General features: G+C 60.7%; 104 protein-coding genes and 1 tRNA gene (2 of these 105 running past the window's edge). 69 read left to right on the forward strand and 36 right to left on the reverse strand.

Features of this window, described 5'->3' with window-relative positions; translation table 11 throughout:
• Positions 1–499, forward strand: the 3' portion of a protein-coding gene (locus GCN74_RS00490) for a nucleoside hydrolase (protein ID WP_152254835.1). The gene continues 446 nt to the left of window position 1, outside the view; 499 of the gene's 945 nt are visible here — the last part of the coding sequence; its start codon lies beyond the left edge, outside the window; the stop codon is at positions 497–499.
• A 28-nt stretch (positions 500–527) separates the two neighbouring features.
• Positions 528–1,604, forward strand: a complete 1,077-nt coding sequence (locus GCN74_RS00495) for an adenosine deaminase family protein (protein ID WP_152254836.1) — start codon at positions 528–530, stop codon at positions 1,602–1,604.
• Here GCN74_RS00495 and GCN74_RS00500 read toward each other — a convergent pair.
• Positions 1,601–2,986 (reverse strand): short-chain fatty acyl-CoA regulator family protein, encoded by a 1,386-nt coding sequence (locus GCN74_RS00500; RefSeq protein WP_152254837.1) that lies wholly within the window; start codon positions 2,984–2,986, stop codon positions 1,601–1,603. The two genes, GCN74_RS00495 and GCN74_RS00500, sit on opposite strands and share 4 nt — an antisense overlap.
• A gap of 157 nt (positions 2,987–3,143) precedes the next feature.
• Here GCN74_RS00500 and GCN74_RS00505 point away from each other — a divergent pair, with 157 nt between their 5' ends.
• Genes GCN74_RS00505 through mmsB form a run of 5 tightly spaced genes read left to right on the forward strand, consistent with a single transcriptional unit; the run spans position 3,144 to position 8,655 of the window.
• The gene (locus GCN74_RS00505) at positions 3,144–4,652 is read left to right on the forward strand and encodes a CoA-acylating methylmalonate-semialdehyde dehydrogenase (RefSeq protein ID WP_152254838.1); all 1,509 of its coding nucleotides are present in this window, start codon (positions 3,144–3,146) and stop codon (positions 4,650–4,652) included.
• Positions 4,653–4,661: 9 nt separating this feature from the next.
• On the forward strand, positions 4,662–5,822 hold the full coding sequence (locus tag GCN74_RS00510; protein WP_152254839.1) for an acyl-CoA dehydrogenase family protein: 1,161 nt from the start codon (positions 4,662–4,664) through the stop codon (positions 5,820–5,822).
• On the forward strand, positions 5,819–6,604 hold the full coding sequence (locus tag GCN74_RS00515) for an enoyl-CoA hydratase (RefSeq protein ID WP_152254840.1): 786 nt from the start codon (positions 5,819–5,821) through the stop codon (positions 6,602–6,604). Before GCN74_RS00510 ends, GCN74_RS00515 begins: the two co-directional genes overlap by 4 nt.
• Positions 6,597–7,727 (forward strand): enoyl-CoA hydratase/isomerase family protein, encoded by a 1,131-nt coding sequence (locus GCN74_RS00520; protein ID WP_152254841.1) that lies wholly within the window; start codon positions 6,597–6,599, stop codon positions 7,725–7,727. Before GCN74_RS00515 ends, GCN74_RS00520 begins: the two co-directional genes overlap by 8 nt.
• Entirely contained in the window at positions 7,714–8,655 is a 942-nt protein-coding gene (gene mmsB, locus GCN74_RS00525; protein WP_226938819.1) for a 3-hydroxyisobutyrate dehydrogenase, read from the forward strand. Before GCN74_RS00520 ends, mmsB begins: the two co-directional genes overlap by 14 nt.
• Before the next feature lie 187 nt (positions 8,656–8,842).
• On the opposite strand, the gene GCN74_RS00530 is transcribed toward mmsB, so the two are convergent.
• Both GCN74_RS00530 and GCN74_RS00535 read right to left on the reverse strand, forming a co-directional pair.
• A complete protein-coding gene (locus GCN74_RS00530) occupies positions 8,843–9,427 on the reverse strand; it encodes a hypothetical protein (protein WP_152254843.1) in 585 nt (194 codons plus the stop codon).
• 41 nt (positions 9,428–9,468) lie between these two features.
• The gene (locus GCN74_RS00535; RefSeq protein ID WP_152254844.1) at positions 9,469–10,074 is read right to left on the reverse strand and encodes a hypothetical protein; all 606 of its coding nucleotides are present in this window, start codon (positions 10,072–10,074) and stop codon (positions 9,469–9,471) included.
• Between the two features lie 244 nt (positions 10,075–10,318).
• Between GCN74_RS00535 and GCN74_RS00540 the strand changes: the two genes are divergently transcribed.
• A complete protein-coding gene (locus tag GCN74_RS00540; protein ID WP_193316917.1) occupies positions 10,319–11,044 on the forward strand; it encodes an HAD family hydrolase in 726 nt (241 codons plus the stop codon).
• Positions 11,045–11,160: 116 nt separating this feature from the next.
• The gene (gene hrcA / locus GCN74_RS00545) at positions 11,161–12,177 is read left to right on the forward strand and encodes a heat-inducible transcriptional repressor HrcA (RefSeq protein ID WP_152254845.1); all 1,017 of its coding nucleotides are present in this window, start codon (positions 11,161–11,163) and stop codon (positions 12,175–12,177) included.
• A 48-nt stretch (positions 12,178–12,225) separates the two neighbouring features.
• Here the strand turns inward: hrcA and fur are convergent, their stop codons facing one another.
• A complete protein-coding gene (gene fur, locus GCN74_RS00550) occupies positions 12,226–12,657 on the reverse strand; it encodes a ferric iron uptake transcriptional regulator (protein WP_099761922.1) in 432 nt (143 codons plus the stop codon).
• A 195-nt stretch (positions 12,658–12,852) separates the two neighbouring features.
• Here fur and GCN74_RS00555 point away from each other — a divergent pair, with 195 nt between their 5' ends.
• From GCN74_RS00555 to GCN74_RS00565, 3 genes are read left to right on the forward strand one after another with little or no spacing between them, the layout of a single operon-like run.
• Positions 12,853–13,488 carry an outer membrane protein assembly factor BamE gene (locus GCN74_RS00555; protein WP_226938820.1) on the forward strand — a complete coding sequence of 212 codons (636 nt, stop codon included), beginning with the start codon at positions 12,853–12,855 and terminating at the stop codon, positions 13,486–13,488.
• Positions 13,489–13,507: 19 nt separating this feature from the next.
• The gene (gene dapB, locus GCN74_RS00560) at positions 13,508–14,317 is read left to right on the forward strand and encodes a 4-hydroxy-tetrahydrodipicolinate reductase (RefSeq protein WP_152254846.1); all 810 of its coding nucleotides are present in this window, start codon (positions 13,508–13,510) and stop codon (positions 14,315–14,317) included.
• Positions 14,318–14,325: 8 nt separating this feature from the next.
• Positions 14,326–14,652, forward strand: a complete 327-nt coding sequence (locus GCN74_RS00565) for a barstar family protein (RefSeq protein ID WP_152254847.1) — start codon at positions 14,326–14,328, stop codon at positions 14,650–14,652.
• Positions 14,653–14,704: 52 nt separating this feature from the next.
• On the opposite strand, the gene GCN74_RS00570 is transcribed toward GCN74_RS00565, so the two are convergent.
• Positions 14,705–15,964 (reverse strand): CaiB/BaiF CoA transferase family protein, encoded by a 1,260-nt coding sequence (locus tag GCN74_RS00570; protein WP_152254848.1) that lies wholly within the window; start codon positions 15,962–15,964, stop codon positions 14,705–14,707.
• Positions 15,964–17,142, reverse strand: coding sequence for an acyl-CoA dehydrogenase (locus tag GCN74_RS00575; protein ID WP_152254849.1), 1,179 nt, complete (start codon positions 17,140–17,142; stop codon positions 15,964–15,966). Before GCN74_RS00575 ends, GCN74_RS00570 begins: the two co-directional genes overlap by 1 nt.
• Before the next feature lie 160 nt (positions 17,143–17,302).
• Between GCN74_RS00575 and GCN74_RS00580 the strand changes: the two genes are divergently transcribed.
• Positions 17,303–18,199: a LysR substrate-binding domain-containing protein gene (locus GCN74_RS00580; protein WP_152254850.1), complete on the forward strand. Its 897-nt coding sequence runs from the start codon at positions 17,303–17,305 to the stop codon at positions 18,197–18,199.
• 6 nt (positions 18,200–18,205) lie between these two features.
• Here the strand turns inward: GCN74_RS00580 and GCN74_RS00585 are convergent, their stop codons facing one another.
• Positions 18,206–18,571, reverse strand: coding sequence for a VOC family protein (locus tag GCN74_RS00585; RefSeq protein ID WP_152254851.1), 366 nt, complete (start codon positions 18,569–18,571; stop codon positions 18,206–18,208).
• A gap of 79 nt (positions 18,572–18,650) precedes the next feature.
• On the reverse strand, positions 18,651–19,439 hold the full coding sequence (locus tag GCN74_RS00590; RefSeq protein WP_226938797.1) for a helix-turn-helix domain-containing protein: 789 nt from the start codon (positions 19,437–19,439) through the stop codon (positions 18,651–18,653).
• 132 nt (positions 19,440–19,571) lie between these two features.
• Here GCN74_RS00590 and leuS point away from each other — a divergent pair, with 132 nt between their 5' ends.
• From leuS to GCN74_RS00705, 23 genes are all read left to right on the forward strand, one after another.
• Positions 19,572–22,211, forward strand: coding sequence for a leucine--tRNA ligase (leuS, locus tag GCN74_RS00595; protein WP_152254852.1), 2,640 nt, complete (start codon positions 19,572–19,574; stop codon positions 22,209–22,211).
• 2 nt (positions 22,212–22,213) lie between these two features.
• Entirely contained in the window at positions 22,214–22,822 is a 609-nt protein-coding gene (gene lptE / locus GCN74_RS00600) for an LPS assembly lipoprotein LptE (RefSeq protein WP_152254853.1), read from the forward strand.
• A gap of 10 nt (positions 22,823–22,832) precedes the next feature.
• The gene (gene holA / locus GCN74_RS00605) at positions 22,833–23,849 is read left to right on the forward strand and encodes a DNA polymerase III subunit delta (RefSeq protein WP_152254854.1); all 1,017 of its coding nucleotides are present in this window, start codon (positions 22,833–22,835) and stop codon (positions 23,847–23,849) included.
• 23 nt (positions 23,850–23,872) lie between these two features.
• On the forward strand, positions 23,873–25,144 hold the full coding sequence (locus tag GCN74_RS00610; protein ID WP_152254855.1) for a glutamate-5-semialdehyde dehydrogenase: 1,272 nt from the start codon (positions 23,873–23,875) through the stop codon (positions 25,142–25,144).
• Positions 25,145–25,228: 84 nt separating this feature from the next.
• A complete protein-coding gene (locus GCN74_RS00615) occupies positions 25,229–25,666 on the forward strand; it encodes a CopD family protein (RefSeq protein WP_034745744.1) in 438 nt (145 codons plus the stop codon).
• A 10-nt stretch (positions 25,667–25,676) separates the two neighbouring features.
• Positions 25,677–26,291, forward strand: coding sequence for a 2-hydroxychromene-2-carboxylate isomerase (locus tag GCN74_RS00620; RefSeq protein WP_152254856.1), 615 nt, complete (start codon positions 25,677–25,679; stop codon positions 26,289–26,291).
• Positions 26,292–26,453: 162 nt separating this feature from the next.
• A complete protein-coding gene (locus GCN74_RS00625) occupies positions 26,454–27,656 on the forward strand; it encodes a THUMP domain-containing class I SAM-dependent RNA methyltransferase (protein WP_413541512.1) in 1,203 nt (400 codons plus the stop codon).
• Between the two features lie 189 nt (positions 27,657–27,845).
• The gene (locus GCN74_RS00630) at positions 27,846–29,126 is read left to right on the forward strand and encodes a multidrug effflux MFS transporter (protein ID WP_226938798.1); all 1,281 of its coding nucleotides are present in this window, start codon (positions 27,846–27,848) and stop codon (positions 29,124–29,126) included.
• 204 nt (positions 29,127–29,330) lie between these two features.
• A complete protein-coding gene (locus GCN74_RS00635; protein ID WP_226938799.1) occupies positions 29,331–31,484 on the forward strand; it encodes an HDOD domain-containing protein in 2,154 nt (717 codons plus the stop codon).
• A 5-nt stretch (positions 31,485–31,489) separates the two neighbouring features.
• On the forward strand, positions 31,490–33,694 hold the full coding sequence (locus GCN74_RS00640) for an EAL domain-containing protein (RefSeq protein WP_152254858.1): 2,205 nt from the start codon (positions 31,490–31,492) through the stop codon (positions 33,692–33,694).
• 3 nt (positions 33,695–33,697) lie between these two features.
• The gene (locus GCN74_RS00645; RefSeq protein ID WP_152254859.1) at positions 33,698–35,257 is read left to right on the forward strand and encodes an SEL1-like repeat protein; all 1,560 of its coding nucleotides are present in this window, start codon (positions 33,698–33,700) and stop codon (positions 35,255–35,257) included.
• A gap of 299 nt (positions 35,258–35,556) precedes the next feature.
• A complete protein-coding gene (locus tag GCN74_RS00650; RefSeq protein ID WP_152254860.1) occupies positions 35,557–36,261 on the forward strand; it encodes a DUF4197 domain-containing protein in 705 nt (234 codons plus the stop codon).
• A 425-nt stretch (positions 36,262–36,686) separates the two neighbouring features.
• A complete protein-coding gene (locus tag GCN74_RS00655) occupies positions 36,687–39,578 on the forward strand; it encodes a YjbH domain-containing protein (protein WP_413541513.1) in 2,892 nt (963 codons plus the stop codon).
• Positions 39,579–39,634: 56 nt separating this feature from the next.
• Positions 39,635–41,569: an SLBB domain-containing protein gene (locus tag GCN74_RS00660; RefSeq protein ID WP_152254862.1), complete on the forward strand. Its 1,935-nt coding sequence runs from the start codon at positions 39,635–39,637 to the stop codon at positions 41,567–41,569.
• A 52-nt stretch (positions 41,570–41,621) separates the two neighbouring features.
• Positions 41,622–42,833, forward strand: a complete 1,212-nt coding sequence (locus tag GCN74_RS00665; protein WP_152254863.1) for a GumC family protein — start codon at positions 41,622–41,624, stop codon at positions 42,831–42,833.
• Positions 42,834–42,919: 86 nt separating this feature from the next.
• Positions 42,920–44,296, forward strand: coding sequence for a hypothetical protein (locus GCN74_RS00670; RefSeq protein WP_152254864.1), 1,377 nt, complete (start codon positions 42,920–42,922; stop codon positions 44,294–44,296).
• 10 nt (positions 44,297–44,306) lie between these two features.
• The gene (locus GCN74_RS29635) at positions 44,307–44,867 is read left to right on the forward strand and encodes an acyltransferase (protein ID WP_152254865.1); all 561 of its coding nucleotides are present in this window, start codon (positions 44,307–44,309) and stop codon (positions 44,865–44,867) included.
• A 3-nt stretch (positions 44,868–44,870) separates the two neighbouring features.
• Positions 44,871–45,500 (forward strand): acyltransferase, encoded by a 630-nt coding sequence (locus GCN74_RS00680; RefSeq protein WP_152254866.1) that lies wholly within the window; start codon positions 44,871–44,873, stop codon positions 45,498–45,500.
• Complete coding sequence (locus GCN74_RS00685) at positions 45,482–46,630, forward strand: NAD-dependent epimerase/dehydratase family protein (protein WP_319633442.1); 1,149 nt, start codon at positions 45,482–45,484, stop codon at positions 46,628–46,630. The genes GCN74_RS00680 and GCN74_RS00685 overlap by 19 nt, the downstream gene beginning before the upstream one ends.
• Positions 46,631–46,881: 251 nt before the next feature.
• Positions 46,882–47,766, forward strand: coding sequence for a glycosyltransferase family 2 protein (locus GCN74_RS00690; protein ID WP_152254867.1), 885 nt, complete (start codon positions 46,882–46,884; stop codon positions 47,764–47,766).
• Between the two features lie 36 nt (positions 47,767–47,802).
• A complete protein-coding gene (locus GCN74_RS00695; RefSeq protein ID WP_152254868.1) occupies positions 47,803–48,996 on the forward strand; it encodes a glycosyltransferase in 1,194 nt (397 codons plus the stop codon).
• On the forward strand, positions 48,993–50,210 hold the full coding sequence (locus GCN74_RS00700) for a hypothetical protein (protein ID WP_152254869.1): 1,218 nt from the start codon (positions 48,993–48,995) through the stop codon (positions 50,208–50,210). Before GCN74_RS00695 ends, GCN74_RS00700 begins: the two co-directional genes overlap by 4 nt.
• Entirely contained in the window at positions 50,207–51,127 is a 921-nt protein-coding gene (locus GCN74_RS00705) for a glycosyltransferase family 2 protein (RefSeq protein WP_152254870.1), read from the forward strand. The genes GCN74_RS00700 and GCN74_RS00705 overlap by 4 nt, the downstream gene beginning before the upstream one ends.
• A 409-nt stretch (positions 51,128–51,536) precedes the next feature.
• On the opposite strand, the gene rfbD is transcribed toward GCN74_RS00705, so the two are convergent.
• From rfbD to GCN74_RS00750, 9 genes are all read right to left on the reverse strand, one after another.
• Complete coding sequence (gene rfbD / locus GCN74_RS00710; RefSeq protein WP_264372866.1) at positions 51,537–52,424, reverse strand: dTDP-4-dehydrorhamnose reductase; 888 nt, start codon at positions 52,422–52,424, stop codon at positions 51,537–51,539.
• Between the two features lie 23 nt (positions 52,425–52,447).
• Positions 52,448–52,993, reverse strand: coding sequence for a dTDP-4-dehydrorhamnose 3,5-epimerase (gene rfbC, locus GCN74_RS00715; RefSeq protein WP_152254872.1), 546 nt, complete (start codon positions 52,991–52,993; stop codon positions 52,448–52,450).
• 21 nt (positions 52,994–53,014) lie between these two features.
• Positions 53,015–53,908, reverse strand: a complete 894-nt coding sequence (rfbA, locus tag GCN74_RS00720) for a glucose-1-phosphate thymidylyltransferase RfbA (RefSeq protein ID WP_152254873.1) — start codon at positions 53,906–53,908, stop codon at positions 53,015–53,017.
• Entirely contained in the window at positions 53,908–54,987 is a 1,080-nt protein-coding gene (gene rfbB / locus GCN74_RS00725) for a dTDP-glucose 4,6-dehydratase (RefSeq protein ID WP_152254874.1), read from the reverse strand. The genes rfbA and rfbB overlap by 1 nt, the downstream gene beginning before the upstream one ends.
• An 82-nt stretch (positions 54,988–55,069) precedes the next feature.
• The gene (locus GCN74_RS00730) at positions 55,070–55,891 is read right to left on the reverse strand and encodes a 2OG-Fe(II) oxygenase (protein WP_152254875.1); all 822 of its coding nucleotides are present in this window, start codon (positions 55,889–55,891) and stop codon (positions 55,070–55,072) included.
• Between the two features lie 54 nt (positions 55,892–55,945).
• Positions 55,946–57,409, reverse strand: a complete 1,464-nt coding sequence (wbaP, locus tag GCN74_RS00735) for an undecaprenyl-phosphate galactose phosphotransferase WbaP (protein ID WP_152254876.1) — start codon at positions 57,407–57,409, stop codon at positions 55,946–55,948.
• A gap of 63 nt (positions 57,410–57,472) precedes the next feature.
• Positions 57,473–58,891 carry a mannose-1-phosphate guanylyltransferase/mannose-6-phosphate isomerase gene (locus tag GCN74_RS00740; protein ID WP_152254877.1) on the reverse strand — a complete coding sequence of 473 codons (1,419 nt, stop codon included), beginning with the start codon at positions 58,889–58,891 and terminating at the stop codon, positions 57,473–57,475.
• A 247-nt stretch (positions 58,892–59,138) separates the two neighbouring features.
• Positions 59,139–59,495 carry a diacylglycerol kinase gene (locus GCN74_RS00745; RefSeq protein WP_152254878.1) on the reverse strand — a complete coding sequence of 119 codons (357 nt, stop codon included), beginning with the start codon at positions 59,493–59,495 and terminating at the stop codon, positions 59,139–59,141.
• A 302-nt stretch (positions 59,496–59,797) separates the two neighbouring features.
• Positions 59,798–60,037, reverse strand: coding sequence for a hypothetical protein (locus GCN74_RS00750; RefSeq protein ID WP_152254879.1), 240 nt, complete (start codon positions 60,035–60,037; stop codon positions 59,798–59,800).
• A 301-nt stretch (positions 60,038–60,338) separates the two neighbouring features.
• Between GCN74_RS00750 and GCN74_RS00755 the strand changes: the two genes are divergently transcribed.
• The 3 genes from GCN74_RS00755 to galE all read left to right on the forward strand — a co-directional run bounded on the left by GCN74_RS00755 (position 60,339) and on the right by galE (position 62,353).
• Positions 60,339–60,412 (forward strand) — tRNA-Gly (locus GCN74_RS00755).
• A gap of 92 nt (positions 60,413–60,504) precedes the next feature.
• Positions 60,505–61,185 carry a tRNA (guanosine(46)-N7)-methyltransferase TrmB gene (trmB, locus tag GCN74_RS00760; RefSeq protein ID WP_152254880.1) on the forward strand — a complete coding sequence of 227 codons (681 nt, stop codon included), beginning with the start codon at positions 60,505–60,507 and terminating at the stop codon, positions 61,183–61,185.
• Between the two features lie 148 nt (positions 61,186–61,333).
• Complete coding sequence (gene galE, locus GCN74_RS00765; RefSeq protein ID WP_152254881.1) at positions 61,334–62,353, forward strand: UDP-glucose 4-epimerase GalE; 1,020 nt, start codon at positions 61,334–61,336, stop codon at positions 62,351–62,353.
• 179 nt (positions 62,354–62,532) lie between these two features.
• Here the strand turns inward: galE and GCN74_RS00770 are convergent, their stop codons facing one another.
• The 9 genes from GCN74_RS00770 to GCN74_RS00810 all read right to left on the reverse strand — a co-directional run bounded on the left by GCN74_RS00770 (position 62,533) and on the right by GCN74_RS00810 (position 71,848).
• Positions 62,533–63,819, reverse strand: coding sequence for a Glu/Leu/Phe/Val family dehydrogenase (locus GCN74_RS00770; protein ID WP_152254882.1), 1,287 nt, complete (start codon positions 63,817–63,819; stop codon positions 62,533–62,535).
• Positions 63,820–64,035: 216 nt separating this feature from the next.
• A complete protein-coding gene (locus GCN74_RS00775) occupies positions 64,036–65,013 on the reverse strand; it encodes a LysR family transcriptional regulator (protein ID WP_152254883.1) in 978 nt (325 codons plus the stop codon).
• A 44-nt stretch (positions 65,014–65,057) separates the two neighbouring features.
• Positions 65,058–65,552, reverse strand: a complete 495-nt coding sequence (locus GCN74_RS00780) for a hypothetical protein (RefSeq protein ID WP_152254884.1) — start codon at positions 65,550–65,552, stop codon at positions 65,058–65,060.
• On the reverse strand, positions 65,552–67,375 hold the full coding sequence (recQ, locus tag GCN74_RS00785; protein WP_152254885.1) for a DNA helicase RecQ: 1,824 nt from the start codon (positions 67,373–67,375) through the stop codon (positions 65,552–65,554). Before recQ ends, GCN74_RS00780 begins: the two co-directional genes overlap by 1 nt.
• A 6-nt stretch (positions 67,376–67,381) precedes the next feature.
• On the reverse strand, positions 67,382–68,227 hold the full coding sequence (locus GCN74_RS00790) for an undecaprenyl-diphosphate phosphatase (RefSeq protein WP_152254886.1): 846 nt from the start codon (positions 68,225–68,227) through the stop codon (positions 67,382–67,384).
• A 156-nt stretch (positions 68,228–68,383) separates the two neighbouring features.
• Positions 68,384–69,532 carry an MFS transporter gene (locus GCN74_RS00795; protein ID WP_152254887.1) on the reverse strand — a complete coding sequence of 383 codons (1,149 nt, stop codon included), beginning with the start codon at positions 69,530–69,532 and terminating at the stop codon, positions 68,384–68,386.
• A gap of 34 nt (positions 69,533–69,566) precedes the next feature.
• Positions 69,567–70,340: a DeoR/GlpR family DNA-binding transcription regulator gene (locus tag GCN74_RS00800; RefSeq protein ID WP_152254888.1), complete on the reverse strand. Its 774-nt coding sequence runs from the start codon at positions 70,338–70,340 to the stop codon at positions 69,567–69,569.
• Between the two features lie 290 nt (positions 70,341–70,630).
• Positions 70,631–70,906, reverse strand: coding sequence for a YkgJ family cysteine cluster protein (locus tag GCN74_RS00805; RefSeq protein ID WP_152254889.1), 276 nt, complete (start codon positions 70,904–70,906; stop codon positions 70,631–70,633).
• Positions 70,907–70,978: 72 nt separating this feature from the next.
• Positions 70,979–71,848 carry a head GIN domain-containing protein gene (locus tag GCN74_RS00810; RefSeq protein ID WP_152254890.1) on the reverse strand — a complete coding sequence of 290 codons (870 nt, stop codon included), beginning with the start codon at positions 71,846–71,848 and terminating at the stop codon, positions 70,979–70,981.
• A 553-nt stretch (positions 71,849–72,401) separates the two neighbouring features.
• Between GCN74_RS00810 and GCN74_RS00815 the strand changes: the two genes are divergently transcribed.
• The 4 genes from GCN74_RS00815 (at position 72,402) to GCN74_RS00830 (ending at position 75,691) form a co-directional block, all read left to right on the forward strand.
• Positions 72,402–73,052: a TetR/AcrR family transcriptional regulator gene (locus tag GCN74_RS00815; RefSeq protein ID WP_152254891.1), complete on the forward strand. Its 651-nt coding sequence runs from the start codon at positions 72,402–72,404 to the stop codon at positions 73,050–73,052.
• A gap of 169 nt (positions 73,053–73,221) precedes the next feature.
• A complete protein-coding gene (locus GCN74_RS00820) occupies positions 73,222–73,872 on the forward strand; it encodes a protein-L-isoaspartate O-methyltransferase family protein (protein ID WP_152254892.1) in 651 nt (216 codons plus the stop codon).
• Positions 73,873–73,885: 13 nt separating this feature from the next.
• Entirely contained in the window at positions 73,886–74,209 is a 324-nt protein-coding gene (locus GCN74_RS00825; RefSeq protein ID WP_152254893.1) for a rhodanese-like domain-containing protein, read from the forward strand.
• Between the two features lie 141 nt (positions 74,210–74,350).
• The gene (locus GCN74_RS00830) at positions 74,351–75,691 is read left to right on the forward strand and encodes a TolC family outer membrane protein (protein WP_152254894.1); all 1,341 of its coding nucleotides are present in this window, start codon (positions 74,351–74,353) and stop codon (positions 75,689–75,691) included.
• A gap of 66 nt (positions 75,692–75,757) precedes the next feature.
• Here GCN74_RS00830 and GCN74_RS00835 read toward each other — a convergent pair whose 3' ends face one another.
• On the reverse strand, positions 75,758–76,225 hold the full coding sequence (locus GCN74_RS00835) for a DMT family transporter (protein WP_193316918.1): 468 nt from the start codon (positions 76,223–76,225) through the stop codon (positions 75,758–75,760).
• Positions 76,226–76,317: 92 nt separating this feature from the next.
• Here GCN74_RS00835 and GCN74_RS00840 point away from each other — a divergent pair, with 92 nt between their 5' ends.
• Positions 76,318–77,223, forward strand: coding sequence for a LysR substrate-binding domain-containing protein (locus GCN74_RS00840; RefSeq protein ID WP_152254896.1), 906 nt, complete (start codon positions 76,318–76,320; stop codon positions 77,221–77,223).
• Between the two features lie 4 nt (positions 77,224–77,227).
• On the opposite strand, the gene gloA is transcribed toward GCN74_RS00840, so the two are convergent.
• From gloA to GCN74_RS00855, 3 genes are all read right to left on the reverse strand, one after another.
• Positions 77,228–77,635: a lactoylglutathione lyase gene (gene gloA / locus GCN74_RS00845; protein ID WP_100874647.1), complete on the reverse strand. Its 408-nt coding sequence runs from the start codon at positions 77,633–77,635 to the stop codon at positions 77,228–77,230.
• A 124-nt stretch (positions 77,636–77,759) separates the two neighbouring features.
• Positions 77,760–78,182: an OsmC family protein gene (locus GCN74_RS00850; RefSeq protein ID WP_152254897.1), complete on the reverse strand. Its 423-nt coding sequence runs from the start codon at positions 78,180–78,182 to the stop codon at positions 77,760–77,762.
• Between the two features lie 106 nt (positions 78,183–78,288).
• Entirely contained in the window at positions 78,289–78,555 is a 267-nt protein-coding gene (locus GCN74_RS00855; protein ID WP_152254898.1) for a hypothetical protein, read from the reverse strand.
• A gap of 263 nt (positions 78,556–78,818) precedes the next feature.
• On the opposite strand from GCN74_RS00855, the gene GCN74_RS00860 reads away from it, so the two are divergent.
• The 7 genes from GCN74_RS00860 (at position 78,819) to can (ending at position 87,773) form a co-directional block, all read left to right on the forward strand.
• The gene (locus GCN74_RS00860) at positions 78,819–79,778 is read left to right on the forward strand and encodes an NAD kinase (RefSeq protein ID WP_226938801.1); all 960 of its coding nucleotides are present in this window, start codon (positions 78,819–78,821) and stop codon (positions 79,776–79,778) included.
• 47 nt (positions 79,779–79,825) lie between these two features.
• On the forward strand, positions 79,826–81,493 hold the full coding sequence (recN, locus tag GCN74_RS00865; protein ID WP_152254899.1) for a DNA repair protein RecN: 1,668 nt from the start codon (positions 79,826–79,828) through the stop codon (positions 81,491–81,493).
• Between the two features lie 149 nt (positions 81,494–81,642).
• Entirely contained in the window at positions 81,643–82,752 is a 1,110-nt protein-coding gene (hemH, locus tag GCN74_RS00870; protein ID WP_152254900.1) for a ferrochelatase, read from the forward strand.
• A 343-nt stretch (positions 82,753–83,095) separates the two neighbouring features.
• Entirely contained in the window at positions 83,096–83,632 is a 537-nt protein-coding gene (gene grpE, locus GCN74_RS00875; RefSeq protein WP_152254901.1) for a nucleotide exchange factor GrpE, read from the forward strand.
• Positions 83,633–83,723: 91 nt separating this feature from the next.
• Positions 83,724–85,667, forward strand: coding sequence for a molecular chaperone DnaK (gene dnaK / locus GCN74_RS00880; RefSeq protein WP_152254902.1), 1,944 nt, complete (start codon positions 83,724–83,726; stop codon positions 85,665–85,667).
• A gap of 163 nt (positions 85,668–85,830) precedes the next feature.
• On the forward strand, positions 85,831–86,964 hold the full coding sequence (gene dnaJ, locus GCN74_RS00885; RefSeq protein WP_086147258.1) for a molecular chaperone DnaJ: 1,134 nt from the start codon (positions 85,831–85,833) through the stop codon (positions 86,962–86,964).
• A gap of 137 nt (positions 86,965–87,101) precedes the next feature.
• The gene (gene can, locus GCN74_RS00890) at positions 87,102–87,773 is read left to right on the forward strand and encodes a carbonate dehydratase (protein ID WP_152254903.1); all 672 of its coding nucleotides are present in this window, start codon (positions 87,102–87,104) and stop codon (positions 87,771–87,773) included.
• Positions 87,774–87,791: 18 nt separating this feature from the next.
• Here can and GCN74_RS00895 read toward each other — a convergent pair whose 3' ends face one another.
• Positions 87,792–88,277: a tetratricopeptide repeat protein gene (locus tag GCN74_RS00895; RefSeq protein WP_152254904.1), complete on the reverse strand. Its 486-nt coding sequence runs from the start codon at positions 88,275–88,277 to the stop codon at positions 87,792–87,794.
• A gap of 222 nt (positions 88,278–88,499) precedes the next feature.
• Between GCN74_RS00895 and GCN74_RS00900 the strand changes: the two genes are divergently transcribed.
• Genes GCN74_RS00900 through GCN74_RS00915 form a run of 4 tightly spaced genes read left to right on the forward strand, consistent with a single transcriptional unit; the run spans position 88,500 to position 92,146 of the window.
• A complete protein-coding gene (locus GCN74_RS00900; protein ID WP_152254905.1) occupies positions 88,500–89,384 on the forward strand; it encodes a TauD/TfdA dioxygenase family protein in 885 nt (294 codons plus the stop codon).
• A 32-nt stretch (positions 89,385–89,416) separates the two neighbouring features.
• Entirely contained in the window at positions 89,417–90,430 is a 1,014-nt protein-coding gene (locus GCN74_RS00905; protein WP_152254906.1) for an ABC transporter substrate-binding protein, read from the forward strand.
• Between the two features lies 1 nt (position 90,431).
• Positions 90,432–91,277 carry an ABC transporter ATP-binding protein gene (locus GCN74_RS00910; RefSeq protein WP_152254907.1) on the forward strand — a complete coding sequence of 282 codons (846 nt, stop codon included), beginning with the start codon at positions 90,432–90,434 and terminating at the stop codon, positions 91,275–91,277.
• Entirely contained in the window at positions 91,274–92,146 is an 873-nt protein-coding gene (locus tag GCN74_RS00915; RefSeq protein WP_152254908.1) for an ABC transporter permease, read from the forward strand. Before GCN74_RS00910 ends, GCN74_RS00915 begins: the two co-directional genes overlap by 4 nt.
• An 11-nt stretch (positions 92,147–92,157) precedes the next feature.
• Here the strand turns inward: GCN74_RS00915 and GCN74_RS00920 are convergent, their stop codons facing one another.
• Entirely contained in the window at positions 92,158–93,045 is an 888-nt protein-coding gene (locus GCN74_RS00920; RefSeq protein WP_152254909.1) for an HTH-type transcriptional regulator ArgP, read from the reverse strand.
• Positions 93,046–93,189: 144 nt separating this feature from the next.
• Here GCN74_RS00920 and GCN74_RS00925 point away from each other — a divergent pair, with 144 nt between their 5' ends.
• The 5 genes from GCN74_RS00925 to GCN74_RS00945 all read left to right on the forward strand — a co-directional run bounded on the left by GCN74_RS00925 (position 93,190) and on the right by GCN74_RS00945 (position 99,758).
• Positions 93,190–95,676, forward strand: coding sequence for a penicillin-binding protein 1A (locus GCN74_RS00925; protein WP_152254910.1), 2,487 nt, complete (start codon positions 93,190–93,192; stop codon positions 95,674–95,676).
• Positions 95,677–95,680: 4 nt separating this feature from the next.
• A complete protein-coding gene (locus GCN74_RS00930; RefSeq protein WP_152254911.1) occupies positions 95,681–96,304 on the forward strand; it encodes a trimeric intracellular cation channel family protein in 624 nt (207 codons plus the stop codon).
• A 94-nt stretch (positions 96,305–96,398) separates the two neighbouring features.
• Positions 96,399–98,282: a beta-propeller domain-containing protein gene (locus GCN74_RS00935; protein WP_152254912.1), complete on the forward strand. Its 1,884-nt coding sequence runs from the start codon at positions 96,399–96,401 to the stop codon at positions 98,280–98,282.
• Between the two features lie 61 nt (positions 98,283–98,343).
• On the forward strand, positions 98,344–98,910 hold the full coding sequence (locus GCN74_RS00940) for a sigma-70 family RNA polymerase sigma factor (protein WP_226938802.1): 567 nt from the start codon (positions 98,344–98,346) through the stop codon (positions 98,908–98,910).
• Complete coding sequence (locus GCN74_RS00945) at positions 98,907–99,758, forward strand: hypothetical protein (protein WP_152254913.1); 852 nt, start codon at positions 98,907–98,909, stop codon at positions 99,756–99,758. The genes GCN74_RS00940 and GCN74_RS00945 overlap by 4 nt, the downstream gene beginning before the upstream one ends.
• An 18-nt stretch (positions 99,759–99,776) precedes the next feature.
• Here GCN74_RS00945 and GCN74_RS00950 read toward each other — a convergent pair whose 3' ends face one another.
• Positions 99,777–100,922, reverse strand: coding sequence for an MFS transporter (locus tag GCN74_RS00950; RefSeq protein WP_152254914.1), 1,146 nt, complete (start codon positions 100,920–100,922; stop codon positions 99,777–99,779).
• A gap of 283 nt (positions 100,923–101,205) precedes the next feature.
• Between GCN74_RS00950 and GCN74_RS00955 the strand changes: the two genes are divergently transcribed.
• The 9 genes from GCN74_RS00955 (at position 101,206) to GCN74_RS00995 (ending at position 111,336) form a co-directional block, all read left to right on the forward strand.
• Positions 101,206–101,970, forward strand: coding sequence for a gamma-glutamyl-gamma-aminobutyrate hydrolase family protein (locus GCN74_RS00955; protein ID WP_152254915.1), 765 nt, complete (start codon positions 101,206–101,208; stop codon positions 101,968–101,970).
• A 65-nt stretch (positions 101,971–102,035) separates the two neighbouring features.
• Entirely contained in the window at positions 102,036–103,406 is a 1,371-nt protein-coding gene (locus GCN74_RS00960; RefSeq protein ID WP_152254916.1) for a glutamine synthetase family protein, read from the forward strand.
• Positions 103,407–103,418: 12 nt separating this feature from the next.
• Entirely contained in the window at positions 103,419–104,879 is a 1,461-nt protein-coding gene (locus tag GCN74_RS00965) for an aspartate aminotransferase family protein (RefSeq protein ID WP_152254917.1), read from the forward strand.
• Positions 104,880–105,082: 203 nt separating this feature from the next.
• Complete coding sequence (locus GCN74_RS00970) at positions 105,083–106,231, forward strand: ABC transporter ATP-binding protein (RefSeq protein ID WP_152254918.1); 1,149 nt, start codon at positions 105,083–105,085, stop codon at positions 106,229–106,231.
• A gap of 7 nt (positions 106,232–106,238) precedes the next feature.
• Complete coding sequence (locus GCN74_RS00975; protein ID WP_152254919.1) at positions 106,239–107,168, forward strand: ABC transporter permease subunit; 930 nt, start codon at positions 106,239–106,241, stop codon at positions 107,166–107,168.
• On the forward strand, positions 107,165–108,010 hold the full coding sequence (locus GCN74_RS00980) for an ABC transporter permease (RefSeq protein WP_152254920.1): 846 nt from the start codon (positions 107,165–107,167) through the stop codon (positions 108,008–108,010). Before GCN74_RS00975 ends, GCN74_RS00980 begins: the two co-directional genes overlap by 4 nt.
• A gap of 36 nt (positions 108,011–108,046) precedes the next feature.
• Positions 108,047–109,534, forward strand: a complete 1,488-nt coding sequence (locus GCN74_RS00985; protein WP_152254921.1) for an aldehyde dehydrogenase — start codon at positions 108,047–108,049, stop codon at positions 109,532–109,534.
• A 175-nt stretch (positions 109,535–109,709) separates the two neighbouring features.
• Positions 109,710–111,002: a type II toxin-antitoxin system HipA family toxin gene (locus GCN74_RS00990; RefSeq protein ID WP_152254922.1), complete on the forward strand. Its 1,293-nt coding sequence runs from the start codon at positions 109,710–109,712 to the stop codon at positions 111,000–111,002.
• A gap of 1 nt (position 111,003) precedes the next feature.
• The gene (locus tag GCN74_RS00995; RefSeq protein ID WP_152254923.1) at positions 111,004–111,336 is read left to right on the forward strand and encodes a helix-turn-helix transcriptional regulator; all 333 of its coding nucleotides are present in this window, start codon (positions 111,004–111,006) and stop codon (positions 111,334–111,336) included.
• A 6-nt stretch (positions 111,337–111,342) separates the two neighbouring features.
• On the opposite strand, the gene panB is transcribed toward GCN74_RS00995, so the two are convergent.
• The 3 genes from panB to pcnB form a co-directional block, all read right to left on the reverse strand.
• Entirely contained in the window at positions 111,343–112,218 is an 876-nt protein-coding gene (panB, locus tag GCN74_RS01000) for a 3-methyl-2-oxobutanoate hydroxymethyltransferase (protein ID WP_193316919.1), read from the reverse strand.
• A 108-nt stretch (positions 112,219–112,326) separates the two neighbouring features.
• On the reverse strand, positions 112,327–112,815 hold the full coding sequence (gene folK / locus GCN74_RS01005) for a 2-amino-4-hydroxy-6-hydroxymethyldihydropteridine diphosphokinase (protein ID WP_152254924.1): 489 nt from the start codon (positions 112,813–112,815) through the stop codon (positions 112,327–112,329).
• Positions 112,816–112,823: 8 nt separating this feature from the next.
• On the reverse strand, positions 112,824–114,138 hold the 3' portion of the coding sequence (gene pcnB, locus GCN74_RS01010; RefSeq protein ID WP_152254925.1) for a polynucleotide adenylyltransferase PcnB. Its footprint extends 59 nt past the window's final position; 1,315 of the gene's 1,374 nt are visible here — the last part of the coding sequence; its start codon lies beyond the right edge, outside the window; it ends in the stop codon at positions 112,824–112,826.

Here is a 114,138-nt window from a genome sequence, read left to right on the forward strand (position 1 = left end):
CGAGATCATCCTGATGGGCGGCTCGACCGACCAGGGCAACCACACGGCGGCGGCGGAATTCAATATCTATGCCGACCCGGAAGCGGCTGCCCAGGTGTTCAAGGCGGGCATCCCGCTGCGCATGTTCGGCTTGAACCTGTGCCGCCAGCTGCTGGTGACGAACGTGGAAGTGGAACGCCTGCGCGCCATCGGCACGCCGCGCGCGCAGCGTCTTGCCGGCTACCTGGAAGCGTATGTGCGCATCCGCAGTGCCGACGGTTCCGTGCCCATGCCCATGTACGACCCCGTGGTGGCCTTGTACCTGGAAGCGCCGCAGCTGTTCCAGTTCCAGCCGGCCCACGTGGCCATCGAATTGACGGGCGAACTGACGCGCGGCATGACGGTGTGCGAATTCCGCGTGCCGCGCCGCGCCGCCATCAATACGCAAGTGGCGATGCTGGCCGATGGCCCGGCCGCCATCGAGCGCTTGATGCGCCGCCTGGCGGCCATTCTCGTCTGACCCTTTTTCCACTAACGAAGCGAGCTTCATGAGTCATCCTGCCGACACCCTGCCTGCCCTGAGCATCGAACAGTTTTTACGCGCCATGCCGAAAGTGGAGCTGCATTGTCACCTGTTCGGCACGGTGCGACAGGCCACTTTCCGTGCGCTGGCCGCCAAGACGGGCAATGTCGTCACCGCCGAGGAAATCGACGCGTTCTACACGCGCGGCGACAAGCCCGTCGGCGTGCTGCGCGTGCTGCGCGCGCTCGACGCGCACCTGATCGTCTCGCCGACGGACCTGTACTGCCTCGCCTACGAATACCTGGAAGACGTGCATGGCCACGGCGTGCGTTACGCGGAGTTCTTCTGGAATCCCACCGGCACCGTGCGCGTGTCGGGCATCCGCTACGATGCGGCGCAAGACGCCATCGTGGCCGCCATCCGCGACGCGCAGCGCGATTTCGGCGTGATCGGCCGGCTGATCCCCAGCATCGACCGCGAAGCGGCTCCCGCCGAAGCCGTGCAGATGGTGGAATGGATGAAGGCGCACCGCGCGCAGGAAGTGATCGGCATCGGCATCGACTACCGCGAAAACGACCGCCCGCCCGAGCTGTTCATCGAAGCCTACCGCGCCGCCCGCGCAGCCGGCTTCAAGTGCACGGCGCACGCGGGCGAATTCGGCATGCCGTGGATGAACGTGGAGACGGCCATCGAGCAGCTGCAGGTGGACCGGGTCGACCACGGCTACACCATCGTCGACAATCCTGAACTGGCGCAGCGCTGCGTGGAGCGGGGCCTGGTGTTTACCGTGGTGCCGACCAATTCATATTATCTGCGCACCCTGGCGCCCGAGCGCTGGGCCCTCGATCACCCGATCCGTGCCATGGCCAAGCTGGGCCTGAAACTGCATCCGAACACGGACGACCCGACCCTGCATCACGTGACGCCGACGGGCGCCTGGATGATGATGCGCGAATTCGGCTTCGGCCTGGACGACATGCGCGGCTTCATGTTGAATGGCCTGGACGCGGCCTGGATAGACGAGTCCACGCGGCGCGACTGGCGCGCGGAATTTGCGCGCGAGTTCGACGCGCTGCGCGCGCGCGTGGCCGAGGTCTCCTAAGCCGAGACAGGCGGGACTGCCAGCAGCAGCGACGGAAACGCCCGCTGCGGGCAGCTTTGGCGCTCGCACACCTTGCAGCCCGTGCCGATGGGTGTGGCGCTGGAAGGGTCGTGCAGATCGAGTCCCTTCGAATAGATCAAGCGGTGCGCCTGCGAGATGTCGCAGCCCAGCGCCACGGCAAAGGTCTTGCCGGGCGCGCGGAAGCCCGGCGAGGCCGTGCTGACCTGGCGCGCGATCCACAGATAGGTGCAGCCGTCCGGCATGCTGGCCACCTGCGTCAGCACCTGGCCAGGATGGCTGAAGGCGTCGTAGACGATCCATAGCGGACACGTGCCGCCCACCCTGGAAAAGTGGAAGTCCGTGGCCGACTGGCGCTTCGAGACATTGCCCGCGCGGTCGACGCGCACGAAGAAGAAGGGCAAGCCAGCCGCATCGGGACGCTGCATGGTGCTCAGGCGGTGGCACACGGCCTCGAAGCCCACGCCGAACTGGTGCGCCAGGCGCTCGATATCGTAGGCGCGCGTTTCCGCCGCCTGCAGGAAGCGCTGGTAGGGCATCAGCAGGGCGCCCGCGAAATAATTGGAAAAGGCCAGGCGCGCGCTGGTTTGCGCGGCCGCACCCGAGAAACCCGCTGCCAGCACGAGGGCGTCGATCAGTTCGCTGTGTTCCAGCAGGCTGATTTGCGCCGCCATCTGGAAGGCGCGCTGGCCGCCCGTCAGAGTGTCGGGCAGCCACAGGATGTGCTGCTGGGCGTCGTAGCGGTGCTTGCGCACCATGCCCGCGTCGCCATCGGACAGTTGCACCCGGATGCCGTGGCGTTCCAGCAGGCGCCCCTGCAGCGCATCGAGCGCGCGCAGGGCGGGATCGAATTCGCCGGCCACCCGCTCCGCCGCCCGGTCCAGCTCATCGATGTAATTTTGTCGCCGGTTCAGGTATTCGCGCACCTCCTCGTCCGTGGACGGCGCCGCCGAGCTGGCGCCGCGGCTGCCGTCGTCGAGGCGCGCGGCCAGGGTATCTGCCCGTTCCGCCATCACCCGGTAGCGCCGCTGCAAGAGCAGGATCGAGCGCGCCAGTTCCGGCATGTTTTCCACCAGCATTTTCAATTCCGCCATCGAGGTGGGCGGCGCGTCGGGCAATTCGCCGAACACGTCGCGCACGTCGGCCACCAGGCTGGCGCTGTCGTGTTCGGAAAAGATTTGCGGATCGACGCCCAGCACCGTGCCGATGCGCAGCAGGATCGGCACCGTCAGCGGGCGCTGGTTGCGCTCCATCTGGTTCAGGTAGCTGGGCGAAATGCCCAGGGACTTGGCCAGCGCCACCTGCGTCATACGCCGTTCCTCGCGCAGGCGCTGCAGGCGCACGCCCATGAAAACCTTCGCCATCGCGTCTCCTCTTCCCCGGTTTGCGGAATCTGCAAATTTACAATCTTTGCAGATTAACAGATTCATCTTTGCATTATCTCGCATTTTCACGCCTTGTTCGTGGCGGCGATTGTGCGAATAATGCAAACAGACCTATACCCACACAAGGAGACACCGAGTGACCACGCAAAACGCTATTCCGACCGTTCCCCTCTTGATCAACGGCGAGTGGGTTGAATCCCAGACCACCGTCTGGCGCGACGTCGTCAACCCCGCCACGCAGGAAGTATTGGCCAAGGTGCCGTTCGCCACGCCGGACGAAGTGAACGCGGCCATCGCCTCGGCCCAGCGCGCCTTCAAAACCTGGCGCAAGACGCCGATCGGCGCGCGCGCCCGCATCTTCCTGAAATTGCAGCAGCTGATCCGCGAAAACATGGCCGACCTGGCCGCCACCTTGACGATGGAACAGGGCAAGACCCTGCTGGACGCGGAAGGCGACGTGTTCCGTGGCCTGGAAGTGGTCGAGCACGCCGCCAATATCGGCACCCTGCAGATGGGCGAATTCGCGCAAAACGTGGCCGGCGGCGTCGATACCTACAGCGTGCTGCAGCCGCTGGGCGTGTGCGCGGGCATCACCCCGTTCAACTTCCCCGCCATGATCCCGTTGTGGATGTTCCCGATGGCAATTGCCTGCGGCAATACGTTTGTCTTGAAACCGTCGGAGCAAGACCCGCTGGTGACGGAAAAACTCGTGCGCCTGGCCTTGCAGGCGGGCATCCCGGCCGGCGTGCTGAACGTGATACACGGCGGCGAAGACGTGGTCAACGCCCTGTGCGACCACCCGGACATCAAGGCGATCTCGTTTGTCGGCTCCAGCAAGGTGGGCACGCATGTGTACCAGCGCGCAAGCCTGAACGGCAAGCGTGCGCAATGCATGATGGGCGCCAAGAACCACGCCGTCGTGTTGCCTGACGCCAACAAGGAACAGACCCTGAACCAGTTGCTGGGTGCGGGCTTCGGCGCGGCCGGCCAGCGCTGCATGGCGGCGTCCGTCGCCGTGCTGGTGGGCGAAGCGCGCGAGTGGCTGCCGGAACTGGCGGCCAAGGCGCAAACCCTGACGGTGGGCGCGGGCAAGGACAATCCGGACCTGGGCCCCGTGATTTCCTGCGCAGCGAAAGAGCGCGTGCACAGCCTCGTCGCCAGGGGCATCGAGCAGGGCGCCGTACTGACCCTCGACGGCCGCGACGTCAAGGTCGATGGCTATCCGAACGGCAACTTCGTGGGGCCGACCATCTTGTCCGGCGTGAAACCCGGCATGGTCGTATATGACCAGGAAATCTTTGGCCCCGTCTTGATCGTCGTCGAAGTCGATACGCTGGACGAAGCGATTGCCCTCGTCAACGCGAATCCGAACGGCAACGGTACGGCGCTGTTTACGCAAAGCGGCGCGGCCGCACGCTATTTCCAGGAAGAAATCGACGTGGGGCAGGTCGGCATCAATGTGCCCATTCCCGTGCCCGTGCCCCTGTTCAGCTTTACGGGTTCGCGCGGCTCCAAGCTGGGCGACCTGGGCCCGTTCGGCAAGCAGGTCGTGCTGTTCTATACGCAGACGCAGACGATCACCCAGCGCTGGTTCACGGATGCGGCCTCGGTGGGCAAGGTCAACACCACCATCAGCCTCAAGTAAGGAGCTGCCATGGACTTTGAACTGAGCGACGAGCAGCGCGAGTTCCAGCAGGCGGCGCGCGCGTTTGCCGAAGGCGAACTGGCGCCGCACGCGGCCCATTGGGACGCGGAATCGATCTTCCCGGTGGAAACGATTGCCAAGGCGGGCGAGATGGGCTTTTGCGGCCTGTACACGCCGCAGCGCTGGGGCGGCCTGGGCCTGTCGCGCCAGGACGCGGCCATCGTTTTCGAAGAGCTGGCGGGCGGCTGCACCTCGACCACGGCCTACATCACGATCCACAACATGGCCACCTGGATGCTGTCGCGCTGGGGGCAGGAAGCCCTGTGCGACGAGTGGGTGCCGGCCCTGGCCGCCGGCCAGAAGCTGGCCAGCTATTGCCTGACGGAGCCGCAGTCCGGATCCGATGCGGCGTCCCTGCGCACGAAAGCCGTCAGGCACGGTGACTTTTACGTACTCGACGGTACGAAGGCCTTTATCTCCGGCGCGGGCCAGACGGACATGCTGATCGTCATGGCGCGCACGGGCGGCGAGGGCGCGGCCGGCATTTCCGCGTTTGCCGTGCCGGCGAATTTGCCCGGCATCGTGTATGGCAAGAAAGAAGAAAAGATGGGCTGGAACAGCCAGCCCACGCGCATCATCAGCTTCGACCAGGTGAAAGTGCCGGTTGCTAACTTGCTGGGCGCGGAAGGCGAAGGGTTTGCGATTGCCATGAAGGGAATCGACGGCGGGCGCATCAATATTGCCGTGTGCTCGGTGGGCACGGCGCAGGCTGCCCTCACGCGCGCGCAGGCCTACATGAAGGAGCGCACGCAGTTCGGCCGCGAGTTGGCGCAATTCCAGGCGCTGCAATTCAAGCTGGCCGACATGCTGACGGAACTGGTGGCGGCGCGCCAGATGGTGCGCCTGGCGGCCTGGAAACTGGACCAGGAAAGCCCGGACGCCACGGCGTATTGCGCCATGGCAAAACGCTTCGCCACGGATGTGGGCTTCAATGTGGCCAACGATGCGCTGCAGCTGCATGGCGGCTACGGCTACATCCGCGAGTACCCGCTCGAGCGCCATGTGCGCGATACGCGCGTGCACCAGATCCTGGAAGGGACGAATGAAATCATGCGCCTGATCGTCGCGCGAGCGATCTTGAAAGACGGCGCCACGGAGACCTTACGATGACCAAAGTGTATACCAACCTGCTGCTGGAACGCCGTGGCCACACGGCCCTGGTGACCCTCGACAACCCGCCCGCCCACACGTGGACCCTGGCCAGCCTGAACGCGCTGAGGGACCTGGTGGCCGACCTGAATGGGGACCCGGACGTGTATGCGCTGGTGATCACGGGCGGCGGCGCCAAGTTCTTCTCGGCCGGCGCCGATTTAAAGGTGTTTGCCGACGGCGACAAGGACATGGCCTTCAAGATGGCGGCCGCGTTTGGCGAGGCGTTCGAGGCGCTGTCCGCGTTTCGCGGCGTCAGCATCGCCGCCATCAATGGCTATGCCATGGGCGGCGGGCTCGAATGCGCGCTGGCCTGCGATATCCGCATTGCCGAGGAACACGCGCAGATGGCCTTGCCGGAAGCGTCCGTCGGCTTGCTGCCGTGCGCGGGCGGCACGCAGCACTTGCCGTGGCTGGTGGGCGAAGGCTGGGCCAAGCGCATGATCTTGTGCGGCGAGCGGGTCGATGCGGCCAAGGCCCTGGCCATCGGCCTGGTCGAGGAAGTCGTGCCGACCGGCAAGGCCGCCGCCACGGCGCTGGCGCTGGCCGCCAAGGTGGCCCGTCAAAGCCCCAGCAGCGTGACGGCGTGCAAGACCCTGATCCAGGGCGCGCGCAGCCATCCGCTGGTCGCTTCCCTGCCCGATGAACGCACCCTGTTCCTGGGCCTGTTCGATACGCAAGACCAGAAAGAAGGCGTGCAGGCCTTCCTGGAAAAACGGCCGGCGGAGTGGAAGAATGGTTGAAATCGTCAATGTCGAGACAGTGAAACTGGAAGAGCGCGACTGTCCCGGCGGCATGAAGCTGGGCATCATCACGCTCGATGCGCCGAAGTCCCTGCACGCCTTGACCCTGGACATGATCCGCGCCATCGATGGCGCCCTCGTGCGCTGGGCCGCTGACGACGCCATCGCCTGCGTGGTGCTGCAATCGTCGACGGACAAGGCATTCTGTGCCGGCGGCGACGTGCGCAGCCTGCGCGGGGCCGTGGCTGACCAGCCTGGCGTCGTGCCCAACCCGCAGGCGCTGGCTTTCTTTGCCGAGGAATACCGGCTCGACCACCGCATCCATACGTATGCGAAACCGCTGCTCGTGTGGGGCGGCGGCATCGTCATGGGCGGCGGCCTGGGCCTGATGGCGGGCGCCAGCCACCGTGTGGTGACGGAAAGCACGCGCATCGCCATGCCGGAAATCACGATTGGCCTGTTTCCCGACGTGGGCGGCAGCTGGTTCCTGGGCCGCATGCCGGGGCGCAGCGGCCTGTTCCTGGGCTTGACGGGCGCGCCGCTGAACGCGGCCGACGCCCTGTTTGCAGGCCTGGGCGATTATTTCCTGCGCCAGGAAGAGCGCGCCATGGTGCTCGACGCGCTGGCGCTGGCGCAATGGCAAGCGAGCCCGCAGGCGAACCACCAGCAGCTGGGCCGCCTGCTGCGCGGCTTGTCGGCGCCGGCGTCCATGCTGCCCGTCTCCGAAGTGCGCGCCAACTTCGACGCCATCGCCGCGCTGACGCAAGCGCCCACCTTGCCCGAAGTGGTGGCCGCCATCGCCGCGTATGACGGCGATTCGGCCTGGCTGCAAAAGGCCGCCCACTCGCTGGACAAGGGCGCGCCCAGCTCGGCCGCCCTGGTATGGGCCATGCGCGAACGCACGCGCCACATGAGTCTGGCGCAAGTGTTCCAGCTGGAACTGATCGTTGCCGTGCAATGCTGCGCCCATGGGGACTTCAGCGAAGGCGTGCGCGCCTTGCTGATCGACAAGGACAACGCGCCGCAGTGGCAGCCGGCCAGCCTGGCCGACGTCAGTGCAGCGTATCTGGACGCGTATTTTACGGCGCCGTGGACACGGCATCCCTTGGCTGACTTATCTTAAAAGAACAACAGGAGACATACACATGCAACATATCGCTTTCATCGGCCTGGGCAACATGGGCGCGCCGATGGCCCGCAACCTGGTGGCCGCCGGCTTCCACGTATCCGTGTACGACCTGGCGCCGGCGGCCGTGGCTTCGCTGGTCGAGGCGGGCGCCACGGCGGCCGCGTCCGCCAGCGCGGCCGTGCAGACGGCCGATGCCGTCATCACCATGCTGCCAGCCAACAAGCACGTGCAGGAGCTGTACCTGGCGGCCGGCGGCGTGCTCGATTCGGCCAAGCCGGGCGCCCTGTTCATCGATTGCAGCACCATCGCCGCCGACGTGGCGCGCCAGGTGGCGCAGGCGGCCGGCGAGCGGGGCTTTGCCATGATCGATGCGCCCGTCTCGGGCGGCACGGCGGGTGCGGCCGCCGGCACGCTGACCTTCATCGTCGGCGGTAGCGAAGCAGCCTTGCAACAGGCGCGGCCCCTGCTGGAAAAGATGGGCAAGAACATTTTCCATGCGGGCGAGGCGGGTGCGGGCCAGGTGGCGAAGATTTGCAACAACATGCTGCTGGGTATCTTGATGGCCGGCACGGCCGAGGCGCTGAACCTGGGCGTGGCGCATGGCCTGGACCCGAAAGTGTTGTCCGACATCATGGCCAAGAGTTCGGGCCGCAACTGGACCCTGGAAGTGTACAACCCGTGGCCCGGCGTCATGGACGGCACGCCCGCATCGCGCAACTACACGGGCGGCTTCGGCACGGCACTGATGCTGAAAGACCTGGGCCTGGCGCAGCAGTCGGCCTTGTCGGCGAACGCGCCCACGCCATTGGGCGGCCTGGTGCGCCAGCTGTACCAGATGCATGCGCAAGCCGGGTATGCGCAGCAGGATTTCTCCAGCATCGTGCAAATGCTGCAGCCTGGATTGCAGACGCCTGCCGCCTGAGAAAATCCGGGCAAAAAAAAGCCCGCTGGTGAAAGCGGGCTAAATCCAATTCTTGGAAGAGTTGGAGGAGACAGATGCATTATGCTGCATCGCCACATATAACTCCAATTTATCTTTCGAATATCAAATATAGATTTTCGTGATATCTCATGCTGGCAGCCGCAAAACGGCTGCCAGTGCCGCCGCATCAGGCCGGACCGCAGGTGATCTGCACGGTCGTTACATTCGCTTCGCCCATGACGCCGATACCGCCGGTGTTCTCCACCACGCCGCATTTCAGGCCGGTCGGCTGGGTAAACACGCTGATGCCATATTTGTCGCCATCGGCAACACGCGTCCCCAGGGTGAAGGTCGTGCTGTCCTTGGCGATCGTGGTTTGCGCCGTACCGTTGATCAGGACCAGGCCGTCGGCTGTCAGGCCCGTCACCGTGCCGCCTACCGTATAGGTATTTTGCGTGCACGTGACCGCTGCCTGGATGCTCAGGTAGCGGCCTGCCGTACCGGAACCGCCACTGACGCCGCAATTCATGTGGGCGGGCTGTTGTTGCACGGTGATGTCATACTCGGTGCCATAGTCGATGCGTTGGGCAAAGGCAAACTTGGTCTGGCCGGATGCAATCGGGAGGTTGACGCCGCCGTTGGCCAGGATCAGGCCGTTGGTGTTCAAGTTGTTGACGGTGCCGCCGACTTCATACGAGGCCTTGCCGCCGCAAGCGGCCAGTCCCAGGGTCAGCAGCAGCGCGGTCAGCGGGCGCAGGCAGGATAACTTCATGTATTTCTCCAATGCAATATAGTGGTGGCGAATCGCGCGGCTTACAGCGCCGTGCAATTCAGTGCGGTGCCGGTCGTGGCGGCTGAGCCCATGGTGCCGTTGACAACGCGGCCGTCGGCGCTGGTGTTGGCGGAGGCCGCAAATTTGCACGTCTGGCCAGCTGGATACGTCAATATGGAAATATTGTAGGCGATGCCGTCATTGATGGCCGGGAAGGTATAGGCGGTGCTGCCATTCAGCGGGCTGGTGCTGAGATTGCCGATCGTCAGGGTCAGGCCGTCGGCGGTCAGGCCCGTGATGGTGCCGCTCAGCGGGTAGGTATTGGTCTTGCAGGTGACCACGGCCGTGGTCACGGAGTAGCTCGATGCCTTGCCCGCGCCATTGGCGATACTGCAGACGGCGCCCTTGGGCTGCTGCGCGATGGTGATGTCGTAGCGGTCATCGGTATTGACCAGCTTGGTGAAAACAAAGCTGCTCTGGCCCGCAGGAACCGGCAGGCTTTCCCCGTTATTCAGGAGAATCAGGCCATCTTTGGCCAGGCCGGTGACTGCGCCTTGCAGATACAGGTTGCCGCCGCTGCCGCCGCAGGCTGCCAGTGTGGCGGCGCAAGCCGCCGCCAGCATCGAGCGCAGGTACAAATTTTTCATACATTCTCCAAAACGAATTAGGTTGGGTAGCGCAACACGGACGCTGGCGCCGCATTGGAATGGCGCCTATTTTAGTCTATCTGGCAAGCTCGATGATCTTGCCTTGTATCACCCTGTAACAATTTTTCTCCGGGAAGCGCTGGCCCGGCCCCATTTCACGGGGGCGCAGCCATGCCGGCGGCGGCGATCGGTGCGACAATAGATGCAGGCTGCGCACCGTGGCGCGGCATTCACCGTGAGTCCCATGTCCCTAGTCCCTGCAAAACCCGCCGTGCCGCCCAAGGCCATCCTGTTCGACCTCGACGATACGCTGTGGCCCATCGCGCCAGTGATTGCCGCCGCCGAAACGCTGCTGCATGACTGGCTGGCCACGCATGCGCCCAAGGTGGCGCAGCAGTTTTCCATCGAGGTGCTGCGCCAGCACCGCCTGGCCATGCTCAACGAACAACCGCATTTCCATGGCAACCTGATCGAGTTGCGCCGGGCCGGCCTGTTGTCCGCCTTCGAGGCGGCCGGCGAAGATCCCGCCCTCGTCGATGGCGCCATCGCGCAGTTCCTGGCCGCGCGCAACCGCGTCCGGCCGTACGACGACGTGTTGCCCGGCCTGGCCTGGATGCGGCAGCGCATGCTGGTCGGCTCCATCTCGAATGGCAATGCGGACCTTGAAATTATCGGCCTGGCGCAGCATTTCAAGGTATCGATCGCCGCCAGCGAGTTTGGCGTGGCCAAGCCCGATGCCAGCATTTTCCTGGCCGCCTGCGCGGCGCTGGACGTGGCGCCCCATGAAGCCGTGTATGTGGGCGACGACCTGTATTTCGACGTGACGGGAGCGCAAGGGGCGGGCATGCGTGCCGTCTGGATGAACCGCAAGGGCAGCGACGCCCACCTGGCCGCCGGCGTGCAGCCCGACGCCATCTGCGCCAACTTTGACGACTTGCTGCTGTGGCTGCAGCAGCAACTGGAAGATTGATCGCCGCGGAACGGGCGAACGTGCATAATAGGCGCTGTTGATGCACGTTCGGCCGCTTTCGCTGCCGCTTGCCTAACAGAATACTCGCTTAAGAATACTTGCTTAAATAAAACACCATGCAACTCGATACACGTGCCCAAACACTGCTGAAAGCCCTGGTCGAGCGATATATCGCCGACGGCCTGCCGGTCGGTTCGCGCGCCTTGTCGAAAATTTCCGGCCTCGACCTGTCGCCGGCCACGATCCGCAACATCATGGCTGATCTGGAAGAGCTCGGCTATGTGTCCAGTCCGCACACCTCGGCCGGGCGCATCCCCACGCCGCGCGGCTACCGCATCTTTGTCGACACCTTGCTGACCGTGCGGCATCTGGACGAGCATCTGGTGGAGCCGCGCATGCGCCTGCAGACACCGCAGCCGCAAAAGACCATCGCCAACGCGGCGCAGATGCTGTCGTCGCTGTCGCAGTTTGCCGGCGTCGTGCTCAGCCCGCGCCGCGAATCCGTGTTCCAGCAAATCGAGTTCCTGCGCCTGTCGGAAAAACGCATCCTGCTCGTCATCGTTGCACCCGGCGGCGACGTGCAAAACCGCTTGTTGCTGACGGAGGCCGACTATACGCCGGCGCAACTGGTGCAATCGGCCAACTATATCAACCAGAATTATGGCGGCCTGTCATTCGACGCCGTACGCGTGCGCCTGCAGGGCGAATTGCGCCAGCTGCGCGACGACATGGGCAGCCTGATGCAGGCGGCCGTGGAAGCGGGCAGCGAAGCGATGGCCGACCACAGCGACGACATGGTGATTTCCGGCGAGCGCAACTTGCTCAGCGTGAGCGATCTGTCATCGAATATGCATTCGCTGCGCCAGATGTTCGACATGTTCGAGCAAAAGACGGGCTTGATGCAGCTGCTCGACGTATCGAGCAAGGCGACGGGCGTGCAGATTTTCATCGGCGGCGAATCGAACCTGGTGCCGATGGATGAGATGAGCGTGGTGACGGCGCCGTATGAAGTCAACGGCAAGATCGTGGGAACGTTGGGAGTGATCGGACCGACGCGCATGGCTTACGAGCGCGTCATCCCGATTGTCGATATCACGGCCAAGCTGCTGTCAAGCGCACTGAGCCATCATTGATCGTACTGCCTGGCGCGCTGGCCGCCCCATGGGAACGGCCAGCTGTGGTCAGGCTGTTTTGTGCGGGCAAGCTGTCTTGATGCAGTTGCCGTAGATGGCCAAAGCGTGTTCGGCGATCTTGAAGCCGCGCTCTTCGGCCACTTTTTGCTGGCGGATTTCGATCTCTTCGTCGAAGAATTCTTCGACCCGGCCACAATCGAGGCACACCAGGTGATCATGGTGGGAGCCTTCGTTGAGTTCGAAAATCGCCTTGCCGGTTTCAAAATGGTTGCGATTGAGCAAGCCAGCTTGTTCGAATTGCGTGAGGACGCGGTACACAGTTGCTAAACCGACATCCATATTGTCGGCCAGCAGAATCTTGTAGACGTCTTCCGCGGTCAGGTGGCGTACCGGGCTACTCTGGAAGATATCGAGTATCTTCAGCCGTGGCAGGGTGGCTTTCAGGCCGCTTGCCTTGAGATCACTAGGATTGTTACTCATGTTTGTTGCTCGTATGTGGGTCAGGTGCTTTATCATATAGCGTTTTAGCGGGGAGTGCCAAAATATGCATTTTTTGGCAGGCCGGCCACTCCTGGCGTTTTGTTCATCAAATTGAGGTCATTTATGCGCGTAACACCGGCTGTATTGCCATCTCTCCGGCACCGTATTTCATTTCGAGCACCCGTCGTGGCAGGCATGGTCTGTGTCGCGCTGGCCATGTCCGGCTGCGCCAGCCGTGGCATCCTTGGCGAAAAGCCGGCCGCCAGCCAAAAAGAAGGCAAGGAACTGGTTCCGGAACAGGGCGCCCAGACGACCACCATTACGCCGCTGCAAAAATTCATGTGGTTTTTCTCGCCGTATCGTCCAGACATTCAACAAGGCAACTTTGTCTCCGAAGAGATGCTGGCCCAGTTGAAAGTGGGCATGACGCGCGACCAGGTGCGTTTCGTCCTGGGCACCTCGCTGCTGACCGATATCTTCCATGCCGACCGCTGGGATTATCCATTCCGCCTGGCCCGGGGCAGTGGCGAAACCACCAGCAGCCGCGTGGTCGTGTACTTTGGCAAGGATGGCAAGGTTGAACGTTTCGAAGGCGGCAACTTGCCGACGGAGAAAGAATACATCGACCGTATCGCCGGTCCGTCGCCGTTCGCCAAGGTCGCCAAGGCTGACGTGCCGGCCGCTGCCGTACCATCGCCCGTGGCGCCGAGCGCCGTGCCCGTGCCGGCCGATGCGGCTCCCGCCATTCCGGTGAGCAAGCCTGACGTGGCCCCCGCACCGGCCACGGCACCTGCCGCCGAGCCTGCACCCGCTGCCGAACCCACCAAATAAGTTGCTGTAAGAGAATAAAATGACTGAACTGAAAATCGCCATCGCTGGCGCCAGCGGCCGCATGGGCCATATCCTGATCGAAGCGGTCAGCAATGCGCCCGACGCCGTGCTGGCCGGCGCGCTCGACCGCGCAGGTTCGCCTTCCGTCGGCCAGGATGCGGCCGCCTTCCTGGGCAAGCCTGCCGGCGTGCTGATCGAATCAAGCCTGGCCACGGGCCTGGCGAACGCCGATTTCCTGATCGACTTCACGCGTCCCGAAGGCACTTTGCAGCACCTGGCGTATTGCGCCGAACACGGCATCAAGATGATCATCGGCACCACCGGTTTCGATGACGCGGGCAAGGCCGCCATTGCCGCCGCCGCCGAAAAGACGGCCATCATGTTCGCACCGAACATGAGCGTGGGCGTGAATGTCACCATGAAATTGCTGGAACTGGCCGCGAAAAGCCTGTCCGAAGGCTACGACATTGAAATCGTCGAAGCGCATCACCGCTTCAAGGTCGATGCGCCATCGGGCACCGCCCTGCAAATGGGCGAAGTGGTGGCCGGCGCCCTGGGGCGCGACCTGAAGGAGTGCGCCGTGTACGGCCGCGAAGGCGTGACGGGCGAACGCGATCCGTCGACCATCGGCTTTGCCACCATCCGCGGCGGCGATATCGTGGGCGACCATACGGTGCTGTTTGCCGGCATCGGCGAGCGCATCGAGATCAGCCACAAGTCGAGCAGCCGCGTCACCTACGCGCACGGCGCCCTGCGCGCCGCGCGTTTCCTGGCGGACAAGCCGACGGGCCTGTTCGACATGCAGGATGTGCTGTCGCTGAAGAACTGAGGAACACCATGGCCACTGCCATCCTGAATGGAAAAGACATCACCGACGAAGCGAGCTTCCACGCGCAATGCGCGCAAGCCTTCGGTTTCCCCGAGTTCTACGGCAACAGCATGGATGCCTGGGTCGATTGCCTCAGCTACCTGCGCGACGAGGACGGCATGAGCAAATTCCGCTTGAAACCGAACGAAGTGCTGGATATCGTGGTGCAAGACGCGGAGGCAATGAAGGCGCAAGTGCCTGATTTACTGGAAGAAATCACGTTCTGCATCGCCGGCATCAATGAGCGCTATGAAGACTATGGCGAAAAGCCGGCGCTGAAATTGACGCTGAAGTAACGCTGACAACATAAAAACGCCGGACAGTGTTGCCACTGCCCGGCGTTTTTCTTTAGACGACCTTGCGTTCGCGCAAACCGTCGATCTGGCCGGCATCGAGGCCCAGCCATTGCTGCAACACCTCGTCCGTATGCTGCCCCAGCAACGGCGGCGGCAAGCGGTACTGCACCGGCGAGCCGGACAGGCGCACGGGATTGGCCACCAGCGCCACCGTGCCCGCCGTCGGATGCGGCATTTCCACTTTCAAGCCACGCGCCACCACTTGCGGGTCGGCAAAGACCTGGTCGATGCGGTTGACGGGGCCGCATGGCACGGCTTGCGCCTCGAAGGCGCTGATCCACTCGGCCGTCGTGCGCATGACCGTGGTCTGGCGCATCAGGGGAATCAGGATCGCCCGGTGCGCCACGCGCTGCGGATTGGTGGCGAAACGCTCGTCCTGTGCCCATTCCGGGTGGCCGGCGATGGCGCAAAAGCGCGAGAATTGCCCGTCATTGCCAATCGCCAGAATCATGTCGCCATCGGCCGTGGGGAAGTCTTGATATGGAACAATGTTCGGATGCGCATTGCCCATGCGCTGGGGCACTTTTCCCCCGCACAAGTAATTGGCTGCCTGGTTGCCCAGCGCCGCCACTTGCACGTCGAGCAGGGCCAGGTCGATATGCTGGCCCAGGCCCGAGCGCTCGCGTTCGGCCAGCGCCGCCTGCACGGCGATGGTGGCATACAGGCCCGTCAGGATGTCCGTCTGCGCCACGCCCACCTTTTGCGGCCCGGCGCCAGGCTGGCCATCGGGCACGCCCGTGATGCTCATCAAGCCGCCCATGCCCTGGATCAAAAAGTCATAGCCGGCGCGCGCCGCGTACGGCCCGTCCTGGCCAAAGCCCGTGATGGAGCAGTAGACGAGGCGCGGATTGAGCGCCAGCAAGCTGGCCGCGTCCAGGCCGTATTGCTTCAAGCCGCCCAGTTTGAAATTTTCCAGCAGCACGTCCGCCTCGGCGGCCAGCTGGCGCACCAGCGCTTGCCCTTCCGGGGCGGCCAGGTCGATGCACAAGGAGCGCTTGTTGCGGTTGGCGCACTGGAAGTAGGCGGCCTCGGCGGTATCGCGGCCGTCTTCATCCTTCAGGTAGGGCGGGCCCCAGGAGCGCGTGTCGTCGCCGCGTCCCGGTTGTTCAACCTTGACCACGTCGGCGCCCAGGTCGGCCAGCATTTGCCCGGCCCACGGGCCGGCCAGCACGCGCGACAGGTCCAGCACGCGCAAGCCGGTCAGCGGCGCGGGCCGCAGGGTGGAGGCGAAGGTGGAAGCCAGGGCATCCATTAGTTGAAGGCGGCGATGCCGGTGATGGCGCGGCCGATGATCAGCGCGTGCACGTCGTGCGTGCCTTCGTAGGTGTTGACCACTTCCAGGTTGACCAGGTGGCGGATCACGCCGAACTCGTCGGAAATGCCGTTGCCGCCCATCATGTCGCGCGCCATGCGGGCGATGTCCAGCGCCTTGCCGCAGCTGTTGCGTTTCATGATGGAAGTGATTTCCACGGCGGGCGAGCCCTCATCCTTCATGCGGCCCAGGCGCAAGCAGCCTTGCAAGCCCATGGTGATTTCCGTCAGCATGTCGGCCAGTTTCTTTTGCACCAGCTGGTTGGCGGCCAGCGGACGGCCGAATTGCTGGCGGTCCATCGTGTACTGGCGTGCCTTCAGGTAGCAGTCTTCGGCCGCGCCCAGCGCGCCCCAGGCGATGCCGTAGCGGGCGCTGTTCAGGCAGGTGAACGGGCCTTTCAGGCCGCGCACGTCGGGGAAAGCATTTTCTTCAGGGCAAAACACTTCATCCATGACGATTTCGCCGGTGATGCTGGTGCGCAAGCCCACCTTGCCGTGGATTTCCGGCGCGGACAGGCCTTTCCAGCCTTTTTCCAGCACGAAGCCACGGATCGCGCCTTCATCGTCCTTGGCCCAGACAACGAACACGTCGGCAATCGGGCTGTTGGTGATCCACATCTTGGCGCCGGAGATACTGTAGCCGCCCGCTACCTTGCGCGCGCGCGTGACCATGCTGCCGGGATCGGAGCCGTGGTTCGGTTCCGTCAGGCCGAAGCAGCCGATGTATTCGCCCGTGGCCAGTTTCGGCAGGTACTTCTGTTTGGTTTCTTCGTTGCCGAAGGCGTTGATCGGTACCATCACCAAGGACGATTGCACGCTCATCATCGAGCGGTAGCCCGAATCGACGCGCTCGACTTCGCGCGCGGCCAGGCCGTAGCAGACGTAGTTCAGGCCGGCGCCGCCGTACTGTTCCGGAATGGTCGTGCCCAACAAGCCCAGTTCACCCATTTCGCGGAAGATGGCGGCGTCCGTGCGGCCATGGCGGAACGATTCGAGCACGCGCGGTACCAGGCTGCCCTGGCAATAATCGCGGGCCGCTTCCAGCACGGCGCGTTCGTCGCCCGTCAGTTGTTCTTCCAGCAGCAGGGGGGAATTCCAGTCGAATACGGTTTTGCTCATCACAGGCCTCGCAGGTGAGCGCCGGTGATCGGCGCAAGATTGAATATGGCTCATGGTAGGTTTTTGCCTAGCCTTGCGCAAACGATTTTTTTGCACCCAGACATGCGTATCATGCATATCTTGCGGCATACTGGTGCTCTTTCACCGGCCGCTTACCTCCATGTCACGCAAAATTCCCATGCTGCAAGCTTTGAATTGCTTTGAGGCGGCCGCGCGCCACCAGAGCTACACGCACGCGGCGCGCGAACTGTCGCTGACGCAAAGCGCCGTGTCGCGGCAGATTTCATCGTTGGAGAGTTTTCTCGGCGTGCAACTGTTCCAGCGCACGCGCCATGGCGTGCTGCTGACCAGCGCCGGCGCCGCCTATGCGCGGCAGATCGCGGCGCGCCTCGATGGCCTGGAACGCGACACGCTCGACACCATGGCGCGCCAGGGCGGTGGCGGCGCCTTGCAGCTCGCTTCCGTGCCCACGTTTGCCACGCGCTGGCTGATGCCGCGGCTGTCCTCGCTGGCGGGGCAGCACCCGGACATCGTCGTGCATATCGATGCCTACACGAAACCGTTCATGTTTGCCGATACGGAATACGACGGCGCCCTGTACGCGGGCACGCCCGAGCAACTGGCGCGCTGGCCCGGCACGCGCGCCACCTTGCTCATGCATGAAGACATCGTGCCCGTCGCCAGCCCGCGCCTGCTGGCGGCGCGCAGCCATTGGCAGCCGCAGGACTTGTTGGAACTGACCCTGCTGCAGCAAAGTACGCGCCCGGGCGCCTGGCGCCAGTGGTTTGACGCCATGCAGGTTGACGGCGCGCTGGCCCGTTATGGCGCCCGCTATGAATTGTTTTCCATGCTGGCGATGGCCGCCGTGCAGGGCCAGGGCGTGGTCTTGCTGCCGCGCATGCTGGTGGAGGCGGAACTGGCGCGCGGCGAGCTGCGCATCGTGTGCGAGCGCCCACTGCGGGGGCAGCGGGCGTATTACCTGATTACGCCGGAAGCGGCGCATGAAAAAACGGCCTTGCAACAATTCCGGCTGTGGCTGCAGGGCGAAGCCGCCTGAGGCGAATCAAACCACCTTGGCCGTATCGAAATGGGGATTGTCGATGAGGCCGATCTGGTTGCCGAACGGGTCGAGCAATTCCACCGTGCGGATGCCGTCGCCCACGTCCGTGATCGGGTGGTGCAGGGTGCCGCCCAGCTTGATGATGCGCTCGACTTCCTGTTCGATGCCTTCCACGCCCCAGTACGTCACGCTGCCCTGCGTGCCCGGCTCGCCGCCCGGCAGCAAGCCCAGCTCGAAGCCGCCGATGGCAAACCCCACATAAAACGGCTGGTCGAAATACGGCGCCGTGCCAAATACCTGGCTGTACCAGGCCTTGGCCTGGTCCAGGTCGGGGACGGGATAGGTGACGGTGCGCAAGCCCTTGATCATGTTCTGCTCCTGTTGGTTGAAATGCCTGACGCCATCATGCCACCGGCGCGCGGCGCGCGATTGGAAAAATGGAAGGTGGTCACGCGCGCCGGCCCGCCAGCCATGCCTCGGGCGAGCTGTGGGCGAAATCCTGGAAGTCGTGGATCAGGTGCGACTGATCGAAATAGCCATATTTCAGGGCCACCTGCGCCCAGTCCGGCTGTGCCGCCAGGCCTTTCACGCCCAGGCTGGCGGCACGGAAGCGGCAGATGCGGGCAAACAGCTTGGGGCTGATGCCGACTTGCTGGCGAAATTGCTGCGCCAGGTGCTGGCGCGACACGCCCAGCTGCCGTGCCAGGCCCTCCACGCGTACCAGGCCTTGCGCGCCTTCGATGGCCGCGATGGCGTGTATGGCCACGCCAGCCGGCGCCAGGGGCGGCCCGGCGCGCAGGCGCAGCAGCAGATAATCTTGCAAAATGGCAATGCGTTGCATATTGCTTAGGGGATCGCTCCACAGCGCATCGTCCAGGCGTGCCGCCAGGTCGCGGCCCCACAGCTGCTGCAATCCCGCGCGGCCATCGTTGAGTTCGCACAAGGGCAGCCGGAAGAAGCGCGCCGCCGCGCCCGGTTTGAAGCGGGCCGCCACCGTCTGCACGAGGCCCTGGCTGACGACGGCAATCGGCGCCGTCATCATGCCGACGGCAAAGCTGGCATCGTGCTGGTCCTGGCACAGGATGTCGATGCAATTGTCGGGCAAGACCTGGTGCGTGAGGGGCGTGGCGCCCGTTTGCACGCGGCACGTCCAGACGCAGTCCAGCCAGGGCCGCAGGGCGGGGATGGGCGGATACTCCTGGTAGACGATCATGGCTGGGGTTGATGCAAAGAACAAGATTGTGACATATGACACAGCATAATTGGACACCGGCAAAAATATGCCAGCCCGGGCCGGCCAGCGCGCCGCGCTATCGGGTGGCGACAACCAGTATAATGCTCGGTTCATATCCACTATTGGCCGCACATCATGCAAGATAAATATAGTCCCGCCGACGTCGAACAAGCCGCCCAATCGCACTGGAAGGCGATCGACGCCTATAAAGCCGTCGAACACGACCCGCGTTTCCCTAAAGGCAAGTATTTTGCTTGCTCGATGCTACCTTACCCTTCGGGCAAGCTGCACATGGGGCACGTGCGCAACTATACGATCAATGACGTGATGTACCGCTACCTGCGCATGAACGGCTACAACGTGCTCATGCCGATGGGCTGGGATGCGTTCGGCATGCCGGCGGAAAATGCGGCCATGGCCAACAACGTGCCGCCCGCGCAATGGACGTATTCGAACATCGCCCACATGAAGCAGCAGATGGAATCGATGGGCCTGGCCATCGACTGGTCGCGCGAAATGACCGCCTGCAAGCCCGAATACTACAAATGGAACCAGTGGATGTTCCTCAAAATGCTGGAAAAAGGCATCATCTACAAGAAGACGGGTACCGTGAACTGGGACCCGATCGACCAGACCGTGCTGGCCAACGAACAAGTGGTCGACGGCAAAGGCTGGCGTTCGGGCGCGCTGATCGAAAAGCGCGAAATCCCCATGTACTACGCGCGCATCACCGATTACGCGGAAGAATTGCTGGCGTATGTGGATGACAAGCTGCCGGGCTGGCCCGAGCGCGTGCGCATCATGCAGACCAACTGGATCGGCAAGTCGACGGGCGTGCGCTTCGCCTTCCCGCACACGATCGCGGACGCCGAAGGCAGCCTGATCGGCGACGGCAAGCTGTACGTGTTTACCACGCGTCCGGACACCGTCATGGGCGTGACCTTCTGCGCCGTGGCCGCCGAGCACCCGCTGGCCATCCACGCCGCGCAGACGAATCCCGCACTGGCCGCCTTCAACGCCGAATGCAAGCTGGGCTCCGTGATCGAAGCGGACATGGCAACGATGGAGAAGAAGGGCATGCCGACGGGCCTGTTCGTTACCCATCCGCTGACGGGCGCGCAAGTGGAAGTCTGGGTCGGCAACTACGTGCTGATCACCTACGGCGATGGCGCCGTGATGGGCGTGCCGGCGCACGACGAGCGCGATTTCGGCTTTGCCAAGAAATACGACCTGCCGATCAAGCAAGTGATCGAAGTCAAGGGCCAGGAATTCTCGACGGATGCCTGGCAGGAATCGTATGGCAGCAAGGACGGTGTCTGCGTCGCTTCCGGCAAATACGACGGCCTGCATTTCGCTTCTGCCGTCGATGCGGTGGCCGCCGACCTGGCCGGACTGGGCCTGGGCGAAAAGAAAACCACGTTCCGCCTGCGCGACTGGGGCATTTCGCGCCAGCGCTACTGGGGCACGCCGATCCCGATGATCCATTGCGCCGACTGCGGCGTGGTACCGGTGCCGGAAAAAGACTTGCCGGTGGTGCTGCCGGAAGACTGCGTGCCGGACGGCACGGGCAATCCGCTGAACAAATATGAAGCTTTCCTCCAGTGCGACTGCCCGCAGTGCGGCAAGCCGGCGCGCCGAGAGACGGACACCATGGATACCTTCGTCGATTCGTCGTGGTACTACATGCGCTATACCTCGCCAGGCTCGAACGACGCCATGGTCGACGCGCGCAACGATTACTGGATGCCGATGGACCAGTACATCGGCGGCATCGAACACGCCGTCATGCACTTGCTGTACGCGCGCTTCTGGACCAAGATCATGCGCGACTTCGGCCTGGTCAAGTTCGACGAGCCATTCGTGAACCTGCTGACGCAAGGCATGGTGCTCAACGAAACCTACTTCCGCAAGGATGCGGCGGGCAAGACCACCTGGTTCAACCCGGACGACGTGCGCCTGTCGCTCGACGACAAGGGCCGACCGCAAAGCGCCATCCTGGTGGCCGACGGCCAGCCGGTGGAAATCGGCGGCACGGAAAAAATGTCGAAGTCGAAGAACAACGGCATCGACCCGCAAGCGCAGATCGAGCAGTACGGCGCCGACACGGCCCGCCTGTTCACCATGTTCGCTTCGCCGCCGGAACAGACCCTGGAATGGTCGGGCAGCGGCGTCGAAGGCGCGAACCGCTTCCTGCGCCGCGTGTGGAACTTCGGCTACGCGCAGTCGGCCGGCATCCTGGCGGCACTGGCCGGCGGCGCCGCGCCTGCCACGGGCGACGCGCAGAAAAACCTGCGCCGCGAATTGCACAAGCTGCTGCAACAAGCCGATTACGACTTGAAGCGCATCCAGTACAACACCGTGGTGTCGGCCTGCATGAAGATGCTCAACACCCTGGAATCGGCCAAGCTGGACGACAGCGCGCAGTCGAAGGCCCTGATCGCCGAAGGCTTCTCCATCTTCCTGCGCCTGCTCAACCCTGTCGCGCCGCACATCACCCACGTGCTGTGGCAGGAGCTGGGCTACGCGGGCGTGCATGGCGACCTGCTCAACGCGCCGTGGCCGCAAGTCGACCCGGCCGCATTGGAACAGTCCGAAATCGAGATGATGATCCAGGTGAACGGCAAGCTGCGCGGCTCGATCACGGTGGCCAAGGATGCGGACAAGGCCAGCATCGAAGCGGCCGCGCTGGCGTGCGAAAGTGTGCAAAAGTACGTCGAGACCACGCCGAAGAAGATCATCGTCGTGCCAGGCAAGTTAATCAGCATCGTGGTGTAATCATGACGACCTCCTCTTCCGTATCGCTGCTGGGCGGGCGCGCATGGCGCGCCATGCTGGCCATCGCCCTGACCCTGCTGTTGTCGGCCTGCGGCTTTCACTTGCGCGGTTCGAACGGCAGTTTCATGCTGCCGTTCGCGACGATGTATATCGGCTTGCCCGATACGTCGCCGCTGGCGATCGGCCTGAAGCGCTATATCCGCGCCATCGGCAGCACGGAGGTGGTGAACACCAAGGATGGCGCCGACGCCGTGCTTGAAGTGCTCAGCGACCCGGAGAGGAACCGTACCAAGACCATTCTGTCGCTGAACAAAAATGGCCGGGTGCAGGAATACCAGCTCGGCTATTCGATCAACTTCCGCGTCCTCGACAAGGCCGGCAACCAGTTGCTGGCACCGACCACCATCAGCCTGGTGCGTCCGATCACCTTCGACGAGTCGCAGGTGCTGGCCAAGGAAACCGAGGAAGCGGCGCTGTACCGCGACATGCGCAACGACCTGGTGCAGCAGATCATGCGCCGCCTGGCCGCCATCAAGCCGGTGCTGCCGGCCATGTCGGTGGCGCCAGTGGCGCCCGTGACGCCGGTCGCGCCGGCCGCCCCGCAGCAGTAACGGGGACGCCATGCAATTGCGGATAGACGCGCTCGACGGGCATGTGGCCAAGCCGCTGGCGCAGCTGTATGTGATCACCAGCGATGAACATTTGCTGGCGCTGGAAGCGGCCGACAAGATCCGCCGCGCGGCGCGCGCGCAGGGTTACTCCGAGCGCGACGTGCTGACGGTAGAGCGCAGCTTCAAGTGGGGCGAACTGCTGGCGGCGAACCAGGAACTGTCGCTGTTTGGCGATAAAAAACTGATCGAACTGCGCATCCCCACCGGCAAGCCGGGCAAGGACGGCGGCGCGGCGCTGCAAAGCTATGCGAAAAACCTCAGTCCCGACAACCTGACCCTGATCACCTTGCCCAAGCTGGACTGGGCCACGCAGAAGGCGGCGTGGGTGGCCAGCCTGCAGCAGGCGGCCGTGTATATCGACATCCCGAATGTGGAACGGGCGCAATTGCCGGTCTGGATATCCCAGCGCCTGGCCGCGCAGGGGCAGAGCGCCGAACGGGCCAGCATCGACTTCATCGCCGAACGGGTGGAGGGCAATCTGCTGGCGGCGCACCAGGAAATCCAGAAACTGGGCTTGCTGCATGCTGCGGGCAAGCTGACGTACGAGCAAGTGCAGGACGCGGTGCTGAACGTGGCCCGCTACGATGTCTTCAAGCTGTCCGAAGCCATGCTGGCCGGCGATCCGGCGCGCCTGGTGCGCATGCTCGAAGGCTTGAAGGGCGAGGGCGAGGCGCTGCCGCTGGTCTTGTGGGCCGTCTCCGAGGAAATCCGCACGCTGTTAAAATTGAAGGCCGGCATGGCACAAGGGCGTCCATTGGGCGCGCTGCTGAAGGAGTACCGCATCTGGGGACCGCGCGAGCGGATGATGGAGCCGGCCCTGCGGCGCATTTCGCTGCCCGTGCTGGAAGCGGCGCTGCAGCAGGCGGCGCAGGTGGACAAGATGATCAAGGGCTTGCGCGCCAAGGGCTACGCGGGCGATGCCTGGGATGCCATGCTGCAGCTGGGCCTGAAGATCGCCCGAGGCTAGTTTTTTACTATATGGATACGAGCATGGACATCACAGAATATATGCAGGACGTGGGCACGCGCGCACGCGCCGCGTCGCGCGCCATGGCGCGTGCCGACAGCGCCACGCGCAACCGCGCCTTGAGCCTGATCGCCGCCGCCATCGTGCGCGATGCGGACCTGCTGCGCGCGGCCAACCAGCGCGACCTCGATGCGGCGGCCGCCGCCGGCCTGGCGCCGGCCATGCTCGACCGCCTGACCCTGTCCGACGCCGCCATCGCCACCATGGTCGAAGGCTTGACGCAGATCGTCGCGCTGGCCGATCCGATCGGTGAAATCTCGAACATGAAATTCCGCCCGACGGGCATCCAGGTGGGACAGATGCGCGTACCGCTGGGTGTCATCGGCATCATCTATGAAGCGCGGCCGAACGTGACGGTGGACGCGGCTGGCCTGTGCATCAAGAGCGGCAACGCGACGATCCTGCGCGGCGGTTCGGAAGCGATTCACTGCAACCGCGCGCTGGCCAAGCTGGTACAGGAAGGGCTGCTGGGGGCAGGCCTGCCGGCCGATGCCGTGCAGGTCATCGATACCACCGACCGCGCCGCCGTCGGCGCCCTGATCACCATGCCGCAGTACGTGGACGTCATCGTGCCGCGCGGCGGCAAAGGACTGATCGCGCGCCTGATGGACGAGGCCACCGTGCCGATGATCAAGCATCTCGACGGCATCTGCCACGTCTACATCGACGCCAAGGCGGATCTGAAAAAAGCGCTGGAGATCGGCTTCAACGCGAAGTGTCACCGCTATGGCACCTGCAACACCATGGAAACCCTGCTGGTGTCGCGCGCCATCGCGCCTGTCGTGCTGCCGCAGCTGGCGGAACTGTACCTGACCAAGCAGGTGGAACTGCGCGCCGATCCGGAAAGCCATGCGATCCTGGCCGCCGCTGCCTATCCGCATCTGGTGCCCGCCACCGAGGAAGACTGGCGCACCGAATACCTGGCCGCCATCCTGTCGATAAAAGTGGTCGACGGCATCGACGAAGCGATGGACCACATCAACCGGTATTCGTCGAAACACACGGAAGCCATCATCACGGAAGACTACAGCGATGCGCTGCGCTTCCTGCGCGAAGTCGATTCCGCTTCCGTGATGGTGAATGCCTCGACGCGTTTCGCCGACGGCTTCGAATATGGCCTGGGTGCCGAGATCGGCATTTCGAACGACAAGCTGCATGCGCGCGGTCCGGTGGGACTGGAAGGCCTGACTTCGCTCAAATACGTGGTCTTTGGCCACGGCGAAGTGCGCAAGTAAGAAACGTAGGTAATACGCGTTCGCGGGCGGCCCACGAGGTGGCCCGTGCTCTCATTTCTGTAGCTCTCTGACACTGGGACCCCCATGCTCTTTCTTTGGACCAAAGCCTTCCACATTATCTTCGTCATGTCCTGGTTCGCCGGCCTGTTTTACTTGCCGCGCATTTTCGTGAACCTGGCGATGGAGACGGAAACGGTGGCGACCGAGCGGCTGTTGCTGATGGCGCGCAAGCTGTACCGTTTCATGTCCCTGCTGGCGCTGCCGGCCATGGTGCTGGGCCTGGCGTTGATGTGGATGTTGTACGGCGGAGGCGAAGGCCGCATGAAGATGCCGGGCTGGATGCACGCCAAGCTGACGTTCGTGGTGCTGCTGCTCGGCTATCACCACGCCTGCGGTTCCATCCTGCGCAAGTTCGAAAAAGGTCTCAATAAGCGCAGCCACACCTGGTTCCGCTGGTTTAACGAGGTGCCGGTGGTGATGCTGCTGGCCGTCGTCGTGCTGGTCGTGGTCAAGCCTTTCTAAGGGAGTCGAGATGAGTGCAAGCCAGAGCAAAGTCGTGCAGTATTTCTTCGCGCCCCACTCGCCATGGACCTACCTGGGCCACGCGCGCCTGATGGCCATCGCCGCGAAGACGGGCGCGCAGATCGACGTGCGGCCCTTCGACCTGGGCAAGGTCTTCAGCGTGTCGGGCGGCCTGCCGCTGGCCAAGCGCGCGCCGCAGCGCCAGGCGTATCGCCTTGCCGAACTGGCGCGCTGGTCGGCCTTCTTGCAAGTGCCTTTGAATCTGCAGCCGAAGTTCTTTCCCGTGTCGCCGGAAGCGTCGGCCAAGCTGATCATCGCCACGCGCCTGGCGCATGGCGTGGAGGCGTCGCTGAACCTGGCGCACGCCATCATGCGGGGACTGTGGGCCGAAGAGCGCAACATCGGCGACGAAGAGACGCTGGTGCAGATCGCCGTCGACGCCGGCTTCGATGGCCGCCAGTTGCTCAAGACGTCGGAGACGGCCAGCGTGCAGGCCGAATACGACGCCAACACGGAGGCAGCGACTGCCGCTTCCGTCTTCGGCTCGCCGTGGTACATCGTCGATGGCGAAGGCTTCTGGGGCCAGGATCGTCTCGACTTCGTCGAGCGCGCGCTGGAGAAGTAGTTTGTAGAGAGTAGTTAGTAAGCCCAAGAGCAGAACTGGGGTCGGTCCCCGCAGGATCGGGATGTGCCCCACTGGGGCGCATCCCCCCTCAGGGTCCGACCCCGGCCTTTTTCAGGGGTCTTCATTGAACGTGTTTTTTAACGGATAAAAGGTATCCTAATCATGGCTTCATATTTTTGCCCATGCCCGCGCGGCATGGAAGCGGCGCTGGCCGAAGAGCTGGGCGAGATCGCCCAGGACAGTTCGACCATGAAGGTCCACAACCAGGTGCCGGGCGGCGTACACTGCTCGGGCGACCTGCTCGATTCCTACCGCATCAACCTGCATTCGCGCATTGCTTCGCGCGTGCTGATGCGCATGGCCCATTCCGGCTACAAGACGGAAAACGATATCTATGACCTGACCCTGGCGCAAGCCTGGGAAGACTGGTTCGGCGTGCACCACACGATCCGCGTCGACGTCACGGCCGTGAAATCGCCGCTGCGCAGCCTGGAATTCACGACATTGAAGATCAAGGATGCGATCTGCGACCGCTTCCGCGACCAGTTCAACGAGCGTCCGTCGGTCAACACCAAGACGCCGGACATGCGCATCGTCGGCTTCCTCGACGCGCACACGTTTACCGTGTATCTCGACACCTCGGGCGAAGCCCTGTTCAAGCGCGGCTGGCGCGAAGAGACGGGCGACGCGCCGCTGCGCGAAAATCTGGCCGCCGGCTTGCTGCGCGTGTCGGGCTGGAAGCCGGGCATGGTGCTGTTCGACCCGATGTGCGGTTCCGGCACCATCCTGGCCGAAGCGGCGCAGATGCTGCAAGGCATTCCGCCGGGCGCTGCGCGCCAGTTCGCCTTTGAAAACTTCCACGACTTCGATCCGGCGCCATGGAATGCCATGAAAAACGCCATCAAGGTCAATCCGCTGCCGGCCGAGCCGACCATTTTCGGCAGCGACATCTCGGGCGACATGGTGGCGATGACGCGCCACAACCTGCGTTGCGCGGGCGTGCGCTTCGAGGTGCCGCTGAAACAGATCGAGGCGCAGGAAGTCAAGCCGCCAAGCGACGTGCCGGGCATCATGCTGACCAACCCGCCTTACGGCGAGCGTATCGGCGTGCGCGGCGACAGCACCATTCCGGAAGATGAACTGTCGACGTCCTTCTATTCGGCCATGGGCACGACCCTGAAGCAGCGTTTCGCCGGCTGGACCGTGTTCCTGTTTACGGCCGACCTGGGCTTGCCCAAGCTGCTGCGTCTGAAGGAAGCGCGCAAGACGCCATTCTTCAACGGCGCGCTGGAATGCCGTCTGTTCCGTTTCGATATGGTCGCCGGCTACAACCGCCGCGAAGAAGCCAAACCCAAAAATAACTGATCAAACCTGCTGTGCGTCGGGATAGGCAGCCTGTGATGCTCGCCGTACTGGTGTACGGCTGCGCTTCTCGGCCACCTCTCCCTTCCGCTCGCGACGGTTTTATCAGCTATTTTGGAGTCTGTAGACGTTTGTAGTAACGCAGCACCTCGCGCTGTCCGACGCCGGTCCGCGCGCCACTTTGGATCTACCATGTTTCCCACCCCTCCGGCCGATGTGCCGCCCGACCCGGTCACGCCCGTTCCGCCTCCCACACCGAGCCACATGGCGCCTTTGAGCCGCGGCGCGCTGGCCATGATGCTGGCCGGCCTGTCGATGCTGGGCCCCCTGTCGATCGACACCTACCTGCCTGCCTTTGGCGCGATCCAGGGTTCGCTGCAGGCGTCGCCGCTGGAAGTGCAGCAGTCGCTGACGTTCTACATGCTGGCTTTTGCCGGCATGGTGCTATGGCATGGCGCGATCTCGGACACCTTCGGCCGGCGCAACGTCATTCTCGTGTCCCTGCTGATGTTTTCCATCGGCTCGCTCGGTTGCGCTTCGGCGCACACGGTGCACTATCTGTGGTTCTTCCGCATCATGCAGGGCGTGTCGGCCGGTGCCGGCGTGGTGATCAGCCGCGCCATCATCCGCGATCTGTATTCCGATGCGGCGGCGGCCCGTTTGCTGTCGCTGGTGACGATGATCTTTTCCATCGCCCCGGCCGTGGCGCCGATTCTCGGCGGCTGGATCGTCATCTGGTTCGACTGGCGCTCGATCTTCCTGTTCCTCGCCTTTTACACGGTGGTCCTGCTGGCGTTCTGCTACTGGCGCCTGCCCGAAACCCTGCCGGCGGAAAAGCGCCAGCCCTTCAATCCCCGCTTCCTGGCGTCGAGCTATGGCCAGATCCTGCGCTCGCCCCTGTTTCACATCAAGGCCGGTATCGTCGCCCTCAATTTCGCGGGCCTGTTCCTGTTCATCACGGCCGCGCCGGAAATGCTGCCCAAGCAGCTGCACCTGGGGCCATCGCAGTTCGGCTGGCTGTTTATCCCGTGCGTGAGCGGGATTTTCATGGGGGCGCTGGCGGCCAACCGCATTGCCGGCAAGGTCACGTTCGCGCGCCAGATCGGCATCGGCTTCGCCTTCCTGCTGTGCGCGGCCAGCGTCAATGTCGTGTACCATCTGTTCCTGCCGCCATCGCTGCCCTGGTCGGTGCTGCCCCTGTTCTTCTACACCTTCGGCATGTCGCTGGTGGGGCCGGGCGCGACCTTGCTGGCGCTGGATCTGTTCCCGCATATCCGCGGCACCGTCGCCTCGTGCCAGTCGTTCGCCAGCACCTTGCTCGGTGCCGTGGTGGCCGGCGTGATCTCGCCGCTGCTGTCCGGCTCCGTGCTGTGGCTGGCGTCGGGCCAGCTGGGGTTTACGGCGCTGGCACTGGCGCTGTGGCTGCTCTCGCGGCGCTTCCGCCACCGGTTACTTGGTGCCATCAAGGCATAAGTTTCCATGGCGGAACGCTAGATTTATTTCAACTTAATTTTCTATATTGCAAGTAATAGCCGACGCTTATGATAAGATGACTTTTTTTCCCGGCATCCTCTCAGGCAGTCTATTTTTGGGTTACAGGAGTGGAGGATTCCTCTGAACGTGGCCGCGCTTCGCTGCTGAGCGCTCTTCCTTATCGAACCGGCAATGCCTGATACGATGCATCAATCTGATCACGATATTCGCAATCGCCTGCTGATTGCCCGCCTGCCGGCCATGCCGCAGATCCTCATCAAGCTGGTCGCCCACCTGCAGGCCGACGATGCCGGCATGCCGGAGCTGGCTGCCCTGATTGCCAAGGATGCGGGCATGACCAGCAAGATCCTCGGCGTGGCCAACAGCTCGGCCTACCACCGCCAGGGCAAGGTCGTCAGCCTGGAACAGTCGCTCGTGTCGCTGGGCACGGACATGATCAAGACCCTGGTCATCAGCGAGTCCGTCTTCCAGACCTTTAACAGCTTTCCCCATTCCGGCAGCACGGATTTGCGCGCCTTCTGGAAAAGTTCGCTATCGGCTGCCGTCATGGCGCGCGCGCTGGCCAAGGCCATGGCCTATCCGCACGCCGAGGAAGCGTATCTGGCGGGCTTGCTGCACAACGTGGGCCGCCTGGCCTTGCTGGCCACGGCGCCAAAGGAATACGCGTTCAATTTCACGGCGCGCGACGATGCCGCCCTGTGCGCGGTGGAGCAGCGCACCCTGCAGATCACGCATGCCGAAGCGGGCGCCTGGCTGATCGAACGCTGGCATCTCGATTCCTTCCTGGCCGACAGCGTGCTGTATCACCATGAACCGCTGGCGCGCCTGGAAGCGAGCCATCCCCTGATCCGCATCGTGCGCCTGGCGCATCTGCTGTGCAGCCATGCCGACGATGCGGAGTCGATCGCGCAGGCAGCAAGCCTGTGCGCGCTGGACGTCGCGGTGCTGGAAGAGCTGGCGGGCAGCGTGGCGCGCCAGGTGGAGCAGGCCGCGCAGCACCTTGGCATCGACCTGGCCGGCGCGGACGATATCGTCACGCCGCCCGCGTATGCGCCGCCATCCGTCGATCCGGTGCAGCAGCGCCTGTCCGACGAAGTGCGCAACATGGTGCTGGTGTCCGAAGTGGGGCAGACTTTTGCCCGCCAGCAGGGCGAGAGCAGCCTGCTGGAAGCCATTACGCGCTCGGCCCGCATCCTGTTCGACTTCGACACGGCCGTCATCCTGCTGCAAAACCCCACCGGCCATGCGCTGGTGGGCGTGGCGGCGGGCGAACATCAGCAGCGCCTGGCCGGCTTTTCGATCCCGCTGGCGAAGGGCGGTCCGCTGGCCGCGTCGGCCCTGGAATGCAAGCAGGCGTTTTTAAAGCGCGACATGCCGGCGCTGGGCATCGTCGAGGAGCAGCTGTTCCGCATTCTCGGCACGGACAGTCTGGTCTGCGTGCCTTTGGCGTCGGGCCAGCGCAGCCTGGGCGTGCTGATCGGGGGCGTGGCGGCGTGGCAGATTCCCGCCTGCCAGAAGCGCGAGGGTTTCCTGCGCGCGTATGCCAACCAGGCCGCCACGGCGCTGGAAACGGCCATCAGCGCGCGCGGCCTGGCGCGGCGCCAGCTGGATCACGTGGCCGAGGAATACCGCGCCGCATCGCGCCGCGTCGTGCATGAAGTGAATAACCCGCTGTCCATCATCAAGAACTACCTGAGCGTGCTCGATCACAAGCTGGAGAAGCAGGAGCCGGTCACGGGCGAGATGTCGATCCTGAACGAGGAAATCGACCGGGTCGGCCAGTTGATCAGCGGCCTGGCCGATTTGCAGCCGGTGGCGGCCAGTGGCGTCACCGATTGCGCGCGCGTGGTCGACGACGTGCTGCGCCTGTTCCGCGCCACCGATTTCCTGCCGCCGAAGATCGAAGTGGTCACGCGCATGCAGGATGCGCCATGCGAGGTGGAGGCCGATGCCGACATGCTCAAGCAAATCCTGCTCAATCTGCTGAAAAACGCCGTCGAAGCCCTGCCCGATGGCGGACGCATCGAAGTGGCGAACCGTGGCCACGTCAACCGCGACCGCCGCCTGTACCTGGAACTGTGCGTCAGCGACAATGGCGCCGGCCTGGCGCCGGAAGTGCTGGCCAATCTGTTTTCTCCCGTGCGCAGCAACAAGGAAGGCGCGCATCACGGCCTAGGCCTGTCCATCGTGCATGACCTGGTGACCCGCCTGCATGGCGTGATCGGCTGCCGCAGCAGCAAGTCCGGCACCTCGTTTGAAATCCTGCTGCCCATTCCCTTGCCGGCGGCCGCTGCAGCCGCGCTGCCCGCCCCCGGCAATACCGCCCTGTCTTCGTAACGTCCATGAACTCCTCCGCCATTCCATTTGACCTGGAAAACAGTCCGCGCATCCTGCTCGTCGATGACGAGCCCCGTTTGCTCGCCTCCCTCCACGAATTGCTGAAGGACCGCGGCTACCAGCTGTACACGGCCACCTGCGGCAGCGAGGCGCTGGCGCAGTTGTCGAAACTGCGCTTCGACCTGATCCTGCTCGACCTGCGCCTGCCCGACATGAGCGGCCATGAAATCATGGACCACATCAACCGGCGCGGCATCGAGGGCGACGTGATCGTCATGAGCGGCGACGTTGGCATCGAGGCGGCCATCGGCGCCCTGAAACGCGGCGCCTACGATTATCTGCGCAAGCCCTACAGCCGCGAAGAGCTGCTCAAGACGGTGGAGAACGCGCTGCAAAAGCGCAAGCTGGCGCTGGAGAACGAGCGCATCGCGCTGCAGCTGGAAAACTCGGAAAAGATGTACCGCTACCTGGTCGACAGCTCGCCCGACATCATCTATACCCTGAACCACGAAGGCCGCATCACCTTCATCAACGACCGGGTGCACCAGTTGCTGGGCTTTAGCCGCGAAGAGCTGATCGGCAGCCATTACTCGATCCTCGTCCACGATGAAGACCAGGAGCGGGCGCGCTATGCCTTCAACGAGCGCCGCCTCGACGAGCGCGCCTCGCGCAATGTGGAACTGCGCCTGAAGTGCCATAGCGGCAGCGGCAGCGACCGTACCTTCAACAACACGCTGATGACGATCCCGCTCAATTCGATCGGCATGCACAGCCTCGATCACGAAGCGCGCAAACAGGAATACTTCGGCACCTACGGCGTGGCGCGCGACATCACCGACCGCAAGCGCGCCGAGGAAGTCATCTCCTACCAGGCCTACCACGACATCCTGACGGACTTGCCGAACCGCATGCTGTTCAAGGACCGCCTGGGGCTGGCCGTGATCCAGGCGCGGCGCAAGCTGACGGAGCTGGCCGTGATGTTCATCGACCTGGACCGCTTCAAGCTGGTCAACGATACCCTGGGCCACGTGAAGGGCGACGAGCTGCTGCAGCAGGTGGCGCTGCGGCTGAAGGATTGCCTGCGCCGCGGCGATACCCTGGCGCGCCAGGGCGGCGATGAATTCACCATCGTGCTGCCCGAACTGCGCGACCGCCAGGATGCGCGCCTGATCGCCGACAAGTTCCTCGAATGCCTGCACCAGCCCTTCGACCTCGATGGCAACCAGGTGCATATTTCGGCCTCCATCGGCATCGCCATCTATCCGGGCGACGGCGAGACCATCGACGAACTGCTGCGCCATGCCGACATCGCCATGTACCAGGTCAAGGCGCTGGGCAAGAACGGCCACAGTTTTTATCACGAGTCCATGCTCGACGTGTCGCACCAGAAGATCGCGCTCGAGCAGAGCCTGCGCAAGGCGCTGGAGCTGAACCAGCTGGAGATGTATTACCAGCCGCAGGTCGATGTGATGACGGGCCGCATCGTCGGCGCCGAAGGCCTGATGCGCTGGAACCACCCGCAACGGGGCTTGCTGACGGCCGGCGAATTCCTGCCGTTCGCCGAGGAAAACGGCTTGATGCTGCCGATCTCGGACTGGATGCTGGGCGCCCTGTGCCGCGATCTGGTGCAGTGGAACGCGGCCGGCGGCGAAGCCGTGCGCCTGTCGCTCAATTTGTCGCCGCAATACCTGGACCGGGGCGACTTTTTCGAAAAGATGCGCGGCGCGCTGACGCGCTATGGCATCGCGCCGGAAAAGATTGAAGTGGAAATCACGGAAAACATCTGCATCCGCAATCCGCAGTATGCGATCGAGCAGTTGAACAAGCTGTGCCAGCTGGGCGTGTCGGTCGCCATCGACGATTTCGGCACCGGCTATTCCTCGCTGTCGTATCTGCACCGCTTCCCCATCCACACGATCAAGATCGACCAGTCGTTTGTGAAGGAAATCCACGACGAACACGGGCACTATCCCGTCATCCTGGCCATCATTTCCATCGCGCGCGGACTGGGCCTGCACCTGATTGCCGAAGGCGTGGAAACGGAAGGCCAGGCGCGCTACCTGCAGGACAAGGGCTGCACCACGATGCAGGGCTATCTGTACCACCGGCCCATTTCGCTGGGCAGTTTCATCGGCGTGCTGCAGGAGCAGAACCGCCTGATCGCCGGTGCCGCGCCGGGCGAACCGCAGCCGCTGGCCATCGAGGCCTGATCCATGCCGCCTGCAGATCCCCGCTACACGGCTGACTACCTGCGCCTGAAAGGACTGGCGGAGAAGGGCAACGCGAACGCCCAGCACAGCCTGGGCTTCATGTATTTCAATGGCCAGGGTATCGAGCAAAGCTATGCGCTGGCATTGCACTGGTATGGCCTGGCTGCCGCGCAGGGACTCGAGCACGCGCAATACAACCTGGGCGTGATGTGCCAGAAGGGACAGGGCGTGCCGCAGGATTTCGTGCAGGCCGCGCACTGGTACCAGCAGGCGGCCGAGCAGGGCTACGCGGCGGCGCAGTACAACCTGGGCTGGCTGTACGCCAAGGGCCAGGGTATCGCGCAAGACAGCGGGCAAGCCATGCTGTGGTTCAGCCGCGCGGCAGAGCAGGGCGACGCGGGCGCGCAAAACAATCTGGGCATGATGTATGACAATGGCAAGGGCGTGCCGCAGGACTTCGTGCAAGCCATCGCCTGGTACCGCAAGGCGGCCGAACAGGGGTATGCGCGGGCCCAGTTCAACCTGGGCCTGCGCTACGACAATGGCCAGGGCGTGCGCCAGGACCGTCAGCAGGCGAGCGCCTGGATGCGCAAGGCGGCCGAGCAGGGCTACGCGCCGGCCCAGTTCAACCTGGCGCTGCGCTATGAAAATGGCGACGTGCTGCCGCAGGACAGCGGGCAGGCGATCGCCTGGTACCGGCGCGCGGCCGAGCAGGGGCACGCCAGTTCGCAGTTCAACCTGGGCCTGATCTACGACAATGGCCAGGGCGTGCCCTGCGATAAACAGGCGGCCCTCGAGTGGTACGTGAAGGCGGCGGGCCAGGGGCACGCGGCGGCCCAGCACAACCTGGGCCTGCACCATGAACATGGCGCGCAGGACTATACGCGGGCGCAGGTGTTCTACCGCCAGGCGGCGGGGCAGGGTTTTCCCGCGGCGCAGTATCAGCTGGGACTGCTGCATGAGCATGGGCAGGGCATGCCTGCCGATGCGCAGGAAGCCATCTTCTGGTACCGCAAGGCGGCCGACCAGGGGCATGTGCGGGCGCAGTTCGACCTGGGCCTGCGCCATGAACATGGCCAGGGCGTGCCGCAGGATCTGGCGCTGGCGCTGGAATGGTACCGCCGCGCCGCCGAGCAGGATTATGCGCCGGCGCAATACATGCAGGGCGTGCTGCACGACCGTGACGACGGCCCCGCGCCCGACAGCCAGCTGGCTTGCGCCTGTTATTGCCGCGCCGCCGCGCAGGGGCACAGCCTGGCCCAGTTTGCGCTGGGCTTGCGGCACGACAATGGCCAGGACGTGCCGCAGGATTATGCCGCCGCCTGGGACTGGTATGCGCTGGCCGCGCGCCAGGGCCATGCACGGGCGCAAATGAACCTGGGCTTGATGGCGGCCAGCGGCCAGGGTGGTCCGCTCGATTTGCAGCAGGCGTATATCTGGCTGTCGATGGCGGCGGCGGCCGGCGTGGCCGGCGCGGAAAAATCCTTGCGCCAGACGGCGGCGCGCATGCGCGAGACAGACTTGATGCAGGTGCGCCAGCGCCTGGCAGCACTGGCCGATTAACATCGATTGCATATCGCGGCATTTCCTGTGCGAAACGGGCGTGCCGGGCCATGCAGGCAGCTGTTTCGTTGATCCGCAGGCATCTTTCGCCCGCTGGCGCGCGCCACCCCCTCCCATCCATACCATGCGGCACCGTCCAAGCGTGCGTGGATACAACAGGATTTGTTGTATCGTGCGCTCCCGCGCCGGTACACACGTATATTTCTTCAGCGACAAAAGTGCCGGCGCCGCCGTGGTTTGCTATGCTAAGGGTTCACGAATCGCCCGATGCGCCACCGGCTTTTAAACAAAGGATGATTATGCGCCCGAAATTCCTCCCCGCTCGCCCCGTTGCCCTGTTGTGCGCTGCGGCGTTGAGCTCGTCCATGGCATTCGCGGCCAACCCGCTCGCGGCCCTGACCAATCAGGAGGCCAGCAGTGGCTTGAAGGCGGCGCTGGACGCCGGCTCCGCCGCTGCCGTAGCCAAGCTGGGCGTTGAAAACGGATTCCTGAATAACGACAAGGTGAAAATCAAGCTGCCCGGCATCCTGGAGCAAGCCAAGCCCTTGCTGAAGATGACGGGGCGCGGCCAGCAGCTGGACGATCTGGTGGTGGCGATGAACCGTGCCGCCGAGTCTGCCGTGCCCATGGCCAAGCCCTTGCTGCTCGATGCGGTGAAGTCGATGAGCGTGACGGATGCGAAAAATATCCTGTCCGGTGGCGATACTTCGGTGACGGACTTCTTCCGCCAGAAAACATCCGCGCCCCTGGCCGTCAAATTCCTGCCCATCGTGAAATCCGTCACCGACCGTTCCGGCCTGGCCAGCAAATACAACAGCACCATGAGCCAGATCGGCAAGACGGGCCTGGTGCCGCAGCAGCAATCGACGGTGGAAGCTTACGTCACCGACCGCGCGCTGGACGGTCTGTACCTGATGATCGGCGAGGAAGAAAAAGCCATCCGCAGTAATCCGCTTGAATATGGCAGCAAGATTATCGGCAAAGTGTTTGGCAGTTTGAAGTGAGTGTGTAGGCCTGTCGCAGGGGGACAGGCGGTGCTTGCGCCGCACAGACAGGTGTGGCGCAAGGGAAACAAGTTAAGCATTTGCTACAAGAAAACAATGTTAAAATTCTGCGACATAAATTCCTGAGGCATGCTCAAGCAACTATCAACTGCCCAGGATTGCCTGGTTTTAGCGGCGAACTGATGCGTGGCATTGCGAGATGCCCGTCGGTTGGCCTTTTTTCGTTTCATTCACGTTTCCCCAAGCTCATTGATTTTCTGAATACATTGTCAGGAATTCCAGGTGCAGGATATTTTAGGTAGCCGGATTTGTTAAGCGTACTCAGAAAATCAATTAAATATACCTGGTGTGGTTGCTTGGTGCTTGGCGCGCCTTCGGCGATGGCCGCCACTCCGAATCATGGTGGCCAATCCGGGTATATCAATATGCCCAGCGCCGTGGTGGAGACGGACGGGACCTTCAGCGTCGGGTATAGCTATGACAGCCCGTACGGCCAGTTGTGGGCCACGGCGAATATCCTGCCCTTCCTGCAAATGACGGGACGTTATGTGTCGATCACGGGTATTCCCGGTTTTACCAACACGCCCGGTGAATATGGCAGTGGCTATGGCCGCTACAAGGATAAGGTCGTCGACGGCAAACTGCGCCTGTGGAGCGAATCGGAGTGGATGCCGTCGGTCGCCGTCGGCATGACGGATCTGTTTGGCACCGAGTTGTTCAAGGGGCAATATGTTGTTGCCACCAAGACTTTTGGCGCCAGCAAGAATATTGAAGCGAGTCTCGGCTATGCCCATAAGCGCCCGGACGGCGTGTTTGCCGGCGCGCGCTGGACCCCGGCCGCATTGCCGCGCTGGTCGGTGGTGGCCGAGTACGACACGACCAATTATCTGCGCGACTTCCGTGCCAGCGAAACGAATGCCGGCAAGCGCCGCAAGGGTGCTTCCGTGGGCCTGGAATACCGCTGGGGCTGGCTTGCCCTGCAGGCGGCACGCAACCGCGACCAGTTCAGCGTGAACGCCTATGTCAGCATTCCATTTGGCGAACGCGAGTTCGTCCCCAAGGTGTACGAGCCACCATATTTTATCGACGACAAGAATCCGCCGCCGCTGCCCAGTAAGGAAGAATGGCACCGCGACGCCGTATATGGCGCCGACCTGGTCAATGCCCTGGTGAAGCAGGACTACAAGAACATCCGTGTCGAGCAAGAGGGCAATATCCTCAGCCTGAGCCTGACCAACAGCCGTATTTCGAACATGGGCCGGGCCGTTGGCCGTGCCGCGCGCACCGCCGTCGCCTTCACGCCGAAAGGTGTGACGACCCTGCGCATCACGTATACCAAGCTGGACCAGCCAATCGCCACCTACGAATTCTTTGACCTGCCAAAACTGAACGACTATCTGGCAGGCAAGATCGACCGCAAGGCTTTCCTCGACGTCGTCCTGCTGCGTTATCCGGAGAAAAGCGACGTCATCCGCGATGATCAGCAAAGCTGGCTGCAGGAATTCCTCGACAAGCCGGCGCCCGTCGTGGCCGCGGCACCATCACCAGCACCGGTACTTGCGGCGGCTCCTGCCAGTGCGCCTGCTACCGTTGCGCCAGCGGCAACTACTCCAGCCGTTTCCGCGCCGGCTCCCGCCAAGGCTGCCAGTGTCCTCAAGGATGATGGCAAGCTGGCCGTCGGTGTCGGCGTCGATGGCGACGTGGTGCAGATCAAATCGCTGGACCGGGAAGCGAACCGTTTCAAGATCGCTCCCAAGGTGGGCTTCTTCTTCAATGACCCGAGCGGCGCCTTCCGTTATTCGATCTCGGCGGTCGCCAACTATGACCGCCGCCTGGGCGACGGCCTGTACCTGAATAGCGCCGCCAGCCTGCAGTTGCTGGAAACGGTATCGGGCGTCAAGCAGCCATCGAACAGCAATTTGCCGCACGTGCGTACCGATGTGGCGGAATACCTGCGCGGCGGGCGTTTCTCGCTGAGTCGTGTCCTGCTGAACAAATATGACAATCCCGCCGAACGCGTATATACCCGCATGTCGGCCGGCCTGTATGAAGATATGTTCCGCGGCGTCGGCGGCCAGGTGCTGTACCTGCCGAAGGATAGCCGCTGGGCGGCCGACGTGGCGGTCGATGCCTTGCAGCAGCGTGGCTACAAGGGCTTGCTCGATTCGCGCGATTACAAGACGGTGACGGCGATCGGTTCCCTGCATTACCGCTTGCCGCACGACATTACCGTGACGGCCCGTGCCGGCCGCTTCCTGGCGAAAGACACGGGCGTGCGCATGGAGTTCAAGCGCCGTTTCCAGTCCGGCATCGAAGTCGGTGCCTGGTACACGCATACGAATGGCAACGATATCACCAGCCCCGGTACGCCATCGAAGCCCTATCAGGACCGTGGCGTTTTCCTGTCCGTCCCGCTGAACAGTATGTTGCCGATGGATACGCAATCGACGGCCGGCTTTGCCATCTCGCCATGGACGCGCGACGTGGGGCAGATGGTGGCTTCGCCGGGCGACCTGTATGACATGTTCGAGCGCCCGCGCGCCGACATGCACAGCTACGATGGCCTGGGCAACTTTGCCGAACGCCCGGACGAACAGCACCTGCCGGCCGTCAATCCTCCGGACCGGCCGTTTGTCAGCCCATGGCCAGCGTTTCGCGCGCGGCTGGATCAGTCGGCTTCTGCCTTGCCGCAACCGGCCGAGTGGGTCAAGGCCACGGCCCTGATCGGCGGCGTGGTGGTGGCTTCCGCATTGGCCGACAAACCCGTCGACCGTTTCGTCAAGAAACACGAGGATTCCAAGGTCTACCGCAACTGGGACAAGCTGGGCAAGGCCATGCCGTATGCGGCAGTGGGCGCCGCTGCCGCTGCTTTCGCCCTGGGTGATGACCGCATGCAAAATACGGGACTCATTTCCCTGCAATCGGTTGCCGCGGCAACAGGCCTGGCCGTGGCCGGCAAATATGCGTTTGGCCGCGCCCGCCCAGAAGAAGACCTCGGCGCGTGGAGCCGTGTCGGCAGCAGCAGTTCCCGTTCGAATTCCTCCTTCCCTTCCGCGCATGCGGCGATCGGCTTTGCTGCCGTGACGCCGTTTGCCAAGGAATACGATGCGCCCTGGTTGTACAGCGTCGCTGCCGTGGGTTCCGCCGGCCGCGTGTTTGGACGCAAACATTGGGTGTCGGACACGGTCGCCGGCGGCATCCTGGGCTACGCCATGGGCAGCTGGCTGTGGCACGCGCAGCGCGACCAGAGCAAATCGGGTTTGTCGATCAATCCCGGACCGAAAGAAATCAGCGTGACCTGGCAGGGCAAGTATTAAGCGCGCATGGCGCCCCCTTTACTCATACAACATCATTCATCCAGACAAAGACCAGCATGAAAAAGCAACTTCGTACTCCCCCCCCTTTCGTGAAGCACATGATTTTCTCGGCGTGCCTGCTGGGCGCCGGCTCCTCCTTCGCCGTCGAGCAGGAGTTTGGCGTGGGCGATACGCCGCGCGTGGATCTTGCACGCGTGCAGGCGAACGAAATGGGTGGCAGCGGCTTGCCCAGCATTCGCAGCGGGCGTGGTGAACAGCGCCAGGTGAAAGGTTTGCCCGGTAGTACCGCCAGCAAACGCGCCGTATCCGATACCGGCATGGATGCGACGCTGGACGCGCCAGTTGGCGCCTTTGAAGAGTACGTTGATGGCGTGACGGGGAAAAAGCTGAGCATTTTCGGCAAGGATTTGTTCAGTGGCGTACCGGCCACCTTTGCGCCGCTCGATGGCGTCCAGGTGAACCAGGAATACGTGATCGGCACGGGCGACGAGTTGCAGGTGCGGGGCTGGGGCATGGTCGATATCGACGTCAGTGCCACGGTCGACCGCAGCGGTGCGATTTTCATCCCACGCGTCGGCTCCATCAAGGTCAGCGGCGTGCAATACAAAGACCTGCAGGGCTACCTGAAGAAAGCCATTGGCAAGATCTACACCAATTTCGACCTGACGGCGAGCATCGCACAAACGCGCGCCGTGCAAATCTACGTGGTTGGCCATGCAGTACGTCCCGGTACCTATACCCTCAATTCCATGAGCTCCATGCTCAACGCCCTGTTTACTTCGGGTGGTCCGGACGCTACCGGTAGCATGCGCAATATCCAGCTCAAGCGCGGCAAGGACACCGTTACCACGTTCGACCTGTATGACATGCTGGTCAAGGGTGACAAGAGCCATGACGTCACCCTGCGTGATGGCGACGTGATCTATATTCCTGAAGTGGGCCCGCTGGTGGCCTTGACGGGTAGCGTGAAGCAACCGGCTATTTTCGAATTGAAAGGCAGTTCCAGCCTGGCGGATTTGTTAAGCTGGGCCGGCGGTTTTGATTCTGCTGCGGAAACGAAGCAAGTGATCGTCGAGAAAAACGTCGATAACCAATACAAGACTGTCGTGGAGTTGACCGCCGATAAAGGCATGATCAATAGCCAGTTGGCAGGTATTGCGATCAAGCCTACCGATATCCTGCGGGTGTTCGCGCCAGGTGCCGTCCCAGTCCAGGCGCAAATCCAGAATGAATACGTGCGCGTGGCCGGGGAAGCAAAGCAGAGCGGCATTTTTCTGTTGAAGAAAGGCGAAACCCTGCGCGAGCTGGTTGCACGCGTTGGCGGCGCCAATGAAAACGGCTACCTGTATGCCACGCAGCTGAATCGTGAGTCTGTGCGCCGTGCACAGCAAATCAAACTGAACCAGGTGGCTGACCGTTTCGAGCGCGACCTGGAATCGAACGCAACCCAGCGCATGGCCGCCAGCAGCGACAGGGAGAGTGCGGCGAAAGCTGCGGCCGAAGTGGAACAACAGCGTCGTATCGCGCAAAAACTGCGCAGCATTAAAGCGGAGGGCCGTATCGTCCTCGATCTGCCAGGTGTCGATACGCAAGTCAAAAATCTTCCGGACTTGCCGCTGCAAGATGGTGATTCCATCCTGATTCCGCGCCGCCCTGGCACCGTGGATGTCCTTGGCTCGGTATTCCAGCAAAACGCCTTTGTTTACCGCCCACAGCGGACGGTGAATGATTATGTTCAACAGGCCGGCGGCATTACGGCGAATGCGGATAAATCCGAAATGTATGTCATTCGTGCCGACGGCACGGCGCAAAGCGGTCAAGGCACCGGATGGTTCAGCGGTATCGGTGGCAGTGCCTTGAATCCAGGGGATACCGTTGTGGTGCCAGAGAAAATCGACCGAAGCACATTTATGCAGAGTCTGAAGGAATGGACTGCGATTTTCTATCAGTTTGGTCTAGGTGCTGCTGGTTTGAAAGTGCTGAAAGATTGATACGGCATTTAGCTGGACGCATATAAAACCATACTCTATTTGAAAGCAAACGATGTCCGAGCATGTGGAAATTCAGAATAAACAACATTCAGTAAATAAAGCGGAAGAGGATGGTATCCATTTACTCGATGTGTGTGCCGCCCTGGTGCGCCAACGAAGAATCATTATCATTCTCCCGCTGATTACAGGTGCATTGGCGTTAACGGCGAGTTTGCTGATGACGCCGAAGTATGTGAGCACGGCTGTCATTATGCCGCCGCAGCAACAGAGTTCCTCTGTTTCCTCGATGTTGGGGCAACTTGGTGGGTTGGCCGGGGGCGTAGGTGGTATTGCTGGATTAAAAAATCCCAATGATTTGTATGTGGGCATGCTGCAAAGCCGAACGATTGCGGATAATTTAATCGAGCGATACAAGCTCAAGGAGCGTTTCAAAAAAAATACGATGGATGAGACGCGCGAAAAATTGACAAAGGTACGTGCCTTATCCAATGGGAAGGATGGCTTGATTGGCATTTCCATCGAAGACAAGGATCCAAAATTTGCTGCGGAACTAGCTAATGCCCACGTTACGGAATTGGCTGCCTTGACAAAAGGCTTGGCCATTACAGAAGCGTCGAGACGGAGAGTTTTTTTTGAGAAGCAATTGAAAGCTGCCAAAGACGACTTGGCGAATGCAGAAGTTGCCATGCGTAAGATGCAGGAAGCCACTGGCATGCTCCAGCTTGAAGGTCAGGTAAAAGGAATTATCGCCAATGAAGCTCAGCTTCAGGGCACTATTGCCGCGAAGAATGTGCAACTGCAATCTATGCGTAGTTTTGCGACAGTCAATAATCCAGAATATATGCGATTGCAAGAAGAAGTACGCGGTCTGCAAAACCAGTTGGAAAAGCAACAGAATGGCAAGGGGCGGGCTGGCGATGTAATGATCCCAAGCGGAAAAATTCCGGAGGCAAGTATTGAATATGTACGAACTCTGCGTGATGTTAAGTATTACGAAACTATTTTCGAATTGCTGGCAAAACAGTATGAACTGGCAAAAATTGATGAAGCCAAGGATTCATCCATGATTCAGCAGCTTGATCTGGCTGTGCCGGCCGAGGAAAAAACAAAACCCAAACCTTTAGCGTTGACAGTGGTGGCATTTATTGGCGGCGGTGTGCTTGCGATTTTAATTGCATTGTTGCGCGATACCTACATTTCATCACGAAAAAGTGAAAAAAATATTCAGCGCTGGATGGTGCTTAGGAATGCGTGGAAAAAATAGCCAATATCGCATGAATTAAATTTTGAAAATATTTTTCTGATGTTGAATAAGTAAACAGATTTGAATATAAATGGTTTTTCCAAAAAATGACGACTGCATCATTACGTAATATTTTTCTAAAGAATGCTGTCGCCAATGTAATCGGTGGTATAGGTTCTGCGCTGTTTAATTTACTGCTTCCAGCTTTGGTGGTGCGATATCTGGGGAAATTGGAATTCTCAGTATGGAGTTTGGCATTACAGGTATTGATCTATTTGCAGTTGTTCGGTTTTGGCCTGCAAACGGCGATGACAAAATTTATCGCTCATGCACATGAACTGAACGACCTGGATGACCAAAGGAAAACAATGAAGGCCGGGCTTGTCATCGTAACCGGTTTTGTTTTTTTTGCGATGTTCGCAGTGTCAATTCTTGTTATTTTCTATCCATTATTGTTCAAGAATATACCACCTGAATTAATCGGCGAGTTTCGTATTTGCATACTCTTGCTGGGAATTTCTGCAGCTTGGCAGCTATTTGCCCTGATACCTATGGGGGTGTTTGTAGGTTTGCATAGAAACATCATTCCAGTAAGTGGGCAATTATTCGTTCGTATGTTCAGTTTGCTTGCTTTATGGCTGGTTTTAAAAAATGGCGCAGGCCTACTCGTGTTGTCGTTAACCATGGCAGTGAGTAGTGCGCTCATTGTGCCAATTAATTTCCTGGCCATACGCCGATGGGCATCGGCGTTGATAACGGCGCTGGGGCCGATGGAGAAAAAGCGATTTGGCGATTTGCTGAAGTATTGCGGAAATTTAGCAATATGGAATATTGCCATGCTTTTGGTGAATGGTATGTCAATAATGATCGTTGGTCATTTTGATTTCAAGAGCGTTGCAGCTTATTCCCTTGCATCTACCGTTATTGCGATCATGATCGGCTTGCAGCAGGCAATTATTTCACCATTATTACCTGCTGGAGCAAAATTAAATGCGCGGGAAGAAACACGGCATGAATTGCCGAAGTTAATGATCAGCGCGACGCGTATTTGTATTGCAGGATTGATTCTGTCTGTTATTGGGCTGTACTTTTTCGGTGTAAATTTCTTGCAAGCATGGTTGGGTAAGGGATATAGCGAAGATATACTGAAATTATTATCGATATTGGCAATTGCCAATATGGTACGAAATATAGCGCTTCCATATTCGATGTTATTGCTTGCTATCAATATGCAAAAGCAAGTACGCCTTACCGTCTTTGTCGAAGGTGTTGTAACTCTGCTGGCAAGTATAGCGCTCGGATATCAGTATGGTGCATTTGGTGTGGCATATGGTGCATTAATAGGATCTGTTTCGGGTTTTTTTTGCAATTATATGTTTAACTTCTCTTCAACAAGACTGATTGTTCCGGATATATTTCTATTCACTTTGAAATCTGGGGTTTTTCTCTCTTTGCCTGTGGCTGTATTTGTATTGGTGTTTTAATGGGGATCTTATGTTTGAAGGGTTAAGGAAATTTTTCTTTTGTGCCAAGAATAAATTTGTCAAAAAATCAAAAACATCTTTCTTCTCAATATATACCAATTCTGAACACATTACTGTTGGTAAAAATGTCACGATAGGAAGAGGATCGGTAATATTCCCTATACGAAACGTGAGCGGTCAGGAGTTTAATGCCCATATTGAAATTGGTGATTTGGTTTATATCGGACATCAGACTCAGCTTCATTCCGTTGGCCATATGAAGATTGGTCGCGGAAGTGTTCTTAGTGATTATGTTTATTTGTCCGATGTCGCCCATGGTTTGTCGCCTGTTAAAGGTCCTATCATGCAGCAACCTTTGGAGTCAAAGGGAGCAGTTATTATTGGCGAGAACTGTTTTATAGGATATGGCGTGGCAATTTTGCCAGGAGTACAGCTTGGGGATAGCTGCGTTGTTTCTGCCAGAGCGGTTGTTACAAAATCTTTCCCTGCTTACACAATGTTGGCAGGCAGTCCAGCCAAGATTATCAAGAAATTTGATTTTTCGACTGAAGAATGGGTTTCTGTATATTAAAACATGAATAAATTAAAAAAAATTTTCCAGGAAGATATTTTTAATATTTTCAACTTGTTGGATATTTTTTTGGTTAGAGTCAAAACAAAATGTTTTTATAAATTGTTTTTTGGTTCGATTGGAAAAAAATCAGTAATTTATAAGCCAACTTTAATTGCCAATCCAAAAAACATCTTTATAGGTGATTTTGTCACTATAAGAAATGGTGCAAGAATAGAGGTGGTGCGAACCAACGGGAATTTTTCGCCGAGGATTTCAATTGGAAATAATGTCAATATTGAACAAAACGTGCATATCGTTTGCGGGTCAAATATTTCCATCGGCGACAATGTATCGATCACTGGTGGTGTAGCAATCGTTGATATTGTTCATCCATACGAAAATGTTGATGATGAGAGCAAAATCGGTTCACGTCTTCAATGTGAAGGAAATTATGTCGATATTGCGGAAAATGTATTTATCGGTTACGGTTCTATAATTATGCCGAATGTTAAAATAGGTAAAAATTCAATAATTGGCGCGCATTCTGTTGTGAATGTAAATGTTCCCGCATTTTCTGTTGTTGCGGGAAATCCGGCAAAAATTATAAAGACATACTGCTTTAAAGATAAAGAATGGAAAAAAACATCATGAAGATATTAATTACTGGCGGCGCAGGATTTATCGGTTCAAATCTGGCATTGCATTTGGTTAGTCTGGGACATGAAGTCACTATTTTGGATAATTTGTCTCCTCAAATTCATGGCGAAAATCCTATGGTAACTTCGCCACTATTTCAAAGCATCAAGGATAAGACAAATTTTCTGCTGGGCTCTGTCACTGATGTTGCTGCTTGGGAAAAGGTTTTGCCTGGCCAGGACGCGATTGTGCATCTGGCTGCTGAAACTGGTACGGGACAGTCAATGTATGAAATCAAGCGCTATGTTGATGTGAATATTGGCGGTACCGGAATTATGCTGGATTTGCTGGCGAATGGTCGCTACCAGGTCAAAAAGGTTGTTGTGGCTTCATCGCGGTCGATTTATGGTGAAGGAAAATATCACTCCCCGTCTTTGGGCATCGTCTATCCTGGTGCGCGCAAAGATGCGGATATGCAGGTTGGACGCTTTGAACCATTGTGCCCGCAGACGGGTGAAGCACTGACGTTGTTAGCTACCGATGAAGAATCGAAAATTCACCCGTCATCGGTTTATGGTATTACCAAGCAAAATCAGGAACAAATGGTAATGACCGTTTGTGCTTCCATCGGGATCGGAGCGACAGCGCTTCGCTATCAAAATGTCTTCGGTCCGGGGCAATCCTTGAGCAACCCCTACACAGGCATTTTGTCAATCTTCTCGACACGTATTAAAAATGGCAATCATCTCAATATTTTTGAAGATGGTAAAGAAAGCCGAGATTTTGTTTTCATTGATGATGTGGTAGATGCAACTGCGCTGGCGTTGATGGAAGATGCTGCAAATGGGCAAGTTTTTGGTATTGGCTCCGGAGTTGCGACCGAGGTTTTGAGCGTAGCTCAAACCTTGGTGCAGCACTATGGTATTGACGTGCCAATTAAGATCACGGGGGCGTACAGGTTAGGTGATATTCGTCATAACTTTGCCGATCTGAGCAAGGCCAATCACTTATTGAAATTTATACCTAAAGTGGATTTTAGTACGGGCATTGCACGTTTTGCCGATTGGGTAAATTCTCAAGATGTATCTGCCGACGGATATGACCAGAGCATTAGCGAAATGAAGAAACGTGGACTTTATAAGTAATAGTAATTGAGGAAAAAATTTATTCTACTTGATCATTTCAAATTTCATCGCTACTGGTGCAATGTGCCATGAGCGAATATTCATTGAATACAGAAAAAACTGCCGCACATGGACGATGTGGCAGTACAAGACATCGCTCAAGATCGTACGTTTACATATCGATCATGTTGTCCGTTATCTGCATGATTCATTTTTGGTGATCGAAGTAATAAGTAGAGTAATTTGAATTGAGAATTTCAAGGAACTAATTTATGAATCCGCGTGTTGGTTTGGTAACTGTGCTATTTAATAGTGCGGATGTGTTGCCTGGTTTTTTTCAGAGTTTGAGTGCTCAGTCTTATCGTGATTATTGGTTGTATATAATTGATAATAGTTTGGATGAGCTATCCTTCGAATCGGCAAAAAAAGAAATAGAAAAATACAATATAAGTAATGTCACTCTAATTAAAAATGACAAGAATGTCGGTGTTGCTGCTGCTAATAATCAGGGCATCGTTCTTGCTCTGGAGGCGAAATGCGAGTATGTGCTTGTATTAAATAATGATATTGAGTTTGCTGATACGGAATTATTTTCATCAATGGTTGCCGTTGCCGATGCGAACAATGAAAAGCTGGTTACCCCCAAAATATATTTCTATGACTCAGATTTGATTTGGTGTGCGGGCGGCTCGCTCAGCGAATGGCGCGGCGTTGTCCGGCATTACGGCGAAATGCAACCGGATTCTGAAAAATACTCGAGCGATTGCTATGTCCAATACGCGCCCACTTGTTTTATGCTGGTACATAGAGATGTATTTGATCGTATTGGATTAATGGACGAAAAATATTTCGTATATTACGACGACGTTGATTTTATTTATCGTTCAACCCAGGCAGGATTTAAATTGAAATACTGGGCTGAAGGAGAGGTCCGGCATAAGGTGAGTAGCAGTACTGGCGGGGATGAATCCCCTTTTTCTGTTTATTATACGAACCGTAATAGAATTTATTATATCAGGAAAAATTTCAAAGGCATGAAAAAGTCGGTTGCTATTTCTTATACGGTACTGACGCGTATTGTTAAAATGGCCAATTTTTCAAATCTTAAACGATCGCGGAAAATGTATGACGCGATGATTGCCGGTTTTTTTATGTGAATTCATAAATAAAGATGTATAGTAAAGTGGATTTATATGAAAAAAAATAAAAGCGTGCTGTTGATTTGCTTTGACATACCATTTCCAGATAACTATGGCGGTGTTATCGATGTCTGGAAGAGAATCGTGCACTTAAAAAAGATGGGCTTTACTGTTCATGTGATTAGTTTCTATCTGAGTGAAAAAAGATTGCAAGCTTTCAATGAATCAGAAGAGGGGAAATTGGTCGACAGGCATTTTCCGATCAAGTCAAAATTGATGCCGTCGTGGAAATGGATTACCTATCCCTTGTCGATGGCAATTCGATTTTTCAGCGAAAAAGATGCTCGTAATCTTGGAAGACAGCTTTATTCTCATTACGATTATGTTATCGTTGAGCATACCAAACTGCTGCTGTCATTTTTTACAATGCTTCAGAAATTCAAGATAAGTTTCGGCAAGAAATATTTGCGCATGCATAACTGCGAAGCCGAGTATTATCTGAGCATGGCACAAGCAGAAAAAGGAATTATTAGAAAGTTATTTTACCGTATTGAGTCGTTGAAATATCGGCATTATGAGAAAAAGATGTTGGCGAACCAATTTGTGGATGAAATACTATTTATTTCAGATAGAGATAAGGAAATTATTGGTCCTGTAGACTTGCCGACATCTGTATTGCCTATACTGACAGACCATGCTTATTCCTTGAGTACTTACGAAAATAAAATTAATACATTATTGTTTGTGGGGAATCTTGATCTTTCGGATAATATTGAAGCCGTTAAGAGGCTATATGCATATCTCGCAGATTGGCTGGCACTTCATTCTGATGTGAAACTAGTGATTGCCGGCAAGAAGGTTGAGTCCGATATGAATCCCTTTTCAGATTTTTCGCTTGAAAATGTTGAATTGTTTTTCAATATCAGCAATGAGTTCAAAGAAAATATTATGAATCAGGCAAAGGTATTTTGCTCCTTTTCGATGAATCCTGCAGGAGTGAAACTCAAGACATTGGAGGGGGCTTCATTCGGATTGCCAATACTGGCAAATAATAATGCGGTGAATGGCTCTGGATTGGAAAATTCGGTTCTCAATATCGATTCAATGAGCAAGGAAGATGTATATGCTGAATTGACGAAAATAATGAGAGATGGAGATTATTTTCAGGAGAAAGTCGAATTATTGTTCAAAAGTTACAATGAGCTTGTTGTTGATTCGATAAATTCTTACGATCGTGTATTTTCATGATTATCAAACTCGTTGCATTATTATTGCCGTTAATGATATTCAACACCATTAGTTTTGGTGCCGTTCCTCTTCCTTTTGTAACGCTTTTACTGGCACTTACTTGCGCTATCATGATGTGGAAAAGGAAAATCATCCCCGGATTTTCCTATACGGCACCATTGCTTTCCTTGTTGGTAATATCTTTTTGCAAGGCAATATTTTTGCTGGGGACCGATAGCATTGTTGATGTGGTGAAGATATCAACAATGCTGATCGCATTGGCTGGAATATATTTTATTTTCAAAGAAAATTTGCAGGATTTCCTTCAATGGTATTTCTACGCAATGATTTTGATTTTACTATATATGGTATATCAATTTGTTGTATTGGCTGCGGGGCTTGATCGTAGCGCTTGGGGTGTAAATCTGCCGGTGGAAATGTGGAATGCCAACGCCTGGCATGTGTCAATTATAAGAGACGGCATTATTCGTGTTCAGGGTTTTGCTTACGAACCTGCGTATCTGGCAATATTTTTGGGTTTTGCTCTGTTTTGTGCCAATAGTTTTCCTGGTTACAGGAAGTGGACGATTTTCATAGTTGTTGGATTGTTCGCAACAGGCTCAAGAAATACCATGGTTTTTTTGGTGGTTTTTTACGGATTGCTTTTTTCCTATAAAAAATTGAGCGAAAATTTTATCGGTTTTATTTATCTATTATCCTTCTTCTTCCCGGTCGCCACTTTCTTTCTGTTGGATTTGAATGATGGATTTGATGTTTCCATTTTGGCGCGTGCACTGCCATATAAGGTAATTGCGGAGAATATATTTTCTGATTTTTGGTCTAGTCTGATTGGCGTCGCGTCGTATGTGGATGCTATCGATAACAGCGCGTATTTGTATGGTTTTTCTGATGTGGTAATTTCAGAGAAGGTTAATGAAGACCCGAAAAGTTTCATAGCATATTTAATTTTGCATTTCGGATTCCTGGGATTTTTTGTATTTATATTTTCTCAATGGTGGTTCCTGAGAAGGTCGAAAATTTCATTGATCTATATGACCTCCTTTAATCTTCTTTGCTTCAATATAAATGTATTGTTTTGGCCAATTTATTGGTGTGTGTACGCATTGTCAATAGTGATGCAGAAAAAAATTACCGTAGCTACTGAAGATATTTCAAGTAAAAACGATGTAACTGATGCCGAGCACGGCACTTCGATAGGGTTGTTGAAAAAATGACAGATGCTGTTTCGTTTGCAGTTGTAGTGCCAACATTGAATGCTGGCCCGGCTTGGCAGCAATGGATTGATGGCTTGAAGAGTCAATCGGCGACACCGGATAAAGTTTTGATTGTCGATTCGTCTTCCAACGATGCTACTGCGGATATTGCTGCCGCAGCTGGTTATGATGTTTTGCGAATTGAACGGAAAGACTTTAACCATGGCACCACACGGCAGTTAGCGGCTGAAAGGCTGGGTGATACCGAGATTATTGTTTATCTTACGCAAGATGCAATCTTGGCTGACCAAGATGCATTGAAAAATTTGCTCTCCACCTTTGCTGATCCGTCCGTTGCCATTGCCTATGGACGCCAATTACCTCATCGCGATGCAAAGCCTATCGGTGCGCATGCCAGAATTTTTAACTACACTGAGAAGTCCGAGGTGAAATCTGCGAATGATATTTCGCGCCTTGGACTAAAAGTGGCGTTTGTGTCAAATTCTTTTGCCGCATATCGACGAGCTGTGCTGATGTCAATTGGTGGGTTTCCTTCGGATAACATTTTCGGCGAGGACACGTATGTATCAGCGAAGGTAATACTGGCGGGGTTGAAGGTGGCGTATGTCTCTGACGCTAAGGTGTTTCATTCCCATGATTATTCTGTAATCCAGGACTTTCAGCGTTATTTCGATATAGGTGTTTTCCATTCCCGCGAGCCATGGCTTCGTTCCGCGTTTGGTGGAGCTGAAGGGGAAGGAAAAAGATTTGTTGTCTCGGAACTGAGATTCCTGATGAAAAATGCAATTTTTCTTATTCCATCTTCCATGTTCCGTACGCTTGTTAAGTATGTAGGCTATCGTATGGGTTTAATAGAGCATCGTTTGTCGAAAAAAATCAAGCTGAAGCTGAGCATGCATAAAGGTTACTGGTCCTGAGTGGCGGATTAATCAGCTGGCGAAACTCTCGCCAGCTTGGCCGCTATGAAGCCATTGCCATGCAGATCGTGCTCTCTTTCACGTCAATACGCCGTTCATGGCCGCGCACTAATCGCCGCTAAGGTATCAGCTTGGTGAAGATGCGTTCAACGCCCCAAGGTCTGGCCTGGATAGCAACGCCTTCTGGCCTTCCAGGTGCCAGACCACTTCCATCATCAACTCCAGCAAAGCGGCCTTATCGTGCCATTGCCGGCGGCCGTACCCGGCATCACCGACAGGAGGCGTCATGGAGCAGCAATGGAACGATCAACTGCCATCCTTCATTCTTCACATCGGTCGATAGCCTCGCTTGACGGCCACAATGGTTCTGGACTCATCACGACATGCAAGGTATCGCTGTGCTGATTATTTAATCCTGACAAAGAGCTAAGGCATCAGCCCACTGCGGCAGTCCGCAAAATGTATCCATCAGCAGACGCGATGACAGTTGCGAATTAGTTGGCCGTTTTGCAGGGACAGGGTAATCTTTCGCCAGTATCGGTTTTAACTGAGGTTTTTTTGTCACCGAGGGATGGCCCATAATTGCCTCAGTAAACCCGAACCAGGTGGTTTTTCCCTGCGCCGTCAAATGATACAAGCCTGCATGTTCGGACCACCATGCTTGCTGATCTGGATGGACCAGACTTTGTGCCACGATGTGGGCTGTCGTGTCGGCAATGGTACGGCTCCAGGTCGGTGCGCCGAACTGATCTGAAACGATACTCAGTTCGTCACGTTCCCGTGCCAGGCGAAGCATGGTCAGCAGAAAGTTCTTGCCATGCGTGCTGTACACCCAGCTGGTGCGCAGGATCAGGTGCGGAATGCCGGCAGCCTGGATCGCTTGCTCGCCGGCCAGCTTGCTGCTGCCATAGACATTCACAGGGCAGGTCGGATCGGCTTCCGTGTAGGGACCGTCTTTCGACCCGTCGAAGACATAATCAGTGCTGTAATGAATCATTGCAGCGCCTAGTTTCTTTGCTTCTTCCGCCATGACGCCCGGCGCTTCGCCATTGATGCGCATTGCCAGTTCCGGTTCGCTCTCCGCCTTGTCGACGGCCGTGTAGGCAGCCGGATTGACGATCAGCGTAGGTTTGACACGACGGATCACGTCGCGGATCTGATCCAGATCGGCGAGGTCCATCTGGCTGCGGTCGAGTGCAATGATCTCTCCCAGCCCTTGCAGGCTGCGTTGCAGTTCATAGCCTACTTGGCCGGTTTTTCCTGTAATTAAGATACGACTCATATTTTTCTCGTGAATGGTGGCGCGGCAATACGCGTGACTCAGGCGAAGATGTCCGCATTCGACAGCAGAACGCCGGCCTTGTCCTTACCGGACAGCAGCGGTTCGCCATCGAGCGGCCAGTCGATGCCGATGGCCGGATCGTTCCACAGGATGCTGCGTTCGAACTCCGGCGCCCAGTAGTCGGTCGTCTTGTACAGGAACTCGGCGCTGTCGCTGGTGACAACGAAGCCATGGGCAAAGCCTTCTGGTATCCACAGCTGGCGTTTGTTGGCCGCCGACAAGGTGACTCCTACCCAATGGCCGAAGGTCGGCGAGCTTTTACGCAGATCGACGGCGACGTCGAAGACTTCGCCGGCGGTGACGCGCACCAGCTTGCCTTGTGCCTGCTGAATTTGGTAATGCAGACCGCGCAAGACGCCCTTGGCGGACTTGGAATGATTGTCCTGTACGAAATCGCGCGTGGCGCCAGTCAGTTCGGCAAAGCGCTTCTGATTGAAACTTTCGTAGAAAAAGCCCCGGTCATCGCCGAACACGGTCGGTTCGATAATCAGGACGTCAGGTATGGCGGTGGTTTGAATTTGCATGGTGTGATAAGCCATTCGGCTTTAGTATATTTTTTCTTCCAGCAGGCGCAGCAGATACTGGCCATAGGCATTCTTTTTGAGTGGCTGGGCCAATGCTTCCAGTTTGGCTGCGTCGATGTAGCCGCGGCGGTAGGCGATTTCTTCTGGGCAAGCAACTTTCAATCCCTGGCGATTCTCGATGGTGGCGATGAACTGGCCCGCTTCAAGCAGGGACTCATGCGTGCCAGTATCGAGCCAGGCCATGCCGCGCCCCATCAGCTCGACGTTCAGCTGTCCCCGCTCCAGATAGGTGCGGTTGACGTCCGTGATTTCCAGTTCGCCGCGTGGGGATGGGGCGATGCCGGCAGCGATATCGCATACCTGGCTGTCGTAAAAATACAGGCCCGTGACGGCATAGTTCGATTTCGGCTTGAGCGGTTTTTCCTCGATGCTGATAGCGCGTCGCTGCGCATCGAAATCGACCACGCCATAGCGTTCCGGATCGTGCACGTGATAGGCGAATACGGTCGAGCCGCTGGTGCGTGCCGACGCTTCGCGCAACTGTGTTTCGAAGTCATGGCCGTAATAGATGTTATCGCCCAAAATCAGTGCTGATGGCGCATCGCCGACAAACTCTTTGCCGATGATGAATGCTTGCGCCAGGCCGTCCGGAGTCGGCTGCACGGCGTAGCTGAGCTTGACGCCCCACTGGCTGCCGTCGCCCAGCAACTCCTGGAAGCGCGGCGTATCTTGTGGCGTAGAAATGATCAGGATGTCGCGTATGCCGGCCAGCATCAGGGTGGTCAGCGGATAGTAGATCATCGGCTTGTCATACACGGGCAGCAACTGCTTCGATACGGCCATGGTGACGGGATACAGGCGCGTGCCGGAGCCGCCGGCCAGGATGATACCCTTGCGTTCGATGCTGGTTCCCATTATTGCTGCTCCTGGGCCGCGTCGCGTGCCGCGTAGTTTTTCTCCACCCACTTCAGGTAGTCGCCCGATTGGACATTGCGTACCCAGGCCTGGTTATCCAGATACCATTGGACCGTTTTGCGGATGCCGGTGGCGAAGGTTTCGGCCGGTTTCCAGCCAAGTTCGCGCTCGATCTTGCGCGCGTCGATGGCATAGCGGCGGTCATGGCCAGGGCGATCCTGCACATAGGTGATTTGCTCGCGATAGCTGCCGGAAGCCTTGGGATCGAGCGTGTCGAGGATATCGCATAAGGTGTGCACGACTTCCAGATTGGCCATTTCATTCCAGCCGCCAACGTTGTAGACCTCGCCCAGACGTCCCGCTTCCAGGACGCGTCGAATCGCCGAGCAATGGTCGCCCACGTACAGCCAGTCGCGCACTTGCATGCCATCGCCATAGATAGGCAAGGCCTTGCCGGCGCGGGCATTGCTGATGATGAGTGGAATCAGTTTTTCCGGGAAATGGAAGGAGCCATAGTTGTTCGAACAGTTGGTCGTCAGCACGGGCATGCCGTACGTATGGAAATACGCGCGCACCAGATGATCGGATGCCGCTTTCGATGCCGAATAGGGGCTGTTGGGCGCATATGGCGTCGTTTCCGTGAACGGCGGATCATTCGGCCCCAGGGTGCCATAGACCTCGTCGGTCGAGACGTGCAGGAAGCGGAAGCCGTCCTTGGCCTCGCCCGTCAAGCCGCTCCAATAGGCGCGTGCCGCTTCCAGCAGGCTGAAGGTGCCGTTGACGTTGGTCGAAATGAATTCGCCAGGGCTATGGATCGAGCGGTCGACATGGCTTTCCGCGGCAAAATGCACGATGGCGCGTGGCTGGTGTTCTGCCAGCAGGCGCGAGATGTGCGCGGTATCGCAAATATCGCCACGCACAAAGATATGCCGCGGGTCTTGCTCCAGACTGGCCAGATTGCTGAGATTGCCAGCATAGGTCAGCTTGTCAAAATTGATCACGGGCTCATCGTTGAGCGCCAGCCAGTCTCTTACAAAGTTGGAACCGATGAAGCCGGCACCGCCAGTTACTAAAATCATATTAAGATCCTTCTGTCCGACATACGAATTTTCAACTCTTCATTGTCGAAACTTATTTGTATTTTTGAAAAATTATGCGAAATTATTTCTCTTTTTTGTAAACGTGAGGATTCTCGACGATGCCTTTTTTAAATATTTTTCTGACAGCCATTCGTGCTTTAATATCTGCCTGCAAGAAGATATCGCGTAGAACCTGTTCCGGCCGTCCGCGGAAGGATGTCACGTGGAATTGATCCGTGCTTCTTAACGATTTATCCGAAAAATAATAGTTTGAGACGCAACCGCGCGCGCTGCCATTGGATGAAATAGGGCTTACTGAGTGCCAAGAAGCATCATGTGTCGCCATGACGGCAAGCCGATTGAATTTGCTATGAATCGTGATTTGCGGGTTTTGCAGACCATCTGGCCATATTTCAAGATTGCCGCCATTTTCAATAGGCCACTCAGGCGTAACATAATATAAGAGATTTAATACGCGCCAACGCTCGCGCTCTTTATCGTGCGAGTTATCCAGATGCGGATTCAAGAAATGCTTGTCTCCCATCAACGAGATACCGCCAGCGTATAAGTTTTCGTCGGGATACAGTCCCGATATTTTGCAGATTTTTGAAATCAATTCAACCACACGTGGATCTTGAAACGCATAAATCGCTTCTTCCAGAATGGGATTGTATTGATCCATTTGTGCTGCAATGAATTTATACTCTTTGAGACTTTTTTTAAGTCTCATATTTTTTCCATCCGGAAAACAACTGAATATGTTTCTTGCTATGTCGTCAGGCAATAAGTCATCTATATAAAAATATCCGATCTTTTCCTTTGATTTTTCGTACTGCAAAGATATTTCATCAATGGAAGACTGTATTTTATTTACAATAATGTCAGCAATCTCAAGTCGATTCATTTTTTACCTCAGAGTTGTTGGATTTCAACGTGTATATCGATATAAAACATAGGGCTAATACGCGCCATCTTTCTTGAAAATGACTTTAACAGTTTTAAACAGGATGACGATGTCATTAAATAAAGACCAGTTTTTGACATACCAGGCATCGAGGTAAACGCGGGTATCGTAGCTGACATCGTTTCTACCGCTGACCTGCCACAGGCCTGTGACCCCCGGCTTTGCCTCCAGGTAGTAGTCAATCTGGTTACCATAGCGTTCCAGTTCCGCATCCACAACAGGACGCGGCCCGACCAGGCTCATCTCGCCCTTCAGCACATTCCATAACTGGGGTAATTCATCGAGGCTGGTCCTGCGCAGAAAGTGGCCGATGGACGTAATACGGGGATCATTTTTCAGTTTGAAATCGCGTTCCCATTCGGCACGGGCTTCAGGATCCCGCTCCAGTAACTCTTTGAGCAAGATATCCGCGTTCACGGCCATGGTACGGAATTTATAGCAAAGGAAATGCTTGCCATTCTGGCCTACGCGTTTGTGGCCATAGAAGACGGGGCGGCCCGATGCCATGACCTTGGCGGCGATCCACAGCAAGATGGGGGCACCGACGATCAGCACACTGATCGAGGCGGTCAGGTCAAAGCAGCGTTTGATAAGTTGCAAGCCTGGCCGCGCCAGGTTGTTGCGCATGGTCAGCAACAGCACTTCATGCGTAAAGAAATGGTTGACCTCCATGCCATACAGGGGCAGGCCGCGCACCGCGGGTACAACTTGCATATTGGCAACGCAACGGCTGACCTGCTGGATCATGCCCTGATAAGCGTCGATACCGCCCTGCTCGAGGGCGACAACCGTATGCGGATTGCCCAGCAGCTTGAGCGTTTTCTCTGGGTGTTCACCGAGCGGAATGCCGGGGACAGCTTGTTTGCTGCGGTTCAGATAGTGATGTTCCAGGCTGTCCTGGCCTTCGGGAATCAGGAAAGCAATCAGGCGATAGCCCATCAAAGTTTCCTCATCGAAGGCGCGCGCAGTTTGTAAGGCATTGTCGCCCCATCCGATAATGACCATGGGGCGTATCCAGCCGCCGGCTTTCATCAGCAGGTATTTGATGATGCCACGCAGCAGCAGCACGCAGCATGGCACCAGCAACCAGGTAGCCAGCAGTGCCTCGCGCGAGGAGTCGCGTTTGTCGAGGAAGACCAGAGCCGCGTCGATCAGGCCCATGACCATGGCGACCTTCAGCAGTTCCTTGATTTCATTGGAGTACGGACGGCGTTTGGCATGATGGCCCTTCAGCTTGAAGACTGCCAAGGTGACCACGGATAACAGGCTGTAGCTGAGCATACGCGAGCTATCCAAGCCCCAGCTGTTCAGCTCGGCGGTATCGAGGAGCCATATTCCTGCGAGCCAGAATGCTGCAAACATGGCGAGTGCATCCGCCAAGGTGAGGAAATATTTCTCAGCCCTGCTGCTGCAATACCATTTCACTTCTTGTACAAAGATGCCTTCGATTGGTTTCATGATGACTTGCTAAACCTTATAAACTTCAGTGTGAATTGCTGGCTATGCCACTTGTCCGCTCGGTCAGACGCGACCGTAACGGTCTTCAAAGCGGACGATATCGTCTTCCCCGAGATAGCTGCCTGATTGAATTTCAATCAACTCCAGCGGTACTTTTCCCGGGTTGGCCAGTGAATGGACGACACCGAGGGGGATATAAGTGGATTGGTTCTCGGTCAACAAATAGGTTTTGTCGCCATTGGTGATTTCGGCCGTGCCTGATACTACGATCCAGTGTTCGGCACGATGGTGGTGCATCTGCAGCGATAACTTAGAACCAGGCTTGACGGTAATGCGTTTGACCTGGAAGCGTTCGCCATTGCCAATAGAATCATAGGAGCCCCACGGCCGGAAGACTTCGCGGTGCATGGTGGCCTCTGGGCGCTCTCTTGCAATTAACTGAGCGACCATGGTCTTGGTATATTGCGCCTGGGCCGCATCCATGACCAGCACGGCATCGGCGGTTTCCACGATAACAGTATTGCGCATGCCAATGGCGGTGACCAGGCGGCTATTGCCGTGGATCAGGCAATCGTTGCAATCCTGCATCAACACATCACCTTGCGCACTATTGTTATTGGTATCTTTGTCCGCGACATCGAAGACGGCGGCCCAGGAGCCGATATCGTTCCAGCCAGCATCAAGGGCGACGGTTGCCGCAAGATCAGTGCGTTCCATGACAGCATAGTCGACGGCAATGTCGGGGCTGGCCGCGTACGCGTCGCTATCCAGACGAATGAAGTCGTGGTCACTCTTTGCGTTGGCAAAGGCGGCGCGGCAGGCAGCTAGGACGGCGGGTTGGTAGCGCTCCAGCTCTGCCAGGTAGTGGCTGGCACGGAACAGGAAGATGCCGCTGTTCCAGAGATAGTCGCCGCTGGCAACATACTGTTCTGCTAGTGCCAAGGCAGGCTTTTCCACGAACTCAATCACGCGCCGGACTTGCTCGCTGGCGTCACCTTCGGCGCGAATATAGCCATAGCCCGTTTCTGGTCCCGTTGGGGTAATGCCGAACGTGAGCAAATTATCTTCTTCTGCGGCAGTACGTGCCAGTGCAATGGCGCGGTGGAATGCCGGTGTATCCAGGATCACATGGTCGGCAGGCTGTACCAGCAGTATCGGGTCATCACCGTTGGCCATCGCCTGCAGGGCGGCCGTGGCGATGGCCGGTGCGGTATTGCGGCGCATGGGCTCGAGCAGCATGCGACTTTCCTCCAGTCCGATCTCACGTAGTTGTTCCGCCACGATGAAACGCGATGACTCGTTACATACCAATAGCGCAGGCGCCACATCGTCGATGCCTGCCAGTCGCTGCAATGTCTGTTGCAGCATGCTGTCCTGACCGGAAAGGCGCAAAAATTGCTTGGGAAACGCTTCGCGCGATAGTGGCCATAAACGCGTGCCGAAACCGCCGCAAAGAATCACAGGTACGAGGGGAGTATTCATTTATGCTTCAGGATAAATATAAACAGCATTATTTAGTACAACTGAATGGTTGGTCATTCGACATAGATAGAGATTTGCCGAGTATTCTGTGATCGCATGGGAACAGTGGACGTTCGCATGGGTCAAATACTGGGAGGGATCTATCCTAATAAGTTATTGAATTTTTGTGTTTTTGGCTACTGTGCATATTTGCCAGCAACGCATTTTATTCGGTATTACATTGTAGATTGCCAGGCCGCTCCACTTCCTAGTGCACAACGTTTTCAACCAAAAAAGCAACAAACACGCACAGTGCCGTCAAACTGAGGAGCAACACGGCGCCTGCCGCGCAGTCTTTGGCAATTTTGATGCTTGGGTGCAGGGACGGGTGGATGTGATCGATCAGGTGCTCAAGCGCAGTGTTGAACAGTTCCGCCGCTAAGACCATGCCGCAATTGAGCAAGAGCAGAGCCCACCAGATCAAGGGCGGTTTGCACCAGGCCAGTACGATGACTACCATCAGGGCGGCCAGACACTGCAGGCGAAAGCTCGATTCCACGCGGAAGGCAGCATGTATGCCTTTCAGGGCAAATCCCATGCGCCTGAAGAGGGACTGGTTCTTCATGGTAGCTGAAGCGATGGAGCAGGGTATTTCACGAACATGAAAGCGGATCTCTTAATGAATAGATGAGCATCGCAGGCATGGCCATACGATACGACATCATTCGTCTACAACAGAAAGACTGATGCTGATCTTTTTGATGTTTAATAAAAAGTAAAAAAGCCCGTTTTCAAATGAAAAGGGCTTTTGTTGTAAGAAATTACATGTTTTTGGCATGTTAGTTCCTACGGTACCAGGCCTTCACCTTTCGGCTCTACATCAAGCCGCAGGATGGGCCAACCTGTTGCTGCCTGAGCAGCCAGGTATTAATGGTGGGTTGGGGTGGTGTGCGCGGTGGTCGAATCCGAGCTTGCTGCACCGGCCACAACGGCAACTGCTGCGCCGATTGCGATCATCGTGCTGACGCTCAGGCCGGCAACGGTGGTGCCGGCAGCGGCGCCAGCAGCTGGTGCTGCTGCGGCTGGTACAGGGGCTGGAGTCGATTGAGCCATGGCTTGTGCGGAAGCGAAGCACAGGATTGCCGAAGCGATCAGAATTTTCTTCATGGGATATCCTTTTAGGTTGAACAGCGGGAATGCTAAACTGTCACACGATTGTAGCAACATTTCTCTTGCTAGTCTGCGCCGCACAGTGCGTGGCGACAATAATTTATTCTAAATTTGCTACATAGCCGGTCATTCAGCGCGTCTGACGGCCTGAGATGTTGTTCTCTATCAACAAAAACGGTGCCTTGCCGGGGGGGGGCGCCCCATGTTTTTTGTCAAATATCGGGGGAATTGCTGATGCATCCGAAAGCGATCCACAAGTTTGCCAAGTGCTTGCCATCCCGCGTAAAATGCAGGCTTCGCGGGTGTAGCTCAATGGTAGAGCAGAAGCTTCCCAAGCTTACGACGAGGGTTCGATTCCCTTCACCCGCTCCATTTTTCGCTGACGCCTGACTTTATGCGGCGCGGCCACTTATTTCTCCATTCCCATGTCTTCTGATACCCCAGCAAACGGCCCGGCGCGGCCGATGATGTACGATCCGACCGAACACCGCATCCGCAGCTTCGTGACCCGCGCGGGACGCCTGTCTGTCGCGCAGGCGCGCGCGCTCGAGACCCTGGGACCGCAGTTCCTGTTGCCTTTCGCCAAGGAGCCGATGGACTTCGAGCAGGTGTTCGGCCGCAAGGCGCCGGTCATCCTGGAAATCGGTTTCGGCATGGGGGCGACGACGGCGCATATCGCCAAAGCCATGCCGGAGAAGGATTTCATCGGCGTCGAAGTGCATACGCCGGGCGTCGGCAGCCTGTTGAAGCTGATCGGCGAAGAGTCGCTGACGAATCTGCGCCTGCTGCAGCACGATGCCGTGGAAGTGCTGACGCACATGATTCCGGCCAATTCGCTGGCCGGCATCCACGTGTTCTTCCCCGATCCGTGGCACAAGGCGCGCCACAACAAACGCCGTTTGATCCAGTCGCCATTCGTCAAGCAATTGACCGATCGCCTGGCGCCGGGCGGCTATCTGCATTGCGCCACCGACTGGGAAGATTACGCAGTGCAAATGCTGGAAGTGCTGGGTGCCGAGCCGCAGTTGCGCAATAGCGCCGAGGGGTATGCGCCGCAGCCGGCGTACCGTCCGCTGACCAAGTTTGAAAACCGTGGCTTGAAGCTGGGCCATGGCGTGTGGGATCTGGTGTTCATCAAGAAGTAACCTGGCGGTTTTCCCACCGTGCCGTTTGCACGAGAACAAGCCTGCCGCGGCGACGCCGCAGGCTTTTTTAACGCGCGCGCTAGCGTGCGCCAGCTAGGCAAGGCGGGGGAATTACGGTAGTCTTATCTTTTTTGCATTGAGTAATATTATGTCCAAGAAAATACTCGTGACCGGCGCATCCGGTTTCATCGGTTCGCATACCTGCGTCGAATTGCTGGCTGCCGGCTTTGATGTGGTGGCGGTGGATAATCTGTGCAACAGCGCGCGCGAAGCGATGGCGCGCGTGGAGCGCATCTCGGGCAAAAGCGTGCCTTTCTACGAGGCGGACGTGCGCGACCGCACGGCCATGGCCGCCGTCCTGCGCGAGCACGCCATCGACGCGGTGATCCATTTCGCAGGCTTGAAGGCGGTGGGCGAATCCGTGGCCCAGCCTTTGATGTACATGGACAATAATGTGACGGGCACCGTGGCGCTGCTGGAAGTGCTGGCGGCGGCGAACGTGAAGCGTTTTGTGTTCAGCTCGTCGGCCACCGTGTATGGCGACCCGGAAGCCTTGCCGATCCTGGAAACGTCGCGCCTGTCCGTGACCAACCCATATGGCCGCAGCAAGCTGATGGTCGAGCAGATCCTGGCCGATCTCGTGCATGCTGATGCTCAATGGCAAGTAGGTGTGTTGCGTTACTTCAATCCGGTCGGTGCGCATGCCAGCGGCCTGATCGGCGAAGATCCGGCCGGTATTCCGAACAATTTGATGCCGTTCATCGCCCAGGTGGCAGTGGGCCGCCGCGAGCGCCTGGCTGTCTTTGGCAACGACTACGATACGCCGGACGGCACGGGCGTGCGCGACTACATCCACGTGGTCGACCTGGCGCTGGGCCATGTGGCGGCGTTGAACCGCCTGTTTTCCAGCGAGGGCGGTTTTACCGTCAACCTGGGCACGGGCCACGGCTACAGCGTGCTCGATACCGTGCGCGCCTTCGAGGCCGCCAGCGGCCGCCAGGTCCCCTACGACATCGTGCCGCGCCGCCCTGGCGACATCGCCAGCTGCTACGCTTCGGCCGGCAAGGCGAAGGAACTGCTGGGCTGGCAAGCGCAGAAAAACATCGACGACATGTGCCGCGACCACTGGCGCTGGCAGCACCAGAACCCGCAAGGTTACGCGGCGTAAAAAAAGTCCGCCAGATACAAAAAATCCCGCTCACACGTCAGTGTGGCGGGATTTTTTTTAGAGCGCCAGCAAACCAATGGCGCCTGAAAAATGTCTGAGGCCAGGCGCCGCCCCGAAGACAGTACGCCAGTATGGCGAGGGGCCGGCAACAACGCCCCAGGCATTTTCTCAGGCAGCCATTATGGGTACAGGCCGCGCACTTCGCGGGCTTGCAGCACGCGCGTGCACGCCAGGATGAAGGTGGCCGTACGCATCGATACTTTCTTCTCCTGCGACACTTGCCATACGGCGTCGAACGCTTCGCGCATGATGCGGGTCAGGCGGCTGTTGATCTCTTCTTCCGTCCAGAAGAAGCTCGAGAAGTTCTGCGCCCACTCGAAGTAGCTGACGGTCACGCCGCCGGCGTTGGCCAGCACGTCCGGCACGATCAGCACGCCGCGGTCGGTCAGGATGTCGTCCGCTGCCGGCAGGGTCGGGCCATTGGCGCCTTCCAGGATGATCTTGGCGCGGATCACTTGTGCGCGTTCTGCGGTGATCTGCTGTTCCAGCGCGGCCGGGATCAGGATGTCGCAATCGATGCCCCAGAAATCTTCGCGTGGCACGAATGCCTCGGCGCCCGGGAAGCCTTCGACGCTGCCCACTTCGGCCACGTGTGCCAGCAGCTGCGGGATGTTCAAGCCGCCGGAATGCACGACGGTGGTCTTGTGATCCTGTACCGCCACCACTTTCGAGCCGGCTTCAGCGAACATGCGTGCAGCGACGCCGCCCACGTTGCCGAAACCTTGCACGATGACTTTCGCGCCTTCGAGCGACATGCCGACCTTGGCGGCTGCATCGCAACCGACGACGAACACGCCGCGGCCCGTCGCATCGCGGCGGCCCAGGCTGCCGCCCAGCGAAATCGGCTTACCCGTCACCACGCCGGTCGACATATTGCCGCCGATCATGGCGTAGCTGTCCATCATCCACGCCATGACTTGTTCATTCGTGTTGACGTCCGGCGCCGGGATATCCTTGTTCGGTCCGATGATCATGCTGATCTCGCTCGTGTAGCGGCGGGTCAGGCGCTGCAGCTCGCCGCGCGACAGGGTCTTCGGATCGACACGGATACCGCCCTTGGCGCCGCCGTATGGCACGTTGACGGCGGCATTCTTGACCGTCATCCAGGCCGACAGGGCCATCACTTCCGACAGGGTCACGTCCTGGTGGAAGCGCACGCCGCCCTTGCCCGGGCCGCGCGACAGGTTGTGCTGCACGCGGTAGCCTTCGTAGTGGGCAATGGTGCCGTCATCGCGCTCGATAGGCACGTCGACCGTCAGGATGCGCTTTGGACGCTTCAGCGTTTCCACCCAGCGCGACAGGTTGCCCAGATACGGCGTAACGCGGTCGATCTGCTCGAGGTAGACGCCCCATGGGCCCAGATCTTCGGAATTGAGGTAGGAAGGAAGTGCGTGCTTGCTGGTCATGCTTGATAAGCTCCTGGACAAAACGGTGGTGTAACGCCGAAAAATCCGCAGAGCATCGCGATGAATTTTTCTGGCGTTCAAAAATGCTGTGGTAGGCGCACCTGAAGGCTGCGCGCAGCGGAACCGCATCGTAGGCGATAGCCTCATGCCCCGGCCAATGCTTTGTGCGCATCCGGTTATGCATTTAATGCATAGTTGTGTTGCCAGGATTGCCAGTCAGGATGGCGCGGTCCCGGTGGCGCGTTTGCGGCGCTTGCCCATGCGGGTCTTGCCGTCCTGCGACTGCACCAGGTATTGCCACAGGCTTTCGACGATCTGCTTGCCGGGGCGCAGGCTCGATGGGCGTTCGCGGTACAGGCGGATTTCCAGCTCGATTTCCCAGCCCGGCGCGCCGCCGTCGGCGCGCGCCAGGTGCTTGTACTTGACGTCGCGCATGACGGCCGATTCCGGCAGGAAGGCGATGCCGCGCCCTTCCAGCGCCATCATTTTCAAGCCTTCGGCCATGTCCGTCTCGTAGCAGGTATCGAGGAACAGGGGCACCTTGGCGTCGGCCACCAGCAGTTCCACCATGCGTCCCAGATAGGCGTTGCTGGTGTAGGAGAGGAAGGGCAGCGGCTCCTTGGCGCTGCCCGGCAGGACGAAGTCCGGTACCTTGTCCTGGCCGCAGCGCGCATAGGCGCGCAGGGTTTCGCGGCCCATCACCAGCATGTCGTAGCGGCCCGGGTCCAGCTGCACCGGCTGGCGCGGATGGTGATAGCACAGCAGCAGGTCGCAGCCGCCGTCGACCAGCTGCAGCACGGCGTCGTGCACGTTCAGGGCCATCAAACGGCTGTTGATCGGCGCAAAACCTTCTTCCAGGGCCGTCAGCCACTTCGGCATGAAGGTCAGCGACAGGGTGTGGGGCACGGCGAAATCGACGCTCGTCTGCGTGGCCGCCCGCTTGCCGCGCAACAGCGCGCGCACGCCGTTGATCTGTCCCAGCATTTCCAGTGCCTGCTCGTAAAACACGGCGCCGGCCGGCGTCAGGCGCGTGGGGTACGAGGTGCGGTCGACCAGGTCGATGCCGAGCCAGTTTTCCAGCGACTGGATGCGCCGCGAGAATGCCGGCTGGGTGACGTGGCGCAGGGCCGCGGAACGGCTGAAATTATGCGTTTCAGCGAGCGAAATGAAGTCTTCCAGCCATTTGGTTTCCATCGCGGCAGCGTTCCGTTATCAAGGACAAAGGCAAAGTGAAGTGCTCAGGGCGTAGCGGGTGATGCTGCCGGCTGGTACAGCGATGCCGGCAGGCCGAAGAAGGACGGCGGGCCCAGGGTCGTGCCTTCGAGCGAGCCGCCCGCATTCAAGGCCTTGTTGATGGCCGACAGCAGGGAGCTGCGGCTGGCCAGATTTTGTATCAGCGCGCGCGGGCCGTTGTGGAAGGTATGCTGGGCGATATCCGCGGCGACGACAAAGATCGGCTCGCGGCGCATGGGGAACTCCACCCACTCGCCGTCCTCGTCCTGGGCGCAGAAGGTATGGGGCAGGGTCATCTTTTCGGCGCCGGGAAGGTGCGACGCCAGCACCAGGCCGAAGGCTTCCGGCACCACGTCGGCCAGGCGGCGCACGGTGAGATCGTCCTGCACCAGTAACCGTACTTGCGCTTCCACCGCATCTTCGGCGTCGGGCTGGGCGCCGAGAATTTTCACGGCCTGATAGATCAGGTCGGACGAGAGTGCTTCCATCAAATCTTCCATCAAATCATCTCCAGGATCATGGCGACGATTTCGTCGCCGTACGAGGCCAGTTTTTTCTCGCCCACGCCGCTCACGCCGCGCATCTGCTCGAGCGAGGTGGGCTTGGCCTTGGCGATTTCGCGCAGGGTGGCGTCGACGAAAATCACGTAGGCCGGCACGTTGTGCGTGCGCGCCGTCTCCACGCGCCACCAGCGCAGCTTGTCGAAGATGGCCTGTTCGCTGGTCGACAGGTCCGTCTCGACATAACCCTTTGCCACGCTGGTGCTGCGCTTGCTGGTTTTCACCGGTTTCTGGTACTGGCGCAGCTGCACCTTCTGGCCGCCCTTGAGCACGGGGCGCGAGGCGTCCGTCAGTTTCAGCGAGCTGTATTGTTCATGGTCGACCGAGACGAGGCCCAGCGCGATGGCCTGGCGCAGGATCGATTTCCATTCCGCTTCGCCCAGGTCCGAACCGATGCCGAACACGGACAGCGAGTCATGGTGCCAGGTCTTGATGCGTTCCGACTCCACGCCGCGCAGCACGTCGATCACGTGGCCGCCGGCGAAGCGCTGGTCGACGCGGTAGATGGCCGACAGCAGTTTTTGCACGGGCACCGTGCCGTCGAACGACACGGGCGGAAGCAGGCAGGTGTCGCAATTGCCGCACGGCGAAGCCGGTTCGCCGAAGTATTCGAGCAGGCGCATGCGGCGGCAGCTGAGCGTTTCGCACAGGCCCAGCATGGCGTCGAGTTTGACGCCCAGCACGCGCTTGAAAGTGTCGTCCGCTTCCGATTCGTCGATCATGCGCCGCTGCAGCACCACGTCCTGCAAGCCGTACGCCATCCAGGCGTTGGCGGCCATGCCGTCGCGGCCCGCGCGCCCCGTTTCCTGGTAATAGCCCTCGATGCTTTTCGGCAGATCCAGATGCGCGACGAAGCGCACGTCGGGCTTGTCGATGCCCATGCCGAAGGCGATGGTGGCGACCATGACGATGTTTTCTTCGCGCAGGAAGCGCGCCTGGTTGGCGCTGCGTTTCGCGTACTCCATGCCCGCGTGATAGGGCAGGGCGCGGATGCCGCTCTGGTTCAGGAATTCCGCCGTCTCTTCGACTTTCTTGCGCGACAGGCAGTACACGATGCCGCAGTCGCCCGCATGTTCCGTGTTGATGAAGTCGAGCAGCTGCTTGCGGCCATTCGCCTTTTCCACGATCTGGTAGCGGATGTTCGGCCGGTCGAAGGACGAGACGAACTGGCGCGCGTCTTCCAGCTGCAGGCGCAGGGCGATTTCAGCGCGCGTCTGCGGATCGGCGGTGGCCGTCAGCGCAATGCGCGGCACGTCCGGGAACTGCTCGTGCAGCACCGACAGCTTGATGTATTCGGGGCGGAAGTCGTGGCCCCACTGGGCCACGCAATGCGCCTCGTCGATGGCGAACAGCGAGATCTTCGACGCCTGGAACAGGTCCAGGCAGCGCTGCGTCATCAGGCGCTCGGGCGCCACGTAGACGACGTCGATGCCGCCCGTGCGCACCAGGCGCTCGATGCGGCTCGCTTCTTCGTAGGTCTGCGTGGAATTGAGGAAGGCGGCGCGCACGCCGACTTCCTCCAGCGCGTCCACCTGGTCCTGCATCAGCGCGATCAGCGGCGAGACGACGACGCCCACGCCATCGCGCAGCAGGGCGGGAATCTGGTAGCACAGCGATTTGCCGCCGCCCGTGGGCATCAGCACCAGCGCGTCGCCGCCATGGCTGACGTGGTCGACGATATCGGCTTGCTGGCCGCGGAAGGCCGGATAGCCGAAAACGGTTTGCAGCAGGTGCAGCGCGCGCTGGTTAAGATCTTGATTCATAGTGCCTTATTCTGCCCAAACAACCCAGCCGAAGTGGGCGCTGGCCAGCACCAGCAAGCCAAACACGATGCGGTACCAGGCAAAAAACGTGAAGTCGTGCGAGCTGATGTAACGCAGCAGCCAGCGCACGCACAGGAAGGCAGAGATGAAGGCGGCCACGGTGCCCACGCCAAACAGGGGCACGTCGGTGGCCGACAGGATGTCGCGCGCTTTGTACAGCGAGTAGAAGGTAGCCGCCAGCAGGGTCGGGATGGCCAGGAAGAACGAGAATTCGGTGGCCGTCTTGCGCGACAGGCCCAGCAGCATGCCGCCGATGATGGTCGAACCGGAACGGCTGGTGCCGGGGATCAGCGCAAATGCCTGCGCGCAGCCCACTTTCAAGGCATCGAACGGTGTCATTTCGTCAACCGAGTTGACGCGCACGGTGACGGGATTGGTGCGCGCGCGGCGCTCCACCAGCAAGATGATGATGCCGCCGATGATGAAGGCCATGGCCACGGGCACGGGCTTGAACAGCGCATGCTTGATCATCTTGCCGATGGCCAGGCCGATGACGGCCAGCGGAATGAAGGCGATGGCCACGTTCAGCACGAACTTGCGCGACTTGACTTCGGTGCCGAAGGTGGACAGCACGCTGCCGATGCGCTGGCGGTATTCCCAGCAGACGGCCAGGATGGCGCCGGCCTGGATGGCGATCTCGAAGACATCCATGACTTCTTTCGAGACATCCTTGGTAAAGTCGAGCAGGCTGCCGGCCAGGATCAGGTGTCCTGTGGACGAAATCGGCAAGAATTCGGTAAAACCTTCGACCAGCCCCATGATGATGGCTTTTAACGCAAGAATGAGATCCATAGATGTATAAACGGGTATAAGTGACAGGATGGGATAACCGCGTGGCGCCAGCAATGCGCGCGGGGTCGAAGCTTACCATGCCGCAGGCCCGCGGACCTTATTTGGGCGCAGTCGGGCGGCGCTTTTTTGGCGCCGTCCGACAGGCAGGAGGAAGGATCAGGATACTTGTTTTGCCGGCACCACCAGGCGCGCGCTGGCCGCCACCAGCAGCAGGGCGGCGCCCAGCATGGCGAAGGCGATGTTCAGGCTGGTGGCGTGGGCGACAAAGCCGATCACGGCCGGGCCGGCCAGGATGCCCGCATAGCCGATGGTGGTGATGGCCGCCACCGCCAGGCTGGCCGGCATGGCATGCTGGCTGCCTGCCGCCGTGAAGAGGATGGGCACGATATTGGCCGCGCCCAGGCCGATCAGCACGAAGCCAAGCATGGCCAGGCTGGCGTGCGGCGCCAGCACGGCCAGGAAGAAGCCCGCTGCTGCGCACAGGCCGCCAAAAGTAAGCACGCGCTTGCCGCCAAAGCGGCTGACCACCTTGTCGCCCGTGAAGCGGCCCAGCGTCATGGCGATGGCAAAGGCGGCGTAGCCGAGGCCGCCCTTGGTTTCCTCCACGCCGCGCGTGGTGGTGAGGAACAGGGCGCTCCAGTCGAGGATGGCGCCTTCGGCCAGGAAGACGATAAAGCACAACAGGCCGATGAAAATGACGGCGCCGTGCGGCATGACGAACAGCGGCGTCTTTTCGCCCGAACTGGACGCCGTCGGCAGCAGATGGCCTTGCGCCGCGCCCAGTACGCCGCACAGCAGCAGCATCACGACCACGCAGGACCAGGCCGGCGTCAGGCCCAGCCACAGCAGCAGGGCCATGCAGGCGGCGCCGGCAAAGCCGCCCACGCTGAACAGCGCATGAAAACCCGACATCATGGCGCCGCCATTGGCTTTTTCGATGATCACGGCCTGGATGTTGATGGCGACGTCAAACGTGCCCATGGCCGCGCCGAACACCAGCAGCACCAGGCCCAGCTGCAGCGGCGTGGCTGCCAGCGCCAGGCCGGGCAGGATGGCGGTCAGGAGCAGGCCGGCGCAGGAGATGACCTTGCGGCAGCCGAAGCGGGCCGCCAGCATGCCCGTAAACGGCATCGCGCACAGCGAGCCGGCACCCAGGCACAGCAGCAAAATGCCGAGGGTCGCCTCGTCCAGGCCCAGGCGCGACTTGGCGTAGGGAACCAGCGGGGCCCAGGCGGCCATGCCGAGGCCGGCAGCGAAGAAGACCAGGCGCGTGGCGCGTTGTTGCAGGGTACCGGTGAGTTGCATGGGGGAGCTTTTTAAGAGTCGGAGATGGATAAAGTCAGGCGCGGGCGCGCAAAACCTGCACGCCCTGCCGTTCAAAGGCGGCCGCATGGGCCGCATCGGCATCGGCTTCCAGCACCAGGTGCTGCAGCAAGCCCGTGGCCAGCACGCCGAATGGCGCGGCCGTGCCCAGCTTGTCGCTGGTAACGGCCACGACCACCGCCTTGCTGGCGCCGGCGATGCTGCGCTTGAATTCCGCCTCGTCGTAGTTGAACGCCGTCACGCCCGCCTCCGCATCGGCGCCGCAGGCGCCGAGGAAACACAGGTCGGGATGCATGCGCTCGACCGTGCGCAAGGCCTGGGGACCCAGGCTGGCGCCGGCACGGCGGTCGACCCTGCCGCCAGCCATGATCAGCTCGATTTCCGGGCGTTCCATCAGCAGCATGGCGATGGACGGGGCGTTGGTGATGACAGTGAGCGCTAACTCGGGCAAGGCGCTGGCGATGGCCAGGTTGGTCGACCCCGCGTCGAGAAACAGCACCTGTCCCGCGCGCACGAGCGACACGGCGGCCTGCGCCAGGCGCGCCTTGCGTTCCGGCGCTTCCTGCTTGCGCTGGCTCAGGGTGCTGCCGGCGTCGGGCGCCAGCGGCAGGGCGCCGCCATACACGCGCTGGCACAGGCCGGCCGCCGCCATCTCGCGCAAGTCGCGCCGTATCGTGTCCTCCGACACGTCGAGCTGGCGCGCCAGGTCCAGCGCCAGCACGCGGCCGTCGGCCTGTAATTGTTGCTGGATCAGCGCATGGCGTTGTTTGAGAAGCAAGGTGGCGGACATGGAGTTATCTTGAAACGTGCAGGAATGTGCATGAATATATGCAAACGTGCAGCCAGAGTCAAGCCGGATGTCATTTTCGGACTGGCATTGTCAGAAATGCATAATTTCTGTTAGTGCTGTAAAAAATAGACCGGATAAAGGAACAGCATGCAGTCACGTACCTCGTTGCTGGCCACCCTGCTGGGCCTTGCCATGCTGTTGGAATACAAGCACAAGCGCCTGCGCGATGCGGAGGACGTATCGGCAGCCGCCGAAGACGGCCGCTAGAGGGAGAAGGCTGGCGCCGGCGTTCAGGGCGCCGTCAGCCGTTCCAGCTCTGCCAGCCAGCCGATGGCATGTTCGCGGCTGCTGCCGCACATGTCCTCGGACGGCTGCAAGCCGCCGCAAAATGCGGGCCGCTCCGGCTTGCCAAAGATCAGGCAGCGGTTGTCGTCGGCCAGCTGCACGCAGCGCACGCCTGCCGGTTTTCCATCCGGCATGCCGGGAATCGGGCTGGTGATGGACGGTGCGGTGCAGCAGGCGCCGCAGGATGGGCGGCATGCCAGGGTAGCGGCGGGGGACGGCATGGCGGTGGGCTGGAAAAGGATCAGGGGCCGACAGTATAGCAAGCCGGCCCCCGCGCGTTGCGGGCAGCGCGCCTAGCGCACGATGCTGACGCGCTTGCCCGACAGGGTGCGGCGGGCAGGATCGCCATGCACGGTGATGCGGCCGGAACCGCTGGCGCGGGCGTTGACTTCATTTTGTACGGTGACATCGATGTCGCCGGAACCGTTGCTTGCCAGATAGGCGACGTCGCTGCGCAGGGCGGCCAGGTTGATGTCACCGGAGCCATTCACGTTGGCGTCGAGGCGCTGCACGGCGCCGCTGGCGCTGATGTTGCCCGAGCCGTTGACCGCCACGTTGATGCGTTCGCCGCGCACGCTGCCCACCTGGATGCTGCCCGAGCCGTTCTGCACCGCGTCCGTGTTGCCGCTGACGAGGGCCGCCGCGTTGATGCTGCCCGAGCCGTTGTTGGCCACGTCGAAGCGTCCGACAGTGCCCGACAGTTCGCTCTTCATCGAACCGCGCTGTTCCAGGCTGAAATCCTCGCCATTGAAACCGCTGGCCACCAGGCGGCCGGAGCCGGAAATATTGATCTTCCTCAATTGCGGCGTCGTATAGATGACGTGGATGCCATTGCTGCTGCGAATGTTCGCATCGCTCCAGATGCGCAGGGTATTGCCGCTTACTTCGCTGTGGATGCGCGGCTGCAGATTGCTGTCCGCTTCGATCACCAGCGATGTTGCCGGGCCGACCCGCACGTCGATCTTCATATCGATGCGCTTCATGCTGTCGATGTCGAGCGCGGTGATGGTACTGACCTGGCGCACGTCGCGGCTCACTTGCTCGTTGCCCTGGATGGCATTGCCGCCCGAGTCGGCATAGCGTCCTTCGCTATCGTTGGGGTTGATGACGATGGCGCAACCGCCAAGGGCAACGGCACAGCACAGGGCCAGCAAGGTACGCATGGTGTTTCCTTTATGATTGTTTTAGTTCGGGACAAGAAAAAAGCCGGCTGCCGCGCCGCGGCTGCCGTGCTGTCGATGACAAGATAGCAAAGCGGCGAAGTGGCCTGAATGGAAATGCGACGAACTGCGTAAAACACGGAATGAACTGCATTTTGCCCCGCCCGGGGCCGCGCCTGGAATGGGCGCTGGCGCGTCGGGGCCCGGATAAGCTCGTCGTCCGTGTGCAGCGCATCGGTGGGCAGTCCCTGGCGCGATGCTGCATGCAGGCGTAGCGCTCCGTCATCGGGCAGGCTGACGCGTTGGTATACTATGAACCGTATGTGTGCCGGTGCAAGATTGCATGAATTAGGTGTTTGAAATCCGGCATGCCCTCATGCAGTTTGCCGCACCGGGAGCTGGCTGGGGGCCGCTACGCGGATGGCCCCGGTGCTGAGGGTACAATGCCTGTGTTGTACGGCAACATGTCCAGCATTGCGCCGGCGGCCAGCGCTTGACCTGACCTGTAGACAGGTCTACTATTAATGACTCAAAAGTAAGTTACTTGGAATGATACATGCAAGCCCCGATTGATACGAAGCCCCGCTGGGAGCGGCGCAAGGATGCCCGCCCGCAGGAGTTGCTCGCCGCCGCCCTCGACCTGTTTGTCGAACGGGGTTTCGCGTCGACGCGCCTGGAGGATGTGGCCAAGCGGGCCGGCGTGTCGAAAGGCACCCTGTACCTGTACTTTGAGAATAAACAAGAGCTGTTCAAGGCCGTGGTGCGCGACAATATCGTGCAATCGATCGGCGAGGCGGAAGACAGCATGGCCGCCTCGGAGAGCAGCAGCGCCGAGTTGTTGCGCAAGGTGATGATGCAGTGGTGGGAAGAATTCGGCGCTACCAAGCTGGCCGGCTTGACCAAGCTGATGCTGGCTGAAGCGAACAATTTCCCCGAACTGGCGCAGTTTTACAACGAAGAGGTGGTCGCGCGTGGCAATGCGCTGGTCGTCACCCTGCTGGAACGGGGCATGCAGCGGGGCGAATTCCGCCAGGTCGATCCCGTGCTGGTCAGCACCATCCTCAGCGCGCCCGTCACCATGCTCATGATGTGGACGCATTCCTTCCTGCCGTGCGAGGTCAAGAATATCGATCCGCTGGCCTACATGGATGCGTTTATCGACATGAGCTTGCGCAGCCTGCAGGTGGAGGCGCCCGGGAAAAGCTGATGCGCGGGCCCGGCCAATACCGTTCAGTTGCCCCTTTTCCAAGGTTCGCCCCCCCAAATCTGCAGATCGTCGCAAATTTCCTCCATTCCCCGCCTTTATGGTTAACATGTGCTTTCAGCCAGTTCAACGATAAAATGGCGGATTATTACTTCACTTACCGAGTCCAAAGATGAATATCGAACAAGCCCGCTTCAATATGATCGAACAGCAGATCCGTCCATGGGACGTACTGGATATCGACGTGCTGGAGCTGTTGAACGTGGTCAAACGTGAAGATTTCGTGCCGGCCGCCTATAAAAACCTGGCCTTCGTCGATACCGAAATCCCACTGGGCGGTGGCGAATGCATGCTGACGCCGAAGCTGGAAGCGCGCATCTTGCAAGACGTAGCCGTCAAGAAGCATGAAAATGTGCTGGAAATCGGCACCGGCAGCGGCTACATGGCCGCTTTGCTGGCGCACAAGGCGCGTCACGTGACGAGCGTGGAAATCGTTCCCCAATTGAAAGCGCTGGCCGAGCAGAACCTGGCCGCCAACGGCGTGACGAACGTGACCGTGGAACTGGGCGATGGCGCCCAGGGCTGGAGCAAGGGTGCGCCGTACGACGTGATCGTCGTCTCCGGTGCCCTGGCCGTGTTGCCGGAAGCGCTGTTGCAGCAGGTGAAAGTCGGCGGCCGCATCCTGGCCATCATCGGCGAAGCGCCGATCATGTCGGCGCATCTGATCACGCGCAGCTCGGACAAGGCTTACGACACGCGCAAGCTGTTTGAAACCAATGTCACGCCGCTGCAAGCCGTGGCACCGTCGCATTTCCAGTTCTGAGGCGACCGATTCGATGGAGCATTTGAGTGCACCGCAGCTGGCCGCCTGGCTGGCTGACCCTTCCCGCCCCCGTCCGTTCCTGCTGGACGTGCGGGAACAGTGGGAGTTCGACCTGTGCCACCTCGAGGGTGCCACCTTGATGCAGATGAACTCGATTCCTGCGCGCATCGATGACCTCGATGAAGACGCCGAGATCGTCTGCATCTGCCATCACGGCGCGCGCAGCATGCAAGTGGCGGCCTTCCTGGAGCGCAATGGCTTTGGCAAGATCAGTAATTTGACGGGCGGCGTGCATGCCTGGGCGCTGCAAGTCGACAGCGCAATGCCTAAATACTAAGTTATTTTGCAGTAGATGCACCCAGGCATGTTTTCCTGCATGCCTGCGGAGGCCTGTACCCCGCTCATCCGGCGGGCGCAAGGCAAGCGGTAGCAGATTTTTGATTCCATCAACTTTTGACGACTCCAACGGAGAAATGCAATGCGGAAACCCCTTATCGCCGTGCTGATGACCAGCGCCTTTGTCTCGATGACATGCTCGCTGCAAGCGCAGGCGGCCGATCTCATCCAGGTGTACCAGCAGGCGCTGGCCAATGACGCGCAGTATGCCAGCGCGCGCGCGGCCCTGTCGGCCGGGATGGAGCGGGTTCCGCAGGGATTGGCCGGCTTGCTGCCGCAAGTGTCCGCTTCGGGCAGCAATACGCGTGGTAATCAGGAACAGATCGTCCAGAACAATGGCGGCAACAAGATCACCTCGCCGTCCGTGAATGTGCGCACGAATGCCTACAACCTGACCCTGGCGCAACCGCTGTTCCGCTGGGATCGCTGGGAAACCTATCAGCAAAGCAAGCTGGCGCAGGCGATTGCCGAAGCGCAATTTGCACAGGTGCAGCAAGACCTGATCACGCGCGTGGCACAGGCGTATTTCGACGTGCTGAGCGCGCAGGACAACCTGGGCGCCACGCAGGCGCAAAAAGTCGCCACGACGGAGCAGCTGGCATCGGCCAAGCGCAACTTCGAAGTCGGCACGCAAACGATTACCGACACGCATGAAGCGCAGGCGGCGTACGACCTGGTGGTGGCGCAGGAATTTGCCGCCATCAATGACCTGGCGAACAAGCGCAGCGCGCTGCAAACCATCATCGGCGAAGCGCCAACCTCGCTGGCGCCCATGCGCACGGGCGTGGTTCTCAGCGCGCCGGAACCGGCTGCCGTCGAGCCGTGGGTGGCATCGGCCGAAGAGCAGAACTATGGCGTCGTCACGTCGCAGTTCAATGTGGAATCGGCCAAGCGCGACATCGGCCGCAACCGCGCCGGCCATTATCCGACCCTGGACCTGATCGCCAACGCGGGCCATACCTATTCTTCCGGCGGCGGCAATGGCAACGGCAGCAACAACAATGCCATCGGCGTGCAGTGGAGCATTCCGATTTTCAGCGGCTTTGCCGTCACCAGCAAGGTGCGCGAATCGATCGCGCTGGAAAACAAGGCCCGCAACGACCTGGAAACGGCGCGCCGCACGGCAGCGCAAGGCGCGCGCCAGGCTTTCCTGGGCGTCAACAGCGGCCTGGCGCAAGTCAAGGCGCTGGAAGCGGCGGAAGTGTCGAGCAAGTCGGCGCTGGAATCGAACCAGCTCGGCTATCAAGTGGGCGTGCGCATCAATATCGACGTCTTGAATGCGCAGAAACAATTGTTCTCGACGCAAAAAGACCTGTCGAAAGCGCGCTACGACACCATCATGAACGGCTTGCGCCTGAAGTCGGCGGCCGGTACCTTGAAGGAAACGGACTTGATGCCCGTCAACGCCTTGCTGGAAAAATAATCCGGTACTCGCCAGACCAAAACCAGCACCGGCGACGGCGCTGGTTTTTTTTCGTCCCGCGCAGGATCACGCTGCGCGGCCGTTGGCAACTTGCGTGAGCACGACGCCGGCGACTACCAGGCCCGCGCCTGCCCAGTGCAATGGAGAAATATGCTTGACGGCAAAGCCTAGCAAGCCGTAGCGGTCGATGGCCAGCGCGGCCAGCATTTGCCCGCCGATGACGGCCGCCATGAAGGGGCCGGAACCCATGCGCGGCGCCAGCATCAGCGCGGCCGTAATATAAAACACGCCGGCCGCGCCGCCCAGCCAGGACCAGCCCGGTCCGCGCACGGCGAGGTGGACATCGGGCGCCGGCACGCGCCAGACCAGCATCAGCAGCGACGCAAGCACGGCACTGACGGCCAGCGAAGCCAGCGTGGCCCACAACGGGTGGCCCAGGTTGCGGCCCAGCGCAGCATTCGCGCCCGCCTGGAACGGGACGACGGCACCCGCCAGCATGGCCAGCGGGGCAAACAGGGTAATCCATCCATGCATGTTTGACTCCATCACTTTGAATTGACGGGGTCATCGTATTATGCTGTCATGATTAAATCCAATTCGTACTTTATCATTCAACTATGCAGCAAATGAATAATCTGCGCGCCGTCGACTTGAACCTGCTGGTGATCCTGGAAGCGCTGCTCAGCGAACGCCATCTGTCGCGCGCGGCGGAACGCTTGCACATGAGCCAGCCTGCCGTCAGCCATGCGCTGGCACGCTTGCGCCACTTGCTGGGCGATCCGCTGCTGCTGCGCGGCAAGGGGGGCTTCCAGCCCACGGCGCGCGCGCTGGAATTGGCGCGGCCCCTGGCCGAAGCCCTGCAAAGCGTGCGTTCCGTGCTCGGTGGCGCCGTTTTCGAGGCGGCCACGGCGCAGCGCGTATTTCGCCTGGCCATGTCCGATTACGGCGCGGCGTTGATCCTGCCTGCCTTGCTGCGCCGCTTGCGCATGGAGGCGCCCGGCATCGACGTGGCCGTCAGTTACGCCAGCCGTCCTGCCGTGGTGGCTGGCGTGCAGGATGGCGACATCGACGTGGCGCTGGGCGTGTTCCCGCAACTGCCCGAACAGTTGCACAGGGAAACCTTGTTTGAGGAAATGTTCGTCTGCGCGCTGGACCCGGCCAGCCTGGCCGCCGGCGAAACATTGAGCCTGGACACGTATCTGGCGCGCCCCCATGTGCTGGTGGCGTCCAGCGAAGGGGGCATGGCCGCCGAAGTCGACGCGGCGCTGGCCCAGCTGGGCCTGGCGCGCCGCATCGCCGTGCGCGTGCCGTACTGGACGGTCGCACCGGACGTGCTGATGGGAACGGATTTGATCTTGACGGTGGCCCGGCGCGCCTTGCGCGGCAGCGCGGCGCAGGGGCTGGCACGGCATGCCGCGCCATTTGCCATCGCACCGTTTGCGTTTGAAGCGATACGGCACCGCCGCACGGACGGCGATGCGGGGATTGCCTGGCTGCGCGCGGCCATCGCCACGGCCGCGGAGCCAGGCTGACGTCTTACAGCCCGCCGCCCTGGCCGTCGAACTTGCGCTCGATCAATTCGATCTTGTAGCCGTCCGGATCGGTGATGAAGGCGATGACCGTGTTGCCGCCCTTCACGGGGCCCGGTTCGCGCGTGACGTTGCCGCCATTTGCGCGCGCCGCATCGCACGCGGCGACGATATCGTCGGCCGAGATGGCGATGTGGCCGTAGGCCGTGCCCAGCTCGTAGCTGGTGGTGCCATAGTTATACGTCAGTTCCAGTTCCGCATGGTCGGGGTTCGATCCATAGCCGACGAAGGCCAGGGTGTACTGGTATTCGGGGTTGTCGCTGGTGCGCAGCAGTTTCATGCCCAGGACCCTGGTGTAAAAATCGATGGAGCGCTGCAGGTCGCCGACCCGTAACATGGTGTGCAAAATACGCATCGTAAATCCTTGATGATGATAGGGGAATGGCAGGATTTTATGCGTTTTACGGCTTTCGTGCCGAGACCGCTCCAGCCGCCCGCCGGCGCAGGGGCGGCGGACGGTGGCGTCGATGCGCCCGGATTTATTCCAGATGGGCGTCCAGGGTAATTTCCGTGGCCAGCAACTTGGAGACTGGGCAGCCGAGCTTGGCGCGCAGGGCCGCATCCTGGAACGCTTCGTCGGTGGCGCCGGGAATGCTGGCCACCAGGGTCAGGTGCACGGCCGTGATGGCATAGCTGCCACCGATCTTTTCCAGGCTGACATCGGCCGTGGTTTTTAGGGCCGTGGCGCGCAGGCCCGCCTCGCCCAGCTGGCCGGACAGGGCCATCGTGAAGCAGGCGGCATGGGCCGCGCCGATCAGTTCTTCGGGATTGCTGCCGGGACCGTCTTCGAAGCGCGTGTTGAAGCCGTAGGGCACATTGTCGAGCGCGCCGCTTTGGGTCGAAATAAACCCTTTGCCATCGTTAAGGCCGCCACTCCAGACGGCTGATCCTGTTTTTTTCATGATGTACTCCTTGCGTGGTTCGAGCATCCATCATGCGCGTGCCCCCTTTGCACTTCCGTTCGTTGCGTCACACTGCGGGAGCATGCGCGGCCCACGACAGTTCGATTCAGCGCGCCTTCTTTGGTTCCAGTTCTGCGTCGGGGCGGGCCTGCTGCGGCGCGGCAGGCTTGACCTTTTCCACGCCAGGCTGGGCGTGCCGGTCCGTATCGACCAGGCCCCGTTCCAGGTCGCTGGCCGCCTGCCGCATGATGTTGCGCGGGCGCACGTTCTGCGCATCGGGCGATGCATCGCGCTCGTGCGGCAGGCGGTCAACGCCGTCATTGCCGACCTTTTCATCGGTATTGATCTTGCGCTCGCTTGGCTGGCTAGCCATATGGCCTCCTGACAGTAAAAATGACGTGCAACCAGTGTCCTGCCGCGCGGGGCCGCCCGCAAGCGGATTGGTTCACGCTGGGAGCGCTGGCGCACGCATGGACGATTCTTTTTCTGCGCTACACTGCGTGCAACACCGAGAACGCCCCTTGCAGGCACACGGCAGCCGCACTATACTGTGCATATATACAGTATCATGCGATGGCGGCGTGCGACGCGACAGCCTGGGGCGGCTTGCCACTGAATTTATTTTCCGAGACTCTTATGCCCGTCGATACACATGCCGAACAGCCAGCCGCGACCTTGCCAGCCCCGGGCGAGCGCTTCAACCTGGGCGCCAAGACCATCGCCCTGGTCGTGCGCCAGAATACGGATGGCATTGCCGAGCCCGTTAAAAGCATCGTGGATTTCCTGCAAGTGCTGGGCCACACGGTCGTCTTTGAAGCGGAGACGGCAGCGCACCTGAACCTGGCGTTTCCCGGCGTGCGCGCCATGTCGCCGGCCGAGATCGGCGCCGCTGCCGATTGCGCCATCGTCATGGGCGGCGACGGCACCATGCTGGGCATTGCGCGCCAGCTGGCGCCATTCGACGTGCCCTTGATCGGTATCAATCAAGGGCGCTTGGGTTTCATGACGGATATCCCGCTCGAGCGCATGCTGCCCGTGCTGGCGCAAATTCTCGGCGGCCGTTTCAAGGCCGAACGCCGCACCTTGCTCGAAGGTAGCGTGCTGCGCGACGGTGAGTCGATTCACGTGGGCATGGCCGTCAACGATGTCGTCGTCTCGCGCGGCGGCGGTGCCGGCATGGCGGAATTGCGCGTCGAGGTTGACGGTCACTTCATGTACAACCAGCGCTCTGACGGACTGATCATCGCCACGCCCACGGGCTCGACCGCCTATGCGCTGTCGGCCGGCGGCCCCCTGCTGCACCCGACCCTGGGCGGCATCGTGCTCGTGCCGATTGCCCCGCACGCGTTGTCGAACCGTCCCATCGTCCTGCCCGATTCCAGCCAGATCGTCGTGGAAATCGTGCGCGGGCGCGATATCAGCGTCAATTTCGACATGCAGACTTTTGCCAGCCTGGTGCAGCAAGACCGCATCCTCATCCGCCGTTCGCCGCACACGATTACCTTCCTGCATCCGGAAGGGTGGAGTTACTACAACACCCTGCGTGAAAAATTGCACTGGAATGAGTATCCGTCGGGCGAGGGCAAGCTCAGCTAACATTTTCTCCACGTTCACCCGCGGTTCGCCGCCTAACCACAGAAGCCATGCTCCATACACTGTCCATTCGCGATTTTGTCATTGTCGATACCATTGAACTGGAATTTTCCGCCGGCTTCAGCGTGCTGACGGGCGAGACGGGCGCCGGCAAGTCCATCCTCATCGATGCGCTCACCCTGGCGCTGGGCGGGCGCGGCGATGCCAGCGTGGTGCGCGAAGGCGCGGCCAAGGCCGACATCACGGCCGATTTCTCCGTCAGCGAGGTGGCGCAGGCGTGGCTGGCGGCCAACGAATTCGCCGACGACGATGGCGGCGCCCTGTTGCGCCGCGTCATCGACAATGCGGGCCGTTCGAAGGCGTACATCAACGGCATCCCCGCCACGGCCGCGCAGCTGCGCGAACTGGGCGACATGCTGGTCGACATCCACGGCCAGCACGCGCACCAGTCCTTGCTGAAGAGCGAAGCGCAGCGCGCCCTGCTCGACGGCCAGGCGACGGCGCGCGAAGCGGGCGCGGAGCAGGATGCGCGGCAGGTGGCGGCGCTGCACAAGCGCTGGCGCGCCCTCGTGCGCCAGCGCGAAGAATTCGAAACGAATGCCGCCAACGTGCTGTACGAGCGCGAACGCCTGGAATGGCAAGTGGGCGAACTGGAAAAACTGGCCGCCAAGCCCGGCGAGTGGACGGACATCACGAACGAGCACAGCCGGCTGTCGCATGCGGCCAGCCTGCTGGAGGGGGCGCAGGAAGCCCTGTCGATCATTTCCGAGCAGGAAGACCATCCCATCGTGTCGCAACTGTCGGCGCTGAACCAGAAGCTGGGCAAGCTGGTATCCGTCGATGCGGAATTGCAGCCGATTGTCGACCTGATCGACTCGTCGCGCATCCAGCTGCAGGAATCCGTGTATGCGCTGAACAATTACCTGGACCGCGTGGAGCTGGACCCGGAACGCCTGCACCAGCTCGACGCGCGCATGGAAGCCATGCACAGCACGGCCCGCAAATTCCGCGTCACGCCCGAAGAATTGCCCGACGAGCACGCCAAGCTGTCGGAAAAGCTGCAGCACCTGGCCGACGCTTCCGATATCGAAGGCTTGCTGCGCCAGGAAGCGAAGATCGAGGCCGAATACCGCGCCGTGGCCGAGCGCCTGTCCGCCACGCGCCGCGCCGCCGCACTGGAGCTGGGGCAGGCCGTCACGCGTGCCATGCAGGAACTGAGCATGACGGGCGGCAGTTTCGAGATTGCCCTCAATCCCTGCGAACCGGCCGCCCACGGCCTCGAACAGGTCGAGTTCCTCGTCGCCGGCCATGCGGGCACGGCGCCCCGCTCGCTGGCAAAAGTGGCGTCCGGCGGCGAGCTGGCGCGCATCGCGCTGGCCATCTCCGTCATCACCTCGCACGCCACCACCACGCCCACCCTGATCTTCGACGAGGTCGACAGCGGCATCGGCGGCGCCGTCGCCGAAGTGGTGGGGCGCTTGCTGAAACGCCTGGGACAGGGGCGGCAAGTGCTGTGCGTGACCCACTTGCCGCAAGTGGCCAGCCAGGCGAATCAGCATTTCCAGGTGGCAAAAAGCACCCTGGACAACGGCAAGACGGCCTCGCGCATCGACATGCTCGATGCCAAGGCCAGGGTGGAAGAAGTGGCGCGCATGCTGGGCGGCCTGGAAATCACGGCCACCACGCGCAAGCATGCGCGCGAATTGCTGGCGATTTAAACGCAGGCTTAAATCCGGGGTCAGACCCCCGGATGCGTTAGCGCTGAGCTTGGCGTTAGCGGCATTGAGGGTCTGACCCCAGTGCCTCGCTATTAACTCAATGCAACTATAATAAGTGGCTATCCATCCAACGCCTTCAAAGAGCCTTCATGTCATTTCAAACAGAACCGCCGTACACGCATGGCAGCATCGACCGCAGCGCCGTGGTGCTGGTCAACCTGGGCACGCCCGATGCGCCCACGTCGTCGGCCGTGCGGCGCTACCTGAAGCAATTCCTGTCGGACCCGCGCGTGGTGGAAATTCCCCGCGCCGTCTGGTGGTGCATTTTGAACCTGATCATCCTGCCATTCCGCTCGGGCCAGTCGGCCAAGAAATATGCGTCGATCTGGACGCGCGAAGGCTCGCCCCTGAAAGTGCACACGCAAAAGCAGGCGAAACTGCTGGCGGGCGCCTTGGCCGAACGGGGCCACGACGGCGTCACGGTGGCCATGGCCATGCGCTACGGTTCGCCTTCCTTGCCCGAGGTACTGGCCACCTTGAAAAGCGAAGGCTGCGAGCGCATCGCCATCCTGCCCGCCTATCCGCAATATTCGGGCACGACGACAGGTTCCATCTACGATGCCGTGTTTGCCCATTACGCCACGGTGCGCAATGTGCCGGAATTGCGTTTTATTAAGCAGTACCACGAGCACGACACGTATATCGATGCCTTGCGCGATTCCGTGCTGAACCACTGGGAAGCGCATGGCCGTCCGGATAAACTGGTGATGAGCTTTCATGGCGTGCCCAAGCGCACCTTGCTGCTGGGCGACCCGTATCACTGCCAATGCCTGAAAACGGCGCGCCTGCTGGCGGAAAAGTTGAAATTAACCAAAGAGCAATATGTGGTGACCTTCCAGTCGCGCTTTGGCAAGGCCGAGTGGCTGCAGCCGTACACGGCGCCCACCCTGGTGGCGCTGGCGCAACAGGGTATCAAGCGCGTCGACCTGCTGTGCCCGGGCTTTACCAGCGATTGCCTGGAAACCCTGGAAGAGATCGCCATGGAAGCCAAGCATGATTTCGAAACGGCCGGCGGCCAGCAGTTTCATTACATCGCTTGCTTGAATGAAACGCCGGCCTGGATCGCGGGACTGGCAGAAATCGCCGAGCAACACATGATCGGCTGGCCGACGATGAAGACGGCGGCGCAGCGCGAGGGCGACAGGAAAGCGGGCGAGCAGGCGCGCGCGGCGGCCCTGGCGCTGGGCGGCGCGAACTGAAATAATTATTTTTATGCAATAAAAAGCCGCGCTTGCGCGGCTTTGTCATGTTTGGCGTGGCCACGGAACTATCCAGATAGCAACGCTGCCAGTGGCGATGGCGGCGGCGGGGCTGGTAGAATGCCCGCTTTGCCGTGGGAAGCCAGGAAAATCAAGGGGGGTGCGCACGGATCGCTGCCCGAAACGGGAAGCGCTTTGTAATAAGCTGTAACATGGAACGAGGTAATCCCCGGTTTTGCCATGAATACCCCTTGAAACAATAGGATATAGCCCCATCTGCCCGTTAGTGTTGTAAAGATTTTAGACTAACTCATTTAAGTCATTGATTGTAGGAGCTTTCTAGATGCAAGATCAGGAAAACCAAGCTGTACCTAATCCGCAAGCGGACGCCGCGGCGACTGCCCCATCGACTCCCGCAGAGCCTACTTTGGAAGAGCAGCTGGCGAGTACCGAGGCGCGTCTTGCAGAGATGCACGATGCCTTCATGCGCGCCAAGGCCGATGGCGAAAACATTCGCCGCCGTGCGCAGGAAGATGTTGCTAAAGCGCATAAATTCGCAGTGGAAAGCTTTGCCGAAGCCATGGTGCCGGTGAAAGACAGCCTGGAAACGGCGCTGACGGTGGAAGCACCGACCGTCGAGTCGCTGAAAGAAGGCGTCGAGATGACCCTGAAGCAATTGAACGCTGCGTTCGAGCGCAACCGCCTGGTGGAAGTCTTGCCAGTGCAGGGCGAGAAACTCGATCCGATGAAACACCAGGCCGTTGCCGTGGTGCCAGCGGACCAGGAAGCCAATACCATCGTGTCAGTCCTGCAAAAGGGCTATATGATTGCGGACCGCCTGCTGCGTCCAGCCATTGTAACGACCGCGCAAGCAAAATAATCAGAGGGCGGCATCAAGCAAGCCTTGAAACCATGCCGCTTTGCCACATATAAGAACCATCTGAAATCTAGCAAATAAAAGGAAAAAAATCATGGGTAGAATTATCGGTATCGATCTGGGAACCACGAATTCCTGCGTTTCCATCATGGAAAACGGTCAACCAAAGGTAATCGAAAACGCTGAAGGCGCACGCACGACGCCGTCGATTATTGCTTATCAAGAAGATGGCGAAATTCTCGTCGGCGCGCCGGCGAAACGCCAGGCCGTGACCAATCCGAAAAACACGCTGTTCGCAGTGAAGCGTCTGATCGGTCGCAAGTTCGACGAAAAAGAAGTGCAAAAAGACATCGCGCTGATGCCGTACCAAATCATGAAAGCCGACAACGGCGATGCATGGATCGGCGTACGCGACAAAAAACTGGCGCCGCCGCAAATTTCGGCTGAAGTGCTGCGCAAGATGAAGAAAACGGCAGAAGACTACCTCGGTGAAGAAGTCACCGAAGCCGTTATCACCGTGCCTGCGTACTTCAACGACTCGCAGCGTCAAGCCACCAAGGATGCCGGCCGTATCGCTGGCCTGGACGTCAAGCGCATCATCAACGAGCCAACCGCGGCAGCGCTGGCGTTCGGCCTGGACAAGGCTGAAAAAGGCGACCGTAAAATCGCCGTGTACGACTTGGGTGGCGGTACGTTCGACGTGTCGATCATCGAAATCGCGGATGTTGATGGCGAGAAACAATTTGAAGTGCTGTCGACCAACGGCGACACCTTCCTGGGCGGCGAAGACTTTGACCAGCGCGTCATCGATTACATCATCGACGAGTTCAAGAAGATCAACGGCATCGATCTGAAAAAAGATCCGATCGCTCTGCAGCGCATCAAGGCTTCGGCCGAGCGCGCGAAGATCGAGCTGTCGTCGTCGCAACAAACCGAGATCAACGAACCGTACATCGCCATGGCGAACGGCGCACCGGTCCACTTGAACCTGAAGATGACCCGCGCCAAGCTGGAGTCGCTGGTGGAAGAGCTGATCACGGCAACGATGGAACCTTGCCGCACCGCTATCAAAGATGCGGGCGTCAAAGTGTCGGACATCGATGACATCATCCTGGTCGGCGGTATGACCCGTATGCCGAAGGTGCAGGAAAAAGTGAAGGAATTCTTCGGCAAGGAGCCACGCAAGGACGTGAACCCGGACGAAGCCGTCGCCGTGGGCGCCGCGATCCAGGGTTCGGTCCTGTCGGGCGAACGCAAGGACTTGCTGTTGCTGGACGTTACTCCTCTGTCCCTGGGTATCGAAACCCTGGGCGGCGTGATGACCAAGATGATCCACAAAAACACGACGATTCCGACCAAGTTCAGCCAGGTCTTCTCGACGGCCGACGACAACCAGCCTGCGGTGACCATCAAGGTCTTCCAGGGTGAGCGCGAAATCGCCGCCGGCAACAAGGGCCTGGGCGAATTCAATCTGGAAGGCATCCCGCCAGCAGCACGCGGTACGCCACAGATCGAAGTGACCTTCGACATCGACGCCAACGGCATCTTGCATGTCGGCGCGAAAGACAAGGCCACCGGCAAGGAAAACAAGATCACGATCAAGGCCAATTCCGGCTTGACCGAGGCGGAAATCCAGAAGATGGTGAAAGACGCCGAATTGAACGCGGAAGAAGACAAGAAGGTCAAAGAATTGGCCGAGTCGCGCAACCAGGCCGATGCTCTGGTACACTCGACCCGGAAATCCTTGACCGAATACGGCGACAAGCTGGACGCGGGCGAGAAAGAGAAGATCGAAGCGGCGATCACCGACCTGGAAGCAAGCATCAAGGCGGGCGACAAGGCTGAGATCGACGCCAAGGTGGAAGCACTGTCGAGCGCATCGCAGAAACTGGGCGAAAAAATGTATGCCGACATGCAAGCGCAGCAAGCTGCCGGCGGCGCGGAAGGTGCACAGCAAGCTGCTGGCGCATCCGATGCAGGCGCCAAGCAAGACGACGTTGTCGACGCTGACTTCAAAGAAGTCAAAGACAGCAAGTAATTGTCTTGCGCTCCCATGAACTGGGGGCAGCCGGGCTGAACGCTACATCGCGGGATTAGCCGCGAAGACCGGCCGAGCCGAGTCGCTGCGCCTAGCGCAGCACTCGACTCGGCTTTTTCGTGTAATTTTTACATCAGTAGATAGACTGCAAGGTGCCGACAACATGGCAAAGCGTGATTTTTACGAGACACTCGGTGTCGCAAAAAATGCTTCGGAAGAAGAGATCAAAAAGTCTTACCGTAAACTGGCGATGAAATACCATCCGGACCGCAATCCGGATAGCAAGGAATCGGAAGAAAAGTTTAAGGAAGTCAAAGAAGCCTACGAGATGCTGACCAATCCGGAAAAGCGCGATGCGTATGACCGCTACGGTCACGCGGGCGTGGACCCGAACATGGGCGGCGGAGGCGGCTTCGGCGGCGGTGCTGGCGGCTTTGCCGACAGCTTCGGCGATATCTTCGGCGACATCTTTGGCGGCGGCGGTGGACGCAGCCGCAATGCGGGTCCACAGGTGTACCGTGGCGCTGACTTGCGCTACAACCTGGAAATTACACTGGAGCAAGCTGCTCACGGCTTCGACACGACCATCCGCGTGCCGAGCTGGGACAAGTGCGACACTTGCCACGGCAGCGGCGCCAAGCCGGGCACCTCGCCCACCACTTGCGGTACTTGCGGTGGCCACGGCCAGGTGCGCATGCAGCAAGGTTTCTTCAGCATCCAGCAAACCTGCCCGAAATGCCATGGCAGCGGCAAGGTCATTACGGACCCGTGCACGCCATGCGGCGGCGCCGGTCGCATCAAGCGCAACAAGACCCTGGAAGTGAAAATTCCAGTCGGTATCGACAACGGCATGCGTATCCGTTCGTCCGGCAACGGCGAACCGGGCACGAATGGCGGTCCGTCGGGCGACCTGTATGTGGAAATCCACATCAAGCCGCACGCCGTGTTCCAGCGCGAAGGCGACGACCTGCATTGCGAAATGCCGATCTCGTTTGCCAAGGCGGCTTTGGGCGGCGAAATCGAAGTGCCTACCCTGAACGGCAAGGTGTCGTTCACGATTCCTGAAGGCACCCAGTCGGGCAAGACCTTCCGCCTGAAAGGCAAGGGCATCAAGGGCGTGCGCTCCGGTTACGCGGGCGACCTGTTCTGCCACGTGGCCATTGAAACACCCGTGAAACTGACGGAAAAACAGAAAGACCTGCTGCGCGACTTTGAAAAGTCGACGACCGAGGGCGGTGCCAAGCACAGTCCGCAAAGCAAGACCTGGAAAGACAAGGTCAAGGATTTTTTTGAGTAAGCACACGTAAGACCATGCGCCGGGATGCTCACACATCCCGGCGTTTTTTTACCCAGGTTGACTGGCATCTGCGCGCATCGCACGCTAACGCAGGCGATCGGCGCGCTGCTCAACCGAACTCACAGAATGGGAGCGATATGACCGAACAGAAAAGCGGCCTGGCCCTGGCGGAACTGCTGCAGCGTAACCGCCGCTGGGCCGACTCGATGGTGGCGAAAGACCCGAATTTCTTCAAAAACCTGGAAGCGCAGACCTCGCCCGAATACCTGTGGATCGGCTGTTCCGACAGCCGCGTTCCCGCCAACGAACTGCTGGGCATGGCGCCTGGCGACGTGTTCGTGCACCGCAATATCGCCAATGTGGTCGTGCATTCCGACCTCAATTGCCTGTCCGTCCTGCAATTTGCCGTGGACGTGCTGAAAGTCAAACACATCATCATCGTCGGCCATTACGGCTGCAAGGGCGTACACGCGGCCATGACGGGCACGCGCATCGGCCTGGTCGACAACTGGCTGCGCCACGTGCAGGACGTGGGCCAGAAGCACGAGCGCTACCTGGGCGACGTGCTGACCAGCCGCCAGCGCGGCGACCGCCTGTGCGAGCTGAACGTGGTGGAACAGGTCTTGAACGTGTGCCAGACCACCATCGTGCAGGATGCGTGGGAACGGGGCCAGGAACTCAGCGTCCATGGCTGGGTCTATGGCTTGAAGGATGGCTTGCTGAACGACCTGGAAGTGACCGTCACGGCTGGCCATGAGCTGGCGCCGCGCATGGCGGCCCGCCTGGCCCGCTACGAAGCAACGGCGTAAGCAACGCCGGCGCAGCGCTTACGGCGCGGCGCCGGCGAGGCGGGCCAGGTAATCGGCCGCCTCTTGTACTCCCTCCTGCGCCGCCTGGCGCAGCCAGGTCCTGGCCTGGGAAAGATCCTGGGGCGTGCCCCGGCCTTCGGCCAGCGCCACGCCATAGTGGTAGCGGGCCAGCCGCGCATAGGCGGCATCGTCGTTGGTGTGGGCGCCGCGCCGCATCAGCGCCGTCGCCTGCACCAGGTCCTTGGGCACGCCCACGCCCGTTTCATACAGCTGGGCCAGCCAAATCATCGAATACACATCGTTCCAGCGCCGGATGCAGTCTTCAAAGATGGCGACGGCCGCCGCATGGTCGCCCGTCTTGTCGGCCGCATAGCCGTACAAGCACTTGATGCGCTTGTCGCTGCGCACATAGGCTTTGTAGCTGAGGTCGCCTTCATCCTGGCTATCCTGGGCATGGACGGGAACGGCGAACAGCAAGGCGAGCAGCAGGGCGTAGGGGGACATGGTTTTCCTGGGAATCGGTTGAAGCTTGGTAGGCAAGCAAGTTGCGTGCTAGCGCAGTCCAGGAGCGATCGATGCGGGAACGTGCCGCCGCTGTGCCAATTCGGGACAGCGGCTGTTGCGGCGCGGCGCAACGCGCCCCGCATATCCATATAGTAAATGCTTCGTTTGCAGGCAGGGCCGGCCGGCATACAGTGGACTTCCCCTGACTATTTGCGGATTCTTATGTCGGCCGTCCTGAAACCCGTGCTTTCCAGCAGCCACTTCCGTATCGAAACTTTCGATGCGCCGCTCGGCGCGCAAGTGCTGGGACTGGACTTGTCGCAGCCGCTGTCGCTGGGCGACTTCCAGCGCCTGCACCACGCTCACCTCGACCATCACGTGCTGGTCTTCCGCGACCAGCGCATCACGCCGCAGCAGCAGGTGGATTTCAGCCGCCGCTTCGGTCCCCTGCAAATCCACGTGCTGCGCCAGTTCCAGCTGCCCGCGCAACCGGAAGTGCTGATCATCTCCAACATCGTCGAGGATGGCCAGCCCATCGGCCTGGGCGATGCGGGCCATTTCTGGCATTCGGACCTGTCGAACAAGGAAGTGCCCAGCCTCGGCTCCATGCTGCACGCGCAAGAGTTGCCGGACGAGGGCGGCGATACCGTGTTTGCCAACATGCACCTGGCGTGGGAAAGCTTGCCGGCCGCGCTGCGCCACGCCGTGCGCGGTGCCCGTGCCGAACACAGCTACTTGAGCCAGTATGAGGAATTGCGCCGCCGCAACCCATGGCGGCCCGCCCTGACGCAGGCGCAGATCGAGGAAGTCAAACCCGTGACGCACCCGGTGGTGCGCGTGCACCCGGAAACGGGACGCCGCACCCTGTTTGTCAGCGAACATTTCACCACACGCATCGTCGGCTTGCCCGACGATGAAAGCCGCGCCCTGCTCGACGAGCTGTTCGCCCACAGCGTGCGCCCCGAGCACCTGTATGTGCACCGCTGGCAGCCGCATGACCTGGTGTTCTGGGACAACCGTTCCCTGATGCACCTGGCCACCGGTTGCCCGCCCGACCAGCGCCGCAAACTCTACCGCACCACCATCGAAGGCGATGCGCCGTACTGATTTTTCCCCGTAGCCTGACCCAAGGAGTGTCCATGTTGCAGATCTCTACCTTTCCCCGTCGCCTGCTCGCCGCCTTCGTCCTGCTGTGCATGGCGATGCCCATGGCCCGGGCCGAAGGACAGATCCGCATCGCGGGCCAGCACGGCATCACCTTCTTGCTGCTCAATATTGCGCAGGAACAGAAACTGATCGAAAAGCATGGCAAGCAGCAGGGCGTGGACGTCAAAGTCGAATGGATTACCCTGTCCGGCGGCCCTGCCATCAATGACGCTTTGTTGTCCGGCAATATCGATATCGCGGGCGCGGGCCTGGGGCCGTTGTTGACGATCTGGGACCGCACGAAAGGCCGGCAGAATGTGCGCGGCGTGGCGTCGCTGGGCAATTTTCCCTACTATTTGATCAGCAACAATCCCAAGGTGAAAACCCTGGCAGACTTGACGGACAAGGACCGCATCGCCTTGCCCGCCGTGTCCGTCTCCGTCCAGGCGAGGATATTGCAGATGGCGGTGGCGAAACAGTGGGGCGACAAGGAATTCGCCCGTCTCGATAAAATCACGCAAACCCTGCCGCACCCGGACGCGGCGGCCGCCATCATCGCCGGCGGCACGGAGCTGACTGGCCACTTCGGCAATTCGCCGTTCCAGGAACAGGAGCTGGCGCACAACCCGAACGCCCATATCCTCCTGAATTCGTATGACGTGCAGGGCGGGCCCAGCTCGTCGACCTTGCTGTATGCGACGGAAAAATACCGCAAGGACAATCCCAAGACTTACCGCGCCTTCATCGCCGCACTGGCGGAAGCGGCGCAGTATGCGAGCAGCAATCCGCAGGGAGCGGTCGACATCTATATCAAGGTAAACAAGAGCAAGGTGGAGCGTAACCTGCTGCTGAAAATCTTTGCCAACCCGCAAGTGCAGTTCAAGATCGCGCCGCAAAATACCTATGGCCTGGCGCAATTTCTGCACCGCGTGAACGCCATCCGCAACTTGCCCGACAGCTGGCGCGATTATTTCTTTGACGACCCTGCCATCACGCAAGGAGGCTGACGTGAACGCACCCGCCTTTCATTTGGTGCGCCCGCCCGTGGCGGTGGCGCCCTTGCTCAGCGTCAGGAATGTCAGCCTGGAATACCGGACCGAACAGCGCACCGTGCGCGCCACGCACGACGTCAGTTTCGACGTGTTCCGGGGCGACCGGTTCGTGCTGCTGGGACCGTCCGGCTGCGGCAAGTCGTCCCTGTTGAAAGCCGTGGCCGGTTTCATTGCGCCGCGCGCGGGCAGCATCGCCATGCAGGAAAAAGTCATCACGAAGCCGGGGCCGGACAGGGTCGTCGTGTTCCAGGAATTCGACCAGTTGCCGCCCTGGAAAACCGTGCTGGAAAATGTCATGTTCCCCTTGCTTGCCAGCAAGCGGCTGGACAAGGTGGCGGCCCGCGAGCGTGCCCATCACTGGATCGCCAAGGTGGGCCTGGCCGGTTTTGAAGATGCCCATCCGCATACTTTGTCGGGCGGCATGAAGCAGCGGGTGGCCATCGCGCGCGCGCTGGCCATGCAGCCGGAAGTGCTGCTGATGGATGAACCGTTTGCCGCCCTCGACGCCCTCACGCGGCGCAAGATGCAGGAAGAGCTGAGCCGCCTGTGGGAAGAGCTGCGTTTTACGCTCGTGTTCGTCACGCATTCGATCGAGGAAGCCTTGGTGGTGGGCAACCGCATCCTGCTGCTGTCGCCCCATCCGGGCCGCGTGCGCGCCGAGCTGAACAGCCATCAGTTCGGCTTGCACAGCGGGGGCAGCGCGGAATTCCAGGCCGCCAGCAGGCGCATCCACGGTCTGCTGTTCGATGAGGATGTTGTTAGCGTCCAGCAAGCGGAGCAGCCGCAGCGGGAGGCCGTATGAGCGCGCTGCTGGAACCGCCGATCCGCCAGGAGTTCGTGTACGCGGCGCCGCCGCCGGCCGGCGTGGCCGCCGAGCGGCCGCTGTCGCGCTGGCAGCGCCTGGGCCAGCATGCGCTGTGGCGCAAGGCCTTCATTTTGCTTAGCCTCGCTTTGCTGTGGGAGGGTGCGGCGCGCTGGACGCACAACGATTTATTGTTGCCCAGTTTTCTGCAGACGGCGCAGGCGTTCATCGGCGGCATCGCCAGCGGCGAATTGCTCACGCGTACGGCCGCGTCCCTCGTGGTGTTGCTGCAAGGCTATGCGGTGGGCGTGCTGGCCGCCTTCGTGCTGACCCTGTTGGCCGTGTCCAGCCGCATCGGACGCGACGTGCTGGAAACCCTGACGGCCATGCTCAATCCCTTGCCGGCCATCGCCCTGCTGCCGCTGGCCTTGCTGTGGTTCGGCCTGGGACGCGCCAGCCTGATCTTCGTCATCGTCCATTCCGTGATGTGGCCGCTGGCCTTGAATACGTATGCGGGCTTCCAGGGCGTGCCCGAGACCCTGCGCATGGCGGGCCGCAACTACGGGCTGAGCGGCTTGCGCCTGGTGCTGCACATCCTCGTGCCGGGCGCCTTGCCGTCCATCGTCTCGGGCCTCAAGATTGGCTGGGCGTTTGCCTGGCGCACCCTGATCGCGGCCGAACTGGTATTTGGCACCACGTCGGGCCAGGGCGGCCTGGGCTGGTACATTTTCCAGAACCGCAACGAGCTCTACACGGACAAGGTGTTTGCGGGCCTGGCAGCCGTCATCGTCATCGGTCTGCTGGTGGAAAACATCGGTTTTCGCAGCCTGGAACGCGTCACCCTGAAACGCTGGGGCATGCAGCGATAGTTACTTGACAGTTACTTCAGCATGCTGCGCGCCGCCGCGACGATTTGCCGCGACAGCTGTTCCAGGCGCGGCGACTGTACTTTCCACGTGTGCCAGTACAGGGCCACGTCGGCCGGGGTCTTGGGCGTGAGCATTTCCACCAGTTCGCCGTCCGCGTTCGCCTTGAGCAGCAATTCCGGCACCATGCCGTAGCCCAGGCCGTAGCGGATGGCGTTGAAGTGCGAGGTGGCGCCCGGCACGTAATGGCAGGGGTAGGCGCCTTCGGGCAAGCCCAGCGCCTCCTGCAGGTACGACGACTGCAGGGTGTCCTTGCGCGTGTAGGCGACGACGGGCGCCGTGCGCGCCGCCTTGCGCGTCAGGCCATGCGCGAACCACTGCTGGCGGAACGCGGGCGTGGCCACCAGCCAGTAGCGCATCACGCCCAGCGGCTCGGCCGTGCAGCCGCGCATGGGTTTCGCTTCCGTGCTGATGCAGCCGATGGCCATGCCCGTCTCCAGCAAGGTATAGGTGTGGTCCTGGTCTTCCACGGTCAGGTCCAGCAGCACGCGCTCGCGTATCAGCACTTCGGACAGGGCAGGGAAGAACCACGTGCCCATCGAGTCGGCGTTCAGCGCCAGCACCAGGGTCAGCGGGGCATCCTGCTGCACCGCCAGTTCCGCCTGCAAGTCCGCTTCCAGCAGCTTGGCCCGCTTCAGATACTGCATCAGCCGCTGGCCCATGCGCGTGGCGCGCGCGGGACGGCTGCGCACGATCAAGGCATTGCCCAGCTGGCTTTCCAGCGCCCGCACGCGCTGCGAAATGGCGGGCGACGTCAGGTGCAGCTGCAGCGCCGCCTGTTCGAAACTGCCCGTTTCGACGACGGCGCGGAACGCTTCCGTGTGCTTGGGATTCAGGTTCATGGTACGTGCCTAACATAAGAAAAATTTATCAATACTAAATAATACTTACTTTTCATAAGGATAGGTGTGTTGCAGTGCACAATGCTTCTTTGATGGGGTGCCGCGCGCAGGCGCGGGGCCTCCTGGCAGCAAAGGAATGACCATATGGACACGCAAGATACGGCGCAGGACAGTGAAAAAAGCGGCGCGAAAGACAGCGCGAAAGACGGCAGCGGCGCCGCCCGCAAGCCGCCATCGACGCTGGCGCGCAATCTGAAATTCGGCCTGGGACTGACCCTGGGCCTGGGCTTGTCCGCAGCCCTGGCGGGCGGCTACTGGCTGCGCCAGGTATGGCAGGATCTGCCGGCCGTCGAGCATCTGGCCCAGTACAAGCCCGCGCTGCCGCTGCGGATTTTTTCCAGCGAAGGCGAGCTGCTGGCTGAATACGGCGAAGAGCGCCGCGAATTCCTGCCCTTGAAGGATATCCCCCTGCGCATGCGCCAGGCTTTATTGGCCATCGAGGATGCGCGCTTCTACGAACACGGTGCCGTCGACTTCTATGGCCTCACGCGCGCGACCCTGGCCAACGTCGTCACGGGCCACCATGCGCAGGGCGCCAGCACCATCACCATGCAGGTGGCGCGCGACTTCTTCCTGTCGCGCGAAAAGACCGTGCAGCGCAAGCTGACGGAGATGCTGCTCGCCTACAAGCTGGAACAGCACTACGGCAAGGACAAGCTGCTGGAACTGTATATGAACCAGATTTACCTGGGCGAGCGTTCCTACGGCTTTTCCGCCGCCTCGAACATCTATTTCGACAAGCCCCTGGCCGAGGTCAGCATCGCCGAGGCGGCCATGCTGGCCGGCTTGCCGAAAGCGCCATCGGCCTACAACCCCGTCGCCAATCCCCAGCGTGCCACCGTGCGCCAGCATTACATCCTGCAGCGCATGCGCGAACTGGGCTACATCACGCCAGCCGAATACGAGGCCGCCGTGGCGGAAAAGCTGGCCCTGAACAAGGACCGCAACAGTTCCGTGCACGCGGCCGCGTATGCGGTCGAGGAAGCGCGCCAGCTGATCCTGCAAAGCTATCCCGAAGGCGCCTACAGCATGGGCCTGGACGTGACGACGACCATCCGCATGGCGCCGCAGCGGGCGGCCGACAAGGCGCTGCGCGACGGCTTGCTGAATGCGCAGGCGCGCCGCGGCTACCGCGGCCCGGAAGCGCGCCTGGCTGCTTCGCAAGACAGCGTGGCGCGCCAGCTGGCCGCCTATCCGGACAGCGGCGAGCTGCGCGCCGCGCTGGTGCGCAAGGTGGAGAGCAGCGGTGCGCGCCAGATCAAGGCGCAGCTGCGCAATGGCGACGAGATCGTGCTCACGGCCTCGGATGCGCGCCTGGGCGGCAAGCTGCAGTGGGATGGCAAGCGCGCCATCGTCGAGGGCAGCGTGATCCGCGTGGTGCATGACGGGGCCAAGAACCGCTGGCTGGTGAGCCAGCTGCCCGAGATGGAAGGCGCGCTCATTTCCGTCGATGCGCACAGCGGCGAGATCGTCGCCATGGCGGGCGGTTTCGATTTCTACCGCAACCACTACAACCACGCCACGCAGGCCTACCGCCAGCCCGGTTCCAGCTTCAAGCCCTTCGTGTATTCGGCGGCGCTGGAAAAGGGATACTTTCCCGGCACGTCCGTGGACGATACGCAGCGCCTGCTGCTGCCGCAGGAAACGGGCGCGCAGCCGTGGCGGCCGCGCAATTACGGCAACAACTATGAAGGCTTCATCAGCGTGCGGCGCGGCCTGGTGCGCTCGAAAAACCTGGTGGCCGTCAGCCTGATGCAGGCGGCCGGTCCCGCCTACGTGCAGCACTACGCCACGCGCTTCGGTTTCGAGAGCGCGCGCAATCCCGTCTCCTTGCCGCTGGCCTTGGGCGCGGGCGCCGTCACCCCGCTGCAGCTGGCGCAATCGTATGCCGTGTTTGCCAATGGCGGCGTGCAGATGCCGCCGACATTGATCAAGGAAGTGCGCAGCCGCAGCGGCGCGGTGCTGTATAGCGATGCGGCGCCCCGCGCCAAGGGCGAGCCGGCACCCGGCACGCAAGTCATCTCCACGCGCAATGCCTACGTCATGGACAGCATGCTGCGCGACGTCGTCAAGAGCGGCACGGGACGCGGCGCGCTGGCGCTGGGCAGGGGCGACGCGGCCGGCAAGACGGGCACCTCGAACAATGCGTATGACGCCTGGTTCGCGGGCTATTCCTCGGGCCTCGTGTCCGTCGTCTGGCTCGGCTACGACCAGCCTAAGAGCTTGGGCAACGCCACGGGCGGGACGCTGGCGCTGCCCGTCTGGCGCGACTACATGCAGGTGGCCGTGCAAGGCCGCCGCGAGCAGGTACTGGCCGAACCGCAGGGCCTGGCCCTGCTCGATGGCGACTACGTGTATGCCGAATACCTGGCCGGCGACTGCCTGCAGGACAGCCATGCCTTCATCCACAGCAGCGTCAGTTGCGGCAGCGGCGCGCCCGGCAGCCTGGGCGCCGACACGCGCCTGGCGAACGGCGAACAGCGCGGCACCAGCGGCGCCGGCCATGAGGCGCGGGCCCTGAGCGAAGCGCGCGAACGCGAACAAATTCTCAAATCATTTTCGGAAGAGTAAGACCATGCTGTTATATACGATTTACCTGGTGGCGATTGTCGCCGAAGCGATGTCCGGCGCCATCATGGGCATGCGGCGCGGCATGGACTTGTTCGGCATCTGCATGATCGGCACCGTCACGGCGCTGGGCGGCGGCACCGTGCGCGACGTGCTGCTGGGGCACTATCCGCTGGGCTGGATCGCGCATCCCGAGTACCTGCTGTTTACCATCGGCGCGGCCATCGTCACGGCCTTTGTCGCGCGCTACCTGCACCACCTGCGCGCCGTCTTTTTGCTGGTCGACGGCCTGGGCCTGGTGGCGTTTTGCGTGATCGGCTGCGACATCGCCATGTCGGCCAAGATGCATCCGGCCATCGTCGTGCTGGCGGGGATGATCACGGGCGTCTTCGGCGGCCTGCTGCGCGACATCCTGTGCAACCAGATTCCCCTCGTGCTGCAGCGCGAAGTGTATGCCACCGTGGCCCTGTTTACGGGCAGCCTGTACGTGGGTTTGCTGTACTTCCAGGTCGACAGCTCGGTGGCCCAGCTGGCATCCATCGGCGCCGGCTTCCTGTTCCGTTTCCTGGCCCTGCATTTCGAGTGGCGCCTGCCGAATTTTAACGGCGACCGCATCCGGGGTTTCGAGTAGCGGCAGCTGCGCGACTATTTTTACGCGCATTTAACCCCTTTTTCTCCGCCGCCGCGTTTCATGTTGGACACCCCAGCCAAGCGGAGAAGAAGCGATGTCCAGCGCCCTCAAGATCACCGTGATACTGTCCCTGCTGCTGTCGGCAGGCTGCCATGCCGCCGGCACGGCGCCGCGCAAGACCCTGGCGCCGTTTGTCAGCGAGCAGGCGCTGAGCAGCTACCTGCAGCAAGTGCAGGCACGCCAGGAGGCGCTGCTGCTGAAGCAGCAGAAACTGCAGCGCGCCACGGCGCAGTACATGGCCGCGCCCCCGCCGGCGCCGCCGGCCGCGCCCATGGCGGCGAAAGCGGCACCGGCGGCATCGGCGGAGGCGGCCGAATCGGTCACCAATGTGCAGACGGCGGGCGTGGACGAAGGCGGCATCGTCAAGCTGCATGGCAAGCACCTGGTGATGCTCCGGCGCGGCAAGCTGTTTACCGTGCAGGTGGGCGGCAATGCCTTGCAGCCCGTCGCCTCGCTCGACGCGTTCGCGCCTGGCAGCGACCCGTCGGGCAGCTGGTATGACGAGATGCTGATCGATGGCGACACGGTGGTGGTGATCGGCTACAGCTACAGCCGCGGCGGCACGGAGATCGGCCTGTTCGACATCGCGGCAGACGGCAAGCTGGCCTACCGTTCCACCTACCACCTGCGCTCCAACGATTATTATTCCTCGCGCAATTACGCCAGCCGTTTGATCGGCAGCAAGCTGGTGTTCTATTCGCCCTTGTCGCTGCACTTGCGCCGTGGCGACCCGTTCGGCGGCTTTCCCGCGCTGCGCCGCTGGCGTCCCGATGCCGTGCCATCGGACTTCAAGCGCATCGCCCCGGCCACGCGCATCTACCGCACCGACGAAGAACCGGAACCGGGTACCAGTCTGGCCCTGCACACGGTCACCGTGTGCGACCTGGCGCAGCGCGACATGCGCTGCGAAGCCACCGTCGTCATGGGGCCGCAGGGGCGCGTGTTCTACGTCTCGGGCGAATCCGTGTACGTGTGGACGACGCGCCGGGGCAGCGATTCTGGCCTGTTCCGCATCCCCCTCGACGGCAGCGCGCCCAGCGCCCTCAAAGTGGCCGGCGCACCCGTCGACCAGTTCTCGTTCCTGGAAAGCGCTGACGGCCACCTGAACGTCCTGCTGCGCGCCGAAGGGCAGGGCGACGCCATGTGGGATGGCACGCGGGGCCAGGGCGACATGGCCTTGCTGCGCGTGCCCCTGGCCTCGTTTTCCGATGGCCGCGACAGCGCGCCGGCCGGCAGCTACCAGCCGCTGCCCGGCGGTGGCGGCTATGGACTGCAGAACCGCTATGTGGGCGCGTATCTGTTGTACGGCAATCCGGGCAATCCCGGACGCCGCAAGGCGGACCAGGCCTGGCCGCGCCAGCCCTTGTATGCCGTGCGCTGGGCCGATGGGGGCAGCGTGCAAGCCTTGTCCCTGCCGCATGGCGTGGAACGCATCGAAGCGCTGGGCGATGACGCCGTGGTAATCGGCGCACAGGGCAAGGATCTGCATTTCAGCAGCATCCGCCTGGGGACGCAGGCGGCGGTTGCCACGCGCTATATCCGCGCCGATGCGGCGCAGGGCGAATCGCGCAGCCACGGCTTTTTCTACAAGCCGCAAGCGGCAAACGAGGGCGTGATCGGCCTGCCCATCCTGGGTGCGGACGAGCGGGCAGGCTTGAACAAGTCATCGGCGTCCGTGCTGTACCTGCGCAACAGCGGCTTGCAATTGACGGAGCTGGGCGCGCTGGCGGCGCGGCCCGGCCAGCCCCCGGACGATGGCTGCCGCGCGTCCTGCGTGGACTGGTATGGCAATGCGCGTCCCCTGTTCCTGCAGGGCCGGGTCTTTGCCTTGCTCGGCTATGAACTGGTGGAAGGCGCGCTCAAGGAGGGGCAGGTCCGCGAAGTGCGCCGCATCAGCTATGCACCAGCCGCACGCTGACGCGATGGCGAGCGACGCGCGGCATTTGTCGCTGCCGCGCAGTTCGGCTACACTGGATCGCATGCCCGACACCCTACTCACTGCCACGGATGAAGACCTGATGCTGCGCTACGGCGCCGGCGACCTGCCGGCGTTCCGCGAATTGTACCGGCGCCATAGCCAGGGCCTGTACCGCTTCGTGGCCTGGCGCGCACCGCGCCGCGCGTGGGTGGACGAGATCGTGCAGGATGCCTGGGCCAGCCTGCATGCGGTGCGCACGGGCTACCAGCCGCAGGCCGCGTTTCGCACCTATCTGTACCAGATCGCGCGCAACCGCCTGATCGACCTGCTGCGCCAGCGGGAAGGGCAGGAACAGGAGGAAACGGGCGAGCTGGCGGACGAGGGCGCATCGCCGCTGCAGTCGCTGGAGCAGAAACGGCAGCACGCGCTGCTGCATGCGGCCATCGCGGCGCTGCCGGCCGAGCAAAAGGAAGCGCTGGTGCTGCAGCAGTTCAGCGGCATGAGCATCCAGGATATCGCCGTGGTGACGGGGGCGGAAGCGGAAACCGTCAAGAGCCGGCTGCGCTACGCCATGCAGAAGCTGCGGGCGGGACTGGACAGTGCCAATGGCGCGGGAGGACAGGCATGAATACGCACAATCAAGATAACGACGAACGGCACGACGAGGAATTGAACGCGTTGCTGGCCAGCCTGCCGCAGCCGGCGCCTTCCAGCGCGCTCGATGCGGCCATCCTGGCCGATGCGGAAAAGGCCTTGCAGCAGCCGGCAGCGGCCAACGACAGCGCCGATGGCGTGCTGCGCATCCTGCCGGCGAAAAAGGCGCCCGATTCCCTGCAGCGCTGGCGCGTTCCGCTGGGCCTGGCCGCCGCCGTGCTGCTGACGGTGAACATGATCGGCGTGGACTGGTTCGGCTCGAAGCCGGCGCAATTTCCCGTAGTGGGGGAACCGGTCACGCAGGATGTGATGCCCGCGCCTGCCGCCACGGCGTCTGTTGCGTCGCTGGCCGCCGACGCGGCGCCGCAGCCAGCACCGCAGCCAGCACCATTGCCGGCAGCGCCGGCACCGCGCGCACTGGCCAAGATGGCGCCCAGGCCGCCGGCGCAGGCCGAGCCGTCGCCGGCGCCTGTCTTGCGGCCAGAGCCCCGGCTGACGGCGACGGTACCCATCGCTCCTCCTGCACCACCGCCCCCGCCGGCGCCTGCCGCGGCGATGGAGCAACCCATGCAGGCCGAATCGGGCCTGCAGCGCCAGGCGTCCGCGCAACGCGCGCTGGCCATGCCCGCGCCCGTTGCAGCACGTACGATCCCGCTGCCGCCGCCGGCAAAACTGGATGCCTCCGTGTGGCTGGTGAAGATCGATGCCTTGCTCAAGGCAGGCGAAGGCGCGCTGGCGCAGGAGGAATGGGCCGCGTTCAGGCAGGCGTATCCCGATTATCCTGTGGCCGAAGAACTCCGGCACCGGCTGGAAAAGAAGTAGAGCAGAAGGTCGCGCAGGCTACACGATCCCCTTCCTGCGCTCCCACACGGCGCTGCCCACGAAAATGGCGGCGCACACCCACATCACGGCCGGCAAGGCGTTCACGCCCACGGACTGCATCAGCACGCCCGTCAGCAGGGGACCGCCGCCGCTGGTGATGCCCCAGGTGGCGTTGACGATGGCGCTGGCGCTGGTCAGCGACAGGCCCGTAAACCGCTCGCCGCAGGCCACCAGCGCCAGCATGTAGATGCCGCCCGCCGCCGCGCCCAGCAGCAACAGCAAGGTCCACCACAGCCACGGCGTGCCGACGGCGAACGGCAGCAGCGGCAGCAGCAGGCAGACGGCCACGCCGCAGCCGGCGTGCACCCTGGCGCGTCCGAAGCGGTCGGCCATCCAGCCCAGCGCAAATTGCAGGCCCGTGTCGCCCACCAGCACCACGGTGGCCGACAGCAGGGCCAGGTCCGTGCCGATGCCGTGCTCCATCGCATACAGGGGCAGCAGGCTCAATGCCAGGGTATCGAACAGGGCGAAGAAGGCGGCGCCCAGCACGATCATCGGCATGCGCGGCAGGATCAGGGTCCACTGCACGCCATGCTCTTCCGGCTCCCTTTCCGGGCCGCTGTTCGAGATCAGCATCAGACCCGGCACGGCCAGCAGGAACAGCAGGCCGCAGGCGGCGAAGCTCCAGCTGATCTTGTCGTTGAACAGGGCCACGAGGGCAGGGCCGATCAGCTGGAAAAATGTAAAGCTGGTGGTGTACATGGCCACCACGCGGCCCCGCGAATTGTCAGGCGCCAGGCGGTTGACCCACGCCTCGCCGATGGTAAACAGCACGCCCATGGCGCCGCCGAACAGGAAACGCAGCACGCTCCATGCTAGCAGATGGTCGGTGAACTGCATGGCGACTGTCGCCAGCGACGCCGCCCAGACGGCGCCCAGCATGGTGGCGCGCGCGCCGAAGCGCCCCACCCAGCCCGAGACGAACGGCGAGGCGGCCAGGATGCCCAGGGCGCTGACGGCCGTGATCATGCCGATGATGTCCGTGCCCACGCCGCGCTGGTGCAGGGTCAGTGCAGTGACCGGCATGGTGGCGCCCAGGCCCAGGCCCACCACGCCGATGCTGACCACGAGGGCAAAGAAGTCGCGCCATGGCATGTGCTTCATGCTGGCCTCCGCACGGGAGAAAACGGGGTCTGGAGGGCGTGGAAGTGGCGTGGATGCATGTGAAAAAGGGCGACTTTGCCTGCGGCGCTGGTGTTTGGCGCCGGACGGGCATATGATGATTTTAATAAAGGCAATACTGCAAAGCCGTAGTGTAGGCGATGTGTGCCGCCGCTGGCCACGCCCATCGGTGTGGCCGCTGCCTGCGGCTCTGCGGTACAGTGAAGCGAGCGGCAGCGCCGTCATGCGCTGTCATTGGATCGTCACGCCAGCGAGGTAGCACTCTATGCGCCGTCCCATCGTTCTCGTCCCCGCCTGCCAGCGCCAGCTCGGCAGCCACGCCTGGCACATGGCGCAGGACAAATACCTGCACGCCGTGCTGCACGGCGCCGGCTGCATGCCGCTGCTGCTGCCCGCCCTGGGCGCGGCTGCGGACCTGGAAGCGGCGCTGCATATCGCCGACGGCGTCATGCTGACCGGTTCCGCCTCGAACGTCGATGCGCGCCTGTATGGCGAAGACATCCTGCATCCCGACCTGCCGCAAGACCCCGCGCGCGACGCCACCACCTTGCCCCTGATCCGCGCCGCGCTGGCGCGCCAGCTGCCCCTGCTGGCCATCTGCCGCGGCTTCCAGGAAGTCAACGTGGCGCTGGGCGGCAGCCTGCACCAGGCCGTGCACGCGGTGCCGGGCATGCAGGACCACCGCGAAAACGTGTTCGATCCTTTGGCGCGCCAGTACGCGCCCGCGCACCGCATCAAGCTGATGCCCGAAGGCCTGCTGTCGCGGCTGCTGGGCGGCGCGAGCGAAATGCTGGTCAATTCCCTGCATGGCCAGGGCATCGCCCGGCTGGCCGACGGCTTGCTGGTGGAAGCCCTGGCCGACGACGGCCTGGTGGAAGCCTATACGGTGGCCAGCGCCGCCGGTTTTACCCTGGCCGTGCAATGGCACCCCGAATGGCAGGTGGAAGACAACCCGCAGTCGATGCGCCTGTTCGATGCCTTCGGCCAGGCGTGCCGCGATTACCGGGAGCAGCACAGGAAGGCAGGATGACAGGCGCGCCGCCCGCGGTACGCGGCGTTTGATCAAGAGAAGCGCAAGACCAGCGAGAGGGAAACATGGCAATACGCGAAAATTTCACTTATACGGACATGGATTTGTGGCTCAATGAAAAGCGCGTCACGGAAATCGAATGCCTGGTGCCCGACCTGACAGGCGTGGCGCGGGGGAAGATCCTGCCGCGCGGGAAATTTACCCAGGAGCGCGGCATGCGCATCCCGGAAGCGGTGCTGGGCATGACGGTGACGGGCAATTACCCGGTCGACGACGGCGGCTATGACCGCGCCATTTCCAGCACCGACCGCGACATGATCTTGAAGGCCGATCCCACCACCATCACCATGGTGCCGTGGGCCACGGACCCTACCGCGCAAGTCATCCATGACTGCTATTTTTCCGACGGCATGCTGGTCGATTTCGCTCCTCGCTCCGTGCTGCGCCGTGTGCTGAAACTGTATGCGGACAAGGGCTGGAAGCCCGTGGTGGCGCCGGAGCTGGAGTTTTACCTGACGGCGAAGAACATGGACCCGGACCTGCCCTTGAAACCGCCCATCGGGCGCAGCGGGCGGGCCGAGACGAGCCGCCAGGTGTACAGCATCGACGCCGTCAACGAGTTCGATCCCCTGTTCGAGGATATCTACGATTACTGCGAACTGATGAACCTTGACGTCGATACCCTGATCCACGAGATCGGCGCGGGACAGATGGAAATCAACTTCCTGCACGGCGATCCGCTGGGCCTGGCCGACAAGGTGTTTTTCTTCAAGCGCACCCTGCGCGAAGCGGCCCTGAAACACGATATGTACGCCACCTTCATGGCCAAGCCCATGGCGGGCGAACCGGGTTCCGCCATGCACGTGCACCAGAGCGTCGTCGATGCGAAGACGGGCCTGAATATCTTCAGCAACGAGGATGGCTCGGCTGCGCCCATCTTCAAGCACTACATCGCGGGCCTGCAGCGCTACATGCCGTCGGCCATGGCCATCGTTGCGCCCTACGTGAATTCCTACCGCCGCATCGTGCGCCACACGGCCGCGCCCATCAACATCCAGTGGGGCCTGGACAACCGCACCGTGGGCTTCCGCGTGCCCGAGTCGGGCGTGCAGGACCGCCGCGTGGAAAACCGCATCATCGGCGCCGACGCGAATCCCTACCTGGCCCTGGCCGTGACCCTGGCTTGCGGCTACCTGGGCATGACGGAGCAGCTGGAAGCGACGCCGATGATGGTGGGCAGCGCGTATGACCTGAAATTCGAGCTGCCGCAAGGCTTGCCCGAAGCATTGCAACTGCTGCGTGCGGAGGACAAGCTGCGCACGGTGCTGGGCGAGCGCTTCATCGACGTGTATGCGGCCATCAAGGACCTCGAGCACCAGGAATTCATGACTGTCATCAGTCCGTGGGAGCGCGAGCATCTGCTGCTCCACGTCTAGGAAAGGATCGCAATGAGCACAACAAACAATCCGCTGGCGCCCGGCGCCGCGCTGGTCGCCTCCGTGGCGCAGAAAAACGCGGCGCCGCAGGTGTACGACACGGCCGTCATCCAGCAGATGGACTCGGCCCACTACCTGCACCCGTTCACCGATTTCCAGGACCTGGCCGGCAAGGGCGCGCGCGTGATGGTGCGCGGCGACGGCGTCTACCTGTGGGATAGCCAGGGCAGGAAGATCGTCGACGGCATGTCGGGCCTGTGGTGCGTCAACGTGGGCTATGGCCGCACGTCGATCTCGCAAGCCGTGTACCGGCAGATGGAGACGCTGCCGTTCTATAACAGCTTCTTTGGCACGACGAACGTGCCGGCCGCGCAGCTGGCGGCCAAGCTGGCGCAGATCTCTCCGCCGCAGTTCCAGCATGTGTTCTTCACCAGTTCCGGCTCCGAGGGCAACGACACGAATCTGCGCATGGTGCGCCGCTACTGGGACATCCTTGGCCACAAGGAGCGCCATACCGTCATCAGCCGCCACAATGCGTATCACGGCAGCACGGTGGCGGGAGCATCGCTGGGCGGCATGGATGGCATGCATGCGCAGGGCGGCTTGCCGATTCCCGGCATCGCGCATATCGGCCAGCCCAATTATCTGGAGGCTGGCCATGGCTTGACTCCCGAAGAATTCGGTATCAAGGCGGCCGGCTGGCTGGAAGACAAAATCCTCGAGATCGGCGCCGGCAAGGTGGCCGCCTTCATCGGCGAACCGGTGCAGGGCGCCGGCGGCGTCATCATCCCGCCCTCGACCTACTGGCCCGAGATCCAGCGCATCTGCGACAAGTACGGCATCCTCCTGATTGCCGATGAAGTCATCTGCGGCTTCGGCCGCCTGGGGCGCTGGTTCGGCTCCGAGCTGTTCGGCATCAGGCCCGACCTGATCACGTTTGCCAAGGGCGTCACCTCTGGCTACGTGCCACTGGGCGGCGTGCTGGTGGGCGACCGCGTCGCCAAGGTCCTGATCGAACAGGGCGGCGAATTCACGCACGGCTTCACGTATTCCGGCCACCCCGTCGCCTGCGCGGCTGCGCTGGAAAACATCCGCATCATCGAGGAAGAACAATTGGTGGCCAAGGTGGCCGACGATACGGGGCCGTACCTGAAGCAGTGCTTCGCCAGCCTGGGCGAGCATCCGCTGGTGGGTTACGCGGACAGCTGCGGCCTGGTCGCGGGCCTGAACCTGGTGCGTCGGAAGGGCGCCACCGTGCATGACAACGAACTGTTCGACGAGGACCAGGGCGTGGGCATGATCTGCCGCGGCCACATGTTCGACAATGGCGTCATCATGCGCGCCGTGGGCGAGCGCATGATCGTCGCCCCGCCGCTGGTCATGACGCGTGCGCAGATCGACGAGATGCTGGGCTTGATACGGGTGTGCCTGGACAGGACGCATGCGGAAGTGAAAGCGAAGGGCTGGGTGTAGCTGATCGTTGCACCCAAGCGCAAGGGCCGGGGTCGTACCCCGGGGTTTGCTCCTGGGCTGGTGTCGGTTTTTGCCCAATATTGCCGCCATCTGCGCATTTTTTGGACCAGAATCGCGGCAGTTCCGCTAAACTTCCATCTTGGCCGCTACTATAGCGGCCAGTTTTTCATTTTGACACCCTCTTACCCAGAAGCTACCCACACATGACGATAGCAACACCTGCCGCGTCGGCCAGCGACGCCCAAGCGCCTTTTCTGCTGATTGATCAGCTGGTCAAGGAATTCGACGGCGTGCGCGCCGTCGATGCGATTTCCGTGACGATCAACAAGGGCGAGATTTTCGCCTTGCTGGGCAGTTCCGGTTGCGGCAAGTCGACCCTGCTGCGCATGCTGGCCGGTTTCGAGACGCCGACGTCGGGGCGTATCGCCCTGGCGGGCAACAGCATCGTCGATGTGCCGCCGCACCAGCGCCCCATCAACATGATGTTCCAGTCGTATGCGCTGTTCCCCCACCTGTCCGTGTGGGACAACATCGCCTTCGGCCTGCGCCGCGATGGCTTGCCGAAAGCGGAAGTGGCGGCGCGGGTCGAGCAGATGCTGGCGCTGGTGCAGCTGGGCCAATACGCGAAGCGCAAGCCGCACCAGCTGTCGGGCGGGCAGCAGCAGCGCGTGGCGCTGGCGCGCAGCCTGGCCAAGCGGCCGCAATTGCTGCTGCTCGACGAGCCGCTGGGCGCGCTGGATAAAAAACTGCGCGAGCGCACGCAGATGGAACTGGTGAACATCATCGAACAGGTGGGCGTCACCTGCGTGATGGTCACGCACGACCAGGACGAGGCCATGAGCATGGCCACGCGCATCGCCGTCATGAGCGAAGGGCGCATCCTGCAAGTGGGCGCGCCCGGCGAAATCTATGAAACGCCGAACTGCCGCTTCGTGGCCGACTTCATCGGCAGCGTCAACCTGTTCGATGGCCGCATCACGGAAGACGAACCCGATCACGTGATCATCGACACGCCCGACGGCCGCCAGTATGTCGCGCACGGCATCACGGGCAACCTGGGCATGGATGTCTCGGTGGCCGTGCGCCCCGAGAAAATCGGCATCCAGGTCGAACCCCCCGCCCTGGAAGAGCGCGTATCGCCGGCCGAACATGGCTACAACTGCGCCCAGGGCGTGATCGTCGCCATGGCGTACTTTGGCAATGAAACCAGCTACCACGTGCGCCTCGACAGCGGCACGGTGGTGAAAGTCTCGCGCACCAACGCGGCCCGCCACGATGTCTCGCGCCTCGAGCGCGAGCAGCGCGTGTGGGTATGGTGGGATGGCGCCGACATCGTCGTGCTGACCAGCTGAGGCCATCATGACGTCCCTCCTGCAATCGCTGCGCCACATCGTCACCCTGCGCTGGCTCACGGGCCGCAATGCCGTCATCGCCGTGCCTTCGCTGTTCCTGGCGGCCGCCTTCCTGGTGCCGTTCCTGATCGTGCTGCGTATCAGCCTGTCCGACATGGATACGGCGGGCAGTCCGTTCGGCGGCTTGCTGTCGTACGTCGACGGCATCGTCGTGCTGAAGGTGAAAGTCGCCAATTACCTGTTCATCGCCGCCGATGAACTGTATCTGCTTACCTATCTCAGTTCCATCAAGTACGCGGCCATTACCACGGCCATCTGCCTGTTTATCGGCTACCCGTTCGCCTACTTCATGGCGCGCGCCAGGCCGTCGATCCGCCCCGTGCTGATGATGCTGGTGATGCTGCCGTTCTGGACCTCGTTCCTGCTGCGCGTGTATGCGTGGAAGGGCATCCTGGCCAACCACGGCCTGCTCAACGACCTGCTGCTGGCGCTGGGCGTGGTGAGCGAACCGCTGCACATGATGAATACCTCGTTCTCGCTGGTCGTCGGCATGGTGTACGCCTACCTGCCGTTCATGATCCTGCCCCTGTACGCCAATCTGGTCAAAATGGACATGCGCTATCTGGAAGCGGCGGCCGACCTGGGCGCCACGCCCTTGCAGGCATTCTGGCGCATCACCGTGCCCCTGTCGAAGTCGGGCATCATCGCCGGCGCCATGCTGGTGTTCATTCCGTCCGTGGGCGAATACGTGATCCCCGAGCTGCTGGGCGGCCCGGAAACGCTGATGATCGGCCGGGTGCTGTGGGATGAATACTTCACGAACAACGACTGGGCAATGGCCTCGTCCGTGACGGTGCTGGTGATCCTGCTGATCCTCGTGCCGATGGCGATTTTTAACAAATACAAGACGGACCAGGACGCGGAGAAACAAGCATGAACGGACGTAATTTCCTGCAGCGCTGGTTCGGCCGCGGCTGGCTCTCGCTGGGCTATCTGTTCCTGTACCTGCCCATCATCGTGCTGATCGTCTTCTCGTTCAACAGCTCGCGCCAGGACATGGTGTGGAGCGGCTTTTCGCTGCGCTGGTACAGCGAGTTGATGAGCGACACGGAAATCATCTCGGGCTTTGGCCTGTCCCTGAAGATCGCCTTCATGTCGGCGACGTCTTCCGTCATCCTCGGCACGTTTGCCGCCTTTGCCCTGACCAACTACCAGCGCTTCCGCGGCCGCACGCTGTTTTCGTCCATGGTCAGCGCGCCGCTGGTGATGCCGGAAGTGATCATCGGCTTGTCCTTGCTGCTGATGCTCGTGTCCATGCAGAAGGTCTTCGGTTTCCCCGAGCGGGGCGTGCTGACCATCTGGCTGGGCCACACCCTGCTGGGCATGGCGTATGCGGCCGTGGTGGTGCAGTCGCGCCTGCAGGAGATGAGCAAGTCGCTGGCCGAGGCGGCGATGGACCTGGGCTGCCGCGCGCATCAGGTCTTCTTCCTCGTGACCCTGCCGAACATCACGCAAGCGCTCGCCTCGGCCTGGCTGCTGACGTTCACCCTGTCGCTCGATGACGTGGTGCTGTCGGCCTTCTTGTCCGGCCCCGGCTCGACGACCATGCCGCTGGTGATCTTTTCGCGCGCGCGCCTGGGGCTGGACCCGCGCGTGAACGCCATCGCCGCGCTCACCATCCTCGCCGTGACGATCGCCGTAATCGTGTACGCGGTGATGCTGGCGCGCGCCGACCGCAGACGCCGCAAGCAGATGTCTGCGGCGTATTCGGCGGACTAGGAGTAAGCTGGCGTCTTCACCTTTCAGGAGACGGCGATGACGGAAAACACCAGCTGGCACGCACGTGCCGCAGAGATCAAAATCGATGGCCGTACCTTCATCGATGGCGAACGGATGGCGGCGAATTCCGGCCAGACGTTCGACAACCTGTCTCCCATCGATGGGCGCTCGCTGGGGGCGGTGGCGCGCTGCGATGGCGCAGACGTGGATGCGGCCGTGCAGGCGGCCCGCGCCGCTTTCGACGACCGCCGCTGGGCGGGCAAGTCTCCCGCGCAGCGCAAGCGGATTTTGATCAAGTTTGCCGACCTGGTGCAGAAATACGCTCCCGAGCTGGCCCTGCTGGAAACCCTGGACATGGGCAAGCCGATCAAGTACAGCCAGAGCGTGGACGTGGGCGCCACGGCCAACTGCCTGCGCTGGTATGGCGAGGCGATCGACAAGATCTACGATGAAATTGCGCCCACGCCGGCCAACAGCCTGGCGCTGATCACGCGCGAACCGGTGGGCGTGGTCGCCGCCATCGTGCCGTGGAACTACCCGATGATCATGGCGGCCTGGAAGATCGCGCCCGCGCTCGCGGCCGGCAACAGCGTGATATTGAAACCGTCGGAAAAATCCCCGTTAACGGCCCTGCGCCTGGCCGATATCGCGCTGGAAGCGGGCGTGCCGAAAGGCGTCTTCAACGTGCTGCCCGGCTACGGCAACGAGGCGGGCGCCGCACTGGCGCTGCACATGGATGTCGATTGCATCGGCTTTACGGGGTCCACGCGCACGGGGAAACTGATCGTGCAGATGGCGGGCCAGTCGAACCTGAAACGGGCCTGGACGGAACTGGGCGGCAAGTCCGCCAACATCGTCTGCGCCGATTGCCCGGACCTGGACAAGGCCGTGGCCACTGCCGTCGGCGCCATCTTTTTCAACCAGGGCGAAAGCTGCAACGCGCCGTCGCGCCTGTTCGTGGAAGAGTCGATCAAGGACGCATTCCTGGCCAAGGCGCTGGCCATGCTGCCCCGCTTCCAGCCGGGCGACCCGCTCGACGAAGCCACCGTCATGGGCGCCATCGTCGACGCCACGCAGATGAGTACCGTCATGGGCTATATCGCGGCGGGCAAGAACGAGGGCGCGCAACTGCTGGGCGGCGGCGACGCCGTGCGCACGGAGACGGGCGGCTACTACGTGCAGCCCACCGTCTTCGGCGTGGATGCCGGCATGACGATCGCGCGCGAGGAGATCTTCGGACCCGTCTTGTCCGTGCTTGGCTTTACGGACATCGCCGAGGCGGTAAAGCAGGCAAATGCCACGCCGTACGGCTTGCAGGCTGCCGTGTGGACTTCCGACATCAGCAAGGCCATCCAGACGGCGCGCGCGCTGCGCGCCGGCACCGTGCACGTGAACCAGTACGACGGCGACGACATCACCGTGCCGTTCGGCGGCTACAAGCAGTCGGGCAATGGGCGCGACAAGTCGCTGTACGCGCTGGATAAATACACGGAACTGAAGACGACGTGGATACAGGTGGGTTAATTTCTATAAGGGCACTTAAAAGGACTAATTATTGGCATTAATGGCTTAAAATAGTTCTTTTAAGGTCTATTGTTTTTTTGTGCGGCAATGTGCTTGATGAAATTTGGATCGTATAAGTGCTAATTTAAGGATAAACTGAACACAATTAGCTACTATAAGACCCAGTGGAGCCGCCATGCAGTGCCATTTTCAAATTTTTCATGATGATGCGTGGCACGATTGCGCATCGCTGACTTTGCTTGAACCTGCAGGCGGCAATCCACGCACCACTGCCCTGTTTGAGTATGACCTCGATTACGCCTTCTTCAAGCTCGAGAGTGGACCCGTCTCGCTGCGATTCCCCGTCACGGCAGCGATGCAGAAGCTGGCGCAATGGCCAGCTTTCCTTTTTGACCTGATTCCCCAGGGAAGCGGACGGACATATCTGCTTGGGCAGCTTCAACTGGCCGATGGTCCGGCTGCCGACTTTCCCCTGGCGTGTGCCGGCGCATTCAATCCCGTCGGGCGCGTGCGCATCGCCGAGGCCGTGCAGTACTACGTACAACATATGAATCGCCATGACAAGGGCAAGCCGCTGGCCGGCTTTTCACTGGACGAGATCATAGGTCGCGGCGATGCCTTCAATGAGCGCATGCTGATACATGGCATGCTGGCCGCCGGCAGTCTGGGGGTGCAAGGAGCGGCGCCGAAATATCTGCTGACCACTGACCATGCCGGTCTCTGGCATGCCGATGGCGCCTTGGCGGATCAGGACGCGGCTGCCCATTTCATCGTCAAGCGTCCGCGTGGAAAGACCGCCAGCGACGCCAAGGTATTGAGAAATGAAGCCGCATACATGACTGTGGCACGCGCGATGGGCTTGCGCACCGAAGGCCAGCTGCGCTACCAGGACGATACCTTGTTCATTCCCCGTTTTGACCGCCGTATCCGGGATGGAAAAGTGCTGCGACTGCATCAGGAAAGCGCCGCTTCGCTGGCAGGTATCGTTGGTTTTGACGCCACGCCCAGCCAGTTCGTACTATTGCAGGCGCTGCGTGCCGTCGTCAGCGACAAGACGGCGGAAACTATTGAATTTCTTAAACGCGATATTTTGAACCTGGCCATGCGCAATACCGACAATCATGCACGCAATACGGCGGTACAACAAGTCGGCGCCGAGGTGCGCCTCACGCCGCTGTTCGATTTTGCGCCCATGTACCTGGACCCGGATGGCATACCACGCGCGGCGCGCTGGTATCACCCGGACACCAAAAACGAGTTGCATGACTGGACGACGATACTGGCCACGATTGGCATGCCGGACGTGGAGCGCAAGCAGATCCGCCTCGCGTTATACGGATTTTCCCAGCACCTGCTTGCGCTGGAACAGCATATGCAGGAGGCAGGCGTGGATGATGACATCATTGCTTTCCTTCGGCCACATATCGCCGGGCAGATCGAACAGCTCAAGGCATTGGGAGAGCACTGACATGGCGCGTACGAAAAAGACCGTTGACAAGGAAGAGTTGCGGCAGCGCAGGGCGGTGCTTTACGAAGCCATAGAAGCAGGCGCAGTCACGCTACAGCACGCCGTCAAGGAAATGCGCGCCATCTCGCGCATGACGCAGGCAGAGTTTGCGGCGCACCGCGGGGTGAGTACGAAGGTCATCAAAGAGATCGAGGGTGGCAAGGGCAATCCGACCATCCACACGCTGAACCGCATCGGGCAGTTCTTTGGACTGGAGGTGGCGTTTGTACGGACAGAAACGCTGCGCGAAAAAAAAATCGCCCCGGCGAGTGCCGGGGCGATATCACCTCAATAGGCTAGATCAGAAGCAGTGTTCCAGCGCCGGGAAGCTGCCATCCTTGACGGCTTTCACATAGCCGGTGACGGCGTCGTCGATGCTGGCCGCGCCTTCCATGAAGTTGCGCACGAAGCGCGCCTTGCGGCCTGGAAACACGCCCAGCATGTCGTGCATGACGAGCACCTGGCCCGAACAGTCGGGGCCTGCACCGATGCCGATGGTCGGTATCGTCAGCATCTCGGTCACTTCCTTGCCCAACTGCGACGGCATCGCTTCCATCAGCACGATGGCGGCGCCCGCGTTCTGCAGCGTCAGCGCGTCGTTCTTCAGCTCCGTGGCGCTTTCCGTGCTCTTGCCCTGTACTTTATAACCGCCCAGCTGGTGCACCGATTGCGGCGTCAGGCCGATGTGGGCGCAGATGGGGATGCCGCGTTCGCTGAGGAACTTCACGGTGTCGGCCAGCCACGCGCCGCCCTCGATCTTGATCATGTGCGCGCCAGCCTGCATCAGGATGACGGCGTTGGCATAGGCTGTTTCGGGCGTGCCGTACGCGCCGAACGGCAGGTCCGACATGATCATGGCCGACTTGCAGCCGCGTGCCACGGATGCCGTGTGATAGGCCAGTTCGGCCACGGTGACGGGCAGGGTGGAGTTGTGGCCGTTGCAGACCATGCCGAGCGAATCGCCGATCAGCAGGATCTCCACGCCGCAGCGGTCCATCAGCGACGCGAAGCTGGCGTCATAGCAGGTCAGCATGGTGATCTTCTCGCCGGCGGCGCGCAGCGTGGCCAGGGTGTGGATGGTCACGGCTTTGTTGGCGACAGGTTTGGACGGCGCCGGCACCGGTGCGGCGGCCTTGTCTTTTGCGGCCAGATCTGTTCCTTGCAAATAAGCGGACATAGGTATTCTCTAGAGTGAAAGGGGGTGATGCGATTGCGACGCCGCTAGTGTAGTACTTTATGCGGCGCGCTGCAGGAGCGGCATTGTAGAGGATGCGAGCGAAACGGCTCAGAGCTGGCTGATGGACTGGCCGGCCACGGCTGCCAGGTAGTCCTGCGCGGGCCCCAGGCCGGGCACGGCGATGTCGGGCGCCAGGGCCAGCAGCGGCACCAGCACGAAGGCGCGCTCGGTGAGGCGCGGATGCGGTACCGTCAGGGTGGCGCTGGCGATCTGCTCGTCGCCGTACAGCAGCAAGTCCAGGTCCAGCGTGCGCGGGGCGTTGCGGTAGGGCCGCTCGCGCCCATGCGTCGCCTCGATGGCGTGCAGGGCTTGCAACAGCTCCCCTGCCGGCAGGGTGGTCGCGATGCGCGCCACGGCATTGATGTAGTCGTCGCCGCTCGAATCGATGGGCGCCGTGCGGTAGCTGGCCGAGGCGTCCAGCAGGCTGGCGCCGGGCAGGCGCGCCAGGCGCGCAAGCGCATCCTGCACGTTGGCGCGCGCGTCGCCCAGGTTCGCGCCGATGCCGATGTAAGCGATAACTTCCGTTGCTGTCTGCATGACTGCGTTTACTCGCCGCTGGTGCTGCCGGTGGTCGAGCCGCCGGTGCCCGTCTTGCTGCGCGTGCTGCGGCGTGGCGGACGCTTCTTCTTGACGGCGCCCGGCGCGGCATTGGCGCTGACGAGCAGCGCTTCGCGCGTTTCCTCGTCGCCTTCGTAGAAGGCCGTCCACCATTCGCCGATGTCCATGTCGATCTCGCCCGAGGCGCAGCGCAGCAGCAGGAAGTCGTAGCCGGCGCGGAAGCGCAGGTGCTCCAGCAGCTTGTACGGGGCCTTGCCGACCCTGCGCTCGAAGCGCGGCTGCATCGACCAGATGTCGCGCATGTCGGAGCCGATCTTGCGCTGCAGGGCCAGTTTTTCCGTCTGCGAATCGAGCACGTCGTCGGCCGCCAGGTGCAGCGCGGGGATGGTCGACTCGCCGGCGGCGCGGTAGGCCGTCCATTTTTCCAGCACCTGGTGCCACAGCAGCGAGGCAAACAAAAAGCCCGGCGAGACGGTCTTGCCGGCGGCGATGCGGGCATCCGTGGCGTCCAGCGCCAGGGTGACGAATTTCGCGCCCAGCGGCTGCTCCAGCACCACGTCGAGCAGCGGCAGCAGGCCGTGATGCAAGCCTTCCTTGCGCAGCTGCTGCAGGCAGGCCAGCGCGTGGCCGCTCATCAGCAGTTTCAGCATTTCGTCGAACACGCGCGGCGCGGGCACGTTGTTGATCAGCGGAGCCATGACGGGGATAGGCGCGGCGGTGGCCGGCTCGATGGTGAATTTCAGCTTGGCGGCAAAGCGCACCACGCGCAGCATGCGCACGGGGTCTTCGCGGTAGCGTTCTTCCGGCTTGCCGATCATGCGCAAGGTCTGGGCGCGGATGTCTTCCACGCCGCCATGGTAGTCCAGCACTTCCTGCGTGGCCGGATTGTAGTACATGGCGTTGATGGTGAAGTCGCGGCGCAGCGCATCCTCGTGCTGCAGGCCGAAGGTATTGTCGCGCAGGACGCGGCCATGTTCATCCTTGGGCGCCGAGTCGGCACCGGCGCCGCGGAAGGTCGTCACTTCCAGCAGATCCTGGCCGAACATCACGTGCACGATCTGGAAGCGCTTGCCGATGATGAAGGCGCGGCGGAACAGTCGCTTGACCTGCTCCGGCGTGGCGTTGGTGGCGATGTCGAAGTCCTTGGGTTTGACGCCCAGCAGCAGGTCGCGCACGGCGCCACCGACGACGAAGGCCTCGAAGCCCGCTTCCTGCAGGCTGCTGGTGACGCGGATGGCATTCGACGACACCAGTTTCGGGTCGATTCCGTGTTGCGCAGGACCGAGCACCACGGGTGCCGTG

The sequence above is a fragment of the Janthinobacterium sp. FT14W genome (genome assembly GCF_009208755.1).
Taxonomy (GTDB): Bacteria; Pseudomonadota; Gammaproteobacteria; order Burkholderiales; family Burkholderiaceae_D; genus Janthinobacterium; species Janthinobacterium violaceinigrum.

What these genes read in the sequence shown, in the direction of transcription:
- GCN74_RS00495 (WP_152254836.1), top strand. Translation starts at nt 528, where the DNA reads ATGAGTCATCCTGCCGACACCCTGCCTGCCCTGAGCATCGAACAGTTT.
- GCN74_RS00500 (WP_152254837.1), bottom strand. Translation starts at nt 2,986, where the DNA reads ATGGCGAAGGTTTTCATGGGCGTGCGCCTGCAGCGCCTGCGCGAGGAA.
- GCN74_RS00510 (WP_152254839.1), top strand. Translation starts at nt 4,662, where the DNA reads ATGGACTTTGAACTGAGCGACGAGCAGCGCGAGTTCCAGCAGGCGGCG.
- GCN74_RS00515 (WP_152254840.1), top strand. Translation starts at nt 5,819, where the DNA reads ATGACCAAAGTGTATACCAACCTGCTGCTGGAACGCCGTGGCCACACG.
- GCN74_RS00520 (WP_152254841.1), top strand. Translation starts at nt 6,597, where the DNA reads ATGGTTGAAATCGTCAATGTCGAGACAGTGAAACTGGAAGAGCGCGAC.
- GCN74_RS00530 (WP_152254843.1), bottom strand. Translation starts at nt 9,427, where the DNA reads ATGAAGTTATCCTGCCTGCGCCCGCTGACCGCGCTGCTGCTGACCCTG.
- GCN74_RS00535 (WP_152254844.1), bottom strand. Translation starts at nt 10,074, where the DNA reads ATGAAAAATTTGTACCTGCGCTCGATGCTGGCGGCGGCTTGCGCCGCC.
- GCN74_RS00540 (WP_193316917.1), top strand. Translation starts at nt 10,319, where the DNA reads ATGTCCCTAGTCCCTGCAAAACCCGCCGTGCCGCCCAAGGCCATCCTG.
- hrcA (WP_152254845.1), top strand. Translation starts at nt 11,161, where the DNA reads ATGCAACTCGATACACGTGCCCAAACACTGCTGAAAGCCCTGGTCGAG.
- fur (WP_099761922.1), bottom strand. Translation starts at nt 12,657, where the DNA reads ATGAGTAACAATCCTAGTGATCTCAAGGCAAGCGGCCTGAAAGCCACC.
- GCN74_RS00555 (WP_226938820.1), top strand. Translation starts at nt 12,853, where the DNA reads ATGGTCTGTGTCGCGCTGGCCATGTCCGGCTGCGCCAGCCGTGGCATC.
- dapB (WP_152254846.1), top strand. Translation starts at nt 13,508, where the DNA reads ATGACTGAACTGAAAATCGCCATCGCTGGCGCCAGCGGCCGCATGGGC.
- GCN74_RS00565 (WP_152254847.1), top strand. Translation starts at nt 14,326, where the DNA reads ATGGCCACTGCCATCCTGAATGGAAAAGACATCACCGACGAAGCGAGC.
- GCN74_RS00570 (WP_152254848.1), bottom strand. Translation starts at nt 15,964, where the DNA reads ATGGATGCCCTGGCTTCCACCTTCGCCTCCACCCTGCGGCCCGCGCCG.
- GCN74_RS00575 (WP_152254849.1), bottom strand. Translation starts at nt 17,142, where the DNA reads ATGAGCAAAACCGTATTCGACTGGAATTCCCCCCTGCTGCTGGAAGAA.
- GCN74_RS00580 (WP_152254850.1), top strand. Translation starts at nt 17,303, where the DNA reads ATGTCACGCAAAATTCCCATGCTGCAAGCTTTGAATTGCTTTGAGGCG.
- GCN74_RS00585 (WP_152254851.1), bottom strand. Translation starts at nt 18,571, where the DNA reads ATGATCAAGGGCTTGCGCACCGTCACCTATCCCGTCCCCGACCTGGAC.
- leuS (WP_152254852.1), top strand. Translation starts at nt 19,572, where the DNA reads ATGCAAGATAAATATAGTCCCGCCGACGTCGAACAAGCCGCCCAATCG.
- lptE (WP_152254853.1), top strand. Translation starts at nt 22,214, where the DNA reads ATGACGACCTCCTCTTCCGTATCGCTGCTGGGCGGGCGCGCATGGCGC.
- holA (WP_152254854.1), top strand. Translation starts at nt 22,833, where the DNA reads ATGCAATTGCGGATAGACGCGCTCGACGGGCATGTGGCCAAGCCGCTG.
- GCN74_RS00610 (WP_152254855.1), top strand. Translation starts at nt 23,873, where the DNA reads ATGGACATCACAGAATATATGCAGGACGTGGGCACGCGCGCACGCGCC.
- GCN74_RS00615 (WP_034745744.1), top strand. Translation starts at nt 25,229, where the DNA reads ATGCTCTTTCTTTGGACCAAAGCCTTCCACATTATCTTCGTCATGTCC.
- GCN74_RS00620 (WP_152254856.1), top strand. Translation starts at nt 25,677, where the DNA reads ATGAGTGCAAGCCAGAGCAAAGTCGTGCAGTATTTCTTCGCGCCCCAC.
- GCN74_RS00625 (WP_413541512.1), top strand. Translation starts at nt 26,454, where the DNA reads ATGGCTTCATATTTTTGCCCATGCCCGCGCGGCATGGAAGCGGCGCTG.
- GCN74_RS00630 (WP_226938798.1), top strand. Translation starts at nt 27,846, where the DNA reads ATGTTTCCCACCCCTCCGGCCGATGTGCCGCCCGACCCGGTCACGCCC.
- GCN74_RS00635 (WP_226938799.1), top strand. Translation starts at nt 29,331, where the DNA reads ATGCATCAATCTGATCACGATATTCGCAATCGCCTGCTGATTGCCCGC.
- GCN74_RS00640 (WP_152254858.1), top strand. Translation starts at nt 31,490, where the DNA reads ATGAACTCCTCCGCCATTCCATTTGACCTGGAAAACAGTCCGCGCATC.
- GCN74_RS00645 (WP_152254859.1), top strand. Translation starts at nt 33,698, where the DNA reads ATGCCGCCTGCAGATCCCCGCTACACGGCTGACTACCTGCGCCTGAAA.
- GCN74_RS00650 (WP_152254860.1), top strand. Translation starts at nt 35,557, where the DNA reads ATGCGCCCGAAATTCCTCCCCGCTCGCCCCGTTGCCCTGTTGTGCGCT.
- GCN74_RS00655 (WP_413541513.1), top strand. Translation starts at nt 36,687, where the DNA reads ATGCCCAGCGCCGTGGTGGAGACGGACGGGACCTTCAGCGTCGGGTAT.
- GCN74_RS00660 (WP_152254862.1), top strand. Translation starts at nt 39,635, where the DNA reads ATGAAAAAGCAACTTCGTACTCCCCCCCCTTTCGTGAAGCACATGATT.
- GCN74_RS00665 (WP_152254863.1), top strand. Translation starts at nt 41,622, where the DNA reads ATGTCCGAGCATGTGGAAATTCAGAATAAACAACATTCAGTAAATAAA.
- GCN74_RS00670 (WP_152254864.1), top strand. Translation starts at nt 42,920, where the DNA reads ATGACGACTGCATCATTACGTAATATTTTTCTAAAGAATGCTGTCGCC.
- GCN74_RS29635 (WP_152254865.1), top strand. Translation starts at nt 44,307, where the DNA reads ATGTTTGAAGGGTTAAGGAAATTTTTCTTTTGTGCCAAGAATAAATTT.
- GCN74_RS00680 (WP_152254866.1), top strand. Translation starts at nt 44,871, where the DNA reads ATGAATAAATTAAAAAAAATTTTCCAGGAAGATATTTTTAATATTTTC.
- GCN74_RS00685 (WP_319633442.1), top strand. Translation starts at nt 45,482, where the DNA reads ATGGAAAAAAACATCATGAAGATATTAATTACTGGCGGCGCAGGATTT.
- GCN74_RS00690 (WP_152254867.1), top strand. Translation starts at nt 46,882, where the DNA reads ATGAATCCGCGTGTTGGTTTGGTAACTGTGCTATTTAATAGTGCGGAT.
- GCN74_RS00695 (WP_152254868.1), top strand. Translation starts at nt 47,803, where the DNA reads ATGAAAAAAAATAAAAGCGTGCTGTTGATTTGCTTTGACATACCATTT.
- GCN74_RS00700 (WP_152254869.1), top strand. Translation starts at nt 48,993, where the DNA reads ATGATTATCAAACTCGTTGCATTATTATTGCCGTTAATGATATTCAAC.
- GCN74_RS00705 (WP_152254870.1), top strand. Translation starts at nt 50,207, where the DNA reads ATGACAGATGCTGTTTCGTTTGCAGTTGTAGTGCCAACATTGAATGCT.
- rfbC (WP_152254872.1), bottom strand. Translation starts at nt 52,993, where the DNA reads ATGCAAATTCAAACCACCGCCATACCTGACGTCCTGATTATCGAACCG.
- rfbA (WP_152254873.1), bottom strand. Translation starts at nt 53,908, where the DNA reads ATGGGAACCAGCATCGAACGCAAGGGTATCATCCTGGCCGGCGGCTCC.
- rfbB (WP_152254874.1), bottom strand. Translation starts at nt 54,987, where the DNA reads ATGATTTTAGTAACTGGCGGTGCCGGCTTCATCGGTTCCAACTTTGTA.
- GCN74_RS00730 (WP_152254875.1), bottom strand. Translation starts at nt 55,891, where the DNA reads ATGAATCGACTTGAGATTGCTGACATTATTGTAAATAAAATACAGTCT.
- wbaP (WP_152254876.1), bottom strand. Translation starts at nt 57,409, where the DNA reads ATGAAACCAATCGAAGGCATCTTTGTACAAGAAGTGAAATGGTATTGC.
- GCN74_RS00740 (WP_152254877.1), bottom strand. Translation starts at nt 58,891, where the DNA reads ATGAATACTCCCCTCGTACCTGTGATTCTTTGCGGCGGTTTCGGCACG.
- GCN74_RS00745 (WP_152254878.1), bottom strand. Translation starts at nt 59,495, where the DNA reads ATGAAGAACCAGTCCCTCTTCAGGCGCATGGGATTTGCCCTGAAAGGC.
- GCN74_RS00750 (WP_152254879.1), bottom strand. Translation starts at nt 60,037, where the DNA reads ATGAAGAAAATTCTGATCGCTTCGGCAATCCTGTGCTTCGCTTCCGCA.
- trmB (WP_152254880.1), top strand. Translation starts at nt 60,505, where the DNA reads ATGATGTACGATCCGACCGAACACCGCATCCGCAGCTTCGTGACCCGC.
- galE (WP_152254881.1), top strand. Translation starts at nt 61,334, where the DNA reads ATGTCCAAGAAAATACTCGTGACCGGCGCATCCGGTTTCATCGGTTCG.
- GCN74_RS00770 (WP_152254882.1), bottom strand. Translation starts at nt 63,819, where the DNA reads ATGACCAGCAAGCACGCACTTCCTTCCTACCTCAATTCCGAAGATCTG.
- GCN74_RS00775 (WP_152254883.1), bottom strand. Translation starts at nt 65,013, where the DNA reads ATGGAAACCAAATGGCTGGAAGACTTCATTTCGCTCGCTGAAACGCAT.
- GCN74_RS00780 (WP_152254884.1), bottom strand. Translation starts at nt 65,552, where the DNA reads ATGGAAGATTTGATGGAAGCACTCTCGTCCGACCTGATCTATCAGGCC.
- recQ (WP_152254885.1), bottom strand. Translation starts at nt 67,375, where the DNA reads ATGAATCAAGATCTTAACCAGCGCGCGCTGCACCTGCTGCAAACCGTT.
- GCN74_RS00790 (WP_152254886.1), bottom strand. Translation starts at nt 68,227, where the DNA reads ATGGATCTCATTCTTGCGTTAAAAGCCATCATCATGGGGCTGGTCGAA.
- GCN74_RS00795 (WP_152254887.1), bottom strand. Translation starts at nt 69,532, where the DNA reads ATGCAACTCACCGGTACCCTGCAACAACGCGCCACGCGCCTGGTCTTC.
- GCN74_RS00800 (WP_152254888.1), bottom strand. Translation starts at nt 70,340, where the DNA reads ATGTCCGCCACCTTGCTTCTCAAACAACGCCATGCGCTGATCCAGCAA.
- GCN74_RS00805 (WP_152254889.1), bottom strand. Translation starts at nt 70,906, where the DNA reads ATGCCGTCCCCCGCCGCTACCCTGGCATGCCGCCCATCCTGCGGCGCC.
- GCN74_RS00810 (WP_152254890.1), bottom strand. Translation starts at nt 71,848, where the DNA reads ATGCGTACCTTGCTGGCCCTGTGCTGTGCCGTTGCCCTTGGCGGTTGC.
- GCN74_RS00815 (WP_152254891.1), top strand. Translation starts at nt 72,402, where the DNA reads ATGCAAGCCCCGATTGATACGAAGCCCCGCTGGGAGCGGCGCAAGGAT.
- GCN74_RS00820 (WP_152254892.1), top strand. Translation starts at nt 73,222, where the DNA reads ATGAATATCGAACAAGCCCGCTTCAATATGATCGAACAGCAGATCCGT.
- GCN74_RS00825 (WP_152254893.1), top strand. Translation starts at nt 73,886, where the DNA reads ATGGAGCATTTGAGTGCACCGCAGCTGGCCGCCTGGCTGGCTGACCCT.
- GCN74_RS00830 (WP_152254894.1), top strand. Translation starts at nt 74,351, where the DNA reads ATGCGGAAACCCCTTATCGCCGTGCTGATGACCAGCGCCTTTGTCTCG.
- GCN74_RS00835 (WP_193316918.1), bottom strand. Translation starts at nt 76,225, where the DNA reads ATGCATGGATGGATTACCCTGTTTGCCCCGCTGGCCATGCTGGCGGGT.
- GCN74_RS00840 (WP_152254896.1), top strand. Translation starts at nt 76,318, where the DNA reads ATGAATAATCTGCGCGCCGTCGACTTGAACCTGCTGGTGATCCTGGAA.
- gloA (WP_100874647.1), bottom strand. Translation starts at nt 77,635, where the DNA reads ATGCGTATTTTGCACACCATGTTACGGGTCGGCGACCTGCAGCGCTCC.
- GCN74_RS00850 (WP_152254897.1), bottom strand. Translation starts at nt 78,182, where the DNA reads ATGAAAAAAACAGGATCAGCCGTCTGGAGTGGCGGCCTTAACGATGGC.
- GCN74_RS00855 (WP_152254898.1), bottom strand. Translation starts at nt 78,555, where the DNA reads ATGGCTAGCCAGCCAAGCGAGCGCAAGATCAATACCGATGAAAAGGTC.
- GCN74_RS00860 (WP_226938801.1), top strand. Translation starts at nt 78,819, where the DNA reads ATGCCCGTCGATACACATGCCGAACAGCCAGCCGCGACCTTGCCAGCC.
- recN (WP_152254899.1), top strand. Translation starts at nt 79,826, where the DNA reads ATGCTCCATACACTGTCCATTCGCGATTTTGTCATTGTCGATACCATT.
- hemH (WP_152254900.1), top strand. Translation starts at nt 81,643, where the DNA reads ATGTCATTTCAAACAGAACCGCCGTACACGCATGGCAGCATCGACCGC.
- grpE (WP_152254901.1), top strand. Translation starts at nt 83,096, where the DNA reads ATGCAAGATCAGGAAAACCAAGCTGTACCTAATCCGCAAGCGGACGCC.
- dnaK (WP_152254902.1), top strand. Translation starts at nt 83,724, where the DNA reads ATGGGTAGAATTATCGGTATCGATCTGGGAACCACGAATTCCTGCGTT.
- dnaJ (WP_086147258.1), top strand. Translation starts at nt 85,831, where the DNA reads ATGGCAAAGCGTGATTTTTACGAGACACTCGGTGTCGCAAAAAATGCT.
- can (WP_152254903.1), top strand. Translation starts at nt 87,102, where the DNA reads ATGACCGAACAGAAAAGCGGCCTGGCCCTGGCGGAACTGCTGCAGCGT.
- GCN74_RS00895 (WP_152254904.1), bottom strand. Translation starts at nt 88,277, where the DNA reads ATGTCCCCCTACGCCCTGCTGCTCGCCTTGCTGTTCGCCGTTCCCGTC.
- GCN74_RS00900 (WP_152254905.1), top strand. Translation starts at nt 88,500, where the DNA reads ATGTCGGCCGTCCTGAAACCCGTGCTTTCCAGCAGCCACTTCCGTATC.
- GCN74_RS00905 (WP_152254906.1), top strand. Translation starts at nt 89,417, where the DNA reads ATGTTGCAGATCTCTACCTTTCCCCGTCGCCTGCTCGCCGCCTTCGTC.
- GCN74_RS00915 (WP_152254908.1), top strand. Translation starts at nt 91,274, where the DNA reads ATGAGCGCGCTGCTGGAACCGCCGATCCGCCAGGAGTTCGTGTACGCG.
- GCN74_RS00920 (WP_152254909.1), bottom strand. Translation starts at nt 93,045, where the DNA reads ATGAACCTGAATCCCAAGCACACGGAAGCGTTCCGCGCCGTCGTCGAA.
- GCN74_RS00925 (WP_152254910.1), top strand. Translation starts at nt 93,190, where the DNA reads ATGGACACGCAAGATACGGCGCAGGACAGTGAAAAAAGCGGCGCGAAA.
- GCN74_RS00930 (WP_152254911.1), top strand. Translation starts at nt 95,681, where the DNA reads ATGCTGTTATATACGATTTACCTGGTGGCGATTGTCGCCGAAGCGATG.
- GCN74_RS00935 (WP_152254912.1), top strand. Translation starts at nt 96,399, where the DNA reads ATGTCCAGCGCCCTCAAGATCACCGTGATACTGTCCCTGCTGCTGTCG.
- GCN74_RS00940 (WP_226938802.1), top strand. Translation starts at nt 98,344, where the DNA reads ATGCCCGACACCCTACTCACTGCCACGGATGAAGACCTGATGCTGCGC.
- GCN74_RS00945 (WP_152254913.1), top strand. Translation starts at nt 98,907, where the DNA reads ATGAATACGCACAATCAAGATAACGACGAACGGCACGACGAGGAATTG.
- GCN74_RS00950 (WP_152254914.1), bottom strand. Translation starts at nt 100,922, where the DNA reads ATGAAGCACATGCCATGGCGCGACTTCTTTGCCCTCGTGGTCAGCATC.
- GCN74_RS00955 (WP_152254915.1), top strand. Translation starts at nt 101,206, where the DNA reads ATGCGCCGTCCCATCGTTCTCGTCCCCGCCTGCCAGCGCCAGCTCGGC.
- GCN74_RS00960 (WP_152254916.1), top strand. Translation starts at nt 102,036, where the DNA reads ATGGCAATACGCGAAAATTTCACTTATACGGACATGGATTTGTGGCTC.
- GCN74_RS00965 (WP_152254917.1), top strand. Translation starts at nt 103,419, where the DNA reads ATGAGCACAACAAACAATCCGCTGGCGCCCGGCGCCGCGCTGGTCGCC.
- GCN74_RS00970 (WP_152254918.1), top strand. Translation starts at nt 105,083, where the DNA reads ATGACGATAGCAACACCTGCCGCGTCGGCCAGCGACGCCCAAGCGCCT.
- GCN74_RS00975 (WP_152254919.1), top strand. Translation starts at nt 106,239, where the DNA reads ATGACGTCCCTCCTGCAATCGCTGCGCCACATCGTCACCCTGCGCTGG.
- GCN74_RS00980 (WP_152254920.1), top strand. Translation starts at nt 107,165, where the DNA reads ATGAACGGACGTAATTTCCTGCAGCGCTGGTTCGGCCGCGGCTGGCTC.
- GCN74_RS00985 (WP_152254921.1), top strand. Translation starts at nt 108,047, where the DNA reads ATGACGGAAAACACCAGCTGGCACGCACGTGCCGCAGAGATCAAAATC.
- GCN74_RS00990 (WP_152254922.1), top strand. Translation starts at nt 109,710, where the DNA reads ATGCAGTGCCATTTTCAAATTTTTCATGATGATGCGTGGCACGATTGC.
- GCN74_RS00995 (WP_152254923.1), top strand. Translation starts at nt 111,004, where the DNA reads ATGGCGCGTACGAAAAAGACCGTTGACAAGGAAGAGTTGCGGCAGCGC.
- panB (WP_193316919.1), bottom strand. Translation starts at nt 112,218, where the DNA reads ATGTCCGCTTATTTGCAAGGAACAGATCTGGCCGCAAAAGACAAGGCC.
- folK (WP_152254924.1), bottom strand. Translation starts at nt 112,815, where the DNA reads ATGCAGACAGCAACGGAAGTTATCGCTTACATCGGCATCGGCGCGAAC.